98 protein-coding genes, 1 tRNA gene and 1 riboswitch (1 of these 100 running past the window's edge) are annotated in these 115,343 nt (G+C 36.7%); of the genes, 54 read left to right on the top strand and 45 right to left on the bottom strand.

Annotated elements, in window-relative coordinates; genetic code table 11:
* The 9 genes from ACOH2D_RS00495 to ACOH2D_RS00455 all read left to right on the top strand — a co-directional run.
* Positions 1–1,377 carry the 3' end of a SusC/RagA family TonB-linked outer membrane protein gene (locus tag ACOH2D_RS00495; protein ID WP_449534072.1) on the top strand. 1,779 nt of this gene lie to the left of the window's left edge, so 1,377 of the gene's 3,156 nt are visible here — the last part of the coding sequence; its start codon lies beyond the left edge, outside the window; the stop codon is at positions 1,375–1,377.
* 34 nt (positions 1,378–1,411) lie between these two features.
* Positions 1,412–2,884 (top strand): RagB/SusD family nutrient uptake outer membrane protein, encoded by a 1,473-nt coding sequence (locus ACOH2D_RS00490; protein WP_348062719.1) that lies wholly within the window; start codon positions 1,412–1,414, stop codon positions 2,882–2,884.
* A gap of 422 nt (positions 2,885–3,306) precedes the next feature.
* Complete coding sequence (locus tag ACOH2D_RS00485; RefSeq protein WP_449534071.1) at positions 3,307–3,510, top strand: patatin-like phospholipase family protein; 204 nt, start codon at positions 3,307–3,309, stop codon at positions 3,508–3,510.
* A 384-nt stretch (positions 3,511–3,894) separates the two neighbouring features.
* The gene (pta, locus tag ACOH2D_RS00480) at positions 3,895–6,003 is read left to right on the top strand and encodes a phosphate acetyltransferase (RefSeq protein WP_348038527.1); all 2,109 of its coding nucleotides are present in this window, start codon (positions 3,895–3,897) and stop codon (positions 6,001–6,003) included.
* A gap of 91 nt (positions 6,004–6,094) precedes the next feature.
* Positions 6,095–7,279 (top strand): acetate/propionate family kinase, encoded by a 1,185-nt coding sequence (locus ACOH2D_RS00475; protein WP_449534070.1) that lies wholly within the window; start codon positions 6,095–6,097, stop codon positions 7,277–7,279.
* Between the two features lie 493 nt (positions 7,280–7,772).
* Positions 7,773–8,102, top strand: a complete 330-nt coding sequence (locus ACOH2D_RS00470) for an HNH endonuclease (RefSeq protein ID WP_449534069.1) — start codon at positions 7,773–7,775, stop codon at positions 8,100–8,102.
* A gap of 202 nt (positions 8,103–8,304) precedes the next feature.
* The gene (locus tag ACOH2D_RS00465) at positions 8,305–8,493 is read left to right on the top strand and encodes a hypothetical protein (protein ID WP_348038518.1); all 189 of its coding nucleotides are present in this window, start codon (positions 8,305–8,307) and stop codon (positions 8,491–8,493) included.
* Between the two features lie 126 nt (positions 8,494–8,619).
* Positions 8,620–9,150: a YcxB family protein gene (locus ACOH2D_RS00460; protein ID WP_449534068.1), complete on the top strand. Its 531-nt coding sequence runs from the start codon at positions 8,620–8,622 to the stop codon at positions 9,148–9,150.
* A 144-nt stretch (positions 9,151–9,294) separates the two neighbouring features.
* Complete coding sequence (locus ACOH2D_RS00455; RefSeq protein WP_348038514.1) at positions 9,295–9,996, top strand: 2'-5' RNA ligase family protein; 702 nt, start codon at positions 9,295–9,297, stop codon at positions 9,994–9,996.
* Positions 9,997–10,374: 378 nt separating this feature from the next.
* Here the strand turns inward: ACOH2D_RS00455 and ACOH2D_RS00450 are convergent, their stop codons facing one another.
* The 6 genes from ACOH2D_RS00450 to ACOH2D_RS00425 all read right to left on the bottom strand — a co-directional run bounded on the left by ACOH2D_RS00450 (position 10,375) and on the right by ACOH2D_RS00425 (position 20,174).
* Positions 10,375–11,157: an N-formylglutamate amidohydrolase gene (locus ACOH2D_RS00450; RefSeq protein WP_449534067.1), complete on the bottom strand. Its 783-nt coding sequence runs from the start codon at positions 11,155–11,157 to the stop codon at positions 10,375–10,377.
* Positions 11,158–11,245: 88 nt separating this feature from the next.
* The gene (locus ACOH2D_RS00445) at positions 11,246–14,254 is read right to left on the bottom strand and encodes a type I restriction endonuclease subunit R (RefSeq protein ID WP_449534066.1); all 3,009 of its coding nucleotides are present in this window, start codon (positions 14,252–14,254) and stop codon (positions 11,246–11,248) included.
* 79 nt (positions 14,255–14,333) lie between these two features.
* A complete protein-coding gene (locus tag ACOH2D_RS00440; protein WP_449534065.1) occupies positions 14,334–15,902 on the bottom strand; it encodes an RNA/DNA-binding domain-containing protein in 1,569 nt (522 codons plus the stop codon).
* Between the two features lie 131 nt (positions 15,903–16,033).
* On the bottom strand, positions 16,034–17,236 hold the full coding sequence (locus tag ACOH2D_RS00435; RefSeq protein ID WP_449534064.1) for a restriction endonuclease subunit S: 1,203 nt from the start codon (positions 17,234–17,236) through the stop codon (positions 16,034–16,036).
* Positions 17,236–18,426, bottom strand: coding sequence for a PD-(D/E)XK nuclease family protein (locus ACOH2D_RS00430; protein WP_449534063.1), 1,191 nt, complete (start codon positions 18,424–18,426; stop codon positions 17,236–17,238). Before ACOH2D_RS00430 ends, ACOH2D_RS00435 begins: the two co-directional genes overlap by 1 nt.
* On the bottom strand, positions 18,426–20,174 hold the full coding sequence (locus tag ACOH2D_RS00425; protein WP_449534062.1) for a type I restriction-modification system subunit M: 1,749 nt from the start codon (positions 20,172–20,174) through the stop codon (positions 18,426–18,428). Before ACOH2D_RS00425 ends, ACOH2D_RS00430 begins: the two co-directional genes overlap by 1 nt.
* Positions 20,175–20,545: 371 nt before the next feature.
* Between ACOH2D_RS00425 and ACOH2D_RS00420 the strand changes: the two genes are divergently transcribed.
* Together ACOH2D_RS00420 and ACOH2D_RS00415 are read left to right on the top strand one after the other, a co-directional pair.
* Positions 20,546–20,908 carry a hypothetical protein gene (locus tag ACOH2D_RS00420; protein ID WP_449534061.1) on the top strand — a complete coding sequence of 121 codons (363 nt, stop codon included), beginning with the start codon at positions 20,546–20,548 and terminating at the stop codon, positions 20,906–20,908.
* Between the two features lie 93 nt (positions 20,909–21,001).
* Entirely contained in the window at positions 21,002–21,439 is a 438-nt protein-coding gene (locus tag ACOH2D_RS00415; RefSeq protein ID WP_449534060.1) for a 6-fold beta flower protein, read from the top strand.
* Between the two features lie 144 nt (positions 21,440–21,583).
* On the opposite strand, the gene ACOH2D_RS00410 is transcribed toward ACOH2D_RS00415, so the two are convergent.
* Positions 21,584–22,486, bottom strand: coding sequence for a metallophosphoesterase (locus tag ACOH2D_RS00410; RefSeq protein WP_449534059.1), 903 nt, complete (start codon positions 22,484–22,486; stop codon positions 21,584–21,586).
* Between the two features lie 303 nt (positions 22,487–22,789).
* Positions 22,790–22,886: riboswitch (SAM-I-IV-variant riboswitch) on the top strand.
* A 164-nt stretch (positions 22,887–23,050) separates the two neighbouring features.
* Here ACOH2D_RS00410 and ACOH2D_RS00405 point away from each other — a divergent pair.
* From ACOH2D_RS00405 to ACOH2D_RS00395, 3 genes are all read left to right on the top strand, one after another.
* Positions 23,051–23,335, top strand: coding sequence for a hypothetical protein (locus tag ACOH2D_RS00405; protein ID WP_348035089.1), 285 nt, complete (start codon positions 23,051–23,053; stop codon positions 23,333–23,335).
* A gap of 12 nt (positions 23,336–23,347) precedes the next feature.
* Complete coding sequence (locus ACOH2D_RS00400; RefSeq protein ID WP_348035090.1) at positions 23,348–23,863, top strand: DUF6557 family protein; 516 nt, start codon at positions 23,348–23,350, stop codon at positions 23,861–23,863.
* Between the two features lie 239 nt (positions 23,864–24,102).
* Positions 24,103–24,642 (top strand): hypothetical protein, encoded by a 540-nt coding sequence (locus tag ACOH2D_RS00395; protein ID WP_348035091.1) that lies wholly within the window; start codon positions 24,103–24,105, stop codon positions 24,640–24,642.
* A 137-nt stretch (positions 24,643–24,779) separates the two neighbouring features.
* Here the strand turns inward: ACOH2D_RS00395 and ACOH2D_RS00390 are convergent, their stop codons facing one another.
* On the bottom strand, positions 24,780–25,367 hold the full coding sequence (locus ACOH2D_RS00390) for a recombinase family protein (protein WP_348035092.1): 588 nt from the start codon (positions 25,365–25,367) through the stop codon (positions 24,780–24,782).
* A gap of 332 nt (positions 25,368–25,699) precedes the next feature.
* Here ACOH2D_RS00390 and ACOH2D_RS00385 point away from each other — a divergent pair.
* Positions 25,700–26,862, top strand: a protein-coding gene (locus ACOH2D_RS00385) for an IS3 family transposase (protein ID WP_449534058.1) whose coding sequence is annotated in 2 segments (ribosomal slippage) — positions 25,700–25,937 and positions 25,937–26,862 — 1,164 coding nt in all. Because the reading frame shifts where the segments join, the coding sequence is not laid out codon by codon here.
* Between the two features lie 191 nt (positions 26,863–27,053).
* Here ACOH2D_RS00385 and ACOH2D_RS00380 read toward each other — a convergent pair.
* Entirely contained in the window at positions 27,054–28,241 is a 1,188-nt protein-coding gene (locus ACOH2D_RS00380; RefSeq protein ID WP_348035094.1) for a tyrosine-type recombinase/integrase, read from the bottom strand.
* Positions 28,242–28,338: 97 nt separating this feature from the next.
* Positions 28,339–28,412, bottom strand: a tRNA-Arg gene (locus ACOH2D_RS00375).
* Positions 28,413–29,060: 648 nt separating this feature from the next.
* Here ACOH2D_RS00375 and ACOH2D_RS00370 point away from each other — a divergent pair.
* Positions 29,061–29,501, top strand: a complete 441-nt coding sequence (locus ACOH2D_RS00370; protein ID WP_449534057.1) for a DsrE family protein — start codon at positions 29,061–29,063, stop codon at positions 29,499–29,501.
* Positions 29,502–29,690: 189 nt separating this feature from the next.
* Here the strand turns inward: ACOH2D_RS00370 and ACOH2D_RS00365 are convergent, their stop codons facing one another.
* The 3 genes from ACOH2D_RS00365 to ACOH2D_RS00355 form a co-directional block, all read right to left on the bottom strand.
* Complete coding sequence (locus ACOH2D_RS00365; protein ID WP_449534056.1) at positions 29,691–30,845, bottom strand: hypothetical protein; 1,155 nt, start codon at positions 30,843–30,845, stop codon at positions 29,691–29,693.
* Positions 30,846–31,288: 443 nt separating this feature from the next.
* Positions 31,289–31,528 carry a T9SS type B sorting domain-containing protein gene (locus ACOH2D_RS00360; protein WP_449534147.1) on the bottom strand — a complete coding sequence of 80 codons (240 nt, stop codon included), beginning with the start codon at positions 31,526–31,528 and terminating at the stop codon, positions 31,289–31,291.
* 420 nt (positions 31,529–31,948) lie between these two features.
* On the bottom strand, positions 31,949–32,503 hold the full coding sequence (locus tag ACOH2D_RS00355) for a ferritin (RefSeq protein ID WP_449534055.1): 555 nt from the start codon (positions 32,501–32,503) through the stop codon (positions 31,949–31,951).
* A gap of 194 nt (positions 32,504–32,697) precedes the next feature.
* Between ACOH2D_RS00355 and ACOH2D_RS00350 the strand changes: the two genes are divergently transcribed.
* The 6 genes from ACOH2D_RS00350 to ACOH2D_RS00325 all read left to right on the top strand — a co-directional run bounded on the left by ACOH2D_RS00350 (position 32,698) and on the right by ACOH2D_RS00325 (position 39,560).
* On the top strand, positions 32,698–33,198 hold the full coding sequence (locus ACOH2D_RS00350; RefSeq protein ID WP_348038506.1) for a pyridoxamine 5'-phosphate oxidase family protein: 501 nt from the start codon (positions 32,698–32,700) through the stop codon (positions 33,196–33,198).
* Positions 33,199–33,398: 200 nt separating this feature from the next.
* Positions 33,399–34,421 carry a ligase-associated DNA damage response exonuclease gene (locus ACOH2D_RS00345; RefSeq protein WP_449534054.1) on the top strand — a complete coding sequence of 341 codons (1,023 nt, stop codon included), beginning with the start codon at positions 33,399–33,401 and terminating at the stop codon, positions 34,419–34,421.
* The gene (locus tag ACOH2D_RS00340) at positions 34,418–36,010 is read left to right on the top strand and encodes an ATP-dependent DNA ligase (RefSeq protein ID WP_449534053.1); all 1,593 of its coding nucleotides are present in this window, start codon (positions 34,418–34,420) and stop codon (positions 36,008–36,010) included. Before ACOH2D_RS00345 ends, ACOH2D_RS00340 begins: the two co-directional genes overlap by 4 nt.
* Positions 36,007–38,466 (top strand): ligase-associated DNA damage response DEXH box helicase, encoded by a 2,460-nt coding sequence (locus ACOH2D_RS00335; protein WP_449534052.1) that lies wholly within the window; start codon positions 36,007–36,009, stop codon positions 38,464–38,466. The genes ACOH2D_RS00340 and ACOH2D_RS00335 overlap by 4 nt, the downstream gene beginning before the upstream one ends.
* A complete protein-coding gene (gene pdeM, locus ACOH2D_RS00330; protein WP_449534051.1) occupies positions 38,463–39,113 on the top strand; it encodes a ligase-associated DNA damage response endonuclease PdeM in 651 nt (216 codons plus the stop codon). Before ACOH2D_RS00335 ends, pdeM begins: the two co-directional genes overlap by 4 nt.
* A 309-nt stretch (positions 39,114–39,422) precedes the next feature.
* Positions 39,423–39,560: a hypothetical protein gene (locus ACOH2D_RS00325; protein WP_348035649.1), complete on the top strand. Its 138-nt coding sequence runs from the start codon at positions 39,423–39,425 to the stop codon at positions 39,558–39,560.
* 71 nt (positions 39,561–39,631) lie between these two features.
* Here ACOH2D_RS00325 and ACOH2D_RS00320 read toward each other — a convergent pair whose 3' ends face one another.
* From ACOH2D_RS00320 to tsaD, 6 genes are all read right to left on the bottom strand, one after another.
* Positions 39,632–40,822 carry a THUMP-like domain-containing protein gene (locus ACOH2D_RS00320; protein ID WP_449534050.1) on the bottom strand — a complete coding sequence of 397 codons (1,191 nt, stop codon included), beginning with the start codon at positions 40,820–40,822 and terminating at the stop codon, positions 39,632–39,634.
* Between the two features lie 35 nt (positions 40,823–40,857).
* The gene (locus tag ACOH2D_RS00315; RefSeq protein ID WP_348035651.1) at positions 40,858–41,946 is read right to left on the bottom strand and encodes an AI-2E family transporter; all 1,089 of its coding nucleotides are present in this window, start codon (positions 41,944–41,946) and stop codon (positions 40,858–40,860) included.
* A gap of 86 nt (positions 41,947–42,032) precedes the next feature.
* A complete protein-coding gene (locus ACOH2D_RS00310) occupies positions 42,033–42,536 on the bottom strand; it encodes a TrmH family RNA methyltransferase (protein WP_348035652.1) in 504 nt (167 codons plus the stop codon).
* A gap of 400 nt (positions 42,537–42,936) precedes the next feature.
* On the bottom strand, positions 42,937–43,605 hold the full coding sequence (locus ACOH2D_RS00305) for a DUF4159 domain-containing protein (RefSeq protein WP_449534049.1): 669 nt from the start codon (positions 43,603–43,605) through the stop codon (positions 42,937–42,939).
* Positions 43,606–44,906: 1,301 nt separating this feature from the next.
* On the bottom strand, positions 44,907–45,611 hold the full coding sequence (locus ACOH2D_RS00300; RefSeq protein ID WP_449534048.1) for a 16S rRNA (uracil(1498)-N(3))-methyltransferase: 705 nt from the start codon (positions 45,609–45,611) through the stop codon (positions 44,907–44,909).
* Positions 45,612–45,627: 16 nt separating this feature from the next.
* Positions 45,628–46,650, bottom strand: a complete 1,023-nt coding sequence (tsaD, locus tag ACOH2D_RS00295) for a tRNA (adenosine(37)-N6)-threonylcarbamoyltransferase complex transferase subunit TsaD (protein WP_348035656.1) — start codon at positions 46,648–46,650, stop codon at positions 45,628–45,630.
* A 94-nt stretch (positions 46,651–46,744) separates the two neighbouring features.
* On the opposite strand from tsaD, the gene ACOH2D_RS00290 reads away from it, so the two are divergent.
* The 5 genes from ACOH2D_RS00290 to ACOH2D_RS00270 all read left to right on the top strand — a co-directional run bounded on the left by ACOH2D_RS00290 (position 46,745) and on the right by ACOH2D_RS00270 (position 54,819).
* Entirely contained in the window at positions 46,745–51,160 is a 4,416-nt protein-coding gene (locus ACOH2D_RS00290) for a translocation/assembly module TamB domain-containing protein (protein WP_449534047.1), read from the top strand.
* 141 nt (positions 51,161–51,301) lie between these two features.
* On the top strand, positions 51,302–52,288 hold the full coding sequence (gene pfkA, locus ACOH2D_RS00285; protein WP_348037382.1) for a 6-phosphofructokinase: 987 nt from the start codon (positions 51,302–51,304) through the stop codon (positions 52,286–52,288).
* A gap of 130 nt (positions 52,289–52,418) precedes the next feature.
* Entirely contained in the window at positions 52,419–53,420 is a 1,002-nt protein-coding gene (gap, locus tag ACOH2D_RS00280; protein ID WP_348037380.1) for a type I glyceraldehyde-3-phosphate dehydrogenase, read from the top strand.
* A 74-nt stretch (positions 53,421–53,494) separates the two neighbouring features.
* The gene (locus ACOH2D_RS00275) at positions 53,495–54,355 is read left to right on the top strand and encodes an N-acetylglucosamine kinase (protein WP_348037378.1); all 861 of its coding nucleotides are present in this window, start codon (positions 53,495–53,497) and stop codon (positions 54,353–54,355) included.
* 128 nt (positions 54,356–54,483) lie between these two features.
* Positions 54,484–54,819: an avidin-fold protein gene (locus ACOH2D_RS00270; protein ID WP_348037376.1), complete on the top strand. Its 336-nt coding sequence runs from the start codon at positions 54,484–54,486 to the stop codon at positions 54,817–54,819.
* A gap of 59 nt (positions 54,820–54,878) precedes the next feature.
* Here ACOH2D_RS00270 and ACOH2D_RS00265 read toward each other — a convergent pair whose 3' ends face one another.
* Positions 54,879–55,259 carry a Rid family detoxifying hydrolase gene (locus tag ACOH2D_RS00265; protein ID WP_348037374.1) on the bottom strand — a complete coding sequence of 127 codons (381 nt, stop codon included), beginning with the start codon at positions 55,257–55,259 and terminating at the stop codon, positions 54,879–54,881.
* A gap of 114 nt (positions 55,260–55,373) precedes the next feature.
* Positions 55,374–58,145, bottom strand: coding sequence for a putative LPS assembly protein LptD (locus ACOH2D_RS00260; protein ID WP_348037372.1), 2,772 nt, complete (start codon positions 58,143–58,145; stop codon positions 55,374–55,376).
* 88 nt (positions 58,146–58,233) lie between these two features.
* On the opposite strand from ACOH2D_RS00260, the gene ACOH2D_RS00255 reads away from it, so the two are divergent.
* From ACOH2D_RS00255 to bshA, 8 genes are all read left to right on the top strand, one after another.
* On the top strand, positions 58,234–59,379 hold the full coding sequence (locus ACOH2D_RS00255; RefSeq protein WP_348037370.1) for an N-acetylmuramoyl-L-alanine amidase family protein: 1,146 nt from the start codon (positions 58,234–58,236) through the stop codon (positions 59,377–59,379).
* A gap of 55 nt (positions 59,380–59,434) precedes the next feature.
* A complete protein-coding gene (locus ACOH2D_RS00250) occupies positions 59,435–60,427 on the top strand; it encodes an MlaD family protein (protein WP_348037368.1) in 993 nt (330 codons plus the stop codon).
* Positions 60,428–60,447: 20 nt separating this feature from the next.
* Positions 60,448–61,773, top strand: coding sequence for a 4Fe-4S dicluster domain-containing protein (locus ACOH2D_RS00245; RefSeq protein WP_348037366.1), 1,326 nt, complete (start codon positions 60,448–60,450; stop codon positions 61,771–61,773).
* Positions 61,774–61,886: 113 nt separating this feature from the next.
* Positions 61,887–62,678 (top strand): (Fe-S)-binding protein, encoded by a 792-nt coding sequence (locus tag ACOH2D_RS00240; RefSeq protein ID WP_348037364.1) that lies wholly within the window; start codon positions 61,887–61,889, stop codon positions 62,676–62,678.
* Positions 62,678–63,901: a phosphoserine phosphatase SerB gene (serB, locus tag ACOH2D_RS00235; protein WP_449534046.1), complete on the top strand. Its 1,224-nt coding sequence runs from the start codon at positions 62,678–62,680 to the stop codon at positions 63,899–63,901. Before ACOH2D_RS00240 ends, serB begins: the two co-directional genes overlap by 1 nt.
* Positions 63,902–63,910: 9 nt before the next feature.
* Entirely contained in the window at positions 63,911–64,396 is a 486-nt protein-coding gene (locus ACOH2D_RS00230) for an ABC transporter ATPase (RefSeq protein WP_348037360.1), read from the top strand.
* 139 nt (positions 64,397–64,535) lie between these two features.
* Positions 64,536–67,442, top strand: coding sequence for a serine hydrolase domain-containing protein (locus ACOH2D_RS00225; protein WP_449534045.1), 2,907 nt, complete (start codon positions 64,536–64,538; stop codon positions 67,440–67,442).
* A 138-nt stretch (positions 67,443–67,580) separates the two neighbouring features.
* Positions 67,581–68,720, top strand: a complete 1,140-nt coding sequence (bshA, locus tag ACOH2D_RS00220; protein WP_449534044.1) for an N-acetyl-alpha-D-glucosaminyl L-malate synthase BshA — start codon at positions 67,581–67,583, stop codon at positions 68,718–68,720.
* Positions 68,721–68,852: 132 nt separating this feature from the next.
* On the opposite strand, the gene ACOH2D_RS00215 is transcribed toward bshA, so the two are convergent.
* Complete coding sequence (locus tag ACOH2D_RS00215; protein WP_348037354.1) at positions 68,853–69,347, bottom strand: hypothetical protein; 495 nt, start codon at positions 69,345–69,347, stop codon at positions 68,853–68,855.
* A gap of 144 nt (positions 69,348–69,491) precedes the next feature.
* On the opposite strand from ACOH2D_RS00215, the gene ACOH2D_RS00210 reads away from it, so the two are divergent.
* The 4 genes from ACOH2D_RS00210 to ACOH2D_RS00195 all read left to right on the top strand — a co-directional run bounded on the left by ACOH2D_RS00210 (position 69,492) and on the right by ACOH2D_RS00195 (position 75,441).
* Positions 69,492–72,419, top strand: a complete 2,928-nt coding sequence (locus tag ACOH2D_RS00210) for an FAD-binding and (Fe-S)-binding domain-containing protein (protein WP_449534043.1) — start codon at positions 69,492–69,494, stop codon at positions 72,417–72,419.
* Between the two features lie 237 nt (positions 72,420–72,656).
* Entirely contained in the window at positions 72,657–73,724 is a 1,068-nt protein-coding gene (aroC, locus tag ACOH2D_RS00205; RefSeq protein WP_449534042.1) for a chorismate synthase, read from the top strand.
* A gap of 118 nt (positions 73,725–73,842) precedes the next feature.
* On the top strand, positions 73,843–75,288 hold the full coding sequence (locus ACOH2D_RS00200; RefSeq protein ID WP_449534041.1) for a dicarboxylate/amino acid:cation symporter: 1,446 nt from the start codon (positions 73,843–73,845) through the stop codon (positions 75,286–75,288).
* A gap of 12 nt (positions 75,289–75,300) precedes the next feature.
* On the top strand, positions 75,301–75,441 hold the full coding sequence (locus ACOH2D_RS00195; protein ID WP_449534040.1) for a hypothetical protein: 141 nt from the start codon (positions 75,301–75,303) through the stop codon (positions 75,439–75,441).
* Positions 75,442–75,563: 122 nt separating this feature from the next.
* Here the strand turns inward: ACOH2D_RS00195 and ACOH2D_RS00190 are convergent, their stop codons facing one another.
* From ACOH2D_RS00190 to ACOH2D_RS00180, 3 genes are all read right to left on the bottom strand, one after another.
* Positions 75,564–76,469: an EamA family transporter gene (locus ACOH2D_RS00190; RefSeq protein WP_348038042.1), complete on the bottom strand. Its 906-nt coding sequence runs from the start codon at positions 76,467–76,469 to the stop codon at positions 75,564–75,566.
* A 155-nt stretch (positions 76,470–76,624) separates the two neighbouring features.
* Positions 76,625–77,041 (bottom strand): thiol-disulfide oxidoreductase DCC family protein, encoded by a 417-nt coding sequence (locus ACOH2D_RS00185; RefSeq protein ID WP_348038040.1) that lies wholly within the window; start codon positions 77,039–77,041, stop codon positions 76,625–76,627.
* Positions 77,042–77,158: 117 nt separating this feature from the next.
* Positions 77,159–79,321 carry an endonuclease MutS2 gene (locus ACOH2D_RS00180; RefSeq protein ID WP_449534146.1) on the bottom strand — a complete coding sequence of 721 codons (2,163 nt, stop codon included), beginning with the start codon at positions 79,319–79,321 and terminating at the stop codon, positions 77,159–77,161.
* Between the two features lie 112 nt (positions 79,322–79,433).
* Here ACOH2D_RS00180 and ACOH2D_RS00175 point away from each other — a divergent pair, with 112 nt between their 5' ends.
* Positions 79,434–80,099, top strand: a complete 666-nt coding sequence (locus tag ACOH2D_RS00175) for a uracil-DNA glycosylase (RefSeq protein WP_449534039.1) — start codon at positions 79,434–79,436, stop codon at positions 80,097–80,099.
* Positions 80,100–80,350: 251 nt separating this feature from the next.
* Here ACOH2D_RS00175 and ACOH2D_RS00170 read toward each other — a convergent pair whose 3' ends face one another.
* The 5 genes from ACOH2D_RS00170 to ACOH2D_RS00150 form a co-directional block, all read right to left on the bottom strand.
* Positions 80,351–81,205: a substrate-binding domain-containing protein gene (locus ACOH2D_RS00170; protein ID WP_348038036.1), complete on the bottom strand. Its 855-nt coding sequence runs from the start codon at positions 81,203–81,205 to the stop codon at positions 80,351–80,353.
* Positions 81,206–81,328: 123 nt separating this feature from the next.
* The gene (locus tag ACOH2D_RS00165) at positions 81,329–82,198 is read right to left on the bottom strand and encodes a nucleoside phosphorylase (RefSeq protein WP_348038034.1); all 870 of its coding nucleotides are present in this window, start codon (positions 82,196–82,198) and stop codon (positions 81,329–81,331) included.
* Positions 82,189–83,127: a DUF1835 domain-containing protein gene (locus tag ACOH2D_RS00160; protein ID WP_449534038.1), complete on the bottom strand. Its 939-nt coding sequence runs from the start codon at positions 83,125–83,127 to the stop codon at positions 82,189–82,191. Before ACOH2D_RS00160 ends, ACOH2D_RS00165 begins: the two co-directional genes overlap by 10 nt.
* The gene (locus ACOH2D_RS00155) at positions 83,127–83,450 is read right to left on the bottom strand and encodes a translation initiation factor (protein WP_449534037.1); all 324 of its coding nucleotides are present in this window, start codon (positions 83,448–83,450) and stop codon (positions 83,127–83,129) included. Before ACOH2D_RS00155 ends, ACOH2D_RS00160 begins: the two co-directional genes overlap by 1 nt.
* A gap of 98 nt (positions 83,451–83,548) precedes the next feature.
* The gene (locus ACOH2D_RS00150; RefSeq protein WP_449534036.1) at positions 83,549–84,499 is read right to left on the bottom strand and encodes an isopenicillin N synthase family dioxygenase; all 951 of its coding nucleotides are present in this window, start codon (positions 84,497–84,499) and stop codon (positions 83,549–83,551) included.
* Positions 84,500–84,650: 151 nt separating this feature from the next.
* Here ACOH2D_RS00150 and ACOH2D_RS00145 point away from each other — a divergent pair, with 151 nt between their 5' ends.
* Both ACOH2D_RS00145 and ACOH2D_RS00140 read left to right on the top strand, forming a co-directional pair.
* Entirely contained in the window at positions 84,651–86,651 is a 2,001-nt protein-coding gene (locus ACOH2D_RS00145; RefSeq protein WP_449534035.1) for an alpha-ketoacid dehydrogenase subunit alpha/beta, read from the top strand.
* 204 nt (positions 86,652–86,855) lie between these two features.
* Positions 86,856–87,062, top strand: a complete 207-nt coding sequence (locus tag ACOH2D_RS00140; protein WP_348036595.1) for a putative signal transducing protein — start codon at positions 86,856–86,858, stop codon at positions 87,060–87,062.
* A gap of 67 nt (positions 87,063–87,129) precedes the next feature.
* Here ACOH2D_RS00140 and ACOH2D_RS00135 read toward each other — a convergent pair whose 3' ends face one another.
* Complete coding sequence (locus tag ACOH2D_RS00135) at positions 87,130–88,443, bottom strand: dipeptidase (protein WP_449534034.1); 1,314 nt, start codon at positions 88,441–88,443, stop codon at positions 87,130–87,132.
* Positions 88,444–88,515: 72 nt separating this feature from the next.
* Here ACOH2D_RS00135 and ACOH2D_RS00130 point away from each other — a divergent pair, with 72 nt between their 5' ends.
* Positions 88,516–88,926 carry a 3D domain-containing protein gene (locus tag ACOH2D_RS00130; protein WP_449534033.1) on the top strand — a complete coding sequence of 137 codons (411 nt, stop codon included), beginning with the start codon at positions 88,516–88,518 and terminating at the stop codon, positions 88,924–88,926.
* A gap of 44 nt (positions 88,927–88,970) precedes the next feature.
* On the opposite strand, the gene ACOH2D_RS00125 is transcribed toward ACOH2D_RS00130, so the two are convergent.
* A complete protein-coding gene (locus ACOH2D_RS00125; protein ID WP_449534032.1) occupies positions 88,971–89,171 on the bottom strand; it encodes a hypothetical protein in 201 nt (66 codons plus the stop codon).
* 156 nt (positions 89,172–89,327) lie between these two features.
* On the opposite strand from ACOH2D_RS00125, the gene ACOH2D_RS00120 reads away from it, so the two are divergent.
* From ACOH2D_RS00120 to ACOH2D_RS00110, 3 genes are all read left to right on the top strand, one after another.
* Complete coding sequence (locus tag ACOH2D_RS00120; protein WP_348036599.1) at positions 89,328–89,807, top strand: Hsp20/alpha crystallin family protein; 480 nt, start codon at positions 89,328–89,330, stop codon at positions 89,805–89,807.
* 201 nt (positions 89,808–90,008) lie between these two features.
* Positions 90,009–91,523 carry a DEAD/DEAH box helicase gene (locus tag ACOH2D_RS00115; protein WP_348036600.1) on the top strand — a complete coding sequence of 505 codons (1,515 nt, stop codon included), beginning with the start codon at positions 90,009–90,011 and terminating at the stop codon, positions 91,521–91,523.
* A gap of 91 nt (positions 91,524–91,614) precedes the next feature.
* The gene (locus ACOH2D_RS00110; protein WP_449534031.1) at positions 91,615–92,274 is read left to right on the top strand and encodes a hypothetical protein; all 660 of its coding nucleotides are present in this window, start codon (positions 91,615–91,617) and stop codon (positions 92,272–92,274) included.
* A 4-nt stretch (positions 92,275–92,278) separates the two neighbouring features.
* On the opposite strand, the gene ACOH2D_RS00105 is transcribed toward ACOH2D_RS00110, so the two are convergent.
* A complete protein-coding gene (locus ACOH2D_RS00105) occupies positions 92,279–92,542 on the bottom strand; it encodes a heavy-metal-associated domain-containing protein (RefSeq protein ID WP_348036602.1) in 264 nt (87 codons plus the stop codon).
* 433 nt (positions 92,543–92,975) lie between these two features.
* Between ACOH2D_RS00105 and ACOH2D_RS00100 the strand changes: the two genes are divergently transcribed.
* Positions 92,976–93,419, top strand: a complete 444-nt coding sequence (locus ACOH2D_RS00100) for a cold-shock protein (RefSeq protein WP_348036603.1) — start codon at positions 92,976–92,978, stop codon at positions 93,417–93,419.
* On the opposite strand, the gene ACOH2D_RS00095 is transcribed toward ACOH2D_RS00100, so the two are convergent.
* From ACOH2D_RS00095 to ACOH2D_RS00085, 3 genes are all read right to left on the bottom strand, one after another.
* Complete coding sequence (locus ACOH2D_RS00095) at positions 93,416–94,012, bottom strand: pseudouridine synthase (RefSeq protein ID WP_449534030.1); 597 nt, start codon at positions 94,010–94,012, stop codon at positions 93,416–93,418. The genes ACOH2D_RS00100 and ACOH2D_RS00095 overlap by 4 nt on opposite strands.
* Complete coding sequence (locus ACOH2D_RS00090; RefSeq protein ID WP_449534145.1) at positions 93,999–96,296, bottom strand: type IA DNA topoisomerase; 2,298 nt, start codon at positions 96,294–96,296, stop codon at positions 93,999–94,001. The genes ACOH2D_RS00095 and ACOH2D_RS00090 overlap by 14 nt, the downstream gene beginning before the upstream one ends.
* A 371-nt stretch (positions 96,297–96,667) precedes the next feature.
* Complete coding sequence (locus ACOH2D_RS00085; protein WP_449534029.1) at positions 96,668–97,474, bottom strand: DUF1853 family protein; 807 nt, start codon at positions 97,472–97,474, stop codon at positions 96,668–96,670.
* A 114-nt stretch (positions 97,475–97,588) separates the two neighbouring features.
* Here ACOH2D_RS00085 and ACOH2D_RS00080 point away from each other — a divergent pair, with 114 nt between their 5' ends.
* Positions 97,589–99,145 carry a DEAD/DEAH box helicase gene (locus ACOH2D_RS00080; RefSeq protein WP_348036606.1) on the top strand — a complete coding sequence of 519 codons (1,557 nt, stop codon included), beginning with the start codon at positions 97,589–97,591 and terminating at the stop codon, positions 99,143–99,145.
* 709 nt (positions 99,146–99,854) lie between these two features.
* On the opposite strand, the gene ACOH2D_RS00075 is transcribed toward ACOH2D_RS00080, so the two are convergent.
* The gene (locus tag ACOH2D_RS00075; protein WP_348036607.1) at positions 99,855–100,241 is read right to left on the bottom strand and encodes a hypothetical protein; all 387 of its coding nucleotides are present in this window, start codon (positions 100,239–100,241) and stop codon (positions 99,855–99,857) included.
* A 94-nt stretch (positions 100,242–100,335) separates the two neighbouring features.
* Complete coding sequence (locus ACOH2D_RS00070) at positions 100,336–100,710, bottom strand: helix-turn-helix domain-containing protein (RefSeq protein ID WP_348036608.1); 375 nt, start codon at positions 100,708–100,710, stop codon at positions 100,336–100,338.
* 303 nt (positions 100,711–101,013) lie between these two features.
* On the opposite strand from ACOH2D_RS00070, the gene ACOH2D_RS00065 reads away from it, so the two are divergent.
* From ACOH2D_RS00065 to ACOH2D_RS00055, 3 genes are all read left to right on the top strand, one after another.
* The gene (locus tag ACOH2D_RS00065) at positions 101,014–102,171 is read left to right on the top strand and encodes a M14 family metallopeptidase (RefSeq protein WP_449534028.1); all 1,158 of its coding nucleotides are present in this window, start codon (positions 101,014–101,016) and stop codon (positions 102,169–102,171) included.
* Positions 102,172–102,244: 73 nt separating this feature from the next.
* Positions 102,245–102,724, top strand: a complete 480-nt coding sequence (locus ACOH2D_RS00060; RefSeq protein ID WP_348036610.1) for an Lrp/AsnC family transcriptional regulator — start codon at positions 102,245–102,247, stop codon at positions 102,722–102,724.
* 89 nt (positions 102,725–102,813) lie between these two features.
* On the top strand, positions 102,814–103,329 hold the full coding sequence (locus ACOH2D_RS00055) for a DinB family protein (protein ID WP_348036611.1): 516 nt from the start codon (positions 102,814–102,816) through the stop codon (positions 103,327–103,329).
* On the opposite strand, the gene aroB is transcribed toward ACOH2D_RS00055, so the two are convergent.
* The gene (gene aroB, locus ACOH2D_RS00050) at positions 103,324–104,391 is read right to left on the bottom strand and encodes a 3-dehydroquinate synthase (protein WP_348036612.1); all 1,068 of its coding nucleotides are present in this window, start codon (positions 104,389–104,391) and stop codon (positions 103,324–103,326) included. The genes ACOH2D_RS00055 and aroB overlap by 6 nt on opposite strands.
* A 97-nt stretch (positions 104,392–104,488) precedes the next feature.
* On the opposite strand from aroB, the gene ACOH2D_RS00045 reads away from it, so the two are divergent.
* Positions 104,489–105,658, top strand: a complete 1,170-nt coding sequence (locus ACOH2D_RS00045; protein ID WP_449534027.1) for a proline dehydrogenase family protein — start codon at positions 104,489–104,491, stop codon at positions 105,656–105,658.
* 58 nt (positions 105,659–105,716) lie between these two features.
* On the opposite strand, the gene ACOH2D_RS00040 is transcribed toward ACOH2D_RS00045, so the two are convergent.
* The 4 genes from ACOH2D_RS00040 to ACOH2D_RS00025 are packed head-to-tail and all read right to left on the bottom strand — an operon-like array spanning position 105,717 to position 111,918.
* A complete protein-coding gene (locus ACOH2D_RS00040; RefSeq protein WP_449534026.1) occupies positions 105,717–108,068 on the bottom strand; it encodes a GumC family protein in 2,352 nt (783 codons plus the stop codon).
* A 32-nt stretch (positions 108,069–108,100) separates the two neighbouring features.
* Positions 108,101–108,871 (bottom strand): polysaccharide biosynthesis/export family protein, encoded by a 771-nt coding sequence (locus tag ACOH2D_RS00035; protein WP_348036616.1) that lies wholly within the window; start codon positions 108,869–108,871, stop codon positions 108,101–108,103.
* Between the two features lie 33 nt (positions 108,872–108,904).
* The gene (locus ACOH2D_RS00030) at positions 108,905–110,797 is read right to left on the bottom strand and encodes a polysaccharide biosynthesis protein (RefSeq protein WP_449534025.1); all 1,893 of its coding nucleotides are present in this window, start codon (positions 110,795–110,797) and stop codon (positions 108,905–108,907) included.
* A complete protein-coding gene (locus ACOH2D_RS00025; protein ID WP_449534024.1) occupies positions 110,794–111,918 on the bottom strand; it encodes a DegT/DnrJ/EryC1/StrS family aminotransferase in 1,125 nt (374 codons plus the stop codon). Before ACOH2D_RS00025 ends, ACOH2D_RS00030 begins: the two co-directional genes overlap by 4 nt.
* 395 nt (positions 111,919–112,313) lie before the next feature.
* Between ACOH2D_RS00025 and ACOH2D_RS00020 the strand changes: the two genes are divergently transcribed.
* Positions 112,314–113,285 (top strand): ATP-grasp domain-containing protein, encoded by a 972-nt coding sequence (locus tag ACOH2D_RS00020; RefSeq protein WP_348036619.1) that lies wholly within the window; start codon positions 112,314–112,316, stop codon positions 113,283–113,285.
* Positions 113,269–113,925, top strand: a complete 657-nt coding sequence (locus ACOH2D_RS00015) for an HAD family hydrolase (RefSeq protein WP_449534023.1) — start codon at positions 113,269–113,271, stop codon at positions 113,923–113,925. Before ACOH2D_RS00020 ends, ACOH2D_RS00015 begins: the two co-directional genes overlap by 17 nt.
* 14 nt (positions 113,926–113,939) lie before the next feature.
* Here ACOH2D_RS00015 and ACOH2D_RS00010 read toward each other — a convergent pair whose 3' ends face one another.
* Positions 113,940–114,557 (bottom strand): sugar transferase, encoded by a 618-nt coding sequence (locus ACOH2D_RS00010; protein ID WP_449534022.1) that lies wholly within the window; start codon positions 114,555–114,557, stop codon positions 113,940–113,942.
* A gap of 7 nt (positions 114,558–114,564) precedes the next feature.
* A partial coding sequence (locus ACOH2D_RS00005) for a glycosyltransferase family 4 protein (protein WP_449534021.1) occupies positions 114,565–115,343 on the bottom strand: 779 nt, incomplete at its 5' end.

Here is a 115,343-nt window from a genome sequence, read left to right as displayed (position 1 = left end):
GACACTGATGCCGCTGCTCATGCTTGGGGTAACTCCATGATGTCCTACTTGTCAAAATTGGAATATAATTACAATAGAAAATATCATTTGGCGGGATCTTTACGGAGAGATGGAAGTTCAAAACTAGGACCGAACTCACGTTGGGGGAATTTCTGGTCGGTATCAGGTGCTTGGAGTATCGATAAAGAACCATTCATGGAAAATATTGAAACTATTAGTTCACTAAGAATTCGTGCTTCCTACGGAATCAACGGTACTTTACCACCATCTAATTATGGCTGGAGATCTTTAATAGGCTATTCTGCTAAATACATGAGCTTGCCAGGTTCAGAGCTTACTAATATTTCTGATCCTAATCTTTCTTGGGAAACGAATAGTATTTCGGACGTGGCTTTGGAATTCGGATTGTTCAAAAACAGACTTTATGGAACTATCGAATATTTTAATCGTGATTCGAACGACCTTTTACAAAGTGTTCCAATTTCAAGAGTTACCGGTTTTAGTTCAACTTTAAGAAATATTGGGTCAATTAACAATCATGGCATCGAATTACAACTTGGCGGTAAAATTATTGATAGCAAAGATTTTGTATGGAGCGCGAGTGCGAATGCTTCCTTTGTGAAGTCAACCGTTAAAACCTTGAATGAAGGTGCAGATATCAGATGGTATGACAATGTCGATAAAAGAGCCCAATACATTTATAGAGAAGGAGAATCTACACTGGCATTTTATGGTTATGAGTATGCGGGAGTAGACCGCACTAATGGCGTTAATATGTTTTACGTCAATGATCCAGCCAGCGCTACTGCGGGTGACTTTTTACTAAATGGTAGAGGTGCAACCTACGATTTTAATAAAGCTAATGAAACCATTATTGGAGATGCCTTTCCAGATGTTCAAGGAGGATTTAACACTCAGGTAGCGTATAAAGGTGTTTCACTTGGATTAAACTTTATTTATAAAATTGGAGGATACCTTTATGATTCTGTTGACCAGCAAGTTGCTGATGATGGACTTTATTGGGAAAGAATGCGTTCACAATATGCTGTTGACAATATGTGGACTGAAGAAAACCCAAATGGATCCTTGCCTAAAGTTAGAGGTACCGATGAAGAAGGCGTAACTCAATACAGTAGCCGACACCTTTATGACGCTACCTTTTTGAGATTGAAAAACATCAACTTGGGCTATGATTTTCCTTCGTCCGTAACAGAAAAAATGAAACTTTCAAACCTAAGAGTATTTGCTGTGGGAACAAACTTATTTACCTCTTCAAAATACAAGTATGCGGATCCTGAAGTAAATCAATTTGCAACCAAAGGTTGGGAGTTGCCTTTTGCAAAAAACTACACTTTTGGTATTGAATTAAGCTTCTAAACGAAAAATGAAAAACATGAAAAACATGAAACACATGAAATATTTAAATAAAACATCGCTGGTTATAATAACGGCTTTAATCATGTCTTTGGGGTTCACTTCCTGTGAGGAGGATTTTTTAGATGTCCCACCAACAAATGCTGGCGATTCATCTACAGCCATTGGAACTGTAGCCGATGCAAAAGTGATGCTATCAGGAATCATGCGTAGAATGACCGACCTTACTTATTATGGACGTAACTTTATGGTATATGCTGAAGCAAAAGGAGGTGAGGTCACTACCCGAACCTTGGGAAGGGGGTTGAGTGATATGTATACTTTTAATAGTACACCGACATCAAATACTTTTGAAGAATTTTGGAATGGTATGTACAATAGAATTTTACAAACCAATTATCTTATAGAGAGCATTGATAAAGTGCAAGGCGAAGGTAATTTTAACGATATAAAAGGACAAGCCTTAACGCTTCGTGCCATACTATATTTTGACTTGGTTCGAATTTACGGCAAGCCTTATACCTTCGACAAAGCATCATATGGCGTTCCAAACATTTTAACTCCCATTGATGCTTTAGAGCAACCTTTAAGAGCGTCGGTAGAAGATAACTACAAACAGATCATGATTGATTTGTTGGCTGCTGAATCGCTTTTATCTAAATCCAAAAACAATGGTTACCTAAACTATTATGCTAATAAAGCAATGCAGGCACGCGTCTATTTGAGTATGGCTAATTATCCTCAAGCGCTTGCTGCTGCTCAGGAAGTGATCAATTCAGGAACGTATCAACTGTATTCCAATAGTGCATGGGTAGATTCTTGGACAAAACAATTTGGTTCCGAATCAATTTTTGAATTAGGGATTGTGCCTAATGAAAACGATCATGGCAATGGCAGCTTGAGTATTTATTTCAGAAAGCAACTGTATGGATCCAGTAGTGCCAACGGACAATATTTTGCGAGTGATTACTATATAGCGCGATTAGGCCAGGATGCAAGTGATGTGAGATGGGGGATTATGGGCGACGATAGAGAGTTTGCTTCTGAAGCCATTCACTTGGGGGCAAGTTATAAGTATAGTGGAAATACGCTGCTTGCTGGTGATGGAAAATCAACGCCTACAGCGGTTAACATTAAAGTGATCAGATTATCAGAAGTATATTTAATCGCCGCAGAAGCAGCTTTTCATTCTGACAAAGATTTGGCTGCCGATTACCTGAATGCGATTCGTAAAAGAGCTCCTAATCTAGCTCCGGCCACAGCAGGTACTATCAGTATTGATATGATTTTGGATGAGAAAAGTAAGGAGCTTTTCACTGAAGGGCAACGCTATTTTGATATGCTCCGCTTAGGAAAACCAATTACTTTTAATGATGATTTTAATGATCTGCCGATTATAGCAAGACCTAAGACCATTGATCTGACTTTTAATAAGATTGTTCTGCCAATTCCAAAGAATGAAATTAATGCTAATCCTGGACTTGGTGCACAACAGAATCCCGGGTACTAAAATAGAAAAGCATTTAATTTAATCTGGACAAACAGACCGCTAAAAGCCTAAGAAATCTTTGATTTTTTAGGCTTTTTTTATTTGCTTAGGTTATATTCCAAACAGAAGGATCAAACCATTTTTACGATTACTTCAAACTTTAGGCAAGAATCGATATGCTTTATTATGAAAAAACAATCAGACAATTTGATTTGGTTGGTGTTGATTCAAAATCAGTCGATACAGAGTTAAGATCGAAACGAAATTTTAAAATTTTCAAATCTTCATAAAATTTTCGAAAAGCTTATCTTTGTGCATTACATCCATAAGTAATTTATCCTAAGCAAAAGGGTTCATTTTTAAAAAACAGTTGCTGTTTTTTAGTAGTCTTATTATCTGTTGTTTTATCATTTGAAGGACTGGCGCAAAATAAAAAACCAAAAGTGGCTTTGGTCTTGAGTGGTGGAGGTGCGAAAGGTTTGGCGCATATCCCCGCATTGCAGGCGCTCGATTCATTGGGAATTGTACCCGATTTGGTGGTGGGAAACAGTATGGGGAGTATTGTGGGTGGACTTTATGCTGCGGGGTATTCTGGAGATAGCATTGCGAGTCTTACAAAAAACCCGATAAACTTCGCTTTTTTATAGGCGTTGGATTTCAATTAAATCGTTCCAATTAAATAGAGTTTCTAGTTATAAAAACAGACTTAAACTAACTTTCCACTTGGATAAAATTTCAGTTTAAGGTACATTGTTTTTTAATACATCCGACGGTTACTTCAGCTCATAATTTAGGATCTTTTCAACACGAATTATCAATCCCCGATATTCCCAATTAATACGGAAATTTTTATGTTAAAATCATGATGGAAATCATGTGAATTGACAAAAATTTAGATCTGAAATTACCCCACGAAACAGCTGTGAAATCTCTTGATTATATAGGGGTAACGGCCTTTGCTTTAAGAAATGAAATGCCTATTTTTGTTCCATATTTGAAAGGAAAGTATTTAAACATAGTTGTATAAAAATATGTCAAAAAAAACAACCAACAAGGGCATTTATATTGCCACCACAGAACCCAATATCGGGAAGTCGATTATTTCTCTCGGACTCATGCAATCACTATTGGGAAAAGCAGCCAAAGTAGCTTATTTCAGACCGATTATCGACGATTTCAAGCCCGGTAAAATCGATAACCATATCAATACCGTGTCAAGTTATTTCAAATTGGATATCAAGTTTGAAGATGCTTACGCATTTACCAGGAGCGAGGTTATTCGTAAGAAGAATGAAAACAAGGACGATGAGATTCTTGGTAAGATCATTGAAAAATATAAGGCCCTTGAAGCGCGTTTCGACTTTATTTTGGTGGAAGGCACCAGTTTTATTGGTGAAGGCTCTATCATGGAGTTTGACATGAACGTTTTGATTGCCAAAAACTTAGGTGTCCCAGCCATTATTATTGGCGGAGGTGTTGGAAAAACATTGGAGGAATTTGTGGGTAACTTACAAATGGCGTTTGATTCCTTTAGAGACAAAGGTGTCGAAGTTATCGCCGTGATCGCCAATAAAATAGAACCAAAAAATCTTACTCTGGTAGTATCGGAATTAGAAAAATATCTGCCTTCAGAGGTCATTGTAAGCGCCATTCCGTTAAACAGCACTTTGGCGAATCCGTCCATTAAGGAAATTGTGGACACTTTAGATGCCAAAGTTCTTTTTGGAGAAGCTTTTATTAATAATCAAGCGGGCCACTTTAGTGTGGGCGCCATGCAACTGCCCAATTATCTCAATCATTTAAAAGAAAATGCCTTGGTGATCACGCCTGGTGACCGCGCCGATATTATTTTGGGTGCGCTCCAAGCTAATATTTCAGATAATTACCCATCCATATCAGGAATTGTGCTGACCGGTGGCATTATGCCGGAAGACTCCATTCTCAAACTTATTGAAGGACAGCCCGATGTTGTGCCTATTATTTTGGTTGAAGGCGGAACCTTCTCGGTCACAAACTGTATCGGGAATATCCAATCGCAGATTTATGCCGAAAACACAGACAAGATCACGACGTCCATTAAGGAATTTGAAAAATACGTCAAAGTAGACGCCTTGGTTGAACGTCTGATTACCTTCGAAACCAAGGGCATTACGCCGCGAATGTTTCAGTATAATTTGTTTCAAAAAGCAAAAGTCAATAAAAAACATATTGTCTTGCCCGAAGGATTGGATGAGCGCATCTTGCGCGCCACCAAACGATTGGTGGATCTTGATGTCGTGACCATAACCTTACTTGGCGATAAAAAACAGATTGAGGATAAAATTGTAGCCTTGGATATTGGATTGGATCTGAACAAGGTGACGGTTATAAATCCTATTGAATCTGCTTATTTTGAATCCTATTCAGAAACGCTTTATGAACTTCGCAAACACAAGAATGTCAATTTGGCGATGGCTAAGGATTTCATGGAGGATGTGTCCTATTTTGGGACGATGATGGTTTATAAAGGCGATGCCGACGGGATGGTTTCGGGTGCCGCACATACCACGCAACATACCATTCTGCCCGCACTTCAATTTATTAAAACCAAACCAGAAGCGCCGATTGTGTCTTCGGTGTTTTTCATGCTCTTGGACGATCGCGTTTCGGTGTATGGCGATTGTGCCATTAATCCAAACCCAACCGCGATACAATTGGCAGATATTGCCATTTCCTCTGCAGCCACCAGTTTGGTTTTTGGGATTGAACCAAAAATTGCGATGTTATCCTATTCTTCAGGATCATCAGGAGTAGGAGCAGATGTGGAACGTGTACGTGAAGCTACAAGAATCGTCAAAGAAAAAAGACCTGATCTCAAAGTAGAAGGGCCTATCCAATATGACGCCGCGGTAGATATGCATGTGGGTAAACTAAAACTTCCAGATTCGGAAGTTGCAGGTCAAGCCAATGTCTTTATTTTCCCTGATTTGAATACCGGAAACAACACCTATAAAGCGGTACAACGCGAAACAAAAGCCTTAGCCATTGGGCCAATCATTCAAGGTTTGAATAAACCAGTTAACGATTTAAGTCGGGGCTGCACCGTAGATGATATTTATAACACCATTATTGTGACAGCAATTCAGGCGCAAGGGATTTAAAATATTTTTAAATGTAGTCCCTGTCTGCGGACAGGGGAACGCTTCGCTCTAAATATCAAGAATTAAGACAAAAGTCGAAAAATAAAAAAACATGAAAATATTAATCATCAATTCTGGAAGCTCTTCCATCAAATTTCAGTTAATGGATATGCCTTCCGAAACCTTGATATGTTCAGGATTAGTGGAGCGCATTGGCTATCAATTTGCCACTATAAACTACAAAACAGGTAAAACTACAATTCAGCACACCCATAATATAGAAAATCACAAACAAGGACTACGCAAAGTTGTTGATTTGTTGCTCGATAAAGAAAATGGTGTCATTGCCAAAACGGATGAAATCGAAGTAGTAGGACATCGTGTGGTTCACGGCGGCAACTCGTTTTCAGACACGACGTTAATCACCTCGGAAGTGAAGGCTAAGATTCAACAATATGCAGCATTGGCACCTTTGCACAATCCTGGGAATCTTGAAGGTATTCTGGTGGCTGAAGAGATTTTCCCTTCAGCAAAACAAGTTGCCATTTTCGATACCGCTTTTCATCAAACGATTCCGGAAAAGGCTAAAAAATATGCCATTCCTAATGCACTTTATGAAGAGCATGGCATTCAAGTGTACGGATTTCACGGCACAAGCCACCAATATGTTTCTGAGAAAGCAATTGCTTATTTAAAGCCTAAAGCCACAAAAATCATTACCATTCACTTAGGAAATGGTTGCAGTATGACCGCCGTTAAAGATGGTAAAAGTATTGACCACACCTTAGGTTTCACGCCGTCCAACGGTTTGATTATGGGATCCAGAAGTGGCGATATCGATCATGCCATTATTTTCCATTTGGTCAATAACTTGAATTATACGTTGGATGAAGTCAAAACACTCCTCACAAACAAAAGTGGGATGTTGGGCCTAACCGGACATATGGATTTAAGAGATATTCAAGCAGAAGCTGAAAAAGGAGATAAGGATTGCATCCTTGCTTTGACCATGAACGCCTATCGCATTAAAAAATACATTGGTTCCTACGCAGCAGCAATGAACGGATTGGATGCGATTATTTTTACGGCGGGCATTGGAGAAAACTCCAGTGTGATCCGTAAGATGGTTTGTGAAGACATGGATTTCTTCGGAATTATTTTAGATGAAGCCAAAAACGAATTAAGATCCGAAGGTTTACGAGAAATCAATACGGCGTCTTCCAAAGTGAAAGTTTTGGTCATTCCTACCAATGAGGAATTGGAGATAGCAAAACAGGCTTTTGAGTTGTTGAGTTAGTTACTTTAGAAATATTAATAACGATCCGTAACGGATCAAAATGAAACACTGCGAATCTTGATATTTGCGGTGTTTTTTTTTGTTAAAAATTTAAAATTCTGGAAATAAAAGGTATCACCGAAAATTCAATATAATTAAGCCCTTATTATTCCTTACCTTAATGATTTTAATATTTTGAACCATTAAGGCATTAAAATAATTAAGCGTGAAGGTAATTGACAAGGCTCTTAATGTCCTTAATTCCTTAATTTTTTTCTTAATGTTTATATTTTTCTAAATCATTATTAAGATAAAAGTGCCACATCTAGATTCTGTTGATTAGTAATTGTTACCTACCATTAGAGGGGTAACTTTCTGTTGTTCAGTACGGTGAAATAGTATATCTTACTTAGAATTATTGGTTCTAAAACTACTTATACATTCCAAATATGGAGGATTAAAGTTTATTTCGTATTAGTACATTCAAGTTATATAAAACCTGAAAACATCTGAAATGGAAAAATCAATATCCCAAAACGATTTAGAATTACATCAAGCTTTTGAGATAATTCTTTCGATAAAAACGTTCACCAATTATATTTCAGATATAGCACAAATGATTTATAAGGGTTCTCTAAATTCAGAAAATCTAAACACTATTGTAAATGAATACAAAATAAAAAATATCTATAATGGAAAATGCAGAGAATGTGATAACAATCAAAAATTAGAGTTTGACCATATTATTCCCTTTTCAAAAGGAGGTTCAAATACATATCGTAACATCCCACTTTTGTGTGAACCCTGTAATCGGAGAAATCAAATAATATCGGATAAAATATAGTGCACAACACCATGAAATTACTCTCTTACAATCATCACTGTTGGCATTAATTAATCCATTTAAAAAAACCATAAACCCTTGAAAAAAATCCTACCATTACTCATTTGCACTTTAATATCCTTCGGAGTTAAAGCCCAAAGTCTTATCGGGGCTTGGGAAAGCACTGCAACTTCTGGAAGCAGACAATTATAAAAATGATCATATGTCTTACTATATAACTGATATGAAAGGTAAGTTGCTGGATAAAGGTGTTATAGCGAAGGCGACCTTAACCAATAATAAAACTGAAATCAATGTCATTTTACTTCCTGTATCAAATTACATTTTAAGTGTTTTTGAAGATGATAAAAAAGTGGAATCCTTCAAAAACATAAAAACAAACAAATATTAATGACATGTTTATTATTTAAGAATTGAAAAATATAGGATTTTTTGGGAATTTTTCCAATATTTGAAAAACATGAATTCCATCAGCTCATCCAAAATTTCCATTGGAAATAATAATCAGCCCCTATATATGAAAATTAAAACCAAAGTTAATTTTAAAGAATACGTAAAGCTGCTTTTTAGCTTAGCGTATGAAAAGACGATACTGAGATTGCTCTTAGGTGTGGCTTTTTTAATATTGCTGTGGATTATCTTCTTTAATTTAGAAATTTTCGATCTTCCAAAACCGCTTATTTATCAATATGTGACCTTGATCTTAATCGCTGTGGTGCAGCCAACTGGCCTTTATTTGACCATGCGACGGACTTATAAGTCCAGTAATCAATTACAGGAAACTTCAGAGTTTGTAATATCGCCTAATGACTTTAAGATTAATGGCGAATCGTATTATATGGAAGTGAAATGGGAAAAATTGTTCAAGATTGTTGAAAAACGAAATTGGTTTTTACTCTATCAAAATAGTTTGTCGGCGATATTGATTCCTAAAAAAGATATGAGTGCCACGGATATCAAAAGTTTTAGACAAATCGTAAAAGGCATAAACGACGTGCCAGTTGAATTGTTGGATACCAAAGGTCTGAAAGTAATAAATTGGAGTTAACCGATTGATTTTCCTTTATCTTGAGGTTAAAACCTTCTCGAATTTGGTTACCAAATTCGTAGATCCCTTTTAAGGTTTCAATGATTCATTAATTATTGCAGCTAATTGTTTGTGTATTACATGCCATCAAAAGATACTTTCATAATGAACCTCCAAGACCATTATAATCAACTTTATAAAGATTCCATCACTAAAATCACTTCCGATCATTACGAAATCGATCCGCTTATAAATTCTGATCAGGATGATCGTTTTGGATTGTCGCTCATCATCAGACCATCTGTTGCTATTAAAAATGAAATTCAGAAATTCCTCAACGAACTGAATAGCATTGAACCCAATCAATATTACTACCCCAATTCAGACATTCATATTACTGTCATCTCTGTGATTTCGTGTTATAGCGGACTGCAACTATCACAAATTAAGGTTCCCGCATACATTAAGCTTATCGCAAATAGCCTCAAAAATCAGGAAGCAATGACCTTAAGTTTAAAAGGCATTACAGCCTCGGCGTCCTGTATCATGATTCAAGGTTTTACAAATGATGATAGCTTAAATCAGCTGAGAGATCGATTAAGAAAGGAGTTTATAAACTCTGATTTGGAACAGAGTATGGATGAGCGCTATCTCATTCAAACCGCGCATGCTACAGTATTTCGTTTTAAGGAGAAATTAGCGCAAAAAGAAAAATTTCTAGAAATTATTGAAAAGTATAGAGCTTATGACTTTGGAACTTTTAGCGTAGATGGCATCGAACTGGTTTATAATAATTGGTACCACCAGGAACGATTTGTGACCAAGCTTCATCATTTTAAAATAAATAAAATTCCCGAGATCGGATAAACAATTTTCGTAAAATTTACTGGACACGAATGTTTTTAAACTAAAAAAGCAAACCTATGATGGTTTGCTTTTTTGATGTGAGCCCGACAGGATTCGAACCTGTGACCGCCTCCTTAGAAGGGACATACTCCACAAAACCAGAAATATAACCAATTGATTTATAAATACTTACATTTTAAAAAAAAAGAATAAAAACCTATATTTTAATCAAATTACTAGTGTTATTATTAGTGGCAAAAACAACCTCGCATCCCTTGCTGTTAAAGGGATTGCAGTGTTTTTAATCATTTAGGTTTTCAACTTTGAATTCACTTATGGACAAATATAAAATAATTTGATCGATAACACCAGGTAATTATCTCGCATTACTGAATTTGATTAATTATTCACCAAAAAGAGACTTGACATCAATTGATTCAATTCTTTGACTTTATTGTCGTCAACAACACCGCCGTCCATATATAATTTTCTATTGATCTCTATCATTATGCTATGCACATTTTCATTTTTTTGATAATGTTTCATAGGAACGATGGTGCCGACATACGGGTAATTTATTTTCACTGAATACCCCTGATTGGTCAGAAACGCAACCGCCATGTCAACTAACCATTTTGGGGAGTGATAATCATCTGTACCGATACAAAAATCAGGTCTGTCAGTGCCTTGCTCAATATCAGAAGTAAATGGAGTGTCTGCGAAGGAATGACAGTCAACAATCACTGGAGATCTACCATCTTTAAGTTTTTGGTCTACAAGATTAGTTAGTTTCTCGTGATGTTTGAGATAATAATCATGATAGATTACCTCTTTGTTTCCGTTTGCGTTTTCCCGAAGCAATTCACCACGATCTGTTTTTGTGTAGTAAAAACCACGTCCGTACTCAAACATCACCTCGTTTTCATCCTCAAGGCGTTCTACATCACAGAAAATCCTACTATATGGGAATACCACTTTGGACAAACTACCAATAGTGAAGATTTCATCAGTGGCGAAATCAGTAAGCAAGTTAATTTCATGCTCCATTATTTCAGTACTCACAAAATCGGATTTGAATTGGTCGGGTATTTCAGTCTTTGAATGTGGAATATGAAAAATATAAGAATCTTCAATCTCATCACTAAATAAATCTAATCCTAAAAGCGTATTATATCCAATCATATTACAATTTTGATATTTTTTAAATGTCACATCGTTTTTATAGTATTTTATTCTACAATAAAACTTCCATAAAATCCGATCGTTTCTATTATTTATTCAAACGTCCATAGACTTTTTTCAACATATAATCCTTTACCAGCATCCCAAAATCCTTATCATCCATCATTTTGGTAAAGATATCCTGATTCTGTTCCATTCTGCCGATAAGCTTATCCATGAACGCATCCTCAAAACCGAATTTAAAATTGGACATGGTATTGTTTCTGGCTTGTTCTGACAATCTATTGTCTGCAACCAATTCGGCTTCTATCTGATCGAAAAACAATTTGTCCGCTTCATTAAATTCTGTACCAAATCGATTATTCAATACATCTATAATTTCCGATAGAGCCTCCTTTTCTTCCTTGTTCATGCGTATTCCAGCACCGTCCATAGTTTCTAATCCATACTCGCCTTTGCTTTCTAACGCAATGTCCTGTTCGGCTATTTTTTGAAGACGATAGTATTCGAGGGACACCTCATCACCAAGTTGAAAACGGTCGCCTTGGTTGGTGCGTGGCAACTTCTTTAGTAGGAAACGCGAATAAGTAAATAACTTTTCCAACTCCATATTAGTAAATGGCATGATTTGGGTCAAAAACGAATACAATCTCGTAAAGGTTTGTAAAGCGTGTTTAAAATTATCCTGTGTAATTTCCGTACCGATAACGTCATCCTTCGAGTTCTCTGCTGGCAGTTGTTTAAAGCGTTCTACGGCAGGATCTATAAATGCATTGAGTTTGCCTTGTTCTTTTACTGATAGGGCTTTGGTCGATTTAAAAAACACGTTACAAAAATTATTAACCTCCGACTCCCAAATCACTTGTGCTTTTTCAATTTCATATTGTAAATCGTGTAATTGATTAGCATCCGTTGTGCTTTCAACGGTTGTCAGCTCGTAGGGCTGAAACGAATTCAATATATCCTCGGTGTCGTTCACAAAATCAAGAATGAACGTATCATCCTTTCCCGCATGCATTCGGTTTAACCGTGATAAGGTTTGCACACATTTTACGCCCGACAATTTTTTATCGACGTACATGGTATGCAGTAAAGGTTGGTCAAACCCTGTTTGGTATTTGTCGGCTACCAACAATAATTGGTATTCGGCTGAGGCAAACTTTTTTGGAACTTCATTCTCCTTAAATCCGTTGAGTTGCATTTCGGTTACGCCTTCGGGATAAGTGTCATAAATTACTTTTCCAGAAAAAGCGACTATCGTTTTAATGTCTGTGTAGCCTTTATCCTTTATGTACTTATCAAATTCTTCTTTGTAGCGCACTGCATGTAAACGTGAACCCGTGACGAGCATAGCTTTGGCTTTGCCTCCAATCTTTTTGGAAACTACCTGTCTGAAATGCTCGATGATCACTTCGGTTTTTTGTGCCAAATTATGTGGATGTAAAGACATGAAACGTCCGATGGCTCTTGAAGCTTGCTTTTTATTAACCGTTGGATCCTCCTCAATCTCTTTGGATAATTTAAAGTAAGTTTTATAAGTGGTATAGTTTTTCAATACATCCAGAATAAAACCTTCTTCAATAGCTTGTTTCATGCTATATACATCAAAAGGTTTTGGAATACCGTGCGCATCTGGTGTACCAAACACCTCAATCGTTTTTGGTTTTGGTGTGGCGGTAAATGCGAAAAAGCTCAAATTATCCTGTTTTCCTCTGGCTTCCATCGATTTTCTAATCTGATCTTCGGCATCCTCATCCAATCCAGAATAGGCCTCCTCAATCATCGCTTCTTCCAAGGTTTTAGCAGAGAGCACCTCCTTCATCTTTTTGGTAGCTTCGCCACCTTGGCTCGAATGCGCTTCATCAATAACCACCGCATATTTTTTGGCTTTCAATTCGCCAACCTTTTCTAAAATGAATGGAAATTTCTGTAAGGTGGTTATGATAATGTTTGAACCCGCAGTAATAGCATCGGCTAACTGTTGTGAGTTTTTATCTATTTTTTGGACGACGCCTTGTTTATGCTCAAACTGATAAATGGTGTTTTGCAACTGATTATCCAAAACTTTACGGTCTGTAATCACGATCACCGAATCGAAAATACGTTCGTTTTGGGCATTGTGTAAACTTGATAATCGGTAACATAACCACGCAATAGAATTTGACTTTCCTGAACCCGCAGAATGTTGAATTAGGTAATTATGTCCCGCGCCCTTTGCTTTGGCATGTTTGGTTAGTTTACGCACCACATCCATTTGATGAAACCTCGGGAATATCATGGTTTCCTTTCTTCTGCTTACACCATCAAATTCGTAAGTCTCAACATTCAAATGCAGAAACTTACCAATAATATCCATAAAACTATCTTTTGCCCAAACATTTTTCCATAAGTAATCGGTACGGTAACCTTTCTTGTTGACAGGATTTCCAGCACCGTTATTATAACCAAGGTTGAATGGTAAATACCGCGTCTCTTTACCCGCTAACTTGGTAGTCATAAAACATTCATCAGCATCTACAGCAAAATGAACTAACGTCCGTTTTTTGAATTGAAATATAGGTTCGCTCGGTTCTCTATCATACACATATTGCTTTTGGGCATTGGTAACATTTTGACCAGAAAACTGATTTTTCAATTCCACAGTCGAAATAGGCAAGCCATTTAAACTTAATACGATATCTAAGGAGTTCTTGCCCTTTCGCTCATAGTATAATTGCCTAGTAACCGATAAATGGTTTTTAGAATATAATCTTTCAGAGTCGGGGTTTAAAGAACTTTCTGGACGAAAATAAGCCATGTTAAACTTTACCCCATAATCCGTAAAACCGTGGCGCAAAACATCCAATGTGCCTTTTAGATCGAGTTCTTTAAGTAAGCGTTGAATCACTTTAGTTTCAACGGCTTCGTTATGGATGTTAGAGAGTTTTTCCCATTGTTGTGGTTGGGAGTTTTTAAGAAATTCAATAACGTATTTAGGGAAGATACCTAACTGCGCATCAAAATCTTTAGAATGACCTTTTACATAGCCACCATCCTCCAATAGGGATAATTCGATTGCGGTTTCAAACGTTAATTCTGTATGTATGCCTTTTGCCATATTTGTTTTATCTTAGTTACTTCATAGTTACCATCATAGTTACCATCATAGTTACCGTCATAGTTACCAATTTAGAAATTTAGTCATCAGAGTCTATATTTTTTAAAATAGAAATAATGTTCTTTCCATTGTCAGTAGTGAAATATTTTTGCTTCTTACTTCTTGGTTTATCAGAAAGAGTCATCTCTAAAAACTTCGAATCTAACAAAGGTTCAACATGAGTAACAAAATTCTTTGTTTGATTTGATAAACCTAAACAATCTACTAAAATCTCTTTTTTTCTTTTTGGAATTAAAGCAAACTCCAAAACTTTTATTTGCTGTTTTGTTAATGCTTTAACTTGGTCATCAACTTGGTCATCGACTTGGTCATCAACTTGGTCATCAACTTGGTCGTTAAATTCAGGATGAATAGGAATCTCAATTAAAAAATGAGTTCTATGTGGTTCGTTAGTATCAAATATCGGGCTATCTGAACCATTATCTTTAAGTGCTTTTACTATCGTAGGAATACCTGTTCCTCTGCCTTCAGTAAGTCTTAATTCCTTTAAAAATTCTCCAATACGTCTGTTTCTATAACGTCTTGCTCTCACAATTCCTTTGTCAAAATCATCCTGTTTTAATGAAGGATCAGCGCCATTAAAACTTATAATTTCAATGGCATTTGGAAGAATCCGAACTTCAATAGGGTCTTGCAATTCATAATTCCTATGATATACGGCATTAGAAAGTGCTTCTTCAATGGCATTAAATGGATAATTAAAAACTCGGTCAGAAGCTTCTTTATGGGCATATTTAATCACTTTCTCTTTGATAACATTCGTTTTTATATAAGAAAGCACATCTACTAATTGCTTTTGAATCGCGCCATGAAATATTTTCTCATTAAACTTTTTCGCCGAAACTCCTTCTGGAAACTCAACAACATCTATTTGAGCACCTTTGTAAAACTTTTCTGGATTCTCTGAAAACATGAGTAAGCCCACGTTTTTAGGAAACAAGTGTTCTTTTGCGCCTTGAGTTAAGTTCATTTTTTCAGCAAGTTCTTCCACCGACATCGTGTTACTTTCTTCATAAAGCCTACTCTTTGTCTTTTCAAGATGCTCTCGCATTAATGAAAAACTGATATCGTTGACATGGGCAAGGGTATTCACTCGATCATCAAAAGGCACTTTTGCTGTCAATTGTATGAGTTCAGCTTCTTGCTCGGGGTTTGGAACGATACTATTGGAGCGAAACCGAATGCGATAACTATAGGTTTTATGTTTTGCGCATACATCATCAGGCACTTTGTAAGGTCTGTTGCTTCCTGCTGGAACCCAAACAACCAACACGTGTTTTCCATCAATAGGTTCTAAAGACAATCGAGGCATATAGGCAGGTTTAATAAGGTTACAATAGCCTACCAATTCCTTTTCAATGGTTTCTAAATCATTAGGATTAAACCCGAAAACAGGTCTTATGGCTTTACCATTAAGGTCTTCTACGCCAATAATAACATAGCCACTCCCTTCATTTTCAAAATCGTTAGCAAACGCACAAACAGAACGCATTATAGGCGTAGGATTCCAGCCTTTTTTAAATTCCATGCGTGTGCCTTCCACAACGTTTCCAGACAACAATTTTTCTATACCAACTAATATGCTCATCCTGTTAATTTAAGATTGCTTCTCTAACATCTACCTTTCCTGTGACTACCTCACTTATTAATGCGGTTTTGTATTCTTTTAGAAGGTCGATTTCTTGTTGAGATTTCTCTATAATACTACTCATTCGCTTATTACTTTCGTGGACTCCATCTATGATTCTTAATTGCTCTTTCAATGTTTGGTAATGCAAATGGAAAGTTCTTTAACTGTTCAAAATTTAATGCTTCTCTGTTACCACCTTGTTGACATAAACTTATTTGAATTTGACCTCCATCAGAACTCAAAAGTAAATGCAAATACTCGGTAACTATATTTTCATTTGGTCTAACAATGCAAACATGCTGATTAACATTAGCTTCTTTAAATTCATCAGTAAGATAAAAACATCTCCCAATTGAACCTCCAGTTATGTTTAACAATACGTCGCCTTTGAATACTTTACTATTATTCATTGAGTTATGAATCTCTTCTGATATGAATGCAACATTGTCAATTTTAAATCTATCAAAATAAATGTTCTGACTTCTTAATAAAGGAACTCCTGTTTCTTGATATACTTCGGCGCCCCCTCTAGGAGTAACACCACTTCCTATTTTTTCTGTAAAGTGCTTAACCTTAACAACATTCCAATGCTCAGGAATATCCCCCAGCCATTCAATACCAGAATCTTTCATCGCAACATTTGGATCAAGACCTTTGGTTACGGCTTGATTAATCATGGCAGTGCGCTCTTCTTGTAACAAGCTTATTAACTGCTCTTTTTTGGCAATTAAAGTATCTAATTGGGCTGTTTTGTGGTTGAGGTAATTGGCGATTTGGGTTTGTTCTTGGGTAGATGGAAACGGTATTGGTGTTTTATTAGTTGAATAAAGAGAAAGGTTATTAATTGTTGAACCAGATAATTCTCTAAAAATGTAATCTAAAGCTGATTTTGATTTTAAGTAAAAATAAATATATTCCTTATTAATATTTGGCAAGAGATTTATATATGCAGCACTTTTGCCTAACATAACTGTTTCCCCATTATAGTATGCAAGGTTGCCAATAGTTCCATTAATGGACATCAATATTGTGTTGTCCGTAAGTTCTTTTCTATTTTTAAGATAATCATGTTCGCTAACAAATTTGGTTTTGTCCGTTAAAATGATTGTTCCTTCTCCAATATTATTGCCATTTATAAATGCGAAAGGCGATTCATCAACATAACTAGGTGTTCCATGTAGACCATCACCTACTTTTGATGATAAAAAATTAATTCTACTTATGTTCCAATGCTCTGGAATTTTGCCAATCCACTCTACACCAGAATCTTTGTATTTGTTATATCGTTTCATTAATTCTTAGATGAAATAATTGAAGCTTCTAGAAACTTTTCAGTTTCTTTCACCAATCCGTTTTCTCCCATAAAGCTGTCCTCTAATATTTTTGTTAAAACCGATTTAATGTTATTATGTTCATCAATCACGTTCTTAATACTAGCAATAGCAATATGAGTATAGCTCTTGTTACTTGGTTTTCCTATGCGAATTTTTTCATGTTTTGTTAGTAGAGGTTTAAAATAAGATTGAATTGAATCTTCCTTCAATGTCTCCCTTATAGTTTTATTGATTTCATTTCTTAACTCTAAAGTAAACCACAGTTTGTTTTCTTTTAAAATTCTTGTAGCTGTTGGGACATAAAAATATACAAGAAATGTTGCTTCAATATTTGTAAAATAACTTCCTCTTTTTTCATAGCCATAGCTTGCAAAAACATCTCTTATTTGCTGATCAATAAACTTTTCCGTTTGAGAGATTTTTAGTTGGATAGCTTGTACTTCTTCTTGATGCTTTATTATAGAATATGCAATTGCATTATATGTTGATTCGTCCATTTTTGAGGTATAATGAGATTGAATAGTTTTAATATACTCTTTAAGGTATAAAAGTCCTTCTAGGTTTTGAATGTCTCCGACGTTAAGCTGACTTTGCACTTCAGTTATCCATTCTTGATGAGTAATATTGAGATAAACTACTTGTTTGCCTTTTATAGTAATTTCCTTTTTGTCATCTTTTAAACCAAGATTATTGAGTGTCAAAAGAACTCCAATTATATTATCTCCGCACGTTTTCTGAGTATGTTCCCAATATGCTTTTAATGGATTTACAAGGATGTGGTAGAGTTTGTTCTCAATAATTATTCCCCATTTATCATCGCCCAAAATAGAAATATCTATTCGCTTTTTTGCTTCGTTTTCAGCGAAAGCTGTTGTGTCTTCGGTAAGCACATTAAAATCACCGTTGAAAACATCAAGAAATTCAATATCGGCATATAATTTATTTTCTAGAATTGTTTTTAGGCTATCAAAGAATAAAGTTTGTAATCCGTGAGTTTCATTAACATCTAAAAAATAAGCTAGGATTTTCGAATTGACATTCTCCTGATTACGAACGCCCAAAATATCAAATAAATTTTTAGGTGTCAGTGGAGGTAAATCTGGTAAAGTCGAACCTATATCTTCTAAAAGCCTTTCAAATTCCTGCATTATTTAATCACGCTTTTTAACAGTCCATCAGTTTCCTCTTCCATAGCCATAATATCAGCCTTAATATCCGCTAACGACCTTAAAGGTTTATATTCATAGAAGTACTTCGTAAAGTTAATCTCGTAACCCACATTAGTTTTCTTTTCATCTATCCAAGCGTCTGGCACATGAGGTAATACTTCACGTTTCATATACTGTTGTATATCTTCTTTTAGTGGAATGTTTTCGGTATCCCGTAATTTAGAATCAGGTTTAGGGTTGCCTTTGCTGTCGGTGACTATTTTTCCTTTTTTAATTTCTGGACGTTCAACGGTTACTTTAGAATAGCCGAAATCGATATTATCGAAAATTTTACAATGTGCGCTTTCTTGAAAATCGCCATATAATTTCGTAATCTCTTCAATGTGCTGATCAGAAAGCTCATTGCGTTTATCGCCTAAGGACTTACTCATCTTTTTAAAGAAGTCAACGGCATTAATCAGCTGAACCTTTCCTTTACGTTCTGGAGCTTTGTGGTTGCTTATCATCCATATGTAAGTACTAATACCTGTATTGTAAAACAATTGGTTTGGCAAGGCTATAACGGCTTCTAACAGGTCGTTTTCTATGATCCATTGGCGAATACTGCTTTCGTTCTTTTTGCTACTTGGCGAGCCCGAAAACAACGGCGAACCATTAAACACAATAGCTAAACGTGAGCCTCCTTCGCTTTTAGGTTTCATTTTTGACATGAGATTCATCAAGAATAAAAACGACCCATCACTTATGGAAGGTAAACCAGCGCCATAACGACCGCCATGACCTAACGTTTCATGTTCTTCGTTGACTTCCTTACCAACCTTTCCCCACTTCACACCAAACGGTGGATTGGTAATGAGATAATCGAATTTATGATTGGTAAATTGGTCGCCCTTTAATTTTAATCCGTCTTTATTAACCAAACTGTTGCCTCGGGCAATATTATCAGGTTTTTGCCCTTTAATCAACATATCCGCTTTACAGATGGCATAGGATTCAGGATTGAGCTCTTGTCCAAACACTTCTAATCTGGCATCTGGGTTTAGCTCGTTCAGGTATTCCTCGGCTACGGATAACATCCCGCCTGTGCCCGCACAACAATCAAAAATGGTCTTCACGATGCCTTTCTGCGTCAGCACCTCTCTATCATTCATAAACAATAGATTGACCATAAGACGAATCACTTCACGAGGGGTAAAGTGTTCCCCTGCGGTTTCGTTGGAAATCTCAGCAAACTTCCGAATCAATTCCTCAAACATATAACCCATTTCCATACTTGAGACGTGCTCTGGATGTAAGTCTATTTCTTGGAAGCGTTTCAGCACTAAAAACAGTAAGTTGGATTCTTCGAGTTTTGTAATTTGGTTATCGAATTCAAACTGCTCGATTATTTCCCGTGCTTCTTCCGAAAACCCGTTGATATAGTTGCGCAAATTGGAAGCAATATTATTTGGATCGGCAATAAGCTTATCAAAATCGAACAAGCTCGCATTATGAAAATTGTATCCAGCTTCTTTATTTAAAATAGGATCTAGATTCTGGATGTTCATGCTTTTCACTTGCTCGAACTTTTTGAGAACATCTGCTTTGGTTGATGCTAACACGCAATCTAATCGTCTTAAAACTGTAAGTGGCAATATTACTTTACCATAGTCACTTTGTTTGTAATCACCACGTAGTAGGTCGGCAATAGACCATATAAAGTTAGCGGACTCTTTAATATTTGTCATAGTTGGTATGAGGTGTATTTTAAAAAAATGGAAGATACTTAAATCGTTTGAAATACCAACCTTGATCGAAGTTTGTTGTTTTCACAATCTTTAAATAATAGCTAAATTTTAAACAACTTGACGTTGGTATGTTTTGAATTTAGTCGCTGTAAATCCAAGACATGAAAGAAATGATATGTTTCGAATAAAAGTTCCGTAATGTTGAGCACGAGCGATTATATTTCTTTAATTGGGTTTATTGAGTATATTCGGTGTAATTCAATAAAAAGTTTCTAATCGCATCACACTGTGTGAATGGAGGCTTTTATTTTTATGTTTACGGGAAAGCTGAAAACCGATTTAGAGTAAGCCTATTTAAAAACCATTGTATTATGCCAGACATCAAAGACAAAAAGCACGGAAAAACATTATTCTATATTGATGGAAATGATATTAAAGATAAAAAACATGGAACAACGCTATTCTATATTAACGGTTCAGAAGTCAGAGAAAAATCTAGACATGGTACTGTGAGATTTTTTATCAATGGAGACGAAATTAGGGAAAAAAGCAGACATGGAACTGTCAGGTATTATGTTGACAGCGCTGAGGTAAAGGATAAATCAAAACATGGTTCATTGCGTTATTATATTGATGGTTCTGAAATTAAAGACAAAAGGCATGGAAATGTAAAATACTTTATAGACGGAGCGTTAACTCGCGACCAACTTTACGCTTTGATTTCAATAATTTAAACAACCTAAATTTAATGCTCTTCCAAAAACAGGTTTCCAATTGTGTTGAATTAGTTGGAGACTTATTATTGAAATATGACAATTAAACCAAACATGAAACTTCTACTCACAATTACATTATTGCTCTCATCGTTTATAGTCGATGCTCAAACCTATATTAGACAGGGGAAAGGCGATTATAATGAGGTGTTGTATACGTGGGACGGAAAATATTTAAGGCAGGGGAAAGGTGTGTATAATACGGTTTTGGCCACTTATGACGGTAAATATTTTCGTCAAGGCAAAGGTGATTACAACACAGTTTTATCAACTTGGGACGGTAAATATTTAAGATTAGGAAAAGGAGATTATAACGATGTGCTTTGTACATGGGACGGTGAATTCATTCGACAAGGCAAAGGCGATTATAACACGGTTTTATACACTTTTGATGGTAAATATCTGCGTCAAGGAAAAGGCAGTTACAACACCGTTTTATACACGATTACGGGCGAAATTCCGATTGAAGTTTTAACTTTTATTGTCAATTAACTCAGAATTTGAGACGAGAGTTTTGTGCGTGTGAATTTAGAAAAACTCGTAAAAATTTACGACTTCTGAAAAAATGATGTAAAATATAAGCTCCGTCCGTATCAAAGAACGGAGCTCTTTACTAAATTTTTGAATAGTAATTTTTTAGACAGATGTAAATTTCTTTTCATCTAATATAAGTTCACCATCGTAGCTATAGGCTGCCAATATACCTCCTTTTGCTACGCTATAATCCAGACAACAAATATTATCTTGGTATAGCGAAGGTTTTCCTTCTAACCAATAATGCCCGAAGAAAACAATTTTGTCATCTTTTTTATAAAAATCTATTTCTTTCAAATTGACTACTTCTTCTGGAAGTTTATCATTTGTAGGCATACTAATGGTTTTGTAAGTCATTCCCGATGGTTCTACCCACCATTTTATTCTCATTTCATTTCGTAGGTGACCGTCTTTATCTGGCAATCGCCTGTCATTGGGTATGCTAATTTCCTTACCTTTCAAGGTATTCTCAATCGCGTCATACAATTCTGTTTCTTCCTTTACAGATTGAAATATTAAATCATCTGTTAGTCGGTTGTTGCTTAAATGTTTTTTTAGGTAGTCAATACTTTTATAATCCCAACAAGCGTGCACAGCTCTAAACGTTTCTGTTTCGTAGAATAGTGGTAATGTTTTAAACCATTCTAAATATTCTTCGTACTCTTCCTGTTTGTTTTTAAATTGTTCTAATGTCTCGTAGTGTTGAAGGATATTCTTAATTGAATGCTCTCGTAAGTGTCCTCCTTTAGGATCTTTAAAATGAAAAGTAAGAGCATTATATTCGTGATTACCCAATAACGCAATGGCACTACCATTGTCAGACATTTGTTTTACGATCTCTAAAGTCTCTCTAATTTTTGGACCTCTATCAATATAGTCGCCCACAAATAAAGCTTTTCTTTCAGGGTGTGAATAATAGTTGTCCTTTTTTGAATATCCCAATTTGGTAAGTAATTCTTCAAGTTCATCAGCGTACCCGTGTACGTCTCCAATTAAGTCAATCATTGTTTTTTGTTAGGTATTATTAGTTATACAATCGAGTAATATAACCATATCGCTAAGTGTTATCATTATAAATTATGATTTTAAAATTTCATCGAATTCAATGGCTACAACAAACGATAAGTTGATTTCATATAAAATCATTTAATACAAGTCTATGCACCAATCTTGTAGCGATAAACCTACTGTTAAAATTTTTATCAATTCGAACAACAGAGTAAGCATGTCCAAATTTTGAAATTGCAAACAGAGACTAAAACTCATGCATAATCGTGAGGTATTAGTTGAAAATTCTTACTATATTTGAGATATCATTACGAATCACGTGAAGTGATAGCAACCTGCTCAAACAGGCGAAGGTGCTAAAACAATGAGCCTATTTCTAGGAAAAATATGATTTATTCCTTTTATAGTATTTACCGATTACTGTGTTCTTATAACACAAAAACAACGTGATTAAAGTTCAAAGGTTTTCAAAAGAAACTCTGCGCAGGAAGCTGAGCGGAACTGCTATGGCGCTTGAAAACTAATTAAACTAAATTATAAATTAACATAAAGACAGTAATTATGACAGAAAAATTTAAAGACATCCCTGTAGAGGAAGACACTCAAATTATCGCAAGTGTTAAGGCTAACATCGCCGAATACGATGTGGTTTATCAAAAATGGCATTGGGATGGCATTTATGCAGAAAGCGTTATCTTCTTCAATGATGACGTCGCAGGGTTAACTGAAGAACAAATTAAAAAGGAAGTTGCGCTTTGTACGGATATGGTTAAGGAAAATTCTCAAATGACTTTTAATAAAGGAGATAAATATACCTTCGTGAATTTCAATTTTGTTTATAGCTAAAAATGTTTACTCATGACCTTAAAACAGATCTTACAAACCAATACGTGGTCTACTATTTTACCTGTGTTTTTGAAAACCTATCCTGAGGCAGAAGAAAACATTAAGGGATACCAAACTGTATTTGAAAAATTGGTAATAATGTCCCCCGAAGAAAACGATATGTCGATTGTCATAACCAAAGAAAAAGATGGCGAGGACGAGTATATTGACGTTTCAGGGGTACATAAGAATCCGAAAAACGAGGAGGGAACTTATTCACAAGCCATAGAGTTTACGCCGTGGCGAGAATGGCTGGGTATGGATATCAATAAAGAAACTTCAAACGATTTTTCTGGATTGGAAATCATTGTCCATTGTCTTTACGAAATGACCTTTGTAGGCTTTACCGAAGAAGTCATTCAAGAAAAAATCAATAGAATCGAAAAGAGTAGAAAGGAACGTGAATCAATGACTAAAGCAGAGAGAGATGCCACCGCGATTTCAGCAGAAGAGCTCTTCAAAGAATGGCTTGATGAAAACAACGATTAGCTGGTATTATCATTAGCGATCTCCATCACGAATTATAATTTTCTGGAAAATTATAAAAATGAATGGAATTAATAAAAATATACAATAAACAATAAAAAACTATTCTTAGTTAAACTAGGATATGAATCTTTAAATTGCGGGTATGGACTTGGTAATTTGATCAAGCTATCTACAAACGACTTATATTGAGTTTGATTATAGTAATACACATTTATAAAACTAACTAACTAATAACCAAAATGAAAAACAAAGACAAACAAATTACCTTTAGTGACGTACAATATCCAAAATACAACACCGCAATAATTGTGGTCGGCGGGGTCGGCACGGACAAACAATCGGTTATAGATAAATTGTCGGGAGAATGGGCTATACTAAATGATGAAACCGAAAAAACCATTCGGGAAGAAATTAGAAAAGCCGATCCTGAAAAGAAACCAAACATTGTTATCACTGATTGGGTCGAGGATGTCAGCGATTTCATAAACTGTACATTTGTACTTACTTATAAAATGGGATACGATGTTATAGACATTCATTTGGTCTGGAAGATTGAAGATGTTCAGGTCGCAATGGAGCAAAAACCTATTAGTGAAGATAAAGGCATGTCGGACGCCGTAATTAAGTCGTCATATTACATGATTGATAAATTGTGTAATGATATCATCGAGGGGAAATTGAGTTTAGAAAAAAATTTTGATGGTGATATTTGGTATATTGAAGATGATAGTGAAATCCTAATTAAGAATTCGGGACACCAATCGACTTCTATTAAGTAAGATACTCCAAGCAACATAACTGATTTTACACCAAAAGCATAATCATGTTCAAGTAATGAAATGAGCTTATAAATTTTTAATATAAAGAATCAAAATCAAAAGGGGAAGTTTCTCAAAAACTGTATCCCTTTTTTCTGTCATATAAGCTTCTTAACTTTCTGCACAGTACCTAAGCTAACATCACATAGTTTTGCCGTTTTGCGTAAAGACATCCCCGCATTAAGTTCTTTTATGACGTTGGTGTACTGACTAAGGAATTCTTTCTTGGTTTGAGTTGAACCTCTAACACGACCTTTATACGTTCCTTTGGCTTTTGCTATTGCAATACCTTCCCTTTGTCTTTCGAGCATGGTTTCCCTTTCCATTTCACCAATCTGACCCATAACAGTAGTTATTAGTTTAAAAGCGGGATTTGATTTATCTCCAATCCTACTTTCCAGCCCCAAAGAATCTATCTTGACGGTGACACCAGCTTTATCAAGTATTTGTAATGTCGTCAGGATGTCCAATAAATTTCTACCTAACCGATCCACCGCATGGACACTTATATAATTAATCTCACCGAGTGCAACAGAATAAAAAAGTTCTTTACCCTGTTCCCGTTTACTGAATGGTATCGATCCACTGCAAACATCGATGTATAGTTTTTCGTTCGGGTGATTGTTTATTAATTGCCTTTCGTGGTTTTGATTGGCTGTACTGATTCGGACATAACGTGCTTTCATAACTATTAGCTTTTGACTTATCACTAAGATACAAAAACCATTTTATTGTGCCTAATTTAGGATGGATATAATTGACACAGCAAAACCTCAATGAATGGGTTTCATAAAATGAAATAATTGATACACGAATATACCTTACTCTAAAAATAATATGTTGATTTTAATTGATAAAAATGTCATGATTTGGGTTTCTAAAAATTGATCAAATATTATTTCAATTTAATTTTTTCCTGATTTTTAACTAGTCAAGAATATTATATGAATACTGAGAGCATGGATTGTCTAGTTTAGCTGGGACGAATTTTTACGGTCATAAATTATATATTTGAATTATGGCAAAAAGATACAACAATGAATTAAAGGTTACAATAGTAGAACTATTGCAATCCGGAATGAAGGCAAAACAAATAAGTGAGGATTATGGTGTTGCTCCCAGCCTTATAAGTCGCTGGAAAAAGGAATACGAGGCTAAATCTGGAGATTTTTCCAAGAAAAGAGAACTTACAGTGGAAGAGCAAGAACTTAAAGCGTTACGTAAAGAATTACGCGATGTGAAAATGGAGCGTGATATCTTAAAAAAGGCAGTAACCATCTTTTCCAAGAGCGATCATTAAAATATCAATTCATTTTATCAAATGAATCAGATTTTGTGGTTGAGAAGATGTGTAAATGTATGCAAGTCAGTAAAAATGCATATTACAATTGGCGTAAGAATAAGAATTCAGTAAGAACTAAAAACTCTGTAATATTATTAAAAGAACGGATTAGAGCTATTTTTGAAGATAGTAAAGAGATTTATGGAAGCTGTAGAATACAGAAAATGTTAGAACGCGAAAATCTAAATTATTGCCGTTCATATATCGCAATATTGATGAAAGAAATGGAGTTGAAAAGTGTTTTAAAAAGAAAGTTTGTAAACACAACCGATTCCAGGCATAACTTTCCATTGGCTAAAAATGAACTAGATAGAGAATTTTCAAGTTCAACAATAGGAGAGAAATGGGTGTCTGACATCACTTACATTAGAGTAAATGATAACTGGAATTACCTAACAACTATTATAGATTTAGCAGACAGAAAGGTTGTAGGATGGGCGTTAAGCGAAGATATGACTGTGCAAAACACGGTGTTAAAAGCTTGGATTCATGCTAGAAGAAATCGAGCTATTTCAAATAATTTCATATTTCATTCCGACAGAGGCGTTCAGTATGCAGCCAATACAATGACTAATATTTTTTCTTTCAATAGCAACATAAGACAATCCATGAGTAGAAAAGGGAACTGTTGGGATAATGCAGTAGCGGAAAGCTTTTTTAAGACTATTAAATACGAATGGTTATATCGTTTTAAGTTCACTTCATACTTGCAATTATTTGACAAAATAAGCCAGTACATTACATGGTATAATACAAAAAGAATTCATTCAAGCTTGGATTATTTAACACCACTAGAAATGGAAATAAAACTAAAAAGAATTATCAACAATGCGGCCTAAAAAATTAGTCCCATTTTTATTAGGTAGTCCAGTATTTCCACAGAATAGATGAAATTAAATCTTGAAATATTTAAATACGATAAAGGTTAGCCAACGAAATTTAGTTACTGTGACGTAAATAATAGTCATCCATAAGAAATCCCGAAAATAGTTTCGGGATTTTCTTTTTAATAGTGCTAATAATTACAATTTCACAACTTCATATTCTTCAAAATTTCGCGGGTTCTTTTTTCTTCGTTAACGCGATAAATTGCCGTCGTCGTTGAATTGGTATGCGAAGCCATCAACATTGCCATTTCCCGTGGCAGTGAATCCAAGAAAGTATGTTTAAGCGAATAGAAGTCCGCAGTAATTTTTAAAACCTCACCATTTTCATCCTTAATATCTTCTGAATTCTTGACTAACCTGAGCCATCTTAAAGTTATTTGGTATGGCTTGATCGGCTCTTCACCTGCAATAAGGCCTCGAGCGAATATATAATGATCAGGCTTTGCCTTGTGAACCATTTCTTTCCAAAGTGGTAAGACCTCTTTTAAAATAACCTTAGTGGTTTCATGAGGATTGGAACCTTTCATTATGATGGTGTTGTACTCCTGCATATCGATATTCACATCTTTGGCTTGGATACGGAATAGTTCGGTAGTTCTTGCACCCGAGTAAAGGAATATTTGCGCATACCTCCAAAATTCGTAGTGATTCGATTTCAAATGCGACATTACTGCATCTAGTTCTGTCGTGGACATGACCTCTCTCTGAGTTTGGACAATTTTTCGTTTGCGAATGTCGCGCACAATATTATGTGAGCAACACTCATACTCGACAAGCTCCCTGAAAATGCTCGATAAGAATGCTATGTATTTATTGTAGTAACTACTCGGTAAATTACAGGCATCCAACAACTGTTTAAGTTGTCGCCTTTTGAGTTGTTCAATGACGACATTCTGTAATCCCACCTTGACTGCATGTTTCTCAAGACGATCTATGCACCAACCAACTTCTTTCCGATGTTTTTCTGTACACTGAATTTTGGTCATTACGTTTCTGAACGCATCTATAAAAAATAGGTATGGGGTTAGAGTTGTGTTATTAACGACCTCTTTTATTATTTTTTTCAGTATTGGGTTATATCCCATTTTGAGAAGATCGATCTGTTCATCAATGATAACTTGGGTCAACGCTTGCCGACCTATCAGCTCCTTTTCAGAGTTCATCCCCCTAACGAGAACGAACTTTCCCTTCTTGATATCAGGCTCATAAAAGTAGTATTGGATATACCAATCTTTTTTCATAAGGGACGAAATCCCTGTTTTCCAGTTTTTCGGATTGACTGACGGCACACTCATTTTGTTGCCATTTGGTAATAAAATTTTATTCGACATAATTGCTACGGGTATTGCTACGGTTAGCATTTTAGCAGAGGTAATAATGTCGCATAAAAAAAGCCGAAACCTACTGTTAGTAAGGGTTTCGGCTTTGTGAGCCCGACAGGATTCGAACCTGTGACCGCCTCCTTAGAAGGGAGGTGCTCTATCCAACTGAGCTACGAGCCCATTCAAGAACTGACGTTCTGAAATGGTAAAAACAAATTTTCATTTGTCTTACGGTCGGCAAATATACAATTTCTATTAAAAGAACATAACTAAATCGTAAAAAAAACACTTAAAGATTCATAATAAATATCGTCTTTTTTGAAACTCTCTAATAACCAGTTTCTTGACATTTAAATGTATTATGGTATTCCTTAGAAATTATTACATTATTTCATATTAATCCTTTCCACTATCAACATTACGCCACGCACTCAAAATTTTTTCAACAGAAGCCGTGACCGCGTCGCTTACTTCCTCCGTCTGGATGCGATTTGAGTTAGTGGATTAATGTTAACATCGAATCAGAATAAATAAAAAAATAGAATTTCATCAACTATTTAAATGTTTAGAACCTCAGATTAATTTAATCTGAGGTTTTTTTATTCTACGTGTAATTTGATAATAAATCTAAATTTCTGTATTAGAATTAAACCGAAAACAATTAATTCTAAATTAAATAACATCCTACTTATTAGGTCGCTTCCCTTTGCCATAGTCCATACAGTAACATAGGTTACACTCATTGCCATCTTAACCGACTATCTTTGCCCATGAGGTGTACAAGCATCTCTTTATAATAAATAATCCCCAATTTTTTAAAAAAGTAGTATGAAAAATCAATTTTTAATGATCGCTTTTATTCTTGTAGGCTCTGTATTTTACACAGCAGTATCCGCTCAATCACTAAGTGTTTCAGACATTGAGAATTCCGTCAAAAACGACGGTAAGTATGCGATCCTCGTTCCGAATGCACGCTATTTTCAAGCCGCCGTGATGACGGGTAAGGAACTTAAAACCAACAATCCGAAAATGGATTTTGAGATTGTACTCATCAGTGCCGTCGCTAAAGATTTGGCTACGGATGAAAGTCTGAAATCCTTTATTGAAATCAGTGAAAAAATAGGCGTACGCATTGTGGTTTGTGAGTCGGCGATGAATCACTTTGGCGTGAAAAAATCAGACTATCATCCTTCAATTAAAACAACACCTGACGGTTTTGCTTATATGTTCGGTTTGCAGGAAAATGGTTACAAAACAATTTCATTATAATTGAAATTAGTTGCATTACTCTACTATGATAAAAGAAAAAACCCTCAATCGAGGGTCTTTTCATTCTTATTTTAGAATACATCAAATTATCTGATTTTTTAAAGCACTATACTCTATGTAAAGACTAAAGTTATGGTGCTTTAGAATTCTTTTATCATTGCAAACTTTATGTCCTAAATCAAATAAATATTATAATCCAACAATGGCAGGCAATCTGGATATAAAAGCGTCATGTACTACTTGCGGGGCAGAAATATGTCCCTTTTTTTGTTGATTGGCTGCATATAAATAACCTTGTCTGGCTGCTTCGATGCGCTGATTTGGAGTTCCGTGGTGTCCTGGGCTAGTGAAGCCACAATCGCCAATATTGTAAAAAGCCGAAAGTACATCTTCAACTCTTTTCCAGTTATAGGTACCACCAAGCTTATGAGTTAAATAATAACCGGTAAGAAAGTCTGCTTCTAGTTCTGTCATTCGGGTCGACTCTGGAGTGCCATTAAATGCCGGGACTGGATAATTCCAAATGTTATAATTCTTAAATTGTATTTGGTGACCCCATTCGTGGGCAAGAATACTGGACCAAATTACTTTAGGGTCTAAGCCAGTTTCTGATAACATAGATACAATCCCGTCACCTATAACAATAAATCCGTCGAAAGTTGCAAAACCATCTGAAGCATAAAATGGGTTTTCTGGTATTTGATCACTTGCAGTATTAAAGTGTTCCGCAAAACTCAAAAAATAATCGACATCGGCGGGTGATGCATTGGAATAATTCTCATAAATGAAACGAATAAAATCCAAATCTTGTAAAGAAGAAGTGTGCTGGCCTCTAACCGTTATTAAATTGGGCATATTCCAGAATTTTTCTAAACTTCTGACGTTATTTTTGACGTAGTTTGTGTACTCACCATTTGCTCCAAAAGTATCAGCATTTTTATAATCATCCAACGCAGCAATTTGATTAATTACGAAATAGTCGTCTAAAATAACACTGATAGCGTCTGGATTGCCGTCCCAATTGGAGATAAACCCATTGATGAGCGCATTATTATAATAGGAGGTAACAGCTCTAAATGGCGTATTATCGCACTCACTAGGTATAACTGCCTTGTTTAGATCGTGCGAGAAATCGTGGACTTTTTTTCCGGAGATGGTCCAATTCAAATTTCCTACAATACCGTCAGATATAGTATTTTCAAGCGTTGATGAACGACCTTGAACTTGTCTCTTATCAAGCTCTAAAGAATGTTCTGATGGTTTTTTTAGCTCATCGGTACTACAGGACGCTAGTATTAAACCGAAAGCTACGGCAACTAATACTTTTTTCTTTGTTGTTTTCATAATTAATGGTTTTTCGTTAATAAATTCCTATCATGAATTTAAGGAATTTTATGTTAAAAAAGACGATCAATTAATTCTTTAAATCAAATTTCAACCTTTGAACAGCTTGTGAATGTGTGTTTTAGAGGTAAACAGCAATAGATTTATAAGAAAAACATAGCCAGGGCAATCTAATCTTCATTTTTTAAATGCTAGTCCAACAAACCATTCAAAACTAAATTAGAAATAGATTTCTCAGAGTGTTTTTGATTAAGTGATCAAATGAAATGGAGTGTTAGCACTATTGTTTCCAAAACTCAAATTCCTCCCACCTTCTTTATTACGGAATGCATGTGGCAGTGATCCAAAAAATTTATCAATTATAAACTTGTGTTGTTTTTAAAAAACTAGTGTAATGCTGCCTAATATTGGAATTCTGAGACTGCGTTATAAAGAAGTAAAGATTATCTTTTTAAAGCTAAATGTCCCGTTTTCACAATGCGATCATCTAAAACTATTTTGAACCAATAACCGGTTGCTGGCATAGGCATACCATGGTAAGTGCCATCCCATTTATCATTAATTGTTTCAAATACTTTTAAGAGTTTTCCGTAGCGATCAAAAATAAATACTTTAAAATTTTCATTTGAGATGCTATTTATTCCCCAAACATCATTCCACGTATCATTATTGGGAGTGAATATGGGATAATCTAAAATAAAAACTTCTTCTTGGAAAAAGCCACAGCTATAAATTTCTTTTCCATGAACTAAATATCGCTCACCTTTTAGATTTTTAAAAACTGTATCGGTTTTCGCTTAGGGATGAGGTTCAGGTTTAATGTTCCGTAAAATGCCAGCCTAAAGAAACATGAAAAACGAATTTTTATATTAAAGATGGGCTGATCAAAAATTGAGAGTTCCCATTCAAATTAGAAAATAATAATTAATTTATATTTGATGTCGGTTGAACTCTTTGCGAACGATCCTTTTAATTCTTTACGCTTTAGTTTTTTATAACAAGCGATAATAATTCTTCAGTTAAGTTTGATATCTCATAGTAATAACTACAAAAAAGACCCTCAAGCGGAAGGTCTTTTTTTGTTTTTAAGTAAAGAGAATCCGTTATCCCGGCTTATCCACCGAAGCATCCCGCGCGAAAGGCACTTCGTCTGGAGCATTCTCCAAAAACTTATCCAAATTAAATAACGACTCGTCCGTTGCTTGTGGTCCGCCCGTAATTTTAAGTTTATCCAATAATTCCATGACCATTTTCTCTTCTTCAATTTGTTCTTTCACGAACCATTGCGCAAAATTAAAAGTAGCCCAATCTCCCTCTTTATGCGCCAAGTTCACGATTTCGTAAATGGCCGTGGTATTATCGACTTCATGCTTGAAAGTCTTTTCAAAACAGTCCTGCAAATTGGTAGGATCTGCAGGTGGCGCTTTTATGGCCGTTATTTTAATCGTGCCACCTCGCTGCATGATATATTGCATGACTTTCATCATATGATTGCGCTCTTCGCCAGAATGTCGGAATAGGAAATTGGCGATCCCGCCATAACCTTGAGCATCGGCCCAACAGCCATAGCTGAGGAAAATCTGTGCCGCTTCAGCTTCTTTGGTCACTTGGAGGTTTAAAATGTCTTCTATTTTTTTTGATAATCTATTGGTGTCCATCCATTGTAAATTTTAATGAAGGATAAAATAACGGAATTTTCAAAATAGGGATGAGCTCATTTGCAACAATTGGGTTTTGTAAAAAAAGGGTTTCAAAGCAGCGCTCGCATTTTGGTTTATGAGTTATAATTTTCTTGGATTGAAGCAGTGGTTAAATCACCTGTTTAGTAATTTTATAGATAAATTAAAAAATTATGGGTAGAGAAAATTTATACAACGACGACGCTAAAAAGAAAATTAAAGACATGGCGGAAGATATCGACTTCACTATGATGGCGACCAATCTTAAAGAAACACCCTTACATATGGTGCCGATGAGTACCAAAAAAGTGGACGATCAAGGACATATTTGGTTTTTGAGCAATAAGAACAGCACGCACAATCAAAATATTACCACGGACAACCATTTGCATCTTATTTATGCGGATAAAAGCAGCATGCAATTTTTGAATGTTTATGGTACGGCAGCCATTACTACGGACCGAAAAATCATTGACGAATTGTACGGTAAAACAGACGATGCTTGGTTTGACGGTAAAGATGACCCAAATATTACGGCGATTTCGGTAAAACCAACCGAAGCATTTTATTGGGATCCGAAAAACAACAAGCTGATTACTTTGGTAAAAATGGGCGTTGGTGCGGTTACTGGAAACCAACCGGATACCATGGACATAGGAAAGTTAAAACCATAATGCCCTATTATAACTCGAACTTCAGTTCGAGTTTTTTATCTCTTGATGTATTTGAACCCTACATCAGATGTCTTAATGCTTGATTCTAAAAGCAACTTGTGCTGAGCATGGTCGGAGTAAGCGGCGTTTGCTGAGCTTGTCGAAGTATCTTGATTCTTAACAAACCTTATTAATTAACTTTATAAGACACCAAATCCCTATTGAAACTCGTTAAATTCACAAAAAAAGGTATTTACTGCATCCCTGGAAAGTTCTATCTCGATCCTTGGTTGCCGGTTGATTATGCCATAATTTCTCACGGGCACGCCGATCATGCGCGCAGTGGCATGAAATATTATTTGTGTCAAACCGATTCGAAGGCGATTTTAAAACACCGTTTGGGTGCCGATATTCAGGTGGAGTCTTTGAATTATAACGAACCGCGATTGGTCAATGGCGTGCAAGTGAGTTTCTATCCGGCAGGCCATGTGATTGGATCGGCACAGATTCGTTTGGAATATAAAGGCTTCGTCGTAGTTTTTACGGGCGATTATAAAGTCAAAAATGATCATTTAACCGTTCCTTTTGAACCGGTTAAATGTCATGAATTTATTACCGAAAGCACTTTTGGACTTCCTATTTACAATTGGCTCACTGAAGAACAGCTGCAGCAGCAAATGATCGATTGGGTCCTGAAAAACCAATCCCATAACCGAACGAGCGTGTTTTTGGGCTATTCCTTAGGAAAGGCGCAACGCATCATGAAACTAATGGAAGGCGTGGATCAACTCTATGTGCATTCCGCCATCCATAATCTCAATTTGGCGATTGAAAGTTCTGGGATTTCGCTGCCGCAGACGGAATTGCTCACTTACGACTTTAAGAAGGAAGAACTTCAGAATAAAATCGTCATCCTGCCGCCAGGTTTATTGGGCTCGCGATTGTTGAAAAAAATCCCCAATGCGGCCACCGCCATTTGTTCGGGCTGGATGCAAGTTCGCGGTAACCGACGTTGGCAAGCGGTAGATGCAGGATTTGCCGTCAGCGACCATGCCGATTGGAATGGACTGCTATCGACCGTGAAAGCCACCGAAGCTGAAAAAGTATATGTGACCCACGGCAGTCAAGCGACCTTTTCAAAATATTTGAATGAAATCGGTATTCCATCTGCGGAAGTGAAAACCGAATACGGCTCCGAGGAAGATGATAAAGAAGTGACCACCGAAAAAACCGTAGCCTCATGAAGCATTTTTCAGAACTCATTAGCGCCATCGAAATCACGAATAAAACCAATGCGAAAATTGATGCCTTGGTGGATTATTTTAAGATGGCTTCGGATAAGGACAAGCTTTGGATTATTACTTTGTTTACAGGAAAACGTCCCGCCAGACCCGTTAAAACGACCTTGATGCGGCAATGGTGTTTAGAAATCACAGGTTATCCGGAATGGCTCTTTTTAGAAAGTTATAGCAGCGTGGGCGATTTGGGCGAAACCATCGCTTTAATGCTTCCCGAACCTGTCCAAAATATCGAAAAATCCTTGAGCACATGGATGGCAGAATTGATTGCTTTACGATCGAAATCGGACGAAGAAAAGAAGACCTATGTTTTGAATGCTTGGTCAGGATTACAAATGCAAGAACGATTGATTTTCAACAAGTTAATTGGCGGAAGCTTTAGGATTGGTATATCTAAAAAAACCTTGGTCAATGCCTTGTCCAAATATTCTGGCATTGATGCCAACCAACTCATGCACAGTATTATTGGTCACTGGGATATCAACAGCATCACTTTTGACGATTTGATCCAAGGCGAGCATATCAATTATGATAACTCCAAACCTTATCCATTTTGTCTGGCCTATAGTTTGGAAAAGGAATTGCCAGAATTGGGTGCGCCTGACGATTGGCAAATTGAATACAAATGGGATGGCATCAGAGGACAAATTGTGAAACGAAACGACGAGATTTTCATTTGGTCGCAAGGAGAGGAATTAGTCACGAGTCAATTCCCCGAATTGGTTTCAGCAATGGAAACTTTTGAGGACGATTTTGTCATTGATGGTGAAATATTAGCGCTTAAGGATAATGCGGTTTTGCTGTTCAACGATTTACAAAAACGACTAAATCGAAAAAATGTCAGTAAAAAGATGTTGGAAGAAATTCCCGTAGGATTTTATGTCTATGATGTTTTGGAATGGAACGGGGAAGACATTCGCACGAAACCTTTAAAATTCCGTCGTCAGATTTTGGAGAATTTACTGGCTTCTGAATGGTTGCCGAATCCTATTGTCATTTCTGAAATGATTCCTTTTGAAAACTGGACCGATTTGGATGCGATTAGAAATCAAGCGCGCGATTTCAACAGCGAAGGTTTAATGCTCAAGCAGAAGGAATCGCCATACCATACTGGACGAAAAAAGGGCGATTGGTGGAAATGGAAAGTGGACCCGCTGACCATAGATGCCGTTATGATTTATGCACAAAAGGGAAGTGGCCGACGCAGTTCAAAATACACCGATTATACCTTTGCGGTTAAAAAAGACGGCGGCTTGGTAACCGTGGCCAAAGCGTATTCTGGCTTAACCGATGTGGAAATCACTGAAATCTCAAAATTTGTCAATAAAAACGCCATCGAGAAATTTGGCCCAGTTCGGACCGTCAAACCGGAATTGGTTTTTGAGATTGCCTTTGAAGGCATCGCTTTTAGCAACCGTCATAAATCGGGTGTGGCTCTGAGGTTTCCTCGAATTTTAAGATGGCGACGTGATAAAACCGTGGATGACATTGATACCATTGAACAAGTGAAACTTTTAATCACGAACCCGAATTGAAAAACGTTCAGGATACCCCAGGCTATGCTATTGTTGCCAATTGGATGAAGGAAAAAGGGCAGGAGCCTTTCGATTTTCAAGTGCAGACTTGTAATGCTTATCACAACGGTAATAGCGGCATGGTCGTCGCGCCCACTGGATTTGGAAAAACATTTTCCGTGTTTTTGGCGGTCATTATTGATTATTTGAATCAGCCAGAAGCCTATAAAAAAGGCATGAAATTGCTGTGGATAAGTCCGCTACGGTCCTTGGCCAAAGATTTGGCGAAAGCCATGACCATTGCGGTCGAAGAAATTGGTCTGGATTGGGAAGTAGAAGTCCGAAATGGCGATACGCCGCAAAAAGACCGCCGCCGTCAGGAACGTTTGATGCCTGATGTATTGTTGACCACGCCAGAAACGCTTCATATTCTGTTTTCACAGAAGAGCAACTCACGATTTTTCAAAGATTTGCATTGCGTCGCCGTGGATGAATGGCATGAATTATTAGGTTCCAAACGTGGTGTATTGACCGAATTGGCACTCTCCCGAATATTATCCCTTTCAAAAGATGTTCAGATTTTCGGGATTACCGCGACCATAGGAAATTTGGATGAAGCGCAAAATGTTCTGATTCCCTATAAAAATATCAAGACCAAACGGATTGTTGCCAAGGAAAAAAAGAACATTGAAATTATAACCATTCTGCCCGACGAAATTGAAGTATTGCCCTGGGCAGGGCATATGGGCGTTAAAATGGTTTCTAAAATCATTCCGATTATTTACGAGAATAATACCACGCTCATTTTTACCAATACCAGAAATCAAGCGGAGATTTGGTATCAGCAAATTTTAAAGGCAGAACCTGATTTGGCTGGCCAGATTGCCATCCATCACGGCTCCATTGATGCCGAATTGCGCAATTGGATTGAAGATGCGATTTCTGACGGGCATCTCAAAGCAGTGGTTTGCACCTCGTCCTTAGATTTGGGCGTGGATTTCAAACCGGTGGATTGCGTCATTCAAATTGGTTCGCCCAAAGGGATTGCGCGCTTTATGCAACGTGCGGGAAGGAGTGGGCATTCGCCTTACGAAACTTCGAAAATCTATTTTGTGCCCACGCATTCGTTGGAATTGATTGAAGCTTCGGCCTTAAAACAAGCAGTAAAAGATAAGCGTATTGAAGCCCGAGAACCGATGGTGCTGACCTTTGACGTGTTGATTCAGTATATGGTCACTTTGGCTGTTGGCGAGGGTTTTAAGGAAAAGGAGTTGTTTGAAGCCATTCAAAAAGTGCATGCATTCCATTATATGACTCAAGAGGATTGGTATTGGGCGCTGCGGTTTATTACCGAAGGTGGCAACACCCTAAAATCCTATGAAGAATACCACAAAGTGATTTTGGACGACGATGGCTTGTATAAAGTGAAAAGCAAACGGATTGCGATGTTGCACCGCATGAATATTGGCGCCATCGTCAGTGATGCGATGTTGAAAGTCAAATTCATTTCTGGCGGCTATGTTGGGATGGTGGAAGAATATTTTATTTCCAAATTAAAACCCAACGATCATTTTATTTTGGCCGGACGTGTTTTGGAAATGGTGATGATTAAAGATATGACCGTTTTAGTAAAACGCAGTAAGCGAAAATCAGCCATCACCCCGAGTTGGTTAGGAGGCAGATTGCCATTATCTTCGTATTTAAGCCAGTATTTACGAGATAAGCTATCAGAATCCTTACATCCAAAAACGACAGAAAAAGAACTCCAATTTTTACATCCGCTGATTTCTCAACAGGAAAAACATTCACACATCCCCAGAAAAGATGAATTTCTCATCGAATTGATTGAAACCAAAGACGGGCATCATGTGTTTATGTATCCGTTTGAAGGCCGCTTGATTCATGAGGTCATGGCAGCCTTAATCGCCTATCGCTTAAGTTTGATAAAACCCTTGACTTTTACCATCGCCATGAACGATTATGGTTTTGAGTTATTGAGCGATCAAGCGATTCCCATTGATGAAAACAATATCAAAGATATATTATCCAAAGAAAATTTAATGGAAGATGTGATTGGCAGTATTAATGCTTCAGAAATGGCCTCACGTAAGTTTCGGGATATCGCCGTTATTTCAGGTTTGGTGGTGCAAAGCCAACCTGGAACTCGCAAAAACAACAAAAGTCTGCAATCGTCATCGGGATTAATTTTTAGAGTTTTGGAAGATTATGAGCCTCAAAATTTGTTGCTACGTCAAGCTTATACCGAAGTTTTCAACGAGCAATTGGAAGAAGCCCGCTTAAAAGAAGCTTTCGAACGCATTTCTAAAAGTAAACTTATTCTTAAATTTGCAAAATCTTTCACCCCATTGAGTTTTCCAATTAAAGTGGACAGTTTGCGACAATCGCTGACCAGTGAAGACTTGGACGCACGCATCCGTCGGATAAGGGACGAGGTAATGAAGCAAACGCAACTATGACGATTAGTACCAAGGACATCTCCATTCATAACGAAGTTTTTACACTAACCAATCAGCGGGCATTGTATTGGGAAAGGGAGAAAACCTTGGTGGTTTCTGATTTGCACATTGGCAAAACCGCTCATTTTAGAAAGGCAGGTATTCCGATTCCATCTGTTATTTTGGATAAAGATTTAAAGCGCTTACAAGGTTTGATCGATCATTTCATAGTGGAAACTGTTCTAGTGGTGGGCGATCTTTTTCATGCAGAAAACAATACCGATATTGATCAATTTCAAAGCTTTATAAATGATAATTCCATGGTTAACTTTGAGCTTATCAAGGGTAATCACGACCGATTAAAGGATAGTTTTTACGAAGCGATGGGCATCGTAGTTTTTAAAACTCATAAGGAGGTTGGTGCTTTAAGGTTTGTGCATGATGAACAACACTGTGACACGAAGACCTTTTGTATTTCTGGCCATACGCATCCTGGCGTTACGATAAAAGGCAAAGGAAAAGTCTTCATTAAATTGCCATGCTTTGAGGTTTCTGAACAGCGATTGATTCTTCCTGCTTTCAGTGAATTTACGGGATTGAATACCAAGCGAACGGTTGAAGAATCGACCTGTTATGGTTTTACGGAGAAATCTGTATTTGAGATATAATTTCTCGTTATTGCGCACCACCAAAATCTGATTTAGCGTTATCTTTAAATTTAAATCACTATTGTCAGATAAAAGAACCAAGACACTTCGACAAGCTCAGTAACCGCCACTGCGTTGATAGTAAAGTATTGAAAGCATTGGGCTTAAAGTTTAAGGCCATGTCCAAATTCGCAGATTTATGTAAGCGTTTGTAATAAAGAATAGAAGGAGTGTATAGATGAACAAAACTTAAAAAACCTCTATTTATAGAAGGGAACGCAAAGTGCTGCAAGTATTAATCGGACAATAATAAATTTAAATCTAAAGGGCATGAAAGATTTATTCAGAGCGCTTCTTGCAGGTTGGGGAGCAAAAAAAATAGGTGGTGGTAAATGCGGATGTATTGGTACCATTGTCGTATTTCTTATTTTATACTGGCTTCTAGGCTATGTTTTTAAAGTGTTTTAGATAGGCTTTTGATTTTTTAAGGCTAAAATTTAAATTTTACAACACTTAATTCATGTGAATAATTACTTTAACTAGTGTTCGCAATCTGCTTTAAGACAGACTAATAACACTTTGTCATTATTGATGTTTGTTGTAAAGAAAAGATAGTGCTCGCCACCGTCTTTAATTTTTAAGGTTTTACGAATATTCTGAACTGCTTCAGGAAAATTACGCGTGGTAATATTCGCTTTTTCGATGGAAAGCTTTTTAAGTGCTTTCTTATTATAAGGAACGGTTTTAATGATTTTAAATGCTCTTCCGGGGAATTCTAATAAGTTATAACTCGTATATAAATGCGAATGCTTGTGAAGTTTACTGACGTTGTAAGCGGTTGTTAACGAATTAAAACCTCCCGACTTCATAATGGCCGAGTTTGGCTCATACAGATAGGCGAGTGGTTCGCTATAGATGGTTTCAATCTGAGATTCATCTGCCATAAAAAACTCAAAATCTTCAGAATAATCGTTCTTAATATTGGTCGTTTTGATGGCAATCTGGCCAGAAAAACCCCGTTCTAAAGTCCATAACAATTCTTTGACCTCATTGTTAACGGCGACAATATGAATGGATTTCACATATTTCAGTTCATTGATGCCTAAAGTGATATCTAATAAAGGCGAGGTTTTTATGAGGATGTTTTTGGACCGTGACCATATCAATTCTAAATGGTCAGGAATATTTGGCAAACAATCTTTTAAAAAGAACACTTTCCCTTTGCTTTCATGACGTCGCGAGGGATCAACATAAATCCAATCGTACGTTTTTGACGAATGTTGAAGCTCTTCTAAACCATCGGTAGCGCAGGTTTTAATGTTGCTGACTTTTAACACCTCAAAATTATGTTTTACCATTTTGCTGAGATCCGCATTCAATTCGCAATGCGTCACCTTTTCAAAAGTTTTGGCAAAATAATAGGCATCCACACCAAAACCGCCGGTCAAATCAATAAGCGATTTGCCTGAAATCAAACGGGACTTATACGCCGCTGTAATTTCTGAAGAAGTTTGTTCAATATTAAGCTTGTTGGAATAATATATATTGGGCTGCTGGAACCACGTGGGTAATTTCTTTTCGCATCTGCTTTTTGCCTCAATCTGTTCCACCACTTCTGCGACCGACACCTCCTCAAAAGGAACACCTTTTAGAATCAGCGCCGTAGGATCAGTTTTAAGATTGTGGTTGATGTAATCTTGAACATCAGGATGTAAAATAGCAAAATTCATGACCTATAATTTACCGCGAAAATACCAAAATCAACTTAAAGGTTCTTGGTCAATTGCTTTACAATTTTATATTCGGACAAAAACTCCTTTGATATCACTTTAATCGTGGTATAAACGGGAACGGCAAGAATCATACCTGGGATACCGGCGAGTAAGCCTCCAGTTATAATTACAATAAAAACTTCTAACGGATGAGAACGAACGCTCTGGCTGAATATGATTGGTTGCGAAATAATATTATCAATAAGTTGTGCAATGCCTACGCCTATAAGGACTTTAATCAAAAGTGGTAATAAATCTGACGAAAAATCAACGCCAAGATTGTTCGAAATCACCACCAAAATCATGACTGCACCGCCAAGAAGAGGCCCTAAATAAGGAATTATATTTAAAAAAGCACAAAGAATGGCAATGGCCAAAGCATTTTTAACATCTAAATTCAGCAATAATAAAAAGTAGATTATAGCGATAACAGTCGTTTGAATTAACAGGCCGATAAAATAACGGGACAATAATTCCTTCACCTTATCCAAAACTCTCAAAAACCGACGTTCTTTACCTTCATCAGCAAGTATAGCTACGGTTTTTGTCATCATACGCTCATCTTTAAGCATGAAGAATGAAATGAATAAAATTGAAAAAATGCCAATTATAAAAGAAGCGATATTATTGACAAAAACATCAACAAAACTCTCAATAAGCTCAGAGTCAAAGTTTCGAGCAAATTCCGTGCGTTTAAAGGCCTCAATGATATTAATCTTTTCGACACCAATATATTCGCTAGCCTGAATATTCAATTCATTCAGATCTTTTTTGACCATTTCGAAATCAATTTCTGAGATGCTTTTGCTTTGCTCGAGAATTATGGGAACGAACAGCCATAAGATCAGCGCAAACAAACCACCGATTAATAATAAGGTGATTACCGCGCCCAGAGTTTTTCCTAATTTCAACTTGTACTTGAAAAAATGAACCACTGGTCTGAAAATAAGTGAGATAACTCCCGAAATAAATACATAGAGTATTAATGACTGAATTTTATAAAGAAAGAAAAGGAGTAGGGCAATGCCAAATACAACGCCTATGGCTTGTAAAATTCCTTTAGAAATCGTTTTTGCTTTCATTTTTTAAATATAAATCAAATATGTCATGTGGTAGCAAGAAAAATTAACGTTATTGAGAAATACGTGCTCAAATAATTAAAATACAATCATCGCATTAGCTGCTTGGTAATTTCATAAAGCACAATACCAGCGGCCTGTACTACGTTCATGCTACTATTTTGTCCAAACATATCAATATGAACAACATGATCAGACAATTCTAAACAGCCTTCAGAAACTCCAAAGTTTTCATCGCCAATCAGAAGTACTAAGGGTTTAATCGTTGAAAACTCCATCTGAGACAGTGATTTACTGTTGCTCGCAATCTCCAAGGCAATAATTTGATAACCTAAAGTTTTAAGCTTGTTTAAAACCACTTCAGCAGTTTCGCACCATTCAAAATCGACATATTTCTCAGTGCTTCTCGAGGTTTTCGTCATCTTTCTACCCAAAGGAATAGGGCTGCCACAAAAGATTAATTTTTCAATTCCAAAAGCATCCGCAGTTCTGAAGAGACTTCCAACGTTGGCCGCATTAGTCACGTTTTCGCACACCAAAGCGATTGGGGATTTGCGCTGATTAAATTTTGAATTGTAATGGGTGAGTTGCATGTGATTAACGATTGGAGATTAGCGATTTTTGATTTTTGAAGTAACTCGGACGCTTGGGAACGATTGGATTGTTGATTAACGATTGTTGATTTTTGAAGTAACTCGGATGCTTTTGGAACGATTGGATTGTTGATGTTTGATTTAGAAAGGTGTCAGTTTTTACTGGTTTTTTGACGCGCTCCCAGAGGGTTTTACGTATTTACATGTCCGATAGCAGGGGCGATATTTTTTGTCTATCATACCTGTGTTCTATCCGCCATGTTCTCAACGGGCACGCTCGCAGAGCGTGTTTACGTATTTGCGAACATTACATTCATTATGAGGTTAATTTATGTCTCCCATCTTAAAGTCTATCATCTATATTCTATTCTCTTTATTCTATTCTCTTTATTTTCTATTTCTAGTTTTCAAAAACATACTTAATAATATTCGCGCCCATTTTCAATGCTCTTTCCCGAACTTCAAAAGGATCGTTGTGGACTTCTTCATCTTCCCAGCCGTTTCCTAGATCGGTTTCATAAGTAAATAACAGGATCAAGCGGTCGTTTTCAAAAATACCGAAGGCTTGAGGTCTTTTACCATCGTGCTCATGAATTTTGGGTAAGCCTTCAGAAAATTTGAAAGCAGAACTAAAAATAGGATGCGTTTTTGGTAATTCGACCAACTCCTTGTTGGGAAAAACTTTTTTCAGCTCCTTCACAAGATAAGGTTGCATGCCGTAATTGTCATCAATATGTAAGAATCCACCAGATAAAAGATAATTCCTTAAGTTTTCAATATCGTTCTCGCTAAAAAACACATTACCGTGTCCCGTCATATGCAGGAAGGGATATTGGAATATTTCAGGACTATCGGGCTCGACCGTTTGTGGTTTGGAATTGATTTTGGTGTTAATATTGGCATTACAGAAAGTAATTAAGTTTGGCAAAGAGGTTGGATTTCCATACCAATCGCCGCCGCCTTTATACTTTAAAACGGCAATTTCCTGGGCATAACCTGTGGCATTTACGCAAATGGTAAAAACCAAAAGCGCAATAAAATGTATTGATATTTTAAAACTGAATGTCATGTGTCAAAAGTATAAATAAAAAAAGTAATGTCCGGTAAAAGAATCAAGACCACTGCGTTGATAGAACATAGAATATAGACTTGTGCCGTAAAGCATTGAAAGCTTTGGGTTTAAAATTTAAGGTCTCTCAAATTTCGCGATTTATATAAGCATTTGTGGTAAAGAATAGAAGAAGTGTATAGTTGAATATTAGAATTAAGAACCAAACCTGATACCATAAAACATTGAACAATTTTAAGAAGAGATGTCGCTCCTCTGGAGCTTATTGTCCATCTATCTATTACATTTAATCTATTAATATGGCGCTCCTATGGAGCTATGAAGATTAAGGAAAATATCATGTTGATTTAAATTTCTCTTTGCGACCTTAGCGGAAAACCATTGCGAACATTGCGTTTAAATAAAAGCTTGATGGTTTAAACGGAAAGAACACAAAGTCCAGCGCAAGGGACGCAATGAAAATGACACTTCGACAAGCTCAGTGGCCGCTACTTTGACAGGCACAGTGGCCGTTGCTTACTTCGACCGAGCTCAGTACAAGTTGTTATTAGAATTAAGAATCAAGCCTTAAACCATAAAGCATTAAACAATTTTAAGAAGAGATGACGCTCCTCTGGAGCTTATTTTCCATCTATCTATTACATTTAATCTATTAATATGGCACTCCTATGGAGCTATAAATATTAAGGGAAATCTCATGTTGATTTAAATTTCTCTTTGCGACCTTAGCGAAAAACCATTGCGACCTTTGCGTTTAAATAATAGTTTGATGATTTAACAGCAAAGTACGCCAAGTCCAGCGCAAGGGACGCAATAAAACTGACACTTCGACAAGCTCAGTGGCCAATACTTTGACAAGCTAAGTTAGTGTTAGTCGTTTGCTTCGACCAAGCTCAGTACAAGTCGCTATTAGAATTAAGAACCAAGCCTGAAACCCTAAAACATTGAACAATTTTGAAAAGAGATGTCGCTTCTCTTGAGCTTTTCGTCTATCTATAACATTTCATCTATTAATATGGCGCTCCTATGGAGCTTCTCTGAATAAGAAATTGCTCTTTAGATGAGTTGAAATTTAAATGGGATTTACTTTCTATAATAATAATAATAATAATAATAATAGCCACAGCGTGGCGACATCTTAATAGAAAATATAGATTATCGCATTTGAGCTCCAGAGGAGCGATATATAATTAATGTGTAAACAGCAGATTATATATACAAACGATTAGAAATCAATAGTATCTTTTTTATTGCCTCATAATACTTGTTTATAGAGACTTAATCTAATTTACATAAAGTATTTATTCATTACAAAAAGCAACGCTATGACAAGCAACAATAGCAGCAGTTTCTGTTCGTAAGCGTGTATTTCCCAAGGTCACAGGTTTGAATCCTGAGGCTATGGCTAATTTGATTTCAGCAGAACTAAAATCACCTTCAGGGCCAATTAATATGAGCACATCAGCACTGGGCTGTAATGCGTTTTTTAAAGATGTTCTTTCTGTTTCTTCGCAATGCGCGATAAATTTTTGACCGTAGAAAGGATGAGCCACGAAATCGCTAAAAGAAATCGCTTCCTGCAGTTCTGGCATATAATAATGCAGCGATTGCTTCATGGCCGACTGTAGAATTTTCTCAAAACGATCATTTTTAATGGCCTTTCGTTCACTATGGTCGCATATAATAGGGGTGATGGTGTCCACACCAATCTCTGTAGCTTTTTCTAAAAACCATTCGTAGCGATCGTTCATTTTTGTTGGTGCTACTGCTAGATGCACTTTATAATTTCGAGAAGGTTCAAAGGATTTGGAAAGAATAATCGCAGTACAGTTTTTTAAGTCTGCAATTGTAATTTCTGCAGTAAAGAGCCAACCTTTGCCATTGGTAATTTGAAGTTGGTCGCCACTGCTTTTACGAAGCACTTTGACGATATGTCGGCTTTCGTCTTTTGTAAAAGAAATTTGAGTGGTTAATTCGTCGAGATCTGGGTTATAAAAAAGCTGCATTGTTGCGTCTGTATGATTAAATTTTAAGTCGAGAAGAAGCCGTTACGTTTTGTTGGGCAAAATCGCCTTCCAAAAACTTCAAATAGCCAACAATGGCAATCATGGCGGCGTTATCTGTGGTAAATTCAAATTTAGGAACATAAGTGGTCCATCCAAATTTTTCTTCGCCATCTTTCAACGCTTGCCTAATACCCGTATTTGCTGAAACGCCACCGCCAATGGCAATATGGGTGATGCCCGTTTCTTTTGTTGCAAGTTTTAACTTATCAATCAAAATTCCGATAATCGTGTATTGAATAGATGCGCAAATATCATTTAAGTTTTCCTCAATAAAATTAGGATTGGCCTTTGTTTCCTTCTGAATGAAATAAAGAATGGCCGTTTTTAATCCAGAAAAACTGAAATTTAGTCCATCAACTTTTGGCTTGGTAAACTTGAAAGCCTTCGGATTCCCTAGTTTTGCGCGTTTGTCAATTTCTGGACCTGCAGGATAACCGAGACCCAATATTTTTCCGCTTTTATCAAAAGCTTCCCCGACGGCATCATCGATCGTTTCGCCAATCACTTCCATTTCAAAATGAGACTTGACTTTTACGATTTGCGTATGTCCGCCAGAAATCGTCATTCCCAAAAACGGAAAAGGCGGCTTGCTAAATCCTTCTTCATCAATAAAATGCGCTAAAATATGGGCTTGCATGTGATTGACGTCAATCAATGGAATATTTAAACCGTAGGCCATCGATTTGGCAAATGAGGTGCCAACCAATAGCGAACCCATTAAACCAGGACCTCGTGTAAAGGCAATAGCACTCAGTTGGGATTGATCCACATTGGCCTTTTGCAATGCTTGATGCACCACAGGAACAATGTTTTGTTGATGGGCTCTTGAGGCTAATTCTGGCACCACGCCACCATAGGCTTCATGAATTTTTTGACCCGCAACAACATTACTTAAAATTTTGCCGTTAAGCATTACGGAAGCAGCAGTGTCATCACATGAAGACTCAATTGCAAGTATATAAATATTTTGTGTAGCCATTAATCTATATTAGGCACAATAATTGTTAATTTTGGCTTCAAAGTTATAACTTTTCAAACGTATCAAAAAACTTTTAAAAATAGCATCTAAAATTGTGGCAATAATTGTATTGCTATTCATCATTTTGGTGCTAAGTCTCTCTATTCCGCCTGTTCAAACTTTTTTGGCAAAAAAGCTTACCAAACGCATTAACGATGACTTTGGGACGCAAATATTTATTGATAAAATCGGACTTCAATTTAATGGCGATGTGGAACTGAAGGGCATTTATATTGAAGATTATAAGCAGGACACGTTAATTGGTATTAAAAACCTGAACACTTCGATTTTAAATTTCCGAAACCTTTACAATAACAAATTAACATTTGGAGATGTTGATGTTCAGGAGTTAACATTTAATATCAGAACCTATTTAGGTGAAAATCAAACTAATTTGGATGTTTTTGTTGCGCGGTTTGATGAAGACAATCCACGGCCTGATAAAAGTAGGTTTTTGCTATCCTCCAGTGATGTTTCTTTTTATAACAGTACTTTTAGGATGATAAATGATAATAAGGAAAACTCAAAAATCCTGGAGTTCAATCATCTTAATCTGAATGCCACTAACTTTTTGATTAACGGCACTGATGTTAGCGCACGATTTAATACCCTTAATTTTGTGGACAGTAGAGGTTTAGCTGTTAAAAATATGGTTACCGATTTTGAGTACACCCTGGATCACATGAGTTTCGCCAATCTTATCATAAAAACACCAGAATCTCTACTTAAAGGCAATTTGACCTTTAAATACAAACGCGAAGATTTACAGGATTTCACAAACAAGGTCCATCTTGTGGCGAATTTTAAGGATTCAGACGTGATGCTTGATGAATTGAACACTTTTTATAACGAATTTGGCGTGGAGGATCATGCCAACTTTAGCGTAAATTTGAGTGGAACCCTTAATGATTTGAACATGATGAATCTGAGGCTCAACACAAGTGCTCAGACCAAAATTTATGGGGACATCAACTTTAAGAATTTATTTAACAGTGAAAGTAATACCTTTGAGATGGATGGCGATTTTAGCAATCTTTCGTCCAATTACTACGATTTAAAATCACTGATGCCCAATGTCCTCGGTGCTTCCATACCAAGTGTTTTTTCTAAGCTTGGAAACTTTACCGCTTATGGGAATACGAGAATCACCTCCACCGATATTGAGGCCACTTTAAAAATCAATACAGCACTTGGCCATATTGATTCAGATTTGAGTTTATTGCGATTTAATGATATTGACAACGCGAGCTATAAAGGCAACATTATCGTTGAAAATTTTGATATCGGACTGCTTTTGGATGATCCAAACATAAAAGAAACGACGTTTGATTTGGATGTAGACGGTAAAGGATTTACACTCGAAAACCTAAAAACCAATATCAAAGGGCATGTGTTCAATCTCACGTACAACAATTACCGCTATGAGAATATTGATATTTCCGGTCAATTGGGAAATAAGATATTTAATGGTGTTTTAGTTTCCAACGATGAAAATTTCAAGTTTAAATTCACTGGTTTGGCGGATATATCTAAAAAAGTCAGTGCGCTCGATTTTACGGCTGAAGTGGAATATGCGAACTTGAAAGCCTTGAATTTCGTTAAGAATGACAGTATTTCAATCTTTAGGGGAACGATTATCATGGATATGGATGGCTCAAATATTGATGACGCCTATGGTAAACTGACGTTCAATAACACTACCTATATTAATGAAAATGACAGCTATTATTTTGATGATTTTGAGATCACCTCTCGATTTAATGAAACTGAACGCATCATCGAAATCAATTCGCCAGACATCATTGAAGGTCATGTCAGCGGCGTTTTCAAAATTAAGGATATCGGCAAACTCGTAGAAAACTCGGTTGGTAGTATTTATACCAATTACGTGCCTCATAAAATCACCAAAGATCAATATCTCGATTTCAATTTCACTATTTACAACAAAATCGTAGAGGTGTTTTATCCTGACCTGGAACTCGGCAAAAACACATTTATTAAGGGACATTTAGAAAGTGATCAACGCGGATTTGATTTGACCTTCAATTCGCCGAAAATTAAATTACTGGATTATTTTGCCAATGATATCCAATTAAAAATAGACAACAAAAATCCTCTTTTTAATACGTTTATAGAAATTGATTCCATCAACACCAAATTCTACAATTTTTCAAAATTCAACCTTATTAACGTCACGGTTAGGGATACCCTGTTTATCAAGTCTGAATTTAGTGGTGGCAAGAACAATAGCGACCTTTTCAATTTGAGTTTATTCTACACCATTGATGAGAACAATAAGTCTGTGGTAGGTTTTAAAAAATCTGACATTACGATCAAGGATAGCAATTGGTATATTAATGAAGATAAAAACCAGCTCAACAAAGTTGCTTTTGACAGAGATTTTAAAGAGTTTAATATTTCCGACTTAGTCTTTAGTCATCAAGATGAAGAAATCCAACTGTCGGGTGTATTGCGAGATTCCACTTACAAAGACTTAAAGCTCAGTTTCCACGAGGTCGATATCAATAAGATAACGCCATCACTTGAAAACATCAGTTTTGGAGGCATCCTTAATGGCACTTTGGATGTCTTCCAACAAAACAGTATATATGTGCCTAACTCAAATATTGCCATTGAAAACCTCAAGTTTAATGATTATCTGTTAGGCGACTTTAAGGCCGATATTGTCGGTAATGAATCCCTGACCAATTATTCGGTGGATTTATTTTTAAGCAACGACAATTTGAAATCATTGGATGCCACGGGCAATATTGACGTCAGTAAAACCAGGTCGGGCATCGATTTGGATATCATGTTTAATGAATTTGATTTGGAACCGCTCAATGTTTTTGGTGCAGATGTCATCAACAACATTCGCGGTTTGGTATCGGGCGACGTCAAAGTTATTGGGAGTTTGAAAAAACCACAAATTGAAGGCGAGTTGGTATTGGATAACGCCGGATTGGCCATCCCGTATTTGAATGTGGATTATGCCTTTGACTTTGACACGGAAGTGACCTTAAAAGAGCAACGATTTATTTTCAATGACGTGACAATGACCGATTCTGAGTTCTTTTCAAGAGCGACCTTAAACGGATTTATGTCGCATCAAAACTTTTCGGATTGGAAGCTCGGATTAACTATCGACACAAACCGATTATTGGTGTTAAATACCGACGATGCCGAGGATGCCATTTATTACGGAACAGCTTTTATGAGCGGCCGCGCCAGTATTAATGGGCCAACCGATCAATTGGTCATTGATGTGGAAGGCAGCACTGCACAAGGTACGGTCTTTAAAATTCCGTTGAATGATGTTGAGAGCTTTGGAGATAACTCCTACATCCATTTTCTGACGCCTGAGGAAAAAGCAGCCCGTTTAAAGGGCGAAGTTATTCAGGAGACACGGGTGAAAGGTTTAGAGCTGAAATTTGATTTGGACGTCAACCAAAACGCCGATATTGAGATAGTCATTGACCGGAATTCTGGAAGTACCATTCAGGGTAGTGGGGAAGGCAACCTTTTATTTGAAATCAATACCAATGGCAAGTTTAAAATGTGGGGCGATTTTTCAGTTTTTAAAGGCGTCTATAATTTTTCTTATGGTGGTTTGATTCAAAAAGATTTGATGGTGGAGCCGGGCGGAAGTATCATCTGGGAAGGCGATCCGCTAAAAGCCGAAATCAATTTGAAGGCCATTTATAAGACAGAAGCCAATCCGTCGGTTTTATTGGACAATCCCATCAACCGAAGTATTCCTGTCAATGTTGAAATTAATCTAACCGGACAACTTGAACAGCCAACTCCCGAATTTGTCTTAGCGTTTCCGAATGCAAGTTCCACAGTGCGTTCAGAGTTGGAATACCGATTGGCAACTAAAGAAAGCAGAGAAAACCAGGCCTTGTTCCTCTTGGCAACAGGTTCATTTGCTAGTGAAATCAGCTTAGGGCAACAGGCTTACGGTACCATTGCCGATCGTGTGAACAGCTTGTTCAATGGTCTCTTATCCAGTGAGGATGATAAGCTTAAATTAGGTATTAACTTTCAAGCAGGGGAGCAAACACCCGATTATAGGTCAGACGACCGATTAGGCTTGACTTTAAGCACTAAAATCAGTGATCGCGTGTTGTTTAATGGTAAGGTTGGGGTGCCGATTGGTGGCGTGAATGAAACCGTTTTTGCTGGAGATGCTGAAATAGAATTGCTTTTGAATGAAGACGGAACCTTATCTGCCAAGTTTTTTAATAGAGAAAATAACATTCGTAATTTTGGTGAAGAAATTGGTTATACACAAGGGGTGGGGTTATCCTATAATGTAGAGTTTGATACCTTCAGGGAGTTGCTCAGAATTATTTTTTCAGGAAAGAATAAAGCCAATGGCACTCCTGAAGAAAAGAAAAAAGGAGCGTCCAATACTGAAGCGCCACTGCCAGCGCATATCAAAATGCGTGAGGAAAAGGACGAAAAATAGAATTAACGCCTCAGTTTTTAAACATTTCCCAGTAAGTTATTAACTAAATCGTTTGAGTTGCTTATCACTCCTTAAAATATAATAATTCCTTCCTTTATTATAGTATTTGTTTAGTAGTTTTACTTTTTTAACAACAACTAAATGTCAAAAAGTATTAAAAAAATTGGGGTAATGACTTCTGGCGGCGATGCTCCTGGAATGAACGCTGCCATTCGTTCAGTAGTTAGAACCTGTGCCTATCACAACATCGAGTGTGTGGGAATATATCGTGGTTACGAAGGCATTATCGAAGGCGATTTTAAATCGATGGATGCCCGTAGCGTTAAAGGTATTATCAATAAAGGTGGAACCGTCCTTAAATCTGCACGATCCAAAGAATTTAGAACGCCCGAAGGCCGAAAAATTGCCTATGACCAACTGATGAAAGCCGAAATAGATGGCCTTGTCGTGATTGGTGGCGATGGGACGTTTAATGGCGGCATGGTTTTCAACGAAGAATTCGAATTTCCAATTATTGGGATTCCGTGTACTATCGATAACGATATTTTCGGAACCACGCATACCATTGGGTTTGACACGGCCTTAAATACCGTGGTGGATTGTATCGATAAAATTCGAGACACGGCGAGTTCACATAACCGACTCTTTTTTGTAGAGGTTATGGGACGTGACGTAGGTCATATTGCATTGAATGCCGGCGTTGGTGCAGGAGCTGAAGAAATCCTTATTCCGGAAGAAAACTTGGGTCTTGAGCGCTTGTTGGAATCCTTAAATAAAAGTAAGGCTTCAGGCAAAACATCAAGCATCGTAGTCGTTGCGGAAGGCGATAAAATCGGAAAAAACGTTTTTGAGCTGAAAGATTATGTTGAATCTACTTTAGATGAATACGACGTTAGAGTTTCTGTTTTAGGCCATATGCAACGAGGTGGTTCACCATCGTGTTTTGATCGTGTGTTAGCGAGTAGAATGGGTGTGAAGGCTGTAGAATCTTTATTAGAAGGAAAAACCAATTATATGGTCGGGCTTCTCAATGAACAAATGGAGTTAACGCCGATAGAACAAGCAGTCAAAGGAAAATCAAAGATCGATAGGGAATTGTTGCGCGTTGCAGATATCATGTCGACTTAGGATTGGTGATTGTTGATTGTTGAGTGAAGATTGATGATTTTTGAAGTATTAAGTCGTGCGATTCGGTATCGGCAGTTTGAAGATTGTCAAGTAATAGAAAATAAATAATTGTAATAAAAAATATAAAAACATGTCAAATTTAAAATTAGGAATAAACGGTTTTGGCCGTATAGGAAGAATCGTTTTTAGAGCAACATTAAATAAACCAAATGTAGAAATTGTAGGTATCAACGATTTATTGGAAGTTGAGCATTTAGCTTATTTATTGAAGTATGACTCCGTTCACGGAAGATTTAATGGTACTGTTGAAGTTAAAGACGGCCATTTAGTAGTGAATGGAAAAACAATCCGCATTACGGCTGAAAGAGATCCACGTAACCTTAAATGGGATGAAGTAGGAGCAGACGTCGTTGCAGATTGTACCGGAATTTTTACAACTTTAGAAATGGCCAATCAACATATTGAAGCTGGCGCTAAAAAAGTTGTTATTTCAGCACCAAGTGCCGATGCCCCAATGTTTGTCATGGGTGTCAACCATAAATCGGCAAAAGCTTCGGATACCATCGTATCTAACGCATCTTGTACCACGAACTGTTTAGCGCCAATGGCTAAAATTATTGATGATAATTTTGGACTTGAAGAAGGGTTGATGACGACGGTTCATGCTGCAACAGCGACACAATTAACCGTTGATGGACCATCAAGAAAAGATTATAGAGGTGGTAGAAGTGTTTTGACCAACATTATCCCATCCTCAACAGGTGCTGCAAAAGCGGTAGGAAAAGTTATACCTAAATTAAACGGAAAACTTACAGGAATGTCATTTAGAGTTCCAACTGCGGATGTATCTGTAGTAGATTTAACTTTTAGAACTGAAAAAGATACTTCATTAGCAGAAATCAAAAAAGCATTTAAAGATGCTTCTGAAGGCGAAATGAAAGGTATTGTAGGTTATACTGAAGACATGGTCGTTTCACAAGATTTTGTTGGAGAAACAAATACCTGTGTTTTTGACGCCGAAGCTTCAATTGAACTCAACTCAAGATTCTTCAAAGTTGTGGGCTGGTATGATAACGAATTTGCGTATTCTACCAAATTAGTTGAATTGGCACAACACATTCATTCTTTATAAGTAACCCATAAATTCCGTATAAGTTTTCCTTTTTATAGATTGAACTTATACGGATTTTTTTATTCCATACATACATGATTTTAATAGTTGATAGTGGATCTACAAAAGCCGATTGGATTTCAGTAGATGACAAAGGCGTTCAGATTCAAGAAAAAATTAGGACTGGCGGTCTAAATCCTGAAATTCTAAAAGAGAAAAAACTCTATAAGATCATCAGAAAGAGTGACGAGTTGATGAAAAGCAAACGTGACGTTACTCACATCTTTTTTTATGGTGCAGGTTGTGGCACTGAAAATCCGAGAATCCTTTTAAAACGTGTACTGGAAGATGTTTTCGTTAATGCTAAGGTTGAAGTATCTGAAGATACCATGGCCGCTGTAAGAGCGACCCTAAATCATGATGATGAACAGGCGATCGTTTGTATCTTGGGCACCGGTTCCAACTGTAGTTATTATGATGGCGAACATATAGATCAACGCATTCAATCTTTGGGATATACCTTAATGGACGATGCCTCGGGGAATTATTTTGGGAAACAATTGGTACGGGATTATTATTTCAATCACATGCCAGAAGTTATCAAGGTTTCCTTTGGAGATAAGTATAATATGGATGCTGATTATATCAAATACAATCTGTATAAACAACCAAGTCCGAATGCGTATTTAGCGAATTTCGCGGAATTTATGTTCTTGAATATCGATTCTACCTATATTCAGGAGATGATTAAGGAAGGCATGCGCATTTTTGCTAAAAACATGATTTTCCAGTACAAAGATGAAGTAAAAAAAGTTCCAGTTCATTTTGCGGGATCCATTGCATTCTTTGCCAAAAAGCAAATTATTGAAATCGCAGAAGAAATGGGCTTCACGGCAGGAAACTTTGTACGACGTCCTATTGAAGGATTGGTAGCCTATCATACGAGAAAATTGTAAGACATCCTTACATTAAAATATAAAGAGCAGTGCATGTTATTCAAACAAATGCACTGCTTTTTTTATGTTTAAAGGTTTCATAACTTGTGTGCTTTATCGATCGATCGTCACCTAGCTTATTATAAATTATGACTTATCACAACAAAAAATTCAGACCCATCCAGAATTCTTCCAACGTAGAAATCTCAGAAGAAACGATTTTTGAATACCAACAAAACGGCAATATCTTGACCTCTGAATATCAAGGTGGCCACATCGTAAAAGGACATTTAATTGGGATAGTAGACAAGGAGGGAACTATTGAGATGCGCTACCATCAGGTGAACACGAAAGGAGAATTAAGGACGGGAATTTGTACATCAAAACCCGAACGTCTTGAAAATGGAAAAATAAGATTGTATGAAACTTGGAAATGGACTTCCGGCGATCAATCCACTGGAACTTCTGTTTTAGAAGAACTATAAGAAACGAAAAATCCCCAAGCTGTTGAAAGAAAGGGGACTTTGTATTTTTAGATTCCGAATTATTTTATCGCAATCATGCTGATCTCTACATTTACAGACCGAGGTAATTTTGCTACTTCAACCGTTTCTCTTGCCGGTGCTGTATCTGCATCAAAATACTTACCATAAACGGCATTGATTTGTCCGAAATTGTTCATGTCACTAATGAAAATTGAGGTTTTAACGACGTTTTCAAAAGTCATATCTGCGGCAGCTAAAACTGCTTTTAAGTTTTCCATCACTTGCGCCGTTTCAGCTTCAATGGAATCAAGAACCAGCTCATTGGTTTTTGGATCAAAGGCAACTTGTCCAGACATATATAAAGTATTGCCTGATAAGATAGCTTGATTATAAGGACCAATTGGTGCCGGAGCGTTGGGTGTATTAATGATCGTTTTCATAATGAGTCTTTTTAGTTTGATTTTTTATAATGTATCTGATAAGGAAAAACGAAATTTTCTATGTTAATTCTTCGATTTTGGAATTTGGAGTTTTTATTTTAGAATTTTTAAATTTTATCTCAATCGTTTATCCGGTTCACGTCGTTTGTCGTATTTGATATCTTTCAGCAAGCCTGATTTAATTCCAATAAAAAAGTTCCATGAACTACGTTCACTGAATGGAATCCAACTGAAATTCATGCGCCAGCTCATTAAATCGCGCTCAAATCGCAATTGGGTGTACGTAAATCCTTGATTCGCGAAATCATAACCAGAGGATACCCCAACCGTCCAACGCGGCGACAAATCCACATCTCCCGAAAACATCAAAGAGTTGGAGGATATTTCATTCTGTCTAATGGTATTGGAGTAATTTACTGCCCATGCCAAACGCAAACTCCATGGAATATTGAAATTGAAAAATTCAGAATTCATTTCCTTTTCCTTATCCTTCTCTCGGTCTTCATCCCCTAAACGCTGATCGGCAAAATTCTGCGATACGCCAAACAAATCATCGTCACGTCCACCACTTCTCAAGCTTTCATCAATAGCTCTTTGGTCGGGTTCTTTGCCACCTTTAAAACTGTCGCTACTTAAGGAGTAACTCAAATTCATGCTGGCTGATGTCAATCGGAATAAACTCCCGCCATTACTGATATTGAATTGGTCCACACGTTTGTTATTATTGTCCAGAGCATACGGATCTAAAGTCATCCCAAAATTGATGCTCATTTTGTTGTCAAAAAATTGCGTTCCACCAGAAACTCTTACCGGACTCCATTGTAAGGAATCGCCAGCAAAATTATAGGAGGTTGAAAAATTAAGATTATTAAGTAAAATAATTTTTTTAGGCTCTGTTTTGGTGGAATCGCGATCTCTTACTTTAGCTTCAAAGTTGTTACCTAAAGATAAACCCAAAGAGCTCGAGAAATTCTTATTTGGTGCGCCATAAAGTGACTCTTCAAAACGGCTGTATTCTGCGCGTGTCAAATCGCCATTGGCGGTGATATAATCAAAAGCGTCATAATATTCATCAAATGCAGGATTGATATTATAACTTATAGATGGCCTCATAATATGTCTGATGGCCTTAATCTTCGTGTCTTTTCCTGGCTTTTCAAAATTGAACATCCCGTAAATCGTGGTTCCAACACTGGTGCTGAAATTATAAGTCCTATAACTATCAAAACCGGTTAAATCTTGTTTTAAGATTTGATTTTCATTTTGATCATAATACTTTCGGATGGTATTAAGCGTCCAGTTTTCCTGAAAATTCGTATTCGCACTCACGCTAAAATGCTTAAATACCTTAAAATTTGTTGAGATCGGAATGCTCTGTTGTACGCCCACTCGGGCATCATCAAACATTTGTGGTTTAAAGAATAAAGAATCTGTAGTTCTTATTCTGTTTTGGGCATTGACGTTGTATTGAAAGTTGATATTATGAATAAGTCCCTTTTTGGTACCGATTGAAGGTGCAAAAGGATATATCCTGCTCACACTTCCCTGAAAGGTAGGTAAGGTCATATCAATTTGCTGCGTTCGGGTGTTTTGGGAGTGTGTTGCGGTAACACTCATATTAACTTGTGGTTCGCCAATAAACGATTTAGAATAGGATACGGATGATGATAAGGTGTTGTTCAAAAAGTTGGAAGCATTCAACTGATTAACCGATTCCTGATAATACTTACTACTTCCTAAGTTGACAGAAGCTGAAAAACGCGAACTCGGATTGGCTTTTGAATCTTGCGAATGTGACCATCGGATATTATAGATCGACGATTTTGAATAATCCGGAAACCCACGTTCACTATTAATTAAACTCTCATATCTTACCCCAAAATTCCCTCTAAACTTATAACGCAACGCATAATTGGATTCCGTGCGTAAGCCGTAGCTTCCATTGGTATAATAATCGCCATACACTGCTAAATCCGCATAATCGCTGATGGCAAAATAATAACCGCCATTTTGAAGATTGTAACCACGTCGGCTATCCTGACCGAAAGTAGGGAAGAGGATCCCTGAAGTTTGCTTCTTGGTCAATGGAAAATAGGCAAATGGCAACCCAATAGGGGTCGGCACATTATAAATGTACATATTGGTCAATCCGGTGACCACCTTTTTATTGGGAACAATTTTCGCTTTTCGCATTAAAAAATAAAACTCCGGATCATCGCGATCTTCGGAAGTTGTAAATTTCCCGCGATTGATAAAATACACCGAATCGTTTTCCTTTTTAGTCACATCGGCAATGATATAACCACCACTTTGTTCTGTTCTGGAATTGAAAATCAGTGCTTTTTTTGTGTCTGTATTGAAGATAATCGAATCAGGCTCGACAAGATTGGCACCTTGTTTAAAGGTTGGCGCCTGCGAATAGACTCCGGCACTATCCTTTAAACGACCTGCATAAACCAAGTTTTTATTGTGATCAATGACAATGATTCCCGCCTTAATCTCCATGTCTTGATAATACACTTCCGCTTCATTATATAAGGTCGTTTGTTTTAAGCGTTGGTTAAGCGTCACATAATCTTTCGCCTTATAATTCACCTTGTCCGTCAAAAACTCCTTATTTTTAGGAAGCGAATCTTGTTTGATACTATCGGTTTCTTTGAGGTTAACAGTTGGCAAAAGTAAAGAATCGACCTTAATGGTCACCATCATGCTATCATTCTGTGTGACTGGTAATATGGGTGTCTGTTTTTTAGGAATTTCTTGGGCGAACCCCAAAGTGTTAATAAACACTGTAAAACTCAGAAGAAAAAGTATATGAAAGCTTTTTGTACGCAATGCTTTTAAGTGTATTTTTGTAAAAGTATGGCTCGGTTTTTGAAAAGTCAAAATTACATATATTTTTTTGTGATTGATTACTATTCATTTAAATTTTAAAAATTAATATCATCCGAGTTTTTTATTCGTTAAGACCTTTATGAGAACGCTATTACATTTCACTTTTGTATTAAATATATTATTATTCGCCAGTTTTACAACCCCAAGCCACGCCTTTCAAAAAAATAAGGACAAATTTGTGGTGGTTTTAGATGCTGGTCATGGTGGACACGATCCTGGAAACGTCGGAAATGGTTATAAGGAGAAGGAAATTGCCCTCAACATCGTTTTGAGCGTGGGTAAGGCTTTGGAGAAACATCCTAATATCAAGGTTATTTACACCCGGAAAACCGATGTTTTTGTCCCTTTAAGAGATCGTGCAAAAGTAGCTAATAATGCTGATGCTGATTTGTTCGTATCCATACATTGCAACTCACACCATACAGGAGCTCATGGCACGGAAACTTTTGTTTTGGGATTGCACGAAAATCAACGAAACTTCGAAATCGCAAAGAAGGAGAATGAGGTTATCTTCTTGGAGGAAGACTATAAATCGCATTATGATGGATTTGATCCCAACGCTCCCGAATCCTTCATTGGGCTTACTTTAATGCAAGAAGAATATTTGGATCAAAGCACACAGTTGGCGCGCTTGGTCCAAGATAATTTCACAAAAACACTTAAGCGCATTGATAGAGGAGTCAAACAAGCTGGCTTTTGGGTCTTGCACAATACCTATATGCCAAGTGTTTTGGTGGAAACGGGCTTCTTGACCTACAAACCTGAAGGCGCATATCTCAATTCTGAAAAAGGTCAAAACGAAATGTCCCTATCCATATATAAAGGCGTTATGGACTACAAAATGATTTTAGATAGAAATGTAGGACAAAATCTTTATAAAAATATAGCCAATAAGGAAGTCGTCAAAGAGGCTGTAGATGAAGAAATCAAGTCCCATAGTGCTTCAAAAGTCGTTTATCCCAATACGGTTTTCAAAATTCAGCTAGCGGCAGGCTTGAATAAGCTTGAACCTAAACCGCATAACTTCAAAGGGTTAAAAGAAATTTCCATAGAAAAGGAAGACCGGTTGTTTAAATATTTTTACGGCAATACTTCCGATTACAACGAAATTAAAAAAATGGCAGCTGTCGCAAAGGCAAAAGGTTATCCCGACTCCTTTATTGTGGCTTATCAAAACGGAAAACGTGTCAACGTGTCCCAAGTCATAAATTCTGCCTCTAATTAAAAAGATTCTTAATATTTTTATACCTAATTTTGTAAGCAACTAAATCTGAAACACATTGAAAATATCAAGAGAAGTTAAGACCGCAATACTAGTCATATCAGGAGTACTCCTGATGGTATTTACCTTTAATTATTTGAAAGGTCTCAACATATTACAGAAACACAACCGATACCAAACGGAATTTGATTATAATGCCCTAAACACCTCGTCCATAGTAACCATAAAAGGAAATACAATCGGGAAGGTTGAGGCCATTACTTACGACGATAAAACTGGTAAAACCATAGTCACTATTATCATTACTGGTGATGTTAACTTTTCCACAAACAGCAAAATCCGAATGTATGAAACCGGATTAATGGGCGGGAATGCTTTGGCCATTATACCTATGCCTGGTCCTGAATTGGCGAAAAACGGTGATTTTTTACAATCTGAAGTTGAAGAAGGTCTCGTTACAAGTCTCACAAAAAACTTCTCGGGCATCAGCAGCAATTTGGGCGTGACCTTAAAAGCTGCCGATTCTTTAATGAACAATTTTAACCGCTTAATTATCAATGATAATGACGATGGCATAAAAGCGGCTATTGCAGAACTCAACAAAACCATCATTTCTTTTAGAGAAATGGCAAATGCCATGAATAAATTAGTGGTTAAAAATGATGCTACACTAACTTCTGCACTTGGTAATTTTGAGGCTTTATCTAGCAACCTGGCAGAAATAACTACGGAAGTCAAGAAAGTTGAAATTTCAAAAACTTTTGCAAATCTCGACCAGACCCTTCAAGAGGTTAATGGGATGTTGGCCGATGTTAAGGATGGAAAAGGTTCCCTTGGAAAATTACTTAATGATGATAAATTATATACCAATTTAGAGGGCGCTTCTTTGCAAATGGAGCAACTCTTGCAAGATTTCAAATTAAATCCGAAACGCTATGTCCATTTTTCTGTTTTTGGAAAAAAACCGAAAAGTTTTGATGCTGAGGGCAACATCATTGAAGATGAAAAAACACAACCAGAAGAAATACAGATAGAACTACAAAACAACTAAGCCTAATTAACCAGCTCATAATGAATTACATTCCAAATATACTGTTTGCCATTGTCCTCGTTCTTGGCATTGGTTACTTTGCAAAAAATGTAAAAAAACTAATCCGCAATATCAAATTGGGCCAGGATGTTGATACAAGCGACAACACGTCTCAACGCTGGAAAAACATGGCAATGATTGCGCTTGGGCAAAGTAAAATGGTCAAAAGACCAGTGGCTGGCTTTTTACATATCATTGTTTATTTAGGGTTTATCATTATTAATCTTGAAGTTCTAGAGATTATTCTTGATGGACTTTTTTCAGGTGTGATTTATGAAAACCACCGACTGTTTGCTTCCATTTTACCGACGTCAGTCTACGGTTTCTTAATTGGAAGTTTTGAAATCCTCGCGGTTCTTGTTTTTGTATCCGTTATTATCTTTTGGATCCGAAGAAACATTATTAAAGTGAGACGTTTTTGGATGGCCGAAATGACCAGCTGGCCTAAAAGTGACGCCAATTACATTCTTTATATTGAAATGATTCTGATGGGACTTTTCCTGTTAATGAATGCCACCGATTTAAGATTTCAAGCCATGGAAAGCGGGAATATCATCAGTCAGTTTCTAGCACCATTCTTTAGCGGACTTCCAGACGGCACGATTCATATGATCGAGCGCGGCGCTTGGTGGCTGCACATTATAGGCATCTTAGGATTCTTGAATTACCTTTATTTCTCTAAGCACTTACATATTCTTTTAGCCTTTCCAAACACCTATTACGGCAAAGTGAAACCTAAAGGAGGATTTGATAATTTGGAGTCCGTGACCAATGAGGTCAAAATGATGATGGATCCAACGGTCGATCATTTTGCAGCACAACCAGAAAGCGCAGAAGCTCCAGCTAAATTTGGCGCAAGTGATGTTCAGGATTTGAGTTGGGTGCAATTACTCAATGCCTATACCTGTACAGAATGTGGCCGTTGTACCAGTGAATGTCCTGCCAACCAAACGGGCAAAAAACTCTCACCTCGTAAAATTATGATGGATACCAGAGACCGTTTGGAAGAAGTCGGCAAAAACATCGATGCCAATAATGGCACTTTTAAAGAAGATGGCAAGCAATTGCTGGACAATTATATAACAAGAGAAGAACTTTGGGCGTGTACCACGTGCAATGCGTGCGTTGAAGCGTGCCCTGTAAGCATTGACCCCATGTCCATTATTATGGAAATGCGCCGTTATTTGGTCATGGAACAATCCGCAGCACCGATGGAGCTGAATAATATGATGGCTAATATTGAAAACAACGGAGCGCCGTGGCCATATAACCAAATGGACAGATTAAACTGGAAAGATGAAGCCTAGAAAAGGTTGAAAGTTAGAAGTTAAAAGTTTAGACCCTAAACTCCTAAATATATAAACTCATCAACTCAAAACTAAATCAACTCATCAATTCCAAAACTAACAAACTATTAAAAATGAGCAATACATTGAAAGTGCCAACAATGGCAGAATATATGGCGGAAGGAAAGCAACCCGAAGTACTCTTTTGGGTTGGTTGCATGGGAAGTTTTGATGATCGAGCAAAAAAGGTGACCAAAGCTTTTGTCAAATTGCTACATAAATCTAATGTTGATTTTGCTGTTTTAGGAACCGAAGAAAGCTGTACAGGAGATCCTGCAAAACGCGCTGGGAACGAATTTCTTTTTCAGATGCAAGCCGTCACCAATATTGAAGTACTCAATGGTTATGGAATCAAGAAAATTGTTACGGCTTGTCCGCATTGTTTCAATACCATAAAAAATGAATATCCAGGACTTGGTGGCAATTACGAAATCATGCATCATACGCAATTTCTTAAATCACTTTTGGATGAAGGGCGATTAACCATTGAAGGTGGACAATTTAAAGGCAAACGCATTACATTCCATGATCCTTGTTATTTGGGACGTGGTAACGGTATTTATGAAGCGCCAAGAGAATTGATCAGAAAATTGGATGCCGAATTAGTTGAAATGAAAAGTTGTAAATCTCGTGGACTTTGTTGTGGTGCTGGGGGAGCTCAAATGTTTAAAGAAGCAGAAAAAGGAGATAAAGAGATTAACATTGCGCGAACCGAACAAGCTATTGACGTTAAGGCGGATATCATAGCTGCAGGTTGCCCATTTTGTAATACGATGATGACTGATGGTGTGAAATCAAAAGATAAAGAGTCTGAAATGGCAGTGATGGATATTGCAGAATTAATTGCAAACGCTCAGGATTTGTAATGGCCCACGAGATATTTCTATTAAACATTTCTGGACAGGATAAACCAGGTTTAACCTCTAGTTTAACCAATGTTTTGGCACATTATGAAGCCAAAATATTAGATATCGGCCAAGCCAACATCCACGACACCTTATCTTTAGGTTTTTTATTCCAAATTGAATCCGGAGACAAATCGGCTGCAGTTTTAAAGGATTTATTATTTAAAGCTTATGAGCTTGGTGTCAAAGCGAAATTCAAACCAATTGCATCTAATGATTACGAAAAATGGGTTGGCAACCAAGGTAAGGATCGTTATATCGTTACCATTTTGGGAGAAAAATTAACCGCAGAGCAGATTTCAAAGGTCACTCAAGTTATTTCAGATAAAAACTTAAATATTGACGCCATTAAACGGCTTACTGGTCGTTTGTCGCTCACTAAAGAAGAAGATTATCCAAGAGCATCGATTGAACTCTCCATTAGAGGTAGAATTGATAATAAGTCTGAACTGACCGCGAGGTTTATGCAAATCTCTCATGATTTGGGCGTGGACATCGCTTTTCAGGAAGATAATATTTACAGGCGTAACCGACGTTTGGTATGTTTTGATATGGATTCCACCTTAATTCAGGCGGAAGTCATCGATAGACTAGCGGAATTGGCTGGTGTTGGCGATGAAGTCAAAGCCATTACAGAAGCGGCGATGAATGGCGAAATTGACTTTAGTGAAAGCTTTATTCGTCGCATGAAATTGTTAAAAGGTTTAAACGAAGATGTATTAGAGGATGTCGCGATCAATTTACCAATAACCAAAGGTGCAAGAAGATTGATTGATACCCTCAAAAAATATGGTTTTAAAACGGCTATATTATCTGGTGGATTTACCTATTTCGGAAACTATCTGCAAAAGGAATTAGGGATTGATTATGTGTATGCCAACCAATTAGAAATTAAAGACGGCAAGCTCACAGGGAACTATCTTGGAGAGATTGTTGATGGCAATAAAAAAGCAGAATACCTTCAAGAACTTGCTAACAAGGAAGGTATTGATATTAATCAAACCATAGCCGTTGGTGATGGCGCAAACGACTTGCCAATGCTTAATCTCGCTGGATTAGGAATTGCCTTTCATGCAAAACCCACCGTAAAAAATAATGCGCAAAGTGCCATTTCCAGTATCGGACTGGATGGTGTTTTGTATCTATTAGGATATCACGATAGACATATCGATTTAATTAAATAACAGAATAAAATGCTAGTCGATTTTAATACCTTACCGGAAGAGTCAAGAGTTTGGATTTACCAAGCCAGTCGTTCATTTTCAGATGAAGAGATTGAACAAATAGAATCTAAATTACAGACGTTTATATCCAATTGGACAGCTCATGGCAGCGACTTACAATCAGGCTACCTTATTAAATACAAACGATTTATAATAATTGCCATAAATCAAAGTTTAACCATGGCTACAGGCTGTAGTATTGATGCTTCCGTCCAATTTATTCAGCATTTGGAAAAAGAATACAACGTCGATTTGTTGGACAAAATGAATGTGTCTTACAAACAAGGCGATTTCATTGCCTACAAAACTTTAGTGGATTTTAAGAAAATGGCGAAAGAAAAAGCGGTTTCAAAAAACACCATTGTCTTCAATAATTTGGTCAATACAATCATGGAATTCAATGAAAACTGGGAAGTTCCCGCTAGTGAAAGTTGGCACAGTAGGTTTATGAGTTAAGCCTTTAATCACATATTTTTTGTTGTTGATTATCTTCTAATAAAACTATCATAAAATATTGTTAGCTTTAAGCTAAAAGTGGTATTTTGCAAATCTATTCTTAACCAGTATTTAGACTTTCAAAAAGACCCCAATTTATATGCGTTTTTTATTTCCCCTCCTTGTATTTGGCTTAATTTCATTTCACATTTCGGCACAAAAGTCTGTCAATCCTTTATCGACAAAAGACGTTCTATCCCAACAAAAATGGGTCGATAGTATTTACAATAATATGGATATACGCCAACGTGTTGGCCAACTATTCATGGTTCGAGCGGTATCCAACAACAATAAAGCCAATGAAGCTGAAGTTGCTCGATTAATAGGTAACCATGAAATTGGAGGTATTATTTATTCTACTGGAGGTCCGGTTAAACAAGCCAAACTCAATAACCGCTACCAAGCCCTCTCTAAAGTTCCATTGCTTGTAGGTATGGATGCCGAATGGGGTTTGAGCATGCGTTTGGATTCCACTTATGCTTTTCCATATAATATGACACTTGGCGCTATTACTGACAATAAACTTGTGGAGCAAATGGGGCGGCAGCTTGGTGAACATTGCAAGCGTATTGGCGTTCATTTTAATTTCGCTCCCGATGTGGATATCAATACCAATCCAAAAAACCCAATCATTGGCAACCGTTCCTTCGGTGAGGATCGGGATAATGTCACTGCTAAAAGTTTGGCTTTCATGAAGGGTATTCAGGATGCCGGTGTTTTAGCCAATGCCAAACATTTTCCTGGCCATGGCGATACCGATACCGATAGTCATAAAACCTTGCCAACGATAAACTTCAATGCCCAACGTATTGACTCCATTGAACTTTATCCTTATAGAAAGTTAATAAACGAAGGTCTTTCCAGTGTTATGGTGGCGCATTTGAATGTGCCGAGTTTGGAGCCGAAAGTGGGCACGCCCTCATCCTTGTCGAAATATATTATCACTGATCTTTTAAAAGAACGTTTGCAATTTGATGGCCTTATTTTTACAGATGCCTTAGAAATGAAAGGCGTTTCCACCTTTAGCAAACCTGGAGATATTGATCTTGCTGCATTTTTGGCTGGAAACGATGTGCTTTTGATTTCTGAAAATGTGCCTGTTGCGATCGATAAAATTGTTGCGGCTTATGAAGCCAATCAAATTACTGAAGAACGATTGGCGCATTCTGTAAAAAAGATTTTGATGGCCAAATACAAAGTTGGTCTCAATAAGTACCGTCCGATCGCTACCAAAAACTTGGTACAGGATCTCAACCGATTGAAAGATGACTTGCTCTATGAGAAATTAATGGAAAATGCCATTACAGTGGTTCGAAATCAAAAAGAAATATTGCCGTTAAGACATTTGGACACTAAAAAGATAGCTTATGTAGAAATGGGCGATCCTATTGATAACAAGGCATATCTGGAAGAACTGAGAAAATATGCCAAAGTACATGAAATCAAAGCCACCAAATTGGATGAGCTCATTACCAAGCTTCATAATTACAATACGGTTATTGTAGGATTTCACAAATCGAACGCCAATCCGTGGCGACCTTATCAATTTTCAGATAAAGAAATGACTTGGCTGTATGAAATAGCACGAACCAATACAGTTATCCTGGATGTTTTTGCACGTCCTTATGCACTTATCGATTTAAATTCTTTTGAAAACATTAAAGGTATTGTCGTCAGTTATCAAAATAGTGAGATTTCGATGCGTAAATCTGCTCAACTTATTTTTGGAGCAATTCCTGCAAAAGGAACTTTGCCAGTTTCGGCAGGAGAGCACTTTAAGGTTGGCGACGGCTTTATATATAACGGCATCCAATCGTTGAGCTATGGTCTTCCTGAATCGGTGGGAATGAGTTCAGAAAAATTGAAAAAACTCGATTCCATGGCGAAAATTACCATTGATCGTAAGGCAGCGCCAGGACTTCAGATTTTGGTTGCTCGTAAAGGAAAAGTCATCTATAACAAAGCTTTTGGTAAACATACTTATGAAGGCAATGAGAACGTTGATTTAGACGATATGTATGACGTGGCTTCTCTTACAAAAATATTGGCCACATTGCCGCTATTGATGGAGTTGGAGGAGCAAGGGATTGTTTCTACAGACACAAAACTATCTCAAATTTTGCCAGAGTATAAAGATTCCAATAAGAAGAACATCACTTTAAAGCAAATGCTCTCGCATTATGCCCGGTTAAAGCCATGGATTCCATTTTATACCGCCACTTTAGATGCATCCAAAAAACCAGATCCAAAGTACTACAGACGCGTTTCGAGCCCGGAATTCAGTATTAAAGTAGCCGACGAAGTGTATTTAAGAACGGACTATCCTGATACCATTCAAAAGATTATCAGAGATACCGACTTACTTCCAAGTTTGCAATATAAGTATAGTGACTTCCCATATTTCATCCTTAAAAAATTCATTGAAAAACATTACGATAAAGGCTTGGATGAATTGGTTCAGGAACGTTTGTTTCAGCCTTTAGGAGCCAATCATACCACTTATAATCCCGCTGCCATTTTTAGTGACACACAACTGGTGCCCACCGAAATAGACAATTATTACCGCCATCAAACCATTCAAGGTTATGTTCATGATATGGGAGCAGCCATGCAAAACGGAGTAGGAGGCCATGCAGGTATTTTCAGTACTTCCAACGATGTTGCAAAAATCATGCAAATGTATCTTCAAAAAGGATATTACGGGGGCAAACGTTATTTAAAAACCGAAACTGTTGAAAAATTTAATCACTGCCATTATTGTGGAAGCGGGGTAAGAAGGGGCATTGGCTTTGACAAACCACAATCGGCAAGGAAAGGACAAGTATCATTAGCAAGTTTTGGTCATTCAGGTTTTACAGGAACCTATGCTTGGGCAGATCCTCAAGAGGAAATAGTATATGTCTTTTTATCCAACCGAACCTATCCTAATGAGGGTAAGAATATATTACAGAGAGAAGGCATTAGAACAGAAATTCAACGCTTGATTTATGAGGCGATCATTATGTAAAAAGCGTTATAAGTTATGAGCAAGTGCCTTGATTACTTAAAGTTGGGCTATTGAAATTTAAATAGACTTATGACTCAAGTAAACATAACTTTAGATACTTTAAATACTTGCAACTTAAGTCACTTAAAAAAATAAAAGATGAAAATAGGAATCGTATGTTACCCAACTTTTGGTGGTAGTGGTGTAGTGGCAACCGAGTTGGGTTTGGCGCTATCTAAACGGGGCCATGAAATACACTTTATAACCTATAGCCAACCTGTGCGATTGGATTTACTTGGTAGTAATGTACATTATCATGAAGTGACCGTACCAGAATATCCGCTGTTTTTATATCAACCTTATGAGTTGGCTTTATCCAGTAAATTGGTAGATATGGTAAAGATGCACGGCATCGAACTTTTGCACGTGCATTACGCCATCCCGCATGCCTATGCCGCCTATATGGCGAGAGAAATGCTACAGGAAGAAGGTATTTATGTTCCGATCGTAACCACCCTTCACGGTACCGATATTACCTTGGTTGGAAGCCATCCCTTCTACAAAACGGCGGTTACCTTTAGCATCAACAAGTCGGATGCTGTAACCACAGTCTCCCAAAGCCTGAAAGACGATACCATTCGCTTATTTGATATTAAAAGGGAAATAGATGTGGTCCCTAATTTTATTGACTTTAGCCGACACAAAACTCAATTCGACGACTGTCAACGCTGGATCATGGCCGATGAAAATGAAAAAATCATCACGCACATCAGCAACTTCCGAAAAGTAAAACAGATCCCTGATGTGATCAAGATATTTTATAATATCCAAAAGGAAATTCCAGCCAAATTAATGATGGTAGGCGAGGGACCTGAAAAAGCGGATGCCGAACGTTTATGCAAAAAATTCGGTATTTTAAATAAAGTCGTCTTTTTTGGCAACAGTCATGAAATTGATAAAATTCTTTGTTTCAGTGATTTGTTTTTACTGCCTTCCGAAACCGAGAGTTTTGGTTTAGCAGCCTTAGAAGCCATGGCATCTGGAGTACCTGTGATTTCAAGTAATACAGGCGGCATTCCCGAAGTGAATGTGGAAGGTGTTTCAGGATTTTTAAGTGATGTTCATGATGTTGAAGACATGTCAAAAAATGCCATCTATATTCTGAGCGATGAACAAAGGCTCAATACCTTTAAATTGAATGCGACCAAAGAATCGGCAAAATTTGCAATCGAAAATGTAGTGCCTCAGTACGAAGCCATCTATGCGCGAACTTTAAAAAACTGTGAATTCTTAAAATAATAGTGTACTTTCAAGTAGTCTGTCAAAAACAAATTCAGATCATTTCTACGGAAGTTTAAAGCATAAAAAAACCATCATTACTTTAAATAATGATGGTTTTTTTGATCTTCCCTTTTGGAAGAATTATTTTAATTAGAAACGGTATCTGATACCTAAAGCAATATCAAAATCCAAATCGTCATTATAGTTATTTCCAAAAGCAAGTTCTGGTCTGAAATCTAAGGATAGCATCAATGGAATATCAAAAATGTATTCAATTCCGATATCACCTGCTATAAAAGCAAATGTTTGATTTGTTCTATATCGTTTATCATTATCTTTATATTTAGAACTATAACTTCCAATACCAGCACCAGGACCTGCATACCAGTTGAAACCACCATCAATATTCCAAACCCATTGGTAAATACCTGCAAGTTTAAAACCGTTGTAGTCACTACCACTGCGAAGCCCTAAATCCAGTTCTAAACGATTGGCTTGACTTAGTCCTAATTGGTAAGAAATTTCTGCTCCAAATCCATCATTGTCACCAATACGTAAACCAAGGGCATTGTTAGCGATGTTTTGTGCATTCATAAACATAGTACTTCCCACAAAAGCAATTGCAATTAAAAATATTCTTTTCATAATTTGAGTTTTAAAATTTTAACAAACATACAGCTTGTATTTCTAACGGTAAGCAAATAACTCGATAACTTTATGTTAAAATTAGCAAAATACCCCTAATTTTAGCTCCAAATTGAATGAGTTTAAGAAGTCCATATAAAAAAAATGATCCACGAATTAAGTAAAGAAGTACAACGTCTTAAGGGCCAGTTGACTGGGGAATTTTATACCGATGATTTGATGAAAGCACTCTATGCGACTGACGCGTCGGTTTATAGAAAACTGCCCTTTGCTGTTGCTTATCCAAATACCATTGCAGATTTAAAATTGCTCATCGCTTTTGCGCAAACCAATAAAACATCGCTCATTCCGCGTACTGCGGGGACGTCATTAGCTGGCCAATGTGTGGGTGAAGGTATTGTTGTGGATGTTTCTAAATATTTCACAAACATCCTTCATATCGATGAAAACGCAAAAACCGTCACCGTTCAGCCAGGTGTGGTTCGTGATGAACTCAACAACTACCTAAAACCCTTCGGACTCTTTTTTGGCCCGAACACCTCTACTTCAAACCGCTGTATGATTGGTGGCATGGTAGGGAATAATTCCTCGGGCACGACGTCCATTCAATATGGAGTGACTCGAGATAAAGTTTTGGAAATGAAAACTTTGTTAAGTGATGGGAGTGAGGTCACTTTTAAAAACCTGACACCTGAAGCCTTTCTTCGTAAAACAAAAGAAGACTCTTTAGAAGGACACATCTATAAAACCCTATATGAAGAACTTAAACAGGAAGAGGTTCAAAAGCGAATCCATGATAATTTTCCCAAACCTGAAATCCATAGAAGAAATACGGGTTATGCCGTTGATGAACTCTTAAAGAGTGACGTGTTCAGTGAAACTTCTGAGCCGTTCAATATGTGCAAACTATTATCGGGAAGCGAAGGCACTTTGGCTTTTACGACTGAAATAACATTGCAGTTAGACGTTTTGCCGCCAAGTGAAAGTATGATGGTAGCCGCCCATTTTGAAAGTATAGAAAAATGTTTGCAAAGTGTCGCAATGACCATGGAGCACAATCTTTATACCTGTGAAATGATGGATAAAACCATTTTAGATTGTACCAAACAAAATAAAACCCAGGCTGAAAACAGAACCTTTATTATTGATGACCCCAAAGCCATTTTGATGTGTGAGGTCAGGGCAGAGACCTTTGAGGAAGTTCAGGAGCAAACCGAAAAACTTTTAAAAACCATCCAGGATTCTGGTTTAAGTTATGCTTATCCTGTGCTTATTGGTGCAGAGATTGAAAAAGCGGTCGAACTGAGAAAGGCAGGATTAGGACTTTTAGGAAATATGATCGGGGATAAAAAATCGGCTGCCTGCATTGAAGACACGGCTGTGGCCTTGCCTGATTTGGCAAATTATATCTCCGAGTTTACGCAGTTGATGCAGGGCCATAATCAAGAAGCTATTTATTATGCGCATGCTGGTGCGGGAGAATTACACTTAAGACCTATTCTTAACCTTAAAAAAAGTGAAGACGTCGCGCTTTTTAGACAAATAACTACGGATGTGGCGCATTTGGTCAAAAAATATCGAGGCTCCCTGAGTGGCGAACATGGCGACGGCATTGTAAGAGGCGAATTTATTCCCTTGATGATTGGTGAAGAAAACTATCAATTGTTGAAGCGGGTAAAAAAAGCCTTTGATCCCCATGACATTTTCAACCCTGGCAAAATCGTGGAAGCTTATCCTATGGATGAAAATCTGCGCTATCAACCGGACAGAGCCGAACCTGAAATTGAAACTTTGTTAGATTTCTCAGCGTCCTTGGGTATTTTAAGGGAAACTGAAAAATGCAATGGCTCAGGAGATTGTCGGAAACTGCCGGAATTTGGCGGTACGATGTGTCCGAGTTACAGAGCTACACGAAATGAAAAAGACACCACACGTGCCAGAGCAAACGCCTTGCGTGAGTTTTTGACCAATTCAGAAAAAGCAAATAAGTTTGATCATCATGAATTGAAAGACGTTTTCGACCTGTGTTTGAGTTGTAAAGCTTGCGCAAGTGAATGTCCGAGTAGCGTGGATGTAGCGAGTTTAAAAGCGGAGTTTCAATACCAGTATCAAAAGGCCAATGGCGTCTCTTTAAGAACAAAATTGTTTGCTTATAATAACGATTTGAACGAACTCGGTAGCAAGTTTCCTCAGCTGACCAATTTCTTTTTTAAAAATAAATTCACATCGTCACTCCTGAAAAGTGGCTTCCAAATTGCCAAAAAAAGATCTTTGCCACTAATTTCAAATAAAAGTTTAGATAGACATATTAAAGACTTTAATAATGAATCAGTTAAAGAAAATCATAGTAAAACCATTTACTTCTTTAATGATGAATTTACCAATCATTTAGACACCTCCATTGGGCAAGATGCCATTGCGCTTTTAAAAGCTTTAAACTATAGAATAAACTTTGTTTCGCATTCAGAATCCGGGCGGGCATTTTTATCCAAAGGACTTCTTGAGCAGGCCAAAAAAGTAGCCAATGAAAATGTCGAGATTTTTAAAGATCTTATTTCATCAGAAACACCATTGATTGGCATTGAGCCCTCTGCCATCTTAAGTTTTACAGATGAATATCCAAAACTAGCGGACAACAAGAGTGCTGCGCAAAACATCGCCAAACACACTTTTTTGATTGAAGAATTTATTCTACAGGAAATTGATTTAGGAAACATCAAGGCCTCACAATTCACCAAGGAATCGAAAACCATAAAGTTTCACGGGCACTGTCATCAAAAAGCCTTGCGCAACCAATTGTCCAGTTTCAAAGTACTGAATTTACCTGAGAATTTCAAAGTAACCATCATCCCGAGTGGCTGTTGTGGAATGGCAGGAAGTTTTGGATATGAAAAGGAGCATTATGAGGTCAGTATGCAAGTAGGCGAACAAACCTTGTTTCCTGCGGTTAGAAGGGCTCCTGAATCCACAGTGATTTCTGCGAATGGCACGAGTTGTAGACATCAAATTATGGATGGCACCCAAAAAGAGGCCTTACATCCCGTTACAATTTTAAGACAAGCGCTTTTATAACTAAAAAAAGAATTAAAAAATTTATTTGAGTTAAAACAGAGGGCTGTATTTCAATTAATATGTTGTTTTTATTTCTTTCATATCCGAAACGTATTGACGCTAAGCGGATAAGATAAAAGTGGAATAGATTTCATTAAGAATTGTTATCTTACGGCCTTCAAATACTCAAAAATGCTTTTAGGATTCTATTCTTTTGTTTTTATGAGAATACAATTATATTAGCGTAAAATTACTTTTATGGCTGGAAATTCCTTCGGAAAATTATTCAAACTCACAACTTTTGGTGAGTCTCACGGTGTTGCAATTGGAGGTATTATTGATGGGTGTCCATCAGGAATACAATTGGATTTTGAAGCCATTCAATTAGAAATGGACCGTCGCAAACCGGGCCAGTCTGATATTGTTACCCAACGTAAGGAGTCGGACGTGGTTGAATTTCTCTCTGGTATTTTTGAAGGCCAAACCACAGGTACGCCAATTGGTTTTATCATAAAAAATACCGATCAAAAATCCAATGATTATTCACATATAAAAGATGTTTACCGTCCAAGTCACGCAGATTATACCTATGATAAAAAATATGGCGTACGCGACTATAGAGGTGGCGGACGCAGTTCAGCACGTGAAACAGCAAGTCGCGTTGTTGCAGGCGCCATTGCAAAACAGATGCTGAAAGACGTGAAAATTCATGCCTACACATCGTCAGTTGGTGATCTCTTTTTAGACAAACCTTATCAAGATCTTGACTTCTCAAAAATTGAAAGTAACACTGTACGTTGTCCTGACGAAGCTATTGCAAATCAAATGATTGAAAAAATCAGAGAGATTAGAAAGCAAGGCGATACCATTGGTGGCACAGTGACATGCGTGATTCAAAATCTACCTGTCGGATTAGGCGAACCTGTGTTTGATAAACTACATGCCGAACTTGGTAAAGCCATGCTATCCATAAACGCTGTTAAAGGCTTTGAATATGGCAGCGGATTTTGTGGCGCCAAAATGAAAGGCAGTGAGCACAACGATCAATTCAATGCCGACGGAAGCACGAAGACCAATTTATCAGGAGGCATTCAAGGGGGGATCAGCAATGGTATGGATATTTATTTCAGAGTGGCTTTTAAACCCGTAGCCACCATCATTCAGAAACAAAATACACTCGATAATAAAGGTGATATCGTAGAAATGCAAGGAAAAGGACGCCATGATCCATGTGTCGTGCCAAGAGCCATTCCCATTGTGGAAGCAATGGCAGCCTTGGTTTTAGCCGATTATGCACTCCTGCGCAGGCAGGAGTCTCATCAATAAACAGCTATTGCTCCTGCGAAAGCAGGAGTCTCATGAACAAATTGATGTGACTTGAGAGCGCTATAAAAATTAATTTCATTTTAAAATAAAGATCCCTGCCTACCCAGGGATATAGCTTATGAAAAAACTGGCATTACATTGGAAAATCATCATCGGAATGATCCTTGGTATCATTTGGGCGCTGACCTCAAGTTATATGGGGTGGAGTTCATTTACCATGGATTGGATCGATCCATTCGGCACTATTTTCATCAATTTACTGAAACTTATTGCCGTGCCATTGGTGTTATTTTCCATCATTGGCGGTGTTGCTAATATTGGAGATCCTTCAAGTTTAGGAAGGATGGGAGGAAAGACCTTGCTCCTTTATCTGGTAACCACAGTATTCGCTATTTCATTGGGCTTAGTGCTGGTTAATACTATAAAACCAGGTAAACTCATAGACGAACAAAGCCGAATAGATAACCGTATCAATTATGAAATTTGGGCAAGTTCGCAAGGTCATGAAATTAAAGATGGCATCAATTATCTTAAAGATCCAGCGTTTTTTGAAAGAGCACAGGTGATCTCCAATTTAACCAAACAAGATTTAAAGGAGGTTTCTGTTTCAGATAAAATTGCTACCGCCGATCAACGCAAAGATTCCACACCATTACAACCGTTGATTGACATTGTTCCGGATAACTTTTTCTACTCTTTATCTAGCAATGGATTAATGCTTCAAATAATCTTTTTCGCTATTTTCTTCGGGGTTTGTTTATTGTTTATTCCAAAAGACAAATCAGCACCCGTTTTAAAGCTGGTAGAAGGCATCAACGAAGTTTTCCTGAAAATGGTAGACTTGGTCATGCAAGCGGCACCATTCTTCGTATTTGCACTTTTAGCTGGTGTGGTAAGCAAAATGGCTGGAGATGATATTGGAAAAGTTTTAGAGATATTTAAAGGCTTGAGTTGGTACTCATTGACGGTATTAATTGGTCTTATGATCATGATTTTTATTACCTATCCTGGCATCTTAAAAGTTTTTGTCAAAAAAGTATCTTATGCAGGTTTTTTTAAAGCCATGAGCCCTGCACAAACGTTAGCGTTTTCAACGTCCAGCAGTGCGGCTACTCTTCCTGTAACCATGGAATGTGTGGAGCAAAATCTTGGGATTGATAAAAAAATAAGCAGTTTTGTGTTGCCTATCGGCGCCACCGTAAACATGGATGGTACCAGTCTTTATCAGGCTGTTGCCGTAATCTTTTTAGCACAATTGCACATGATTGATTTGACCCTTGGCCAGCAATTAACGGTAGTTTTGACCACGACTTTGGCTTCCATCGGATCAGCTGCAGTACCAAGTGCAGGTTTGGTCATGTTGATCATTGTATTGGATTCCGTCGGACTCAATCCTGCTTGGATTGCTATTATTTTCCCAGTTGATCGTATTTTGGACATGTTCAGAACGGTGGTTAACGTTACGGGCGATGCGGCAGTGTGTTGTATCATCGCCGATGGTGAAAACATGATTAATTATCAAGAGCACAAAAATCCAACGGAAACCTTTGATCTAGATTCATAATCTGAAAAAATCATGATTGCTATCGTTTCTGCAAAATGGCTCAAAGAGAATTTAGAAATGTCAGGAATTGTGATTTTGAATGCCAGTATTCCAAAATCAGGCACAACATCTGCAGCATCTTTAGGTGAAAATCGGATACTACATACTCGTTGATATCAGGAACAAATTTAGTGAGGTGTCAGCACCTTTTCCGAGCACATTTCCTTCGGGCTCTCGGACCGAGTATGGAACTTTGACAACTTAGAAAGGGGTATCACAAACCGAAATCAATAATCTTAAATATGTACCGCGCGCTTTCTATTGATTCTATTTTTTATCACTGAAAAATTGAAAACAAAAATCGATATCAGGATAAGAAGATAACAAACGCCTTCGAGAAGACTTACTTTTTCCTTGAAATAGAAAATAGCAAAACCAAAGTTAATTAGTGGGTTAAGATAAATAAACACACCAACCACTGCCGAGTTTAAACCTTTTAAGGCATATATATTAAGATACATCGGAATGATGGTAAAAACTACCGCAATCAATGCCAACATGCCATAAAAAAATGGCGTCTTTTCATTAGGTGAATCGTAAGTAACTATAAATGGCAATAAAAAAAGGACGGCAAAAAACACCTGAAAAGTCAACACCAAAAACCGATCGATCTCATGGTTTTTTCGCTGCAACACCAAGTAAAGGGCGTAGCTCAAGGCAATGATCATACTATAAAACAAGTCCGTAATATTGCCAAGAGATAGCAGTAAACACGCTGTACCACTTAAAATAACGGCGACCCATTGCAACTTAAAAAGCTTTTCCTTCAGAATCAAATAGGCCAAAACCATGGTCAATATCGGACAAATTAAATAGGCCAATGAAGTTGCGCTAACGCTCACGTTATTCATGACATAAATATAAATGTACCAGTTGAGTGCCAAAAACAAGCCGCTCAGGATATTGACGACGATGATGCGTTTTTTAACACTTGTGCCCAACCCTTTAAATGTGCTTATGGTTGACTTCAATGTTTTAGGACGCAAAAATAACGACACAAAAAGCATAATCCCCAAGGAACCCAAGGTGCGATAGCTCAAGATGTCAAATGCCGAAAATGCATCAAGCGATTTTAAGACCACACTAAAAAAGCCCCAAATAGTAAAGGCCGTAATTACTGCGATATAATATTTTGAGTTCATTATAAAGGGTTTTAAATATGCCTGCAAAGGTATTCTAAATAGGAATGCTTTAAATGTAAAAAATGCTTATTAATGGTTATTTGTTGAATTTGAGGGAAACAGGACTATTCCCTAAGGGTCGGAAGAAGTCAAAGGTTTTACCCCAGATCTCAACTTTACAAAAACTTAGACTTCAACTCCGGTGTAGGAATCATGCATTCATCTTTCTTACCGTACCAATGGTATCTATTTCTGGCAATATAATCATAGACACAATTTCTGATAAAGGCAGGAACTATCAAAAACAGGCTCAACAAATTCCTTGGAAATCCAAGTTTAGATGCGATTTTTAAAGCAGCTGTAGATTTATAAGAAACACCGTTTTCTGAAGAATAAAGCAGGATAGAATCCATTTTTGCTCTATCAATATTGAATTTTTTTATAATTTCCTGTCCAACGTCACTTTGCAAGGCTGTATAACGAAACACATCGCCCTTATCATGCCTAATCACATATTGCACCGACGCCTCACAAAGATTGCAAACCCCATCAAAAAGAATGAGTTGTTTATTGTTTTCCAAATTTATGGACATGCTGTTTTCCCTTTAATTATTTATTAGATTGATGACGGATGACGGATGACGGATGACCGATGGCCGATTATCGAAACACCAACTGAAGACCGCCAACTGAAGACTGCCGACTGAAAACTACTTCACTCGCTCCACCAATTCCAACTGCTCTACACTCACATTAGTCGTAAACATGCCATAATTGATCACAGCCTTATTTTTTTCGAGCTTATCAATGCTGCCAACAGCTCTTCCATCTTGCAAACGGACACGGTCGCCCACCTTAAAAATAGGTTTTGACTTTGGAGCATGGGCCACTTTTATTTTGGCGGCTTTCTTTTTTTGACGAATAACTTCAACTGTTTTCTCAACTTCTTCAATGACTTTTTGTTCTTTAGCTTTCTGAACTTTTTTCACGGTAGCAGAAACTTTCTTTCGTTTGGAGTTTTCAATTTGAACTACTTTGAATAATTCTGCCATAAGTTCCTTTTTTTGATGGTTGTCAAAATAGCGTTCTGACAAATCATTCATTTTTTGTCCCAAATAAATCAGGCGTTGATTACTGTCATACAATTCTTGATAGCTTTCTAATTTCTTTTGTATTTTCAGATTGATTTCTTCAAGTTTCTCGGCTTCATCCAATTTCTTCCGCTCATTAACTTTAAGTGATTGTTCAGTTTTTTCGAGCTTTGAACGTTCTTTCTGTAATTTTGCGATGGTCGCATCAAACCGGACTTTTCCGCGTTCGATTTTCTTTTTCGCCCGATTGATTAAACTGAAGGGAATCCCATTTTTTTGGGCCACTTCAAAAGTAAATGAACTTCCAGCCTGCCCTAAAGCGAGTTTATACATAGGTTCCAAGCTGACTTCATCAAACATCATATTGGCGTTTTGCATAAAAGGCAACTCGTTGGCCAAAACCTTGAGGTTGGAGTAGTGGGTTGTGATAATTCCGTAAGCTTCGCGATGGTAAAACTCCTCCAAAAAGGTTTCTGCCAACGCACCTCCTAATTCAGGATCACTTCCGGTTCCAAATTCATCGATTAAGAAAAGTGTATGCTGATTACACTTCTTCAAGAAGTAATTCATCTGTTTTAATCGGTAACTATATGTGCTTAAGTGGCTTTCAATCGATTGATTATCGCCAATATCGGTTAATATTCGATCAAATAAACATACTTTGCTCCGAATATGCACTGGGATCAGAAGTCCACTTTGTAACATCACTTGCAGAAGTCCGACCGTTTTTAGAGTGATACTTTTTCCGCCCGCATTTGGCCCTGAAATCACAATAATCCTGTTTTCCGGATGTAACTCGATGGACTGCGAAAAGGTTTTTATATGTTTCTTTTGATTGGAAATATAAAGTAAAGGATGAATGGCGTCTTTCAGAACATAATCTCTATTGTCAGTGATCTCTGGTAAAATAGCATTAATAGATGCCGCATATTTCGCTTTTGCGAAAATAAGATCCAATTCTGTCAAGAACTCTTGATAATCCTTAAGCAAAACTCGAAAGGATCTCGTATAATTGGTCAGTTGCTTTAATATTCTGGTTACTTCTTCCGTTTCTTCAAAGACCAAATTATTGAGTTCGCGGGTGTATCTAAACGTAGCTTCTGGTTCAATGTAAACAATACTGCCCGTTTTACTTGCTCCTAAAATGCTACCTTTTACCTTGCGTCGATACATGGCCTTAACCGCTAAAACACGCTTGTTTTCAACGACGGATTCTCGGATATCATCCAAATAGTCCATAGAAGAGTAAGAGGTTAAGGCAGACACAAAACTTTGGTTAATCTTACCTCTTATCGCATTGATTTCTTGCCTCAGATTAAAAAGTGTAGGAGATGCATTGTCTTTTACATCGCCAAATCGGTCAATAATAGCATCTATTTGTTGGATCAATTCCGTGGTAACGGGAATAGTAGATGAAAACTCAAAAAGATGCGGATAATATTCATGAAATTTCTTTAAAAAAATAATGATTTCATTCGATGCCATGGAAATCGCCTTGATTTTTCTAAAACTGACAGTTTCCAAATAGGAATTTTCGATTTTCAGAAGCTGAATTTCTTTGGTTATCGGCTCAAAACCGTGATTTGGAATTCGGTTGTCATTTTCAAAAGAAGCCAAATAATCATTGGTACGCTTCAAAGCAATGATCAAGTCTTCTTTTTTAGAAAACGGCTTGCTCTGTAAAGCTCTTGCAGTCCCCAAATGGGTCATGCAATATGCTGACATCTGGTCAAGGACGGTATAAAATTCAATATCTTTTAAGGTTTTCTCTTGAATGTGCATTCTCTTTTGGTAATCTTTAATAAGCTTCAAATTTACGGAAAATTAAACTTTTTGAATATAAATTTTAGCAACAACATAAAACCTCTTATTTTTATGAAAATCAGAAAAAATCATGACTATCCATATGCCTCCAAGTTGGAAAAAACAACTGCAAACAGAGTTTGAAAAGCCTTATTTTAAGGAGTTGATCAGGTTTGTGGAGCAGGAATATGACACCCATACCTGTTATCCAAAAATGGAGGATATTTTCAATGCGTTTGATTGGTGCCCATTTGATCAGGTTAAAGTGGTCATTATCGGTCAGGATCCTTACCATGGTGCAGGACAAGCGAATGGTTTATGTTTTTCAGTCAATGATGGCATTACCCATCCACCATCACTTAAAAATATTTTCAAGGAATTGGAAACCGATGTGGGAAAACCATATCCGGTTTCTGGAAACTTGGAATCCTGGGCAAAACAAGGGGTGCTTTTATTGAATGCAACCTTAACCGTTAGGGCAGGAAAGGCAGCAAGCCATCAAAAGAAAGGTTGGGAAACTTTTACGGATCAGGTTATAAAAATCATAAGTGATCAAAAAAATGACGTGGTATTCTTACTTTGGGGAGGTTTTGCCATAAAAAAAACGAAATTTATCGACGCCACAAAACATACCATCATCACTTCGGGTCATCCTTCGCCCTTAAGTGCCAATCGAGGGTATTGGTTTGGGAATAAATCTTTTAGCAAAACTAACTACCAGTTGGAGCAAGTTCATGAGTCTCCAATTGACTGGTAAGCAAAGCTGAATCTTTTTTAACAGGCTTAACCTTAGGGACTTCTTTTTTGACAGTTTTATTACAACTGAAGGCGAGTAGGAGAAAATTTAAAGCAACAAAAGAAGCCATAATTAAAGCAATACTGGTAATCATATTTTTTAATTTATGTCATAGAATGACGCGATTTGGAACGGTAAATGTAGCCAATTTCTATTCATTTTAACACTAATTCACATATTATTCTTGAAACGTTAAAGTTTCATGATGTAAATCATATGACTGAAACGATCTCCCTGTAATGCTTTTGTTCTGAAAGAATATCGAGTTTCATGAGTTTTTGCTGCACTTTTTTAACGGTAGCCTCATCTAAATTGCTTTGTGACCATTCTGTTAAAGTGAGCCACTCCTGAACATCTTCTAATTGGAGATCATACCTATTGGCAATCATTCGGTCAATACTTGGAATTTCCTTAAAATCAACTGTCGTATTATTGATGACCTCCAAAATAGCTTTAACGACACTTTCATTAACTTCTAAAAATTCATTTCTAACGGCAATTACAAAACAAGGCCATGGCGTTGGACAGTTAGCGATACGTCTAAAAACTCCTGAATCCACAATAGGTTTGGTCATGAATTTTTCCCACATAAAATAATCGGCGTCGCCATTGCTCAACGCTTTCACAGCACCATCTAAATCTTGTACAACTTCAAATTTCAGATCGGTTTCTAAATCCCAGCCGTGATTCTCAGCATTGATATAAGCCATCAAATGAGATCCAGAGCCATATCTGCTAATCGCACAACGTTTTCCTTTCAGATCTTCAACCGATTTAAAATCAGAACCAGCGGCGACATGAATGCCCCAAATAAGCGGAGTTTCCACAAAAGTCTGAACAATTTTACTCGGATTTCCTTCGGCAATATCCTTAACAATCCCTTCGGTTAAAATTACGGCCATATCGATAGCGCCCGTTCGGAGTGCTTCACTCATCGCGCCAGTGCCGCCAGGGTAGTCTTCCCAACGCAAATTAATTCCTTCTTGTTTGTATTGGCCATCCTTAAGCGTTAAATACCAGGCCAAGTTAAAATGTTCTGGGACGCCACCTATTTTTACTGTTATCATTCAAAATTCATTTTTCATTCCCTTGAAAAAGGGAATCTCTTATTTTTTATTTTCCATAATGTCATTAGCGCCATATGGTTAAGATATAATTTTTTTAGCTTTATTCGCTGATTTCTAAGCGAACTACTCGACCAACTTATTTAATGTGTATAGGATCAATTCGTTCACAGTTTTACTAGAATTCTCAGTAAACTCACCGGTCGCTCTGTTTGCGATAATAGCATTCATCGACAAGGCTTTGTGACCCAAAAGCGCCGACAATCCGTAGATACCGGCAGTTTCCATTTCAAGATTAGTAATGGGCATATTGTTATAACTGAAACTTGCCAATTTATCATTAAGCGTATTATCCTGAACAGGCAGCCTTAAAACCCGACCTTGAGGGCCATAAAAACCAACATTTGTGGCGGTAAAACCTTTCACGGTTTTGTTGGAGCTGAATTTTTCGAATAACTCTTCATTACATCTTACAACGTAGGGCTTGGATTTCAAAGGACTCCAATTGGTATGTTTTACCAAAGCATCTGATATCTCAGGATATTGCACGCTTTCACTTTTATAAAAATGTAAAAGACTGTCAAATCCTACAGCGAAATCACTGATCAAAAATGAATCGATGGGAATTTCTTTTTGAATGGATCCAGAAGTCCCGACTCTGATGATTTCCAATGAGGTGAGTTTTTCTTTGATTTCACGTTTTTCTAAATCGATGTTTACCAAGGCATCCAATTCATTAAATACGATATCAATATTATCTGTACCAATTCCGGTAGAAATAACGGTTATACGTTTGCCTTTATAGGTTCCTGTTTGCGTATGAAATTCTCTTTTTCTGGTTTGAAATTCGATGGTATCAAAATGTTGTGTCACACTGTCCACACGGTCCGGATCACCAACGGTTATGATCGTTGTTGCAAGATGTTCAGGTCTTAGATTAAGATGATAGACACTTCCATCTGGATTGAGAATGAGTTCTGATGCTTTTATAGACATTTGATTGTTTTTATAAGTTTATTTTGGACTTTACTAAACTGAAAATCCATTTTTTTGACGCCGCCAAAGTACATGGAGGTCATCAGTTCATCCGAAAAGTTATGTTGCTTATTAATCGCTTCATGTCCTTTTCTATTTAAAATAATTTGATCGTTTTCTTCCGTATAGAAAATGGAAAGGGTATCAATCATCTTATTTATTTGCAGATCACCAAAACCATAATAGCCTTGGAAATTAAGAATATACCCTAAGAGATGTCGCCTGGATTTTATTCTTTGATCTGAAATCATGTGAAGCGCATGCATCTCCAAGGTTGAAAGTCCTGTTATAGAGTCAGGAAACCGTTGTAAATGCGCTTTTAAACAGCTGGCTAAATATGGAAAAGAAGATTTTTGTACAATATATGGCTTAAATAGATTGTGATCTTTCCCACAATAAATCCGCCATAAAGCGCTCATCAAATTCCTGTCTTCTCCAGAAAGTGTAATCTTGTTTTCGTAATGTTGGTGAAGCTGGTCTGATTTTAATTCGGCCAAACCTTTAAGATCATTTTCGCCTTTTACCCTTCCGCTACATACTAGATAAAAGGGGAGCTGGATTTTCTTGTGATTTAACATACTGATGATGGCCATCAAATTGATATGACAAAACAAATCATATTCAAACCATAGCACAATCTGCTGGAACTGATCGGTATGGTTTAAAATATCCAACTCTTTTTTAAACTCAGCCTCATTCATTTCAATCTCATAAAAATCAGATAAAAATGTTTTTCTGAGAATGAAGAATTCTTCAGAATCAACCTCTTCAGTCGTTGGACCTTCACACAGCATTTCTTGCCATGTCAAAAACCTACCTGTATATTCAAGTTCTTTCAAGTAATCTGTGAGATTACTGCCATTGGTAATATGTAAAGTTTGAGTTGCCATCAACCTCCCACACGTTTAACCGCAAAGCCCTTTTCTTTTAAGATGGCCATGATTTTATCGCGATAATCGCCTTGAATCACTATTTTATCATCTTTAAAACTCCCACCAACACTGAGTTTGGTTTTGAGTTCCTTTGCTAAAATCTTAAAGTCTTCAGTAGCTCCCGTATAGCCTTCTAAAATGGTCATCGGTTTTCCTTTTCGTTTTTCATACTTGCAAATAATAGGTTCGTCTTGCAACCAGATATTTGAGCTTTCAACTTCGGGAGTTTCTTCAGGGATATGTTCTGGGAATAAATTTTTGAGCTGGTCTTTTAAATCCATTTTTTTCGCAGTCTTCAGTTTTCAGTCCTCAGTCTGCAGTCTTCAGAATGCGGTAAATAAATACTGCCGACTGAAGACTGCTTACTGCCAACTAAATCCTATTTCTTAATCAATCCTAATTCCAATAAGCGTTCATGTAAAAATTCACCTGCTGTAATATCTTCATATAACTTAGGATGGTCTTCATCAATACAGCTTTCTAAAACATTCAGCTTCATTTCACTGACTGGATGCATGAAAAATGGAATAGAATAACGTGAGGTTCCCCATAATTCTTTCGGCGGGTTGACCACGCGATGGATGGTAGATTTTAACTTATTATTGGTGTGACGCGATAACATATCGCCAACATTGATCATCAATTCATCAGGCTCTGCAATAGCGTCAATCCATTCACCTTTATGATTTTGCACTTGCAAACCACGTCCTTGAGCGCCCATTAAAAGCGTAATCAAATTGATATCGCCATGTGCTGCGGCACGAACGGCCTCTTTAGGTTCGTCTTTAATTGGGGGATAATGGATAGGTCTTAAAATAGAATTGCCATTATGGATATAATTATCAAAGTACGTTTCTTCTAAATTTAAATGTAAAGCCAAAGCTCTTAACACATATTTTGCGGTTTTTTCAAGCATGGCATAAGCTTCCTTACCAACAGCATTAAACTTTGGCAATTCAGAAACCATCACATTTTCGGGATATTCCTTGGCGCGAACAGGATCATCTTCAACATACTGACCAAAGTGCCAGAACTCTTTTAAATCGCCTTGTTTTTGACCTTTCGCACTCTCTTTCCCAAAGGACACATAGCCACGTTGGCCGCCAATACCAGGGATTTCATATTTCTGCTTGGTTTCTAAAGGTAATGAGAAAAAATTCTTTACTTCACTATAAAGATCATCTACTAATTTTTCATCTAAAAAATGGCCTTTAAGGGCCACAAAGCCAATTTCCTCATAGGCTTTACCAATTTCATTAATAAATTTCTGCTTCCTCACTGGATCACCAGAAACAAAATCCTGAAGATTTACACTCGGTATCACATTCATCTTTATACGTACGTTTTTATAGTTAACTGTCTTTATTACAAAAGTAGCGAAAATACGGATAATTGTAATTGCTTTATTACGCTAAAAAAAATAGGGTTTTGCTCCAATCTCTCTAATTTTATCTACATTTGAGTTTTAAATTTAAAACCTTATGTTGACATCTACCAAGAGCCCTATTCAATACGACAAAAAAAACCTTGACGACAGGACCCTTCTTCAGCTTTATAAAAACATGTTAAAGCCGCGATTGATTGAAGAAAAAATGCTCATTCTTTTGCGTCAGGGCAAAGTTTCCAAGTGGTTTTCTGGGATCGGCCAGGAAGCTATTTCGGTGGGTGTTACCATGGCTTTGCAAAACAATGAATACATCCTACCAATGCACCGAAATTTAGGTGTTTTTACCACTCGGGACATTCCGTTAAGTAGGTTATTCAGTCAGTGGCAAGGAAAAGCAAATGGCTTTACAAAAGGTCGCGATCGATCTTTCCATTTTGGTACTCAAGATTATCATATTGTAGGCATGATTTCACATTTAGGTCCGCAATTGGGGGTCGCTGATGGAATTGCACTAGCAAGCAAACTTCAAAACAAAGGTCAGGTCACCGCAGTTTTTACAGGAGAAGGTGGAACTAGTGAAGGCGATTTCCACGAGGCATTAAACGTTGCAGCGGTTTGGCAATTACCGGTTATTTTTTGCATTGAAAATAACGGTTATGGCTTATCAACACCTACGCATGAGCAATATTACTGTAAAGACTTAGCCGATAGAGGCAAGGGCTATGGTATAGATTCTTTTATTTTGGACGGTAATAACATTCTGGAGGTTTATGAAAAAGTACTAAAGCTGGCAGAAAGTATGCGTAAACGTCCACGTCCAATTTTAATCGAGTTCAAAACATTTAGAATGCGCGGTCACGAAGAAGCTAGCGGCACTAAATACGTTCCGAATGAATTAATGGCCGAATGGGAAGTGAAAGACCCGATCAATAACTATAGAAATTATCTGCTCAAACTAGGCGTATTAACTGCAGCCAAAGAAGAGGAATTACATCAAACCATAAAGACTGAAATTGATGAAGCTTTACAAACGGCAGGAGCAGAGGAAGCGATAGTTGCCAATGAAAGCACTGAGTTAAATGATGTATATAAACCTTTTCAATACCAACATTTTGAGTCAAAGTCAAAACCAGAAGAAATCCGTTTCATTGACGCCATTTCTCAAGGATTAAGACAAAGTATGCAACGTCACAAAGACCTCGTTATTATGGGTCAGGACATCGCCGAATATGGAGGTGTTTTTAAAATTACCGAAGGCTTTGTAGAAGAATTTGGAAACCAACGTGTGCGCAATACGCCTATTTGTGAATCGGCCATTGTTGAAACAGGCATGGGCTTATCTATTGCAGGCATGAAAGCTGTAGTTGAGATGCAGTTTGCCGATTTTGCAAGTTCAGGTTTTAATCCGATTGTCAATTATTTAGCAAAATCCTATTACCGTTGGAATCAAAAGGCCGACGTCGTCATCCGAATGCCTTGTGGCGCCGGAGTTGCAGCGGGACCTTTCCACTCGCAGACCAATGAAGCGTGGTTTACAAAAACGCCAGGGTTAAAAGTGGTCTATCCTGCATTTCCTTATGATGCAAAAGGGTTGCTGGCAACTGCCATCAATGATCCAAATCCGGTAATGTATTTCGAGCATAAAGCGTTGTATAGAAGCATACGTCAGGAAGTGCCATCTGATTATTTTACGATTCCTTTCGGAGAAGCATCGCTTTTAAAAGAAGGTAAAGCGGTTAGCATCATAACTTATGGTGCCGGAGTGCACTGGGCCTTAGAGATTTTAGCAAAAAACGAAGATATCGATGCCGATCTTATCGATTTAAGAACCTTGCAACCCTTAGATACTGAAGCTATTTATAAATCGGTTCAGAAAACAGGTCGTGCAATCATTTTGCAAGAAGACTCCATGTTTGGCGGCATTGGCAGTGATTTGAGCGCCTTAATCATGGAAAACTGTTTTGAATATTTGGATGCACCTGTAAAACGTGTGGCAAGTATGGAAACACCAATTCCATTTATCAATCAGTTGGAAGATCAGTATTTGGCGAAAGGGAAATTTGAAGCGGCTTTAAGAGAAGTTTTGGAGTATTGATCCTTAGTTAGAAACAACCTTACGAAAGACCAATTCATAAATAATTTTTTTTTGAATGCTACTGTTAGTGGAAAACACCAACAGTAGCATTATTTTTTTTATGAACTAAAGCTAAACTCCTATTTAAAAACTCCTTTATCCTGACCTTTATCAATATTATTCTTAACTTAGAGAGATAAACCTTCATTTTAAAAACAGAACATTATGAGCGATTACAAAATATATTCAGGAACCTCTCAAATCAGAGCCATGGAAATCAAAAACATCCTAGAAAGCGAAGGCATTGAATATTATGAATTGAATAAATTAGATTCTTCCTATACAGGCATCCTTGGCGAATTGCAACTCTATGTTTCGGAGGCTGATTCCGAAAAAGCACAACAATTAATGGAAAGCATCGAAGATGAATAAAAATGTTTACTATAAATAGAAAAAGTCCGCATATCGCGGACTTTTTTAATACCAATCATTACGAAATTTAACTCGCCATTTTCTTAGCTACCTCTTGAACATTATCTAAAACACGCAACAAATTGCCGCTCCAAAGCTTTCCAATTTGCTCTTCGGTATAACCGCGTTTCACAAGCTCTAAGGTCACATTAAAAGTTTCGGAAGCATCATTCCAACCTTCAATACCACCGCCGCCGTCAAAATCACTGCTGATCCCCACATGGTCAATTCCTATTTTGTTGACCATATAATCAATATGATCCACAAAATCCGCCACGTTCACTTGTCCTGGAGCATCTTTAATAGTCTTTAATTTGGCGTCAACAATAGGGCTAACCTTTTTTATCACATCAGAATAAGCTTTACGTTCCGTTTCGTTTAACTTTTGACGGTCATTCCAATCCAAGAAAGCAACATTCATGGAATCCATAACAGTTAAGGTAACCTCTTTTTTAAAATCTCCGTATTTTTTGCTCTTCTCAGTGTTTAAATACGCGGGAAATGCAACTGCCTGCGCAACACCGCCGCTTTTCTTGATCCATTCTAACTGTTCATCATCCAAGTTTCTACTGTGATCGCACAAAGCTCTTGCTGATGAATGCGAAGCAATTAGTGGCGCTTCCGATATTTCCATCATATCACGCATCGCTTCTTTACTAGGATGTGACACATCAACCATCATTCCCAAACGATTCATTTCTTTGATGACTTTTTTGCCCAATTCACTCAATCCATTATGCAACCAGATAGAATCTCCTTCACCTGTGTTACTGTCACTCAATTGGCTATGGCCATTGTGAGCTAAGGACATATAACGTCCGCCCAAATTATAGAACTTTTCAACGTTGGAAATATCCTTTCCAACAGGGTATCCATTTTCAATACCAATCATGGCCACTTTTTTCCCTGATTTAACAATACGTCGTACATCATCTGAAGTAAGTGCTAATTCAATTTGATCTGGTGCGATTTTTTCGACCAATTTGTGGATGGCAGTAAATTTATTCATCGCCTCTTGATAAGCTTTCTTAAAACCTGCATCAGTCAACTCTTCCTGTCCTGTATAAGCAATAAACCAAGCCACATCCAAGCCACCTGCATTCATTTTTGGCAAGGTTACCTGAGATCCTAAATCCTGAGTGTAGTTGACCGCATCTGTGAAGTTTTCTACATCAATATCACAATGTGTGTCCAATGTGATCACACGCTCATGAATGCCTCGTGCTCGCTCTATGAGCGCTATAGAATCTTGTTTTGGATCGTTTTCTGTCATTGGTTTTTTGTCATTTTTACAGCTCATAAAAAGCGCTAGTAAACTTAGGGAAAGCATAGTTTTTTTCATTATAAGGTATAGTTTTAGTTAGGACAAGTTACAAAAATGAATTAATGTTGCTTTAAATTGTATATTTATTTTATGCATACACATTTTTTAATCGCGCTCTTGCTGTTGACGAGCTGTAAAGAAGAACCGAAAGAGGACTCTGATTTTTTTTGGGATTCCGTTACGGTCACGGCAAGCGCCTATAACTCAACACCGCGGCAAACTAGTGCCAATCCGCAAATCACTGCTTTTGGCGATACCTTAAAACCAGGCATGAGATATATTGCCGTGTCTCGCGACTTATTACGAAAAGGACTTAAATACAACACGCCCGTGGTCATTGAAGGTTTTGAGGGCTATTTTTTGGTCAAGGACAAAATGCATAGGAAATGGAAGAATCATATTGATATTTATATGGGCATTGATGTGGATTCAGCAAAACAATGGGGCAGAAGAAAGGTCTGTATTGATTATAGATTGCCTGAAGAGGCCTATGATTATTAAAACACGAAGCGACCTCGATTAGACGGCTTCGTGTCTCAAGAGTTTTACTTTATTTGAGCTTCCGAAGGAACAAAAGGATAAGCTTCCTTGATTTCTTTGATTTCAATCGCATTTAATTGGTCTGGCGATTTTCCAAAAACGGCAGAAACATAAACTTCTCTAAGTTCATAGTAAGCTTTAGAAAGCTCATGCTGAACGGTCATAATGGTGGCGTAACAGGTAAAATCATAAGATGTGTTTAACACTTTTTAACTGTCAATCCGTTAGTTCTAAGTAGCTTAAAATGTCAAAACGGCATATTTGACGTAAAAAATGTCATAAATGCCGGCACTTTCCACTTTGGTATTTATTTTGAAATGTATCCATCGAAATAATAGTCTAACTTAAAAATTTGATACACAATGAGTACATTAGCAACCATGCCAAATAACGGCAACGACGTTTCAACAAAAAGAAACACTTCTACATTACCAGGTTTATCATCTTGGGTTGATAATTTGTTTGAAAGCGGAATGGGAACAGGATTCTTATCTAATTTCAACACTGGCATGACACTTCCAGCGGTAAACATTAAAGAAAATTCGGATGAATTCTATTTAGAAATCGCTGTCCCTGGAATGAAGAAATCAGATTTTAATATTGATTTAGATAATAAAATCCTTTCCATTTCTTCAGAAACAAAAGAGGAACATGAAGAAAAAAAAGATAATTACACCCGACGTGAATTTGGTTATTCTTCATTCAAGAGAACCTTTACCTTACCAGACACTATTGAAGCTGATAAAATCAAAGCAGAATATAAAGATGGTATTTTAACGGTTCATTTACCAAAAAGAGAAGAGGCTAAGGAAAAACCTGCAAAACGTATTAGCGTTTCTTAAGAAAGAAGAAACCGAAAAGTCAAAAAGAGAAACCTGAACAGTTTCTCTTTTTTTTATTAGTATGAAACATGCATGAAATTAATTTAAGTATCAGAAAATCATCATATAAAACAGTGGGGCTATTAATTTTTATCAACAATAGCCAACATTAACTTTTATAAAACCTTAACTTTGGGAAAATTTTTTTGACGAGCCCTTTTTATGACAGAAATAGTAGAGCAATTTAGCAATCCAAAAGCCAAAAAGGATCTTTATGATTATCAGCTAGCTGATCTCAATAAGATTTTTGAGGTGATTGACACCGCTCCGGATAATTTTAATTTACTGTACCAACTTCCGACAGGAGGAGGGAAGACGGTGATATTTTCTGAGATTGTCCGACGCTATATTAAAAAACATAATAAGAAAGTAGTTATTCTTACCCATAGGATAGAGCTGTGCAAACAAACCTCAAAAATGTTGACGAGTTTTGATGTGCATAACAAAATCATCAACAGCCATGTCAAGGAACTTCCAGACCAAGATCAATATCAATGTTTTGTGGCCATGGTGGAGACCTTAAACAACCGTCTCAATGATAAAAAATTACGGTTGGAGGATATCGGCTTGGTTATTATTGATGAGGCCCATTACAATTCGTTCCGAAAGCTTTTTAAATTCTTTGAAAACTGTTTTATACTCGGCGTTACGGCAACCCCGTTAAGTTCGAACATCAAATTGCCGATGAAGGACAATTACCAGAAACTTATTGTGGGTGATGACATTTCGACCTTGATAAAAAATGGGTTTTTGGCTGAAGCAGACTTGTACAACTTTGATGTGGAATTAAACACGTTGAAGATTGGGATCAATGGCGATTATACCGTTAAATCATCAGAAACGCTCTACACAAATTCTTATATGTTAGGCAAGCTTGTATTTGCTTATGAAGAGATGTGCAAAGGCAAAAAAACTTTGATTTTTAATAACGGAATTAACACCTCGAAAGAAGTTTATTACGCCTTCCAGCGCGCAGGTTATAACGTCAAGCATTTGGACAATACGTGCACCAAGCAGGAGCGAAAGGATATTTTGAAATGGTTTAAAAACACCCCTGATGGTATCTTGACCTCTGTAAGTATTTTAACCACAGGATTTGATGAACCAACAGTGGAATCGGTTATTTTAAATCGTGCCACACGTTCGTTGACCCTGTATTTTCAAATGATAGGAAGAGGTTCACGTATTTTAAAAGACAAGAAATCATTCTTGGTTTTGGATTTAGGGAATAACGCGGTTCGTTTTGGTCCGTGGAATCAATCGGTAGATTGGCAACACATTTTTAAATACCCAGACCTTTATCTTGAGAACATCCGAAATGACGAAGATATTGAGCGCGATTTTGTTTATGTGATGCCAAATTCAACTAGGGAACGATTCGGTAAATCTGATAGTGTCGATTTTGATATGAAAGCAGAATACGAAAAAGCAATTTTAGAAGGCAGAAAATCAATTACAGCCATTGAGCGCTCTATTGAACAGCATTCTCAAATGTGCATAACCAACGCTGAAACTATTTTTGAAGCCAGGGATTTGACTAAATTCCTGCACGACGATATTTCATACAGAATCAAACAGTATTCTTATTGTATGATGAACAGTACTCAGAATTACAAAGATTGGCTCATGGAAGAGTATATTAGAAAACTCCGCATAAGTTTTAATGGCAAGTTTTAACGTTTCCTTTAAAATTATAGTCAGAATTAATTGGTAGTTTCGCTAATAGGTATGGTTCTTGATTCTCAGAATCCAAATCAGTTTTAAGCTTATGAAATTTTTCAAATATAAACTTTTAGGCGTTTTTTTTCTTGTGACTATGTTTAAGGTAGAGGCGCAGGAAATCCCGATTAGGAGCATTCCGATTCCTGCCGTTGAAAAGAAAGACGAAAAGAAAGAGCCCGCACCTACGCCTGTCAAAATCGAGCCTGTAAGCAAAGAAGAGCAACCTACTACTGAAAGTCCCATCACATTTAAAAAAAAGAACACTGAGTTTTCAATGTTTGACGATAGCACCTTACGTGACCCTGGAGAAATCTTTGATCAAAAATGGAACAAGAAAGCTGTGGAACAAGGTTTTAAGATGCCAACCATGGAGGACCAGTTTTTGGGCAACTTCGCAATCACAGGAATTAAAGCCAATATCAGATGTAGAGACCACGAATATCCAGATGGCGACCGCGTTCGGGTTTTTGTCAATGGCGTCGTTTTTATAGTCGATTTATTATTGACAGGAAATTTCAAGAGTTTTGCTGTGCCTTTGGTGGAGGGGATCAATAAGATAGAATTTGTCGCGCTCAACCAAGGCGAATCTGGCCCCAATACAGCGGAGTTTGAAGTGTATGACGATAATGGCATCCTTGTTTCTTCAAAAAAATGGAATCTTTTAACGGGTGTTACGGCAAGTATTATTCTTATTAAGGATAAGTGATTTACTAAAATAAGGGGAAGAAGGGTCCTTTAGCAATCACATGATAATTCCATTCATTGGCGGCACTCTGTATTTCGCTCACCTTCACAACGCGATCGGTATGGACGGTAAACTCTAAAGGGAAAGTATCTGCAAAAATCACTTTTACCACACCTTGAACTTTTAAAATTGCAGCTTCCAATTTTGTTTTTTCAGAGGCTTCATTCACATCGGTCGTAAATGTTTTACCGTGATTGCCAGGGATTATATTATCAGTGATATAGGTCATAGTATGAAGTGATTTTAATAAGGTTATTAATATAAATTTAGATAATTAATTGCACTTCACCTAATTGAAATATTTTAAATACTATGTTTTGATACCTGACGATGCTAACTTCTTAATTTAAAGTTTTTTGTAGCGTCTATATAAATAAATTGCCTCTTTAGGCTGAACAATCAATAAGCTGTCAGAAAACATGTTGTGATTATTAACGAAAACACCCTATAATTGCAAGAATAGTAGTTTGGTAGACAATATTTGAAATCTATCTCTTATATTTGTAAGATGGATATGAAATTAATGACTAAATTCTTAAATTCATAAACCCTATTTTAAGTACTTCCTTAGGCTTTGGACATTTACAATTCTAAAAAATTGAATATTCAAAGAATTTTTAGTATTTTCAATATTAACCTTTAAAACATATTTAAAAAAAAGAATGGCTAAGTCGCAACAGACCTTTAACAAAATTGAAAAAGAAAAAGCACGTGCTAAGAAACGTGACGAAAAGAAAAAGAAAAAAGAAGCCCGTAGAGCGGAAGGTGGAACCGATGGGATCCAGTTTGCTTACGTAGATGCTTACGGTAATTTAACAGATACCCCACAGGATCCTGCAGATAGAATCATTGTAGATGCTGAAGACATTGTTTTAGGTGTTCCTAAGAAAGAAGAAGGTGAAGAAGAAGATCCTGTAAGACAGGGTAAAGTTTCTTTTTATGACAATTCTAAAGGCTTCGGGTTTATTATTGATATCGAAAACAATGAAAAATACTTTTGTCATGTGAGCGGACTCTTAGATGATATCGCTGAAAACGACAAAGTGACTTTTGAGTTGGAACGTGGTATGAAAGGTATGAACGCGGTGAAAGTAAAGCGCGTTTAATCTACATTTAATTCCTCAACCTTAATAACTTCTCCAGGTTGCATTTTGTTCAAATAAATGTGACCTACACGAACACGCACCAATCTCAAGGTAGGAAAACCAACGGCAGACGTCATTTTACGTACTTGTCTAAACTTTCCTTCATTTATTGTAATGGAAATCCATGAGGTTGGTCCATGACGTGGATCTCTAATACTTTTTGAGCGTTCTGAAAACTCAGGAAGTTGCTCCAATTTAAAGACCTTACAAGCTTGGGTGTCATATTTGATGCCCTCAAAACCTATGGTTACACCTTCTTGAAGTTGAGCTAGTGCAGCTGCGGTAATGTCGCCATCCACCTGTGCATAATATTCTTTTTCAATAGCACTACTACAAATGGTATTGCTTAAAAATCCATCCGTAGTCAACAATAAAAGTCCTTCTGAATTTTTGTCCAAACGGCCAATAGGCATAACACCTTCTGGAAATTCAAAAAGCGCACCTAAGAACTTTTTATTGCGTTCATGCCTGGCATTACTCATAAATTGACTAAGGTATCCAAAAGGTTTATTGAGCAGAAAATGTACGTGTGTCAATGGTTTAGATGTCTCCATTTAAAATGCTGTAAACCAATTCTTTGCTCATTTTTTTTCCTTCAGATTTTCTTCGCACATCATCAAAAGTAAATCGAAAGTCGCAGCCTTCTTTAAAATGGCTGCAACCATAAGCGGTTTTTCCTTTTATGACGGTTCCTTTCTTGCATTTTGGACAAGTCAAGCTGTCTGGAACTACTTTTTTAGCCGATTTTTTTGGCTCCAATACCAATTGGAAGTTGTCATCAAACCTCACCAGGCCTTCAACTTCTCCAACTTCGGTTTTAAATCCTTTAAGATTGACGGTGGAGCCTTTTTGCAGCAGTCGGATAAATTGTTTTTCCGAAATGGTTTTATCACTAAATTTAAAAGGCAAAACGAAACGACAGCCATTTTTAAAATCGCTACAGCCATAAGCGGATTTACCTTTAATCAAGTGTCCTTTTTTACACTTCGGACAGATTTCTGAGGTTATTCCTTCCTTTTTCTTGATTTCTTTTTTAATGATGGCCTTTTCTTCTGTTTTTTCATGGGAGATATTGGCGCGCTGGGTTTCACTGCGTACTTCATAAACCAAAGCATCCACCATTCTTTTCATATTGGCGATGAACTGGGCGGCGCTATAGGTGCCTTTCTCAATATCTTTCAATTGCTTTTCCCACATTCCGGTCAATTCGGCCGACTTCAATAACTCATTTTGAATGGTATCAATCAGTTGAATGCCTATTTGCGTTGGTAGAACTTGCTTTTTATTACGCTCAATATATTTACGTTTAAATAAAGTCTCGATAATATTGGCGCGTGTTGAAGGACGGCCAATCCCATTTTCTTTCATCAGTTCGCGCATCTCATCATCATCTACCTGTTTGCCGGCAGTTTCCATCGCACGTAGTAGGGAAGCTTCTGTAAATTGATTGGGCGGTTTGGTCTGTTTCTCCAAAAACGAAGGTTCGTGCGGGCCTTTTTCACCTTTAACAAACGATGGCAGCAAATTTTCTTTTGCGCCGCCGCTGTTTGACGTGGCAGATTCAAATACCACACGCCAACCTTTGCTCAAAACTTCTTTCCCGGTAGCTTTAAAGTTTACATCGGCAGCTTTTCCAATCACTGTGGTATTGGATACCGTAGAATCCTCATAAAACACCGCTATAAAACGTCTGGTTATGATGTCATAAACCTGCTGCTGATTGTATTGCAAACTGCTTTCAACACCTGTAGGAATTATAGCGTGATGGTCCGTGACCTTTTTGTCATTAAAGACCTTAGGCGATTTTTTAATCTTTTTGCCTAAAAGTGGCGCGGTTAAAGGCGCATATTTTGACAGGTTTTGTAAAATTCCGGATACTTTCGGGTAAATGTCGTTAGGTAGAAAAGTGGTGTCCACTCTTGGATAGGTCACAACTTTTTGTTCATATAATTTCTGAACAATCTTGAGAGTTTCATCTGCTGAAAATCCAAATTTCGTATTGCAGTAAACCTGAAGTCCAGTTAAATCAAATAACTTTGGAGCGTAATCTTTTCCTTTTTTCTTGGTAATGGAGACGATCTCAAATTCGTGCTCTTTAACTTTATTGGCCAAGACCTCGCCATCTTCCATCTTGGTAAAACGGCCTTCCTCATAACTGAACAAGGTGTCTCGATACAATGTTTGCAATTCCCAATAGGGTTGGGGAACGAAATTTTCAATCTCCTTAAATCGGTTGACCACCATGGCCAAAGTTGGCGTTTGTACGCGCCCTACCGACAATACCTGTTTATAGCCACCATGTTTTAGGGTGTATAAACGTGTGGCATTCATTCCTAAAAGCCAATCTCCAATAGCGCGAGAAAAGCCCGCATAAAAGAGATTATCATACTGTTCTGACGGTTTTAAGTTGTCAAAACCTTCTTTTATCGCTTCTGCGGTCAAGGAAGAAATCCATAAACGCTGCACTTTTCCTTTATAATTGGCCTGAGATAAAACCCAGCGCTGAATCAGTTCCCCTTCTTGACCAGCATCCCCGCAATTGATGACGACATCAGCTTTATCAAATAATCTTTTAACGATATTAAATTGCTTTTGAATACCAGCATTGTCTACCACTTTCGTTTGGAACTTTTCCGGAAGCATGGGCAGATTATTCAAATCCCAACTTTTCCAGTGTGGTTTATAATCGTTGGGCTCCATCAGCGTGCACAGATGCCCAAAAGTGTAGGTCACTGCATAGCCATTGCCTTCATAGTAACCATCATGTTTACTATTAGCTCCTAAAATAATAGCAATCTCGCGTGCTACACTGGGTTTTTCGGCAATACAGACTTTCAAAATTGGGATTTGTTTTTTTAAAATTTGAGTTTGCAAAGTAAAACTTTTTTGAGGACATAACGTAAGGATTATGATGAAAGACCTCTCAGTCGCATTGAACATCTTACGACATGAACCTGCTACACCTTGAGACGGGACACGCTGATTTCAACAGATATTCATTGATTTTTTGACACGAATTTCACGAATTTACACGGATTGCGATATGCAATTACAAAGAGATTCGCAGAGATTTCACTGAGTTTCACAGAGAATAATTGATTTTATAAAGCCAAAGATTAACAGGCTCACAACTTAGCGCCTTCGCGGCTCTAAGAGAGAATTTTCAATTTCTTAATACTTAATTCCCATTACTTATTACTACAAATACATTACCACCACACCACAAAAAATTTGCGCAGCACATCATTTTCCTTGAGCCAACATAAAGGAGCCATTTCTTTATCGAGCCACCTTGTAACTTCCGATGTAAACGCATCATAATTCAGCCAATTCACTTCCTTATCAACGGCCATCAACCAATTAATTTTTTCTGGAATATAAAATTGTGCTGTTTTGAATTGGTTGAGTTTGTCTTTCTTCACATAAAAACCGTGGAGACATTCCGGATTAAGTTTGAAAAATACTTTCTCGGGATAGTTGAACGGCAAAAACAATTGTGCCTTGAACAACACTTGTTGTCTGATTTCCTCGAGATTCATTTCTAAATCTTTAAGTAGGGATTGAGTTTTAGGATGGTAGAGGAGCGGCAATTGCTTGTTTTTCAGTTTGTCCAATTTCTGAAGTAAACTGTCCTTTCTATTCGGACCGATCCAATGCGACAATTCGTCATTGCCTTCATTGGGATCATACAAATAAAATTTAAAAATGATTTCCAAATGAACGGGACCATTTTGAGTCATTAAAAGTGCGTCCAATTCGCCAATAGTTCTTTTATGATCTTGTATCTGTACATTTTCGGCCAAAATTTCCCAAGACATATCCTCGACCAATTGATGGAATACAAAACGCTCTACCAACTTTCCCAAACGGAGGTGTTCGGTCAATTTTTTTGTAAAGGGTTGCGGTATTGAACTCTCTAAAAAACACTGTTGTAGGTCATAAACTTGAGCTCCATGCCACAATAAAGAGCTGTTTAAATAGCCTTCAAAATTCCGTTGTAAATTTTCTGTATCCATAAATTTCTATGGCAAATTACAAATATCTTTTAAACTTATAATTGCAAGACCACGCTAATACTCATATCTTTGCACTTCTTATTAAGATATAACCCGCTTTAGCACTACAATAGAATGTCTGTAAAAACAGTTTCAGAAAACTTAGAACGTCAAACAGGAAAAGATTTATATAACTATCAAAAGAAAGCCATTGACAAGGTATTTAAGGCTTTTGATGAAGCTCCTGATGATTATCATTTACTTTATCAGCTGCCAACAGGTGGTGGAAAAACGGTTATTTTCTCTGAAATCGTGAGACAGTATTTAAAGAATCACGATAAAAAAGTAGTCATCTTAACCCACCGTATTGAATTGTTGAAACAAACGTCCAAGATGTTGACGGAATTCAGCGTATCGAACAAAGTGATAGACAGTAAGGCGAATTTGGACGATCAGGAAGACTACAGCTGCTTTGTGGCGATGGTGGAAACCTTGAACAACCGTCTGCAAGAGGACATGTTGGATATTTCAAATGTCGGTTTGCTGATTATTGATGAGGCGCATTACAACTCGTTTACCAAGCTTTTCAAATATTTTGAAAACTCTTTTATCCTAGGTGTTACTGCAACTCCATTGAGTTCCAACAAGGATTTGCCAATGAAGGATAATTATAATGAACTCATTACGGGCGAAACTATTGAGTCCCTTGTTGAAAATAAATTCCTTTCCTCGGCTGAAACCTATCAATATAATGTAGGTTTGACATCCTTGGAAGTCGGTTCCAACGGCGATTATACCGTGAAATCCTCTGAAGATTTATATACCAATACAGACATGCTTAGAAAAGTGGTATATGCTTATGAGCAACATTCACTGGGCAAGAAAACCTTGATTTTCAACAATGGTATCAACACGTCTTTGCATATCTATGATACTTTTAAAAGAGCGGGATATACGATTGCGCATTTGGACAATACCGCGACTAAAAAAGAGCGTAAAGCCATTTTAAAATGGTTTAAGGAAACGCCGAGCGCCATTTTAACTTCCGTAAGTATTTTGACCACTGGATTTGATGAACCTTCCGTAGATACCATCATTCTTAACAGAGCGACTAAATCCTTGGCCTTGTATTACCAAATGGTAGGGCGTGGATCTCGTATCTATAAGGATAAGGAAGTGTTTAAAATCATCGATTTAGGTAATAATATGCATCGTTTTGGTCCTTGGGGTGCTGATATTGACTGGCAGAAAATATTTGGTTCGCCAAATTATTATTTAGACAGCATTATCAATGACGATGACATTGAAGCCAATTTCAGATATGAAATGCCCGATGCGATCCGCCAGGAATTCGCTAATTCTGAAGAAGTCTATTTTGACATGAAACAGGCATATATCGATTCGGTCAATAAAGGCGATTCGTCTAAAGTGCTTTTAGAACAATCCATTGCGCACCACACTAAAATATGTGTTGAAAACAGCGAAGACGTTTACGATGCCTTGGGGTTGATGAAACTATTGGAAGATGATATCAACCACCGATTGGAACGCTACACACAATGTATTAGCAAGAGTACCTTCAATTTTGTAAAATGGCTACATGATGATTACCGTATGAAATTACGTGCTTACATCAGAGAAAACTTTGATGCTGTTTTTGAGGAAATTCATGGCCATCCGCCATTAGATTAAGTTTAAACGAATCTAATTTCGACTTTTCTAAGTAACACGTTGATTCACGGACAAATACGGAGGTTGGCGATTTTAAAGAACTAAGGCTCAATGCCTACCAGCTTTACAGTATATATTTTCACGATCCTTAGAGAAAATACCATAGCATAAAAAAAGACCTTATCTGTTAATCATGATAAGGTCTTTTTCGTTTGATGTCTGTTTTGATTTTGATTATGATTTTCCAGATTTAAAGTTTTTCAGATTTCTAAATTTGAAATTAAACGATGTCAGGAATAAATATTCCAAATGATTCTATTCAACAATTATTAGATAGCATTGGAGTCTAAGAATGTAACTTTTTAGTTAGGAGCTTAAATTGAAAACGACATTGCAATACAAAAGTTTCGGCACGAATGAGTCAATAAATCATTAGCTATCTTAATATGGTATAATAGTTCGCAAACTGATGGCGATAATTAAAACTAGAAGATACAATGTGAAAAAGTTTTTTTAAACTAATTTATAAGCTCAAATAATAGCAGTAAAACACACTGCAGTCCTATTAATAATAAGACTGTATTGGTATCAATCGATTGTTTTTAGGCAGGCTGGCTAATTTTTAGATAAGGACCTGCTAAAATTTTGTCAGCCCCTAAGACAGCTTCTTGAGGCGTTAGGCTCAATCGAGCTACATTGTCATCACTTATTGATAAGCAATTTAATACGTCTACTTTATTTTAGTCGCCGTACCTTTCTCAATATGCTTTTGCTGGCTACCATGCTGAATGGCCAAGCTGTATTCAAAGGTATAAGAGTCCTTAGATGTGGATAAGATCTTCATATGAATCGCTTTTTCTTCACTCATATTTTTCGGATTGATATGCTTCATGATAAATTCGCAATCGTTTATCCAACGGATTGAAGCTGTATCGATCTTATTTTCATAATAATCAATGTTGGTGCTATCAGTTCTCACAAAGCGCCCTATTTTTTCAACACCATCGGTGGTGTATTTAAACTCAAACGTACCTGTTCTAAAATCTTTACATTCGCGTTCTTTATTATAACAACTTGTCAAAAGGAGTAAGCATATAAAAGCTAAAGGTAATTTCATGTTCATTGGGTTTAGATGCAAAACTAACCAAAAGAAATTCATTGAGTAACGAAAACCCTAAAAGTTAATGAGCCCATTTGATTGATAAAATTAATTAGCCTTTCACAAATTCCTTAAAAGTACCATCCTTATAAAAGATAACAATCTTATCAATGCTCTTGTCTGCACTTTCTGACTTTAGATTAGCTGTTGGACCCGGAGTTTCTGAATTTCGTTTTATTTCCACATTAGATTCTTGAGGCTGGGAGGGAAATTTACCTTTTCCATTCAATAGCCAATAGAGTTCAACTTCGGGATAGTTGGCTAAAATTTTCAAGACAAAATCTAGGCTTGGCTTATTTCGACCAGATAAAATATGCGAAATACTTGAGCGCTGAACACCAATTTTATCAGAGAAGGAAGAAGCTGTTTCGGCGTAGTAATCGATGACTTTTTGTAGTCGCTTTGCAAAATCATCAGTGTTTATCATTGTAAACTTAAGTTTCGGAATTAAGAGTGTTACAAATGTAATAAATAGAATCCTTTTATTGCTATAGGATAGTAAATATTGTTAAGCTGTCTTAAATTTTAACTTTATATAAATACACACAATACACTGATTATAATTTGTTTGCATGTTTATTTAAAACGCGATCACCTTCATTGCTTTGAAGGCATGGTTTGACTTCATCTTCATAAGTCATCTGTATAGTTTTGTAAACAAAAGCGATGAGTTTCCTTGTTTACAAATGTAAATAATCAATTGTTTACATTTGTAGCACAATTAATTCATATGACTAAAGCATACATAAATATTGATTTTGAACACTTCCAAGAGCCAGCGCTTTTTGGCCGTTATATTAATGCCGATCACATAAAAAACCTTCTTGAAAAACACAATAAATATTTTGAAGTGACGGTTATTGGAAAGTCGGTTTTAAATGAAAACATTCATTTTATAAAAATCGGATCTGGTGAAAAAAGAATTTTAATGTGGTCTCAAATGCACGGAAACGAAAGCACAACTACCAAAGCAATATTTGATTTATTGAATGTTTTGGCAGACTCAAAAAACGAAACCGTTAAAAAGCTTTTGGATAAATGTACTATTGGCATTATTCCAATGTTGAGTCCGGATGGATCAAGATCTTACACCCGTCTAAATGCAAACGGAGTGGACTTAAATAGGGATGCGCAAAATTTGACGCAGCCAGAAAGCAGAGTGCTTAGAGAGTGTTTTGAGAATTTTAAACCGGATTTCTGTTTTAATCTTCATGGCCAGCGTACTATTTTTAGCGCTGGCGCATTTGATAAGCCTGCAACTGTTTCCTTTTTAGCGCCAGCTCAAGATGAGATTTGTACGATTACAGAAACCCGTAAAAAAGCAATGGATGTTATTGTTAAGATGAATGAATATCTACAAAAACAAATTCCTGGTCAAGTGGGGGTATATGATGACGCATTCAATATTAATTGTGTTGGGGATACCTTTCAGGTGCTAAACGCTCCAACCATTTTGTTTGAAGCTGGACACTATCCTGGCGACTACGCTCGCGATAAGGTAAGAGGCTTGATATTCCAATCGCTATGGATTGCGGTGATCGAGATTGCTTTTAACACCATAGAGGGGATAAATGAGACTGAGTACTTGAAAATCCCGCAAAACGAAAAGCTGTTTTACGACATTATTATTCGAAACGCGAAGCTGAAAAGGGGTGTGGGCTATGAGATTTTAGATGTTGCAATTCAATACGAGGAGAAACTTGATCGAAATCAGGTCACTTTTATTCCTAAAATCGAAAAAATTTCAGATTTGGATCTCTTTTTTGGTCACAAAGAAATTGATGCCCATGAGCAATTGGTATTTAATGATGTTAATGTGAAGTTAAAAGAGGGGCTCGCAATCGATTTCGTGTTTGTGAATACTGAAAAACACTCGCTATTAGTATAAAATATCTAGGTTTCGGTGTATTATCTTCAATAAATTTCTATTATTTTTGTAAAAAATTTAATAATTCACAAAAATGGGAAAGTTCAAGTTAGATGAAATTGATCATCAGATTTTAGACATGTTAATTGATAATACACGGGTTCCGTTTACGGATATAGCTAAAAAATTAGTGATTTCGGCAGGAACGGTTCATGTTCGTGTCAAAAAAATGGAAGAGGCAGGTATTATCCAGGGCTCATCCTTAACCTTAGATTATAAAAAACTTGGTTATTCATTTATTGCTTACGTTGGGATTTTCTTGAATAATACTTCGCAAACAAAATTTGTTTTAGAGCGTATTAATGAAATTCCATTTGTTACGGTAGCGCATATTACTACAGGAAAATTTAATATTTTCTGTAAAGTAAGGGCTAAAAACACTTCACATGCCAAGGATATTATTTTTATGTTAGATGATATCGAAGGTATTTACAGAACAGAAACTATGATTTCATTAGAGGAGAGCATAAATGATAAAAAGCGCTTAATGCATTCGATTTTTAACGAGATGTAATGTTTTAGGACTTTTGATAACTATGCACCCTATTTTGAGCAATCACTAAAGGGTGTTTTTTTTAAAAAATAACAGTTAAATGCTTTTTTATGTTGAGAAGTGAGCTAGATTCAGATGACTACAATAGTTATTATCAACCCTATATTGATAAGGTCGAGGACATAGAACTATTGGATGCTTTAAAACGCAATCGTAAATCGGTAGCTTCCTTTATTAAAAGTATTGATATAAATAAACTTTCTTTTCGTTACGCTGAAGGCAAATGGAGCGTTAAAGAAATTATTTTGCATTTAATTGATACAGAGCGGGTATTTGCATATCGCGCGCTGTGCATTGCCAGAAATGATAAAACTGAGTTGCCTGGTTTTGATCAAGATGTTTTTGTTAGTCATGGTTATGCTGACAACAGAAGCATCGAAGATCTGTTGTCAGAATACGAGACTGTGAGAATGGCAACTATATCCTTATTCACTGGTTTTAATCACGAAGTGTTGGCGGCAAGAGGTATTGCTAACAATAGCAGTCTTTCTGTTAGGGCAACTGCGTTTATAATTGTGGGCCATGAAAATCATCATCTTCAAATTATAAAAGAACGGTATCTATGATTTGTAGTATTCGAAGGCCTTAATAAGCAATTCGTTTTCTACCAAACAATCTATTTTAGGTACGCCAATCTTTTCCAATAACACAAAATTGATGTTGCCATGTTCGTTCTTTTTGTCATATTTTAAAAGATCAATTATGGCATCATGATCTGAGGCTTCAATCGAAACTTTGTTGAAAATTTTAAGAAAGGTTTGTTTTATAGTTTCCATCTCATTTTTAGGAAAGTCTAATAATTCCGCAGAAATATAGGTTTCCATTATCATGCCAATAGCAATAGCTTCTCCATGAAGCAATTCTTGCTTATCTGTTTCACTTAAAAAATAAGACTCAATGGCATGGCCTAAAGTATGTCCGAAATTGAGTGTTTTACGCAAACCATGCTCAAATGGATCTTCAGTGACAATCGTTTTTTTTATTTCAACTGATTCGTGAATTAAATCATCTAAATCCCTTAAGGATAAGTTGTTTAGGTCTAAAAATTTGCTCCAGTATAGTGGGTCATAAATAAGCCCGTGTTTCAACATTTCAGCCAAACCACTTTTTAAATGATTTTGAGGAAGTGTGTCTAAAAAGCTGGTGTCCACAAGTACCATATCTCCTGAAGAAATCACACCAACCTGATTTTTAAGAGCGCCCAAATCCACGCCGGTTTTTCCTCCAACAGAAGCATCCACCATTGCCAAAAGCGAGGTAGGAACATTTATATATTTCAAACCGCGCTTAAAGGTACAAGCGACAAAGCCGCCCAAATCAGTAACAACGCCGCCACCTACATTAATGATGAGACTTTTTCGGTCGGCGCCCAATTCTGACAGTGCATTCCAGACGCCAACGCAGGTATCTATGTTTTTATTGGCTTCGCCTGCTTCAATTTCGATGATTTCGCAGTCCAAATCTGTTTCTAATTTACTCATAAAATGTGGTAAGCAATGGACATGCGTATTGTTGTCAACGATAATAAATATTTTTGAAAAACGATTGTCTTTCAGATAGTTGTTTAGTTCTTCATATCCCGTGGTATTAAAGTGAACGGCATAGGAATCAGTGATAATTGAGGTCATTTGTTTAGTAACTTTATTAAAGGTTGAAAATAAGCAGTTTTTAATTAATTAATCACAAATGAATAATTAAATTTGCTTTTATTTTTTTATAATAGCTATGTCAGAAATTTTTGAAAATACCGAAGTCGCTTTTCGTTTAAAAAGTGATTCAGAGCTGGAACGCGCTTACTTTTTGTTTAAGATGATTTCCCATCAACCTTTAGTAAGGATAGGCACCGCAGCAACAAATTTTGCCTTGAAAGCGCACTTGCCAGTAAAGGGATTAATTAGAGCGACAGTTTTTGACCATTTTTGCGGAGGCATCAATGAAGAGGATTGTTTGCCAGTTATCGATAGGATGTACGTCAACGGTGTGAGTTCCGTTTTGGACTTTTCAGTAGAAGGAAAAGAAACGGAGTCACATTTTGATGCTGCGATGGAAAAAACGATGAAGATCATCAATTTTACAGATGAGCGGAAATCTATGCCTATCTCGGTATTTAAGCCTACAGGGTTTGGTAGATCTTTTTTATATCAAAAGAAAGGAGAAGGTAAACCATTTACCCCGCAAGAACAAGAAGAGTGGGATAGAGTGGTGGCACGTTATGATAAGGTGTGTAAGTTGGCCAAAGAAAAAGATGTTGAAATTTTGATCGATGCCGAAGAAAGCTGGATGCAGGACGCTGTTGATGATTTGTGTGAAGACATGATGCGAAAGTATAATACAGGAATTCCTGTTGTTTTTAATACCTTACAATTGTACAGATGGGATCGGTTAGATTACCTTAAAGCACTTCATGAACGCGCAAAAAAAGATGATTTTACCATTGGTGTAAAGATTGTGCGTGGCGCCTATATGGAGAAAGAGCGTGAGAGAGCAGAAGAAAAAGGTTATGCTTCGCCTATTTGTGCCACCAAGGAAACAACAGATTTAAATTTTGATGCCACCTTAGATTATATTCTGAGAAATCTAGACACTATTTCACTGTTTATCGGAACACATAACGAGCAAAGCTGTTACTTGGCAATGGACCTGATGCAGCAATTGCATATAGACAAAACTGACAACCGTGTATGGTTTGGGCAACTTTACGGGATGAGCGATCATATTAGCTTCAATCTGGCAGCAATAGGTTATAATGTCGCTAAATATGTGCCATTTGGGCCAGTTAGGGATGTGATGCCTTATTTGATACGACGCGCTGAAGAGAATACGTCGGTTGCGGGACAAACGAGTAGGGAGCTGATGTTGCTTAAGAAAGAGCGGAAGCGAAGAAAACGACCATAATAAAAAAACTCCGATGTGTAAAAGCATCGGAGTTTTTTTTGTCTATAGAATTTGATAACTAAATAAAATGATACCACTTCTTTTTATGAGAATCTGCTGCTCCATATCCATAGCCATATCCATAACCTTTTTTGTCAAAATTTGTTCCGTTTAATAACAAATTCATTTTTGGAAGTCTATGGTCTTCAAACAGTGGTTTTGCAACAGCAACTAATTGTCTCTTGTCTATATTATCAGCACTGACAACATATATAAACATATCGGCAAATTTAGAGATGATTAGGGTGTCACTTACCAATCCCACAGCAGAGGTATCCACAATTATATAATCATATTTATCTTCGAAATAATCAAATAACTCTTGAACTCTCTCACTTATCAAAAGTTCAGAAGGGTTAGGCGGAATGGTTCCGGAGGCAATAACATCCAAAAATTCATTATCCTTAAGCTTATTCAAAATCTGACAGGGTTTCAACGTTTTATCAGCTAAAAATTCTGATAAACCAATTGAGGTTGAAGGTTTCTCTTTCAGATATTGCATTATTTTAGGCACACGAATGTCCATTTCGATTAAAAGGACGGATTTTTCTGAAAAAGAAATGGAGGATGCTAAATTAGTACTGGTGTGTGACTTTCCTTCTTCTGCTCGGGTTGAAGTTATGAATATTTTTTTTGTTTTCGCAACCTGGTCTTTTAATAAAAAATCAATATTTGACCGTAAAATTCGGAAGGCTTCCGCCTTGGCGGAGTAGTCGACTTTATTTATGAGTTTCGTTTTTTTACTAGTCATTGGAATATCTCCTATATACGGAATGGTAAGGAGTTTCATTAAGTCGTCTTTATCATGAATCTTTGTGTCTAGTAGATCGTTTATGTAAATAAAGCCAATTGGAAGCATTAATCCCAATAGTATAGCTGCTAAATATGTTATCATTTTATTTGGAGCTATGGGTAAATAAGTTGAATAGGCCGTATCAATAACTTTAGCATTAGCAGTAAACATACCTAGACTGATTGCTGATTCTTCACGTTTCTCTAACAAGTACAGGTAGAGTGACTCTTTGATGTTTTGTTGACGTTCAATATCGCGCAGTTGTCTTTGTTTTGTTGGTGCCGAATACAATTGCCCTCTAATTCTAGCATCCTCTTTAGTAAGACTAGTGAGGGTAATCTCGCTAGTCTTTTTCATGTTCTCTAAAGAACTCTCTAAATTATTTTTTAAGGCATCAATTTGATTATTTAAGTTGATCACAACTGGGTTTTTTTCAGTTGAATTCTTCAATATTCTATCACGCTGAGCTACTAATTCATTATGGCTTTTTGTAACTTGATTAACGTTTGCATCAGCAATCCCAAGATTTGATGGCAATAAATCAGAATTCTTATTCTTTTCTTTTAATTCTTGTCGTAAATAGTCTATTAATTGAATCGTATTCGCGGTGTTATTTATTTGAAATTCATTTTGTTTCTCGCTTTCTAAATAAATATTGGCTTGTGATCCGAGAGCCGTTAAGTTATTTCTTTTTTGAAGTTGCTCTGCTGTAAAGTCCACTTCTTCTAATTCTTTAAAAACCAATTCTAAGCGATTATTAATAAAATCAGAAGTTACTTTTATGACGTCTTCTTTATCTGTAATGACATCATTATTGTATTCCCTAATGACCTGATTGAGTATATCAACAGCTCTATTCGGAATATTGTCTTTTAGTGTCAATTTGATCACGCTCGATCCGTCCACTGTCGAAGTCAAAATAGCGGGCTGGTAACTATTGACCATTGAAGTCACAGGCTTTATTGAAACCTTTAAATTACTTCCTTTATGTGGAGCGAACTTTCCAATATTTGGCACTATCACTAAATCACCAAATCCTGTTTTAATCCGATCTCCAAAAGAAAATGATTTTCCTTCAGAGTCATCACGCTCTATAATAGATTTCCCATTATCTTTAAACATTAAAAATTCTGATTGGGATTTAACCTTAATAAAAAGAGTAGTATCTACTTTATGAACGATTGAATCACTTGCAAAAAAATTTAATTTTATAGGAGCATTTTCATATAACTCCATTTCCTTAATTTTTCCTTGTTCATAATATCTAATATTAAGCTTTAAGTTTTTTACGATATTTGCAATTATAGTTCTTGAAGTCATAACTTCAATTTCATCTTTTATTTTATTTGCCCCACCAGAAAAAAGACCACCACTGGTTATTTCGGCCATACTTGGCAGTTTCTGAGATTGTTGTTCATCCTTAATTTTAACAGTTGCAGAAGCTTGGTATAGATATGTAGTATATCGAAGATAACCGTATGCTAAAACTATAGCTGTAATTACAAAAAATAATATTAATTTCCATTTAGAAAGATAGATGTCTAATGTTTTTTTTAATTCATTTGTAGATGTATCCATTTTACATTTTATAAAATTTTAATATTAATAAGTTATTTAATCAAAAACACGGCTACTATTGTAGTTAACGTGCCTATCGCTGAAATGAGTACCGCATTATTTTGATTGTAATTAGCTGAGCGTATTCTGGCATTATTTTGTTCTACAATTATGACGTCGTTCTGCTGTAAATAATAGAGTGGTGAGCTTACAGTATTTACCGAAGTCAAATCAATTTTTGCAAACTTTTTTTTACCATCAACTTCACGAATGAGAAGGACATTTTTACGTTTTCCAAAAATGGTTAAATCATTGGCCAAACCGAGAGCTTCTGGTAAGGAAATACGTTCGTCCTGTATTGTAAATGTGCCTGGTCGTGAGACTTCTCCAATAACAGTTATCGTAAAGTTAACGAGCCTAACGTTTACAATAGGATCCTTCGCATATTCGCTTATTTTTTCTTTCAGCATAGCGGTAAGAGCTATTCTTGTTATTCCAGCGATATGTAAAGTGCCCAAAACAGGAAATTCAATATTTCCATTATAGTCTATTAAATAAGTCTGCATTCTAGTACGACCTGATGCATTAATTAGGTCGTCGCTTTCTGAGACTATGGATAAATTGAACGGCTGTGCCGCTATAGGGTCGGCTGCAGAGACGTTGATAGTTAAAATGTCATCAGGTTTATAAATAAGTTGCTCAGGTGCGGAGTCAATATAGCCATCGCTTAATGGTCTATCCTGGAAGTACGCTATGTCCTTTCGGGAAGCGCAAGAGGTGGCCATAATTACCAATACTGTGAGTGTAAATAAACGAATTTTCATTTGAGTAGTTTTATATGTATGGTTTAATGTAGATTATTTTTTATTATCTAAGACTTCGTATGTTGAATTATTGGAAATATATTCGGGAATTAGAGTTTTTATAAAAGACACTATTTCTAAGGGTTGAGTTAGAGAGTTTACAGTAGATAGTTTATTTATTTGTTTTTCTACATTTATAATATCTATAGGTCTTGACTTTGCTATCATTATTTTTTCATGATATGTTTTCGTGGTGTTTTCTCCATTTGCTAATAACTCTTCGTAAATCTTTTCGCCTGGCCTTAAACCAGTGATTTTGATATCTATGTCTTCAGGATAGCGCAGGCCAGATAGGATGATCATATTTGTAGCAAGATTAAAAATCTTAACGGGTTCTCCCATATCAAATACGAAAATTTCGCCACCATTACCCATAGCAGCTGCTTCTAAAACAAGCTGGCAAGCTTCAGGAATAGTCATAAAGTAACGCATAATATCTTTATGGGTCACCGTTAAAGGGCCGCCATTTTCAATTTGTTTTTTAAATAATGGGATTACGGATCCATTGGAGCCTAAGACATTTCCAAACCTTGTGGTTATGAATTTTGTATGCCCTTTTTCTTTGAGACATGTCACATAGAGCTCTGCGATGCGTTTTGTGGCTCCCATAACATTTGTTGGATTTACTGCTTTGTCTGTTGATATTAATACAAATTTATCCACAATGTGCTTCACTGATATATCCGCCACATTTGAAGTGCCTCCAATATTAACACTAACGGCTTCAAAGGGGTTATTTTCCATTAATGGCACGTGTTTGTAAGCTGCAGCATGGAAAACCACTTTGGGTTTATATTGATTAAATATTTGATCTATTCTAGTCCTGTTCCGAACATCCGCAATGATAGCTTCGATATTCTCTAATCCTCGTTGCTTAAATTCTTGTTGAAGGTCATAAAGAGCGGACTCTGCATTATCTAAAAGAATTAACTTTTTATAATTATAACGACTAACTTTTCTGGAAATTTCACTACCAATAGATCCAGCGGCACCTGTAATGAGTATTATTTTATTTTCATATTCATCAATTAGTGCCGGATTAATTATGGATATGGGGTCTCTCCCTAATAAATCCTCAATATTGACGTTTTTAATTTGGCCAATACTCAAATCACCATCGATCCAACTTTGTAGCGGAGGAACAATCTTTACAAGAAGTCCTAAATCAAATAAATACCCAGTAATTTGAAGTAAACGTGTTGGATCAATATTTTGAATTGAGACGATTACTTCTTCAATAGTATTTTTTAAAACTAGTTCTGGGGTTATTCTTTTTAGGTTGTAAACTGGTAAGAGGTTTATTTTTTTGCCAACTTTACTTTCATTATCGTCTATAAATCCAATAACTTGATAGTGGTTTTGAGGATCGTTACTAATGGCATCGTAAGTTATCATGCCAGAACTTCCAGCACCAAAAATCAAAACATTTTTAGTAGGTAAATAATCATTAGTTAGCGTGTTATAAAGAGATTTTATAAATAATTTAAAACCAATTATAAACGCTACATTAAGCAAAAGATGGATATATATGATGGATCCAGGAACATCAAACAGTTCATCATAATTGAATTTTCGACTAAAGAATGTTGAGACAATCAATATTGTCGCAAGAATATTTGCGCCGATAATAATGTTTATAATGTCCTTAAAACCGGTAAATCTCACTACCGCCCTGTGTGATCTTACAGCTAAAAAACTTATTAATGCGGCTAAAAGTACATAAGGAATTTGTTCGATGACTAGGTTGAAATTAAAACCCAATTTGAAATTGTACCTAATAAAATAAGCCAAAATGAATGTAATTACTACAATTAATAAATCGAAGAGTAGCACCAACCATTTTGGGGCATACTTTTGAGATACTTTATGCAGAAGTTTAGAGATCATATACTAAAATACGATTTAATTGTAGTAATTACCCTATCTCGTTCATTATCGGTTAAATTTGATCCACTAGGCAGGCAGAGTCCTTTTTCAAATAAGTCGTCTGAAACCCCGTTGAGATATCTTGGAGCATCTTTAAATACAGGCTGTTGGTGCATTGGCTTCCACAATGGTCTTGACTCTATGTTCTCTTTTTCAAGAGCTAGTCTTAAACCTTCTCTTGTAGATTTAGAATTTAAAAGAACACAAGATAACCAACGGTTAGAAAAATGACCTTGTGGTTCCTGTAAGAAAGTAATGTTTTCATTCTGTTTAAAAGCGTTTGCATAAAACTCGTGATTAGCGCGTCGTTTTGCTACATGACTATCTAATATGGTCATTTGTCCACGCCCAATTCCAGCAATAATATTAGACATTCTGTAATTGTATCCAATATGCGAATGGAGGTAATGTGGTGCATTATCTCGTGCCTGCGTTGCTAGGAAAACTGCTTTTTCTTTATTTTTTAATGTTTTTGATACTAAAGCACCACCTCCAGATGTAGTTATGATTTTATTACCGTTGAACGATAATATTGAGAATTCACCAAAAGTCCCACAATTCTGACCTTTATAATGACTTCCTAAAGACTCTGCACTATCTTCAACAACTGGAATCTCGTATTTTATTGCTATTTCATTAATTTCATCAACCTTATAAGGCATTCCATATAAGTGAACAGCGATAATAGCTTTGGGCTTTTTCCCTTTAGAAATTCTATCTTTAATGGCTATTTCTAGTTGTATAGGACACATATTCCAAGTGTCTCTTTCACTATCCACGAAAACTGGGTTTGCCCCTTGATAAACAATAGGATTTGCTGAAGCTGAAAAGGTCTTACTTTGACAGATGACCTCATCTCCATTTCCAACGCCTAACAAAATAAGGCTTAAATGCAAGGCAGAGGTACCGGATGCTAATGCAGAAACATGGCGATCTGCTTTAAGGTAGGATTGTAAGTCAATTTCAAAGCCAGTAACATTTGGTCCTAAAGGTGCTACCCAATTGGAATCAAAAGCTTCGTTTATGTAGGATTGCTCAGTACCACTCATATGCGGTGATGATAGCCATATTTTCGGTTTCATAAGTTAAAATTGTTAAGTAATAATTCAAATTACTGTTCAATTCCATGTCAATAGAGGTATCTGGGACACGATCTAGATTATGGGTAAATATCCATTATAAGTTCAAACTCCACTAATTAAAACGATAAAACGTAAATATTCACGTTGTTAACAGTCATTAATATTTAAAAAATAAGTACTACAACCTGTTTTAATCGTTATAGTACGCAATGCTTATACAAAAAAAGATATCAATAATAATTATCATGACTTTTTAATTATATGAAACTGGTAGTCAAGTTAATAAATTAATTTTAAGAATTTACGTCATGTCTTTAAAATAGATAACTTAATCTATGCTATATTTAACCTTTGTAACTAATTTTTGATAAAAAAGTAAATTTATAATCAAAATAATGAATATCTTAATTACTTCAGCAGGACGCAGAGTTTCACTCTTAAGGTCATTTCAAAAAGAATTAAAAAAAATAAATCCTTCATATAAAGTATACGCTATCGATTCGGACCCATTGCTATCTGCCGCTTGCCATGTTGCGGACGAGTATTTTAAAGCCCCAAGATTAGATGAATCAAATTATATTGATTATTTATTAAATCTTTGTAAAATTCATGACATTGGTCTAATCATTCCAACAATAGATACAGAATTACTGGAACTTGCAAAAAACAAAGCTCGTTTTGAAGCACAAGGGATTGCTGTTGTAATTTCCTCTATTGAATTTGTGTCAAAATGCAGAGATAAAAGACTCATCCATAAATTTTTTGAGGAACATAATATAGATGCACCCAAAGAATATACTAAAGACAATTACAATATTCCAATTTTCATTAAACCTACAGATGGAAGCAGGAGTTTCGATACGTATATCATTAAGTCTAAACAATATTTAAATGAATATCATTTTGCAAATGAGAAACTCATGTTTTTAGAATACTTAGACCATGATCTGTATGACGAATACACGTGTGACTTATACTTCGGAAAAGATTATAAACTAAAGTGTGCTGTACCTAGAAAGAGAATTGAAATTAGGGATGGCGAAGTTTATAAGGCTGTGACAAATGATAATGCTTTAGTTCCTTTTATAAGGAGAAATTTAAGCTACATCGATGGGGCAGTTGGGTGTCTTACCGCTCAGTTTTTTATGAACAAAACTGATGACGAAAAAATTTATGGGATTGAGATTAATCCGCGGTTTGGAGGAGGTTATCCCTTGACCTATTTGTCTGGTGCTAATTTTATCAAATGGATAATTGAAGAGTATATATTAGGAAAAACCATTGACGATCAATTTAATGTGTGGGAAAACAATTTATTAATGATTCGTTATGACGATGAAATTTTAGTACATGGATATAAAGGTTGATAATAATACTGTAGTTGTTTTTGATTTAGATGACACATTATATAACGAACTAGACTACTTGAAATCGGCCTATAAGTCTATAGCTCAATTATTAGAGCCAGATGAATGGAGATTATTGTATTCCAAGATGTTTTCTTTATATAGAAGTAAAATCAACGTATTTGAGTATGCTGCCAATACTTATAATATTGAGGTCAAACTCTTGATTGAAATGTACCGGAACCATAAACCAAATATTCAATTATTCGATGGTGTTTTAGATGTCTTAGAAGCTATAAAATCAAAAAACGGAAAAATTGGTATAATAACCGACGGAAGATCAAAGACTCAACGAGCAAAAATTGAGAGCTTAGGTATTTTGAATTATATTGATAAAATTATTATTTCTGATGAGATTGGTTTTGAAAAGCCTTGTTTTGCAAATTTTCAAGCAATCGAAAAATCACTGACTGGCACGATTTATTATTATATCTCAGATAATTTAAAGAAGGATTTTATAGCACCTAATTCTATGGGTTGGAAAAGCGTGGCTTTAATTGATAATGGTAAAAATATACATTTTGAAACTCATAAGGATATGACCCTTCAAAAATTACCCCATGAATTTGTTATCGATTTCAAAGACTTTAATATTATTTAAAAAGAACTGTTAATTTAGCTGTTTTTTGAGCCTTGGAACTCTGACATATTAACACTTTCTGAACTATTAATGTCTTTTCGATAAATTACTTTATTTATAGTTTTTAGAATAATTAAAAAATCAAGTACAAAAGACTGGTGATCAACATAGAAAACATCATAATCAAATTTTTGTTCCCAACTGATTGCATTTCTACCATTTACCTGTGCCCAACCTGTAATTCCTGGTAATACCTCGTGTCTTCTACTCTGTCTTTCATTATAGCGCGATAAATATTGGGGCAGGAGCGGACGGGGACCGATTAAGCTCATGTCACCTTTTAGAACATTTATTAATTGTGGGAGTTCATCCAAGGATAATTTTCTGCACAAATCCCCAACTTTAGTCACACGCTCCAAAGCTGGCAATAGATTCCCATTCAGATCTGTTTTGTCATTCATTGTTTTAAACTTAATAATTGTAAATATTTTTCCATTTTTTCCAGTACGTGCTTGATAGAAAAAAGGTTTACCGTTATTGAGTATATATAGCGAAACAACAAGGAATAAAAGTATTGGAGAAAGAATTAGGATTCCAACTAAGGCTGCTATAAGGTCAAAAACAAGTTTTACGAATGAACGATATAAATTCATACTTTAATTATATTTTAAGAACGCTGGTTATTAATTTCAATAAGTCAGCGTTAATAATATTTACATCAAATCTTTCCTCGGCATATTTTCTACTGTTGATGCCCATTTCTTTAATTTTATGAGGATTGATAATAAAAAATTCCATTGCGCTAACTAAAGCTTCCAAGTTTTTGGGCTCAATTAGAAAGCCATTTTCTCCCTCTCTTACAGCTTCTCGGCAACCAACGGAATCAGTTGTAATAATTGGATTTCCACATGCGCAAGCTTCCAGTGCTGTTCTTGGCAAACCCTCTCTATAGTAACTTGGTAGAACAAAGACATCTCTTTTATGTAAATGCTTTTCAATATTTGGCTGCTCGCCATGAAAAACAATTACCTCTTCTTCGTGCAAAAGATTGAGTTCGTCTTTATTAATTGCTGATGGAGATGTTTCTGAAGCACCGATTAAATGGAACTCTGCGTTGGGGTATTTTGCTTTCAATAATTTCGAAGCATTTAAATATAGTGTGATCCCTTTTTCCTTTATTAATCTTGAAACTAAAAGAAAAGATACTTTGTCAGAAACATTTTTTTCTTTAAATCTAAATTGATTAAGATTAACTCCAGATCCGCTGACAAATAATACTTTTTGTTTTTTTGAAATTATTTTTCTATCTATAAATAATTGGTAATCATCTCCATTTTGAAAAACAATAGCTCTGTTTTTTCTAATAGATAATTTGTATAATGTTTCATTAAAAAGTTGTAAAATTCTTGCTTTGGTGGAGAGTCCCGTAAAAGAATAGC

The sequence above is a fragment of the Gelidibacter sp. genome (genome assembly GCF_053579655.1).
The sequence above is the reverse complement of the archived record's forward strand: the minus strand, read 5'-3'. Positions and strand labels throughout refer to the sequence as shown.

What these genes read in the sequence shown, in the direction of transcription:
- ACOH2D_RS00490 (WP_348062719.1), top strand. Translation starts at nt 1,412, where the DNA reads ATGAAATATTTAAATAAAACATCGCTGGTTATAATAACGGCTTTAATC.
- pta (WP_348038527.1), top strand. Translation starts at nt 3,895, where the DNA reads ATGTCAAAAAAAACAACCAACAAGGGCATTTATATTGCCACCACAGAA.
- ACOH2D_RS00475 (WP_449534070.1), top strand. Translation starts at nt 6,095, where the DNA reads ATGAAAATATTAATCATCAATTCTGGAAGCTCTTCCATCAAATTTCAG.
- ACOH2D_RS00470 (WP_449534069.1), top strand. Translation starts at nt 7,773, where the DNA reads ATGGAAAAATCAATATCCCAAAACGATTTAGAATTACATCAAGCTTTT.
- ACOH2D_RS00465 (WP_348038518.1), top strand. Translation starts at nt 8,305, where the DNA reads ATGTCTTACTATATAACTGATATGAAAGGTAAGTTGCTGGATAAAGGT.
- ACOH2D_RS00460 (WP_449534068.1), top strand. Translation starts at nt 8,620, where the DNA reads ATGAAAATTAAAACCAAAGTTAATTTTAAAGAATACGTAAAGCTGCTT.
- ACOH2D_RS00455 (WP_348038514.1), top strand. Translation starts at nt 9,295, where the DNA reads ATGAACCTCCAAGACCATTATAATCAACTTTATAAAGATTCCATCACT.
- ACOH2D_RS00450 (WP_449534067.1), bottom strand. Translation starts at nt 11,157, where the DNA reads ATGATTGGATATAATACGCTTTTAGGATTAGATTTATTTAGTGATGAG.
- ACOH2D_RS00445 (WP_449534066.1), bottom strand. Translation starts at nt 14,254, where the DNA reads ATGGCAAAAGGCATACATACAGAATTAACGTTTGAAACCGCAATCGAA.
- ACOH2D_RS00440 (WP_449534065.1), bottom strand. Translation starts at nt 15,902, where the DNA reads ATGAGCATATTAGTTGGTATAGAAAAATTGTTGTCTGGAAACGTTGTG.
- ACOH2D_RS00435 (WP_449534064.1), bottom strand. Translation starts at nt 17,236, where the DNA reads ATGAAACGATATAACAAATACAAAGATTCTGGTGTAGAGTGGATTGGC.
- ACOH2D_RS00430 (WP_449534063.1), bottom strand. Translation starts at nt 18,426, where the DNA reads ATGCAGGAATTTGAAAGGCTTTTAGAAGATATAGGTTCGACTTTACCA.
- ACOH2D_RS00425 (WP_449534062.1), bottom strand. Translation starts at nt 20,174, where the DNA reads ATGACAAATATTAAAGAGTCCGCTAACTTTATATGGTCTATTGCCGAC.
- ACOH2D_RS00420 (WP_449534061.1), top strand. Translation starts at nt 20,546, where the DNA reads ATGCCAGACATCAAAGACAAAAAGCACGGAAAAACATTATTCTATATT.
- ACOH2D_RS00415 (WP_449534060.1), top strand. Translation starts at nt 21,002, where the DNA reads ATGAAACTTCTACTCACAATTACATTATTGCTCTCATCGTTTATAGTC.
- ACOH2D_RS00410 (WP_449534059.1), bottom strand. Translation starts at nt 22,486, where the DNA reads ATGATTGACTTAATTGGAGACGTACACGGGTACGCTGATGAACTTGAA.
- ACOH2D_RS00405 (WP_348035089.1), top strand. Translation starts at nt 23,051, where the DNA reads ATGACAGAAAAATTTAAAGACATCCCTGTAGAGGAAGACACTCAAATT.
- ACOH2D_RS00400 (WP_348035090.1), top strand. Translation starts at nt 23,348, where the DNA reads ATGACCTTAAAACAGATCTTACAAACCAATACGTGGTCTACTATTTTA.
- ACOH2D_RS00395 (WP_348035091.1), top strand. Translation starts at nt 24,103, where the DNA reads ATGAAAAACAAAGACAAACAAATTACCTTTAGTGACGTACAATATCCA.
- ACOH2D_RS00390 (WP_348035092.1), bottom strand. Translation starts at nt 25,367, where the DNA reads ATGAAAGCACGTTATGTCCGAATCAGTACAGCCAATCAAAACCACGAA.
- ACOH2D_RS00380 (WP_348035094.1), bottom strand. Translation starts at nt 28,241, where the DNA reads ATGTCGAATAAAATTTTATTACCAAATGGCAACAAAATGAGTGTGCCG.
- ACOH2D_RS00370 (WP_449534057.1), top strand. Translation starts at nt 29,061, where the DNA reads ATGAAAAATCAATTTTTAATGATCGCTTTTATTCTTGTAGGCTCTGTA.
- ACOH2D_RS00365 (WP_449534056.1), bottom strand. Translation starts at nt 30,845, where the DNA reads ATGAAAACAACAAAGAAAAAAGTATTAGTTGCCGTAGCTTTCGGTTTA.
- ACOH2D_RS00355 (WP_449534055.1), bottom strand. Translation starts at nt 32,503, where the DNA reads ATGGACACCAATAGATTATCAAAAAAAATAGAAGACATTTTAAACCTC.
- ACOH2D_RS00350 (WP_348038506.1), top strand. Translation starts at nt 32,698, where the DNA reads ATGGGTAGAGAAAATTTATACAACGACGACGCTAAAAAGAAAATTAAA.
- ACOH2D_RS00340 (WP_449534053.1), top strand. Translation starts at nt 34,418, where the DNA reads ATGAAGCATTTTTCAGAACTCATTAGCGCCATCGAAATCACGAATAAA.
- pdeM (WP_449534051.1), top strand. Translation starts at nt 38,463, where the DNA reads ATGACGATTAGTACCAAGGACATCTCCATTCATAACGAAGTTTTTACA.
- ACOH2D_RS00325 (WP_348035649.1), top strand. Translation starts at nt 39,423, where the DNA reads ATGAAAGATTTATTCAGAGCGCTTCTTGCAGGTTGGGGAGCAAAAAAA.
- ACOH2D_RS00320 (WP_449534050.1), bottom strand. Translation starts at nt 40,822, where the DNA reads ATGAATTTTGCTATTTTACATCCTGATGTTCAAGATTACATCAACCAC.
- ACOH2D_RS00315 (WP_348035651.1), bottom strand. Translation starts at nt 41,946, where the DNA reads ATGAAAGCAAAAACGATTTCTAAAGGAATTTTACAAGCCATAGGCGTT.
- ACOH2D_RS00310 (WP_348035652.1), bottom strand. Translation starts at nt 42,536, where the DNA reads ATGCAACTCACCCATTACAATTCAAAATTTAATCAGCGCAAATCCCCA.
- ACOH2D_RS00305 (WP_449534049.1), bottom strand. Translation starts at nt 43,605, where the DNA reads ATGACATTCAGTTTTAAAATATCAATACATTTTATTGCGCTTTTGGTT.
- ACOH2D_RS00300 (WP_449534048.1), bottom strand. Translation starts at nt 45,611, where the DNA reads ATGCAGCTTTTTTATAACCCAGATCTCGACGAATTAACCACTCAAATT.
- tsaD (WP_348035656.1), bottom strand. Translation starts at nt 46,650, where the DNA reads ATGGCTACACAAAATATTTATATACTTGCAATTGAGTCTTCATGTGAT.
- pfkA (WP_348037382.1), top strand. Translation starts at nt 51,302, where the DNA reads ATGTCAAAAAGTATTAAAAAAATTGGGGTAATGACTTCTGGCGGCGAT.
- gap (WP_348037380.1), top strand. Translation starts at nt 52,419, where the DNA reads ATGTCAAATTTAAAATTAGGAATAAACGGTTTTGGCCGTATAGGAAGA.
- ACOH2D_RS00275 (WP_348037378.1), top strand. Translation starts at nt 53,495, where the DNA reads ATGATTTTAATAGTTGATAGTGGATCTACAAAAGCCGATTGGATTTCA.
- ACOH2D_RS00270 (WP_348037376.1), top strand. Translation starts at nt 54,484, where the DNA reads ATGACTTATCACAACAAAAAATTCAGACCCATCCAGAATTCTTCCAAC.
- ACOH2D_RS00265 (WP_348037374.1), bottom strand. Translation starts at nt 55,259, where the DNA reads ATGAAAACGATCATTAATACACCCAACGCTCCGGCACCAATTGGTCCT.
- ACOH2D_RS00255 (WP_348037370.1), top strand. Translation starts at nt 58,234, where the DNA reads ATGAGAACGCTATTACATTTCACTTTTGTATTAAATATATTATTATTC.
- ACOH2D_RS00245 (WP_348037366.1), top strand. Translation starts at nt 60,448, where the DNA reads ATGAATTACATTCCAAATATACTGTTTGCCATTGTCCTCGTTCTTGGC.
- ACOH2D_RS00240 (WP_348037364.1), top strand. Translation starts at nt 61,887, where the DNA reads ATGAGCAATACATTGAAAGTGCCAACAATGGCAGAATATATGGCGGAA.
- serB (WP_449534046.1), top strand. Translation starts at nt 62,678, where the DNA reads ATGGCCCACGAGATATTTCTATTAAACATTTCTGGACAGGATAAACCA.
- ACOH2D_RS00230 (WP_348037360.1), top strand. Translation starts at nt 63,911, where the DNA reads ATGCTAGTCGATTTTAATACCTTACCGGAAGAGTCAAGAGTTTGGATT.
- ACOH2D_RS00225 (WP_449534045.1), top strand. Translation starts at nt 64,536, where the DNA reads ATGCGTTTTTTATTTCCCCTCCTTGTATTTGGCTTAATTTCATTTCAC.
- bshA (WP_449534044.1), top strand. Translation starts at nt 67,581, where the DNA reads ATGAAAATAGGAATCGTATGTTACCCAACTTTTGGTGGTAGTGGTGTA.
- ACOH2D_RS00215 (WP_348037354.1), bottom strand. Translation starts at nt 69,347, where the DNA reads ATGAAAAGAATATTTTTAATTGCAATTGCTTTTGTGGGAAGTACTATG.
- ACOH2D_RS00210 (WP_449534043.1), top strand. Translation starts at nt 69,492, where the DNA reads ATGATCCACGAATTAAGTAAAGAAGTACAACGTCTTAAGGGCCAGTTG.
- aroC (WP_449534042.1), top strand. Translation starts at nt 72,657, where the DNA reads ATGGCTGGAAATTCCTTCGGAAAATTATTCAAACTCACAACTTTTGGT.
- ACOH2D_RS00200 (WP_449534041.1), top strand. Translation starts at nt 73,843, where the DNA reads ATGAAAAAACTGGCATTACATTGGAAAATCATCATCGGAATGATCCTT.
- ACOH2D_RS00195 (WP_449534040.1), top strand. Translation starts at nt 75,301, where the DNA reads ATGATTGCTATCGTTTCTGCAAAATGGCTCAAAGAGAATTTAGAAATG.
- ACOH2D_RS00190 (WP_348038042.1), bottom strand. Translation starts at nt 76,469, where the DNA reads ATGAACTCAAAATATTATATCGCAGTAATTACGGCCTTTACTATTTGG.
- ACOH2D_RS00185 (WP_348038040.1), bottom strand. Translation starts at nt 77,041, where the DNA reads ATGTCCATAAATTTGGAAAACAATAAACAACTCATTCTTTTTGATGGG.
- ACOH2D_RS00180 (WP_449534146.1), bottom strand. Translation starts at nt 79,321, where the DNA reads ATGCACATTCAAGAGAAAACCTTAAAAGATATTGAATTTTATACCGTC.
- ACOH2D_RS00175 (WP_449534039.1), top strand. Translation starts at nt 79,434, where the DNA reads ATGACTATCCATATGCCTCCAAGTTGGAAAAAACAACTGCAAACAGAG.
- ACOH2D_RS00170 (WP_348038036.1), bottom strand. Translation starts at nt 81,205, where the DNA reads ATGATAACAGTAAAAATAGGTGGCGTCCCAGAACATTTTAACTTGGCC.
- ACOH2D_RS00165 (WP_348038034.1), bottom strand. Translation starts at nt 82,198, where the DNA reads ATGTCTATAAAAGCATCAGAACTCATTCTCAATCCAGATGGAAGTGTC.
- ACOH2D_RS00160 (WP_449534038.1), bottom strand. Translation starts at nt 83,127, where the DNA reads ATGGCAACTCAAACTTTACATATTACCAATGGCAGTAATCTCACAGAT.
- ACOH2D_RS00155 (WP_449534037.1), bottom strand. Translation starts at nt 83,450, where the DNA reads ATGGATTTAAAAGACCAGCTCAAAAATTTATTCCCAGAACATATCCCT.
- ACOH2D_RS00150 (WP_449534036.1), bottom strand. Translation starts at nt 84,499, where the DNA reads ATGAATGTGATACCGAGTGTAAATCTTCAGGATTTTGTTTCTGGTGAT.
- ACOH2D_RS00145 (WP_449534035.1), top strand. Translation starts at nt 84,651, where the DNA reads ATGTTGACATCTACCAAGAGCCCTATTCAATACGACAAAAAAAACCTT.
- ACOH2D_RS00140 (WP_348036595.1), top strand. Translation starts at nt 86,856, where the DNA reads ATGAGCGATTACAAAATATATTCAGGAACCTCTCAAATCAGAGCCATG.
- ACOH2D_RS00135 (WP_449534034.1), bottom strand. Translation starts at nt 88,443, where the DNA reads ATGAAAAAAACTATGCTTTCCCTAAGTTTACTAGCGCTTTTTATGAGC.
- ACOH2D_RS00130 (WP_449534033.1), top strand. Translation starts at nt 88,516, where the DNA reads ATGCATACACATTTTTTAATCGCGCTCTTGCTGTTGACGAGCTGTAAA.
- ACOH2D_RS00120 (WP_348036599.1), top strand. Translation starts at nt 89,328, where the DNA reads ATGAGTACATTAGCAACCATGCCAAATAACGGCAACGACGTTTCAACA.
- ACOH2D_RS00115 (WP_348036600.1), top strand. Translation starts at nt 90,009, where the DNA reads ATGACAGAAATAGTAGAGCAATTTAGCAATCCAAAAGCCAAAAAGGAT.
- ACOH2D_RS00110 (WP_449534031.1), top strand. Translation starts at nt 91,615, where the DNA reads ATGAAATTTTTCAAATATAAACTTTTAGGCGTTTTTTTTCTTGTGACT.
- ACOH2D_RS00105 (WP_348036602.1), bottom strand. Translation starts at nt 92,542, where the DNA reads ATGACCTATATCACTGATAATATAATCCCTGGCAATCACGGTAAAACA.
- ACOH2D_RS00100 (WP_348036603.1), top strand. Translation starts at nt 92,976, where the DNA reads ATGGCTAAGTCGCAACAGACCTTTAACAAAATTGAAAAAGAAAAAGCA.
- ACOH2D_RS00095 (WP_449534030.1), bottom strand. Translation starts at nt 94,012, where the DNA reads ATGGAGACATCTAAACCATTGACACACGTACATTTTCTGCTCAATAAA.
- ACOH2D_RS00085 (WP_449534029.1), bottom strand. Translation starts at nt 97,474, where the DNA reads ATGGATACAGAAAATTTACAACGGAATTTTGAAGGCTATTTAAACAGC.
- ACOH2D_RS00080 (WP_348036606.1), top strand. Translation starts at nt 97,589, where the DNA reads ATGTCTGTAAAAACAGTTTCAGAAAACTTAGAACGTCAAACAGGAAAA.
- ACOH2D_RS00075 (WP_348036607.1), bottom strand. Translation starts at nt 100,241, where the DNA reads ATGAAATTACCTTTAGCTTTTATATGCTTACTCCTTTTGACAAGTTGT.
- ACOH2D_RS00070 (WP_348036608.1), bottom strand. Translation starts at nt 100,710, where the DNA reads ATGATAAACACTGATGATTTTGCAAAGCGACTACAAAAAGTCATCGAT.
- ACOH2D_RS00065 (WP_449534028.1), top strand. Translation starts at nt 101,014, where the DNA reads ATGACTAAAGCATACATAAATATTGATTTTGAACACTTCCAAGAGCCA.
- ACOH2D_RS00060 (WP_348036610.1), top strand. Translation starts at nt 102,245, where the DNA reads ATGGGAAAGTTCAAGTTAGATGAAATTGATCATCAGATTTTAGACATG.
- ACOH2D_RS00055 (WP_348036611.1), top strand. Translation starts at nt 102,814, where the DNA reads ATGTTGAGAAGTGAGCTAGATTCAGATGACTACAATAGTTATTATCAA.
- aroB (WP_348036612.1), bottom strand. Translation starts at nt 104,391, where the DNA reads ATGACCTCAATTATCACTGATTCCTATGCCGTTCACTTTAATACCACG.
- ACOH2D_RS00045 (WP_449534027.1), top strand. Translation starts at nt 104,489, where the DNA reads ATGTCAGAAATTTTTGAAAATACCGAAGTCGCTTTTCGTTTAAAAAGT.
- ACOH2D_RS00040 (WP_449534026.1), bottom strand. Translation starts at nt 108,068, where the DNA reads ATGGATACATCTACAAATGAATTAAAAAAAACATTAGACATCTATCTT.
- ACOH2D_RS00035 (WP_348036616.1), bottom strand. Translation starts at nt 108,871, where the DNA reads ATGAAAATTCGTTTATTTACACTCACAGTATTGGTAATTATGGCCACC.
- ACOH2D_RS00030 (WP_449534025.1), bottom strand. Translation starts at nt 110,797, where the DNA reads ATGATCTCTAAACTTCTGCATAAAGTATCTCAAAAGTATGCCCCAAAA.
- ACOH2D_RS00025 (WP_449534024.1), bottom strand. Translation starts at nt 111,918, where the DNA reads ATGAAACCGAAAATATGGCTATCATCACCGCATATGAGTGGTACTGAG.
- ACOH2D_RS00020 (WP_348036619.1), top strand. Translation starts at nt 112,314, where the DNA reads ATGAATATCTTAATTACTTCAGCAGGACGCAGAGTTTCACTCTTAAGG.
- ACOH2D_RS00015 (WP_449534023.1), top strand. Translation starts at nt 113,269, where the DNA reads ATGGATATAAAGGTTGATAATAATACTGTAGTTGTTTTTGATTTAGAT.
- ACOH2D_RS00010 (WP_449534022.1), bottom strand. Translation starts at nt 114,557, where the DNA reads ATGAATTTATATCGTTCATTCGTAAAACTTGTTTTTGACCTTATAGCA.